General features: G+C 49.8%; 105 protein-coding genes, 1 tRNA gene and 1 pseudogene. 46 read left to right on the top strand and 61 right to left on the bottom strand.

The window, feature by feature from the left end; translation table 11 throughout:
* Positions 1 to 479 precede the first annotated feature (479 nt).
* A complete protein-coding gene (locus DCW36_RS05145; RefSeq protein ID WP_125185397.1) occupies positions 480 to 1,001 on the top strand; it encodes a hypothetical protein in 522 nt (173 codons plus the stop codon).
* A gap of 66 nt (positions 1,002 to 1,067) precedes the next feature.
* Here DCW36_RS05145 and DCW36_RS05140 read toward each other — a convergent pair whose 3' ends face one another.
* Positions 1,068 to 1,568 (bottom strand): cupin domain-containing protein, encoded by a 501-nt coding sequence (locus DCW36_RS05140; protein ID WP_205702876.1) that lies wholly within the window; start codon positions 1,566 to 1,568, stop codon positions 1,068 to 1,070.
* A gap of 595 nt (positions 1,569 to 2,163) precedes the next feature.
* Between DCW36_RS05140 and DCW36_RS05135 the strand changes: the two genes are divergently transcribed.
* Positions 2,164 to 2,559, top strand: a complete 396-nt coding sequence (locus tag DCW36_RS05135; RefSeq protein WP_125185396.1) for a hypothetical protein — start codon at positions 2,164 to 2,166, stop codon at positions 2,557 to 2,559.
* Between the two features lie 1,115 nt (positions 2,560 to 3,674).
* On the opposite strand, the gene galB is transcribed toward DCW36_RS05135, so the two are convergent.
* From galB to DCW36_RS05115, 3 genes are all read right to left on the bottom strand, one after another.
* The gene (gene galB / locus DCW36_RS05130) at positions 3,675 to 6,350 is read right to left on the bottom strand and encodes a beta-galactosidase GalB (RefSeq protein ID WP_240676061.1); all 2,676 of its coding nucleotides are present in this window, start codon (positions 6,348 to 6,350) and stop codon (positions 3,675 to 3,677) included.
* A gap of 605 nt (positions 6,351 to 6,955) precedes the next feature.
* Positions 6,956 to 7,692, bottom strand: a protein-coding gene (locus DCW36_RS05125) for an IS5 family transposase (protein WP_240676060.1) whose coding sequence is annotated in 2 segments (ribosomal slippage) — positions 6,956 to 7,378 and positions 7,381 to 7,692 — 735 coding nt in all. Because the reading frame shifts where the segments join, the coding sequence is not laid out codon by codon here.
* 479 nt (positions 7,693 to 8,171) lie between these two features.
* Complete coding sequence (locus DCW36_RS05115) at positions 8,172 to 8,903, bottom strand: YoaK family protein (RefSeq protein ID WP_114782358.1); 732 nt, start codon at positions 8,901 to 8,903, stop codon at positions 8,172 to 8,174.
* 291 nt (positions 8,904 to 9,194) lie between these two features.
* Between DCW36_RS05115 and DCW36_RS05110 the strand changes: the two genes are divergently transcribed.
* Positions 9,195 to 9,569 (top strand): hypothetical protein, encoded by a 375-nt coding sequence (locus DCW36_RS05110; RefSeq protein WP_114782357.1) that lies wholly within the window; start codon positions 9,195 to 9,197, stop codon positions 9,567 to 9,569.
* Positions 9,570 to 9,759: 190 nt separating this feature from the next.
* Here DCW36_RS05110 and DCW36_RS05105 read toward each other — a convergent pair whose 3' ends face one another.
* The 10 genes from DCW36_RS05105 to DCW36_RS05060 form a co-directional block, all read right to left on the bottom strand.
* A complete protein-coding gene (locus DCW36_RS05105; protein WP_114782376.1) occupies positions 9,760 to 10,416 on the bottom strand; it encodes a trimeric intracellular cation channel family protein in 657 nt (218 codons plus the stop codon).
* A gap of 183 nt (positions 10,417 to 10,599) precedes the next feature.
* Positions 10,600 to 10,800: a hypothetical protein gene (locus tag DCW36_RS05100; protein ID WP_114782356.1), complete on the bottom strand. Its 201-nt coding sequence runs from the start codon at positions 10,798 to 10,800 to the stop codon at positions 10,600 to 10,602.
* A 70-nt stretch (positions 10,801 to 10,870) separates the two neighbouring features.
* Entirely contained in the window at positions 10,871 to 11,725 is an 855-nt protein-coding gene (locus tag DCW36_RS05095; protein WP_114782355.1) for an SDR family oxidoreductase, read from the bottom strand.
* Positions 11,726 to 11,838: 113 nt separating this feature from the next.
* Complete coding sequence (locus tag DCW36_RS05090) at positions 11,839 to 12,513, bottom strand: alpha/beta hydrolase (protein ID WP_114782354.1); 675 nt, start codon at positions 12,511 to 12,513, stop codon at positions 11,839 to 11,841.
* A 29-nt stretch (positions 12,514 to 12,542) separates the two neighbouring features.
* On the bottom strand, positions 12,543 to 13,376 hold the full coding sequence (gene ygiD / locus DCW36_RS05085) for a 4,5-DOPA-extradiol-dioxygenase (RefSeq protein ID WP_114782353.1): 834 nt from the start codon (positions 13,374 to 13,376) through the stop codon (positions 12,543 to 12,545).
* Between the two features lie 79 nt (positions 13,377 to 13,455).
* A complete protein-coding gene (locus DCW36_RS05080; RefSeq protein WP_114782352.1) occupies positions 13,456 to 14,367 on the bottom strand; it encodes a ClpXP adapter SpxH family protein in 912 nt (303 codons plus the stop codon).
* A gap of 121 nt (positions 14,368 to 14,488) precedes the next feature.
* A complete protein-coding gene (locus DCW36_RS05075) occupies positions 14,489 to 14,929 on the bottom strand; it encodes a DoxX family protein (RefSeq protein ID WP_240676059.1) in 441 nt (146 codons plus the stop codon).
* A gap of 31 nt (positions 14,930 to 14,960) precedes the next feature.
* Complete coding sequence (locus DCW36_RS05070; RefSeq protein ID WP_114782350.1) at positions 14,961 to 15,533, bottom strand: YceI family protein; 573 nt, start codon at positions 15,531 to 15,533, stop codon at positions 14,961 to 14,963.
* Positions 15,534 to 15,586: 53 nt separating this feature from the next.
* Positions 15,587 to 16,249 carry an NADPH-dependent F420 reductase gene (locus DCW36_RS05065; RefSeq protein WP_114782349.1) on the bottom strand — a complete coding sequence of 221 codons (663 nt, stop codon included), beginning with the start codon at positions 16,247 to 16,249 and terminating at the stop codon, positions 15,587 to 15,589.
* 104 nt (positions 16,250 to 16,353) lie between these two features.
* A complete protein-coding gene (locus tag DCW36_RS05060; protein WP_114782348.1) occupies positions 16,354 to 16,935 on the bottom strand; it encodes a Crp/Fnr family transcriptional regulator in 582 nt (193 codons plus the stop codon).
* Between the two features lie 230 nt (positions 16,936 to 17,165).
* On the opposite strand from DCW36_RS05060, the gene DCW36_RS05055 reads away from it, so the two are divergent.
* Positions 17,166 to 17,438 carry a hypothetical protein gene (locus DCW36_RS05055; protein WP_128396947.1) on the top strand — a complete coding sequence of 91 codons (273 nt, stop codon included), beginning with the start codon at positions 17,166 to 17,168 and terminating at the stop codon, positions 17,436 to 17,438.
* A 113-nt stretch (positions 17,439 to 17,551) separates the two neighbouring features.
* Here the strand turns inward: DCW36_RS05055 and DCW36_RS05050 are convergent, their stop codons facing one another.
* From DCW36_RS05050 to recD2, 9 genes and pseudogenes are all read right to left on the bottom strand, one after another.
* Positions 17,552 to 17,704 (bottom strand): helix-turn-helix domain-containing protein, encoded by a 153-nt coding sequence (locus DCW36_RS05050; RefSeq protein ID WP_164891035.1) that lies wholly within the window; start codon positions 17,702 to 17,704, stop codon positions 17,552 to 17,554.
* Positions 17,705 to 18,350: 646 nt separating this feature from the next.
* Positions 18,351 to 18,611 (bottom strand): hypothetical protein, encoded by a 261-nt coding sequence (locus DCW36_RS05045; protein ID WP_114782345.1) that lies wholly within the window; start codon positions 18,609 to 18,611, stop codon positions 18,351 to 18,353.
* A gap of 605 nt (positions 18,612 to 19,216) precedes the next feature.
* A complete protein-coding gene (locus DCW36_RS05040; RefSeq protein WP_164891034.1) occupies positions 19,217 to 19,654 on the bottom strand; it encodes an SMI1/KNR4 family protein in 438 nt (145 codons plus the stop codon).
* Between the two features lie 247 nt (positions 19,655 to 19,901).
* Positions 19,902 to 21,440: a calcineurin-like phosphoesterase C-terminal domain-containing protein gene (locus DCW36_RS05035; protein ID WP_114782343.1), complete on the bottom strand. Its 1,539-nt coding sequence runs from the start codon at positions 21,438 to 21,440 to the stop codon at positions 19,902 to 19,904.
* Positions 21,441 to 21,528: 88 nt separating this feature from the next.
* The gene (locus DCW36_RS05030) at positions 21,529 to 22,968 is read right to left on the bottom strand and encodes a SusD/RagB family nutrient-binding outer membrane lipoprotein (RefSeq protein WP_114782342.1); all 1,440 of its coding nucleotides are present in this window, start codon (positions 22,966 to 22,968) and stop codon (positions 21,529 to 21,531) included.
* A gap of 89 nt (positions 22,969 to 23,057) precedes the next feature.
* On the bottom strand, positions 23,058 to 26,258 hold the full coding sequence (locus DCW36_RS05025) for a SusC/RagA family TonB-linked outer membrane protein (protein WP_114782341.1): 3,201 nt from the start codon (positions 26,256 to 26,258) through the stop codon (positions 23,058 to 23,060).
* Between the two features lie 261 nt (positions 26,259 to 26,519).
* A pseudogene (locus tag DCW36_RS23060) lies at positions 26,520 to 27,244 on the bottom strand (IS1 family transposase).
* An 860-nt stretch (positions 27,245 to 28,104) separates the two neighbouring features.
* On the bottom strand, positions 28,105 to 28,671 hold the full coding sequence (locus DCW36_RS05010; RefSeq protein WP_128396946.1) for a hypothetical protein: 567 nt from the start codon (positions 28,669 to 28,671) through the stop codon (positions 28,105 to 28,107).
* A 214-nt stretch (positions 28,672 to 28,885) separates the two neighbouring features.
* Complete coding sequence (recD2, locus tag DCW36_RS05005) at positions 28,886 to 31,384, bottom strand: SF1B family DNA helicase RecD2 (protein WP_114782337.1); 2,499 nt, start codon at positions 31,382 to 31,384, stop codon at positions 28,886 to 28,888.
* A 260-nt stretch (positions 31,385 to 31,644) separates the two neighbouring features.
* On the opposite strand from recD2, the gene DCW36_RS05000 reads away from it, so the two are divergent.
* From DCW36_RS05000 to DCW36_RS04935, 14 genes are all read left to right on the top strand, one after another.
* Positions 31,645 to 32,250: a hypothetical protein gene (locus tag DCW36_RS05000; protein WP_114782336.1), complete on the top strand. Its 606-nt coding sequence runs from the start codon at positions 31,645 to 31,647 to the stop codon at positions 32,248 to 32,250.
* A 56-nt stretch (positions 32,251 to 32,306) separates the two neighbouring features.
* Positions 32,307 to 32,642, top strand: coding sequence for a DUF4134 domain-containing protein (locus DCW36_RS04995; protein WP_114782335.1), 336 nt, complete (start codon positions 32,307 to 32,309; stop codon positions 32,640 to 32,642).
* 12 nt (positions 32,643 to 32,654) lie between these two features.
* Positions 32,655 to 33,041, top strand: a complete 387-nt coding sequence (locus DCW36_RS04990; RefSeq protein ID WP_114782334.1) for a DUF4133 domain-containing protein — start codon at positions 32,655 to 32,657, stop codon at positions 33,039 to 33,041.
* Positions 33,025 to 35,505, top strand: a complete 2,481-nt coding sequence (locus tag DCW36_RS04985; protein WP_114782333.1) for a TraG family conjugative transposon ATPase — start codon at positions 33,025 to 33,027, stop codon at positions 35,503 to 35,505. The genes DCW36_RS04990 and DCW36_RS04985 overlap by 17 nt, the downstream gene beginning before the upstream one ends.
* A 35-nt stretch (positions 35,506 to 35,540) precedes the next feature.
* A complete protein-coding gene (locus DCW36_RS04980) occupies positions 35,541 to 36,224 on the top strand; it encodes a conjugal transfer protein TraI (protein ID WP_114782332.1) in 684 nt (227 codons plus the stop codon).
* 35 nt (positions 36,225 to 36,259) lie between these two features.
* A complete protein-coding gene (locus tag DCW36_RS04975) occupies positions 36,260 to 36,898 on the top strand; it encodes a hypothetical protein (RefSeq protein WP_125185392.1) in 639 nt (212 codons plus the stop codon).
* 12 nt (positions 36,899 to 36,910) lie between these two features.
* Positions 36,911 to 37,564 carry a TerB family tellurite resistance protein gene (locus DCW36_RS04970; RefSeq protein ID WP_240676058.1) on the top strand — a complete coding sequence of 218 codons (654 nt, stop codon included), beginning with the start codon at positions 36,911 to 36,913 and terminating at the stop codon, positions 37,562 to 37,564.
* A 31-nt stretch (positions 37,565 to 37,595) separates the two neighbouring features.
* The gene (gene traJ / locus DCW36_RS04965) at positions 37,596 to 38,834 is read left to right on the top strand and encodes a conjugative transposon protein TraJ (protein ID WP_114782375.1); all 1,239 of its coding nucleotides are present in this window, start codon (positions 37,596 to 37,598) and stop codon (positions 38,832 to 38,834) included.
* 41 nt (positions 38,835 to 38,875) lie between these two features.
* Positions 38,876 to 39,493, top strand: coding sequence for a conjugative transposon protein TraK (gene traK, locus DCW36_RS04960; RefSeq protein WP_114782374.1), 618 nt, complete (start codon positions 38,876 to 38,878; stop codon positions 39,491 to 39,493).
* Positions 39,494 to 39,859: 366 nt separating this feature from the next.
* Positions 39,860 to 41,194, top strand: a complete 1,335-nt coding sequence (gene traM / locus DCW36_RS04955) for a conjugative transposon protein TraM (RefSeq protein ID WP_114782328.1) — start codon at positions 39,860 to 39,862, stop codon at positions 41,192 to 41,194.
* A gap of 41 nt (positions 41,195 to 41,235) precedes the next feature.
* Positions 41,236 to 42,057 (top strand): conjugative transposon protein TraN, encoded by an 822-nt coding sequence (gene traN, locus DCW36_RS04950; protein ID WP_114782327.1) that lies wholly within the window; start codon positions 41,236 to 41,238, stop codon positions 42,055 to 42,057.
* 69 nt (positions 42,058 to 42,126) lie between these two features.
* A complete protein-coding gene (locus tag DCW36_RS04945) occupies positions 42,127 to 42,924 on the top strand; it encodes a hypothetical protein (protein WP_114782326.1) in 798 nt (265 codons plus the stop codon).
* Between the two features lie 601 nt (positions 42,925 to 43,525).
* Entirely contained in the window at positions 43,526 to 44,485 is a 960-nt protein-coding gene (locus tag DCW36_RS04940) for an ArdC family protein (RefSeq protein ID WP_114782324.1), read from the top strand.
* A 408-nt stretch (positions 44,486 to 44,893) separates the two neighbouring features.
* Positions 44,894 to 45,364 (top strand): JAB domain-containing protein, encoded by a 471-nt coding sequence (locus DCW36_RS04935; protein ID WP_114782323.1) that lies wholly within the window; start codon positions 44,894 to 44,896, stop codon positions 45,362 to 45,364.
* Between the two features lie 188 nt (positions 45,365 to 45,552).
* Here the strand turns inward: DCW36_RS04935 and DCW36_RS04930 are convergent, their stop codons facing one another.
* The 13 genes from DCW36_RS04930 to DCW36_RS04870 form a co-directional block, all read right to left on the bottom strand.
* Positions 45,553 to 46,161, bottom strand: coding sequence for a nucleotidyl transferase AbiEii/AbiGii toxin family protein (locus tag DCW36_RS04930; protein ID WP_114782322.1), 609 nt, complete (start codon positions 46,159 to 46,161; stop codon positions 45,553 to 45,555).
* Entirely contained in the window at positions 46,151 to 46,672 is a 522-nt protein-coding gene (locus tag DCW36_RS04925) for a hypothetical protein (RefSeq protein WP_240676057.1), read from the bottom strand. Before DCW36_RS04925 ends, DCW36_RS04930 begins: the two co-directional genes overlap by 11 nt.
* A 348-nt stretch (positions 46,673 to 47,020) precedes the next feature.
* A complete protein-coding gene (locus DCW36_RS04920; protein WP_240676056.1) occupies positions 47,021 to 48,256 on the bottom strand; it encodes a site-specific integrase in 1,236 nt (411 codons plus the stop codon).
* Positions 48,257 to 48,491: 235 nt separating this feature from the next.
* Positions 48,492 to 48,579 (bottom strand) — tRNA-Ser (locus tag DCW36_RS04915).
* 65 nt (positions 48,580 to 48,644) lie between these two features.
* Positions 48,645 to 49,712, bottom strand: a complete 1,068-nt coding sequence (locus DCW36_RS04910) for an asparaginase (RefSeq protein WP_114782321.1) — start codon at positions 49,710 to 49,712, stop codon at positions 48,645 to 48,647.
* 2 nt (positions 49,713 to 49,714) lie between these two features.
* Positions 49,715 to 50,482: a TatD family hydrolase gene (locus DCW36_RS04905; RefSeq protein ID WP_114782320.1), complete on the bottom strand. Its 768-nt coding sequence runs from the start codon at positions 50,480 to 50,482 to the stop codon at positions 49,715 to 49,717.
* Between the two features lie 332 nt (positions 50,483 to 50,814).
* Entirely contained in the window at positions 50,815 to 51,906 is a 1,092-nt protein-coding gene (locus DCW36_RS04900; RefSeq protein WP_114782319.1) for a glycosyltransferase, read from the bottom strand.
* Positions 51,903 to 52,538, bottom strand: coding sequence for a polysaccharide deacetylase family protein (locus DCW36_RS04895; protein WP_114782318.1), 636 nt, complete (start codon positions 52,536 to 52,538; stop codon positions 51,903 to 51,905). Before DCW36_RS04895 ends, DCW36_RS04900 begins: the two co-directional genes overlap by 4 nt.
* Positions 52,539 to 52,857: 319 nt before the next feature.
* Positions 52,858 to 54,081 (bottom strand): PP2C family protein-serine/threonine phosphatase, encoded by a 1,224-nt coding sequence (locus tag DCW36_RS04890; protein WP_114782317.1) that lies wholly within the window; start codon positions 54,079 to 54,081, stop codon positions 52,858 to 52,860.
* The gene (locus DCW36_RS04885; protein WP_114782316.1) at positions 54,074 to 55,255 is read right to left on the bottom strand and encodes an ABC transporter permease; all 1,182 of its coding nucleotides are present in this window, start codon (positions 55,253 to 55,255) and stop codon (positions 54,074 to 54,076) included. The genes DCW36_RS04890 and DCW36_RS04885 overlap by 8 nt, the downstream gene beginning before the upstream one ends.
* A complete protein-coding gene (locus tag DCW36_RS04880) occupies positions 55,255 to 55,512 on the bottom strand; it encodes a hypothetical protein (RefSeq protein WP_114782315.1) in 258 nt (85 codons plus the stop codon). The genes DCW36_RS04885 and DCW36_RS04880 overlap by 1 nt, the downstream gene beginning before the upstream one ends.
* Complete coding sequence (locus DCW36_RS04875; protein ID WP_114782314.1) at positions 55,509 to 56,642, bottom strand: glycosyltransferase; 1,134 nt, start codon at positions 56,640 to 56,642, stop codon at positions 55,509 to 55,511. Before DCW36_RS04875 ends, DCW36_RS04880 begins: the two co-directional genes overlap by 4 nt.
* A complete protein-coding gene (locus DCW36_RS04870; RefSeq protein WP_114782313.1) occupies positions 56,639 to 57,628 on the bottom strand; it encodes a lysylphosphatidylglycerol synthase domain-containing protein in 990 nt (329 codons plus the stop codon). The genes DCW36_RS04875 and DCW36_RS04870 overlap by 4 nt, the downstream gene beginning before the upstream one ends.
* Positions 57,629 to 57,650: 22 nt before the next feature.
* Between DCW36_RS04870 and ruvC the strand changes: the two genes are divergently transcribed.
* Positions 57,651 to 58,223 carry a crossover junction endodeoxyribonuclease RuvC gene (ruvC, locus tag DCW36_RS04865; protein ID WP_114782312.1) on the top strand — a complete coding sequence of 191 codons (573 nt, stop codon included), beginning with the start codon at positions 57,651 to 57,653 and terminating at the stop codon, positions 58,221 to 58,223.
* A gap of 240 nt (positions 58,224 to 58,463) precedes the next feature.
* On the top strand, positions 58,464 to 59,888 hold the full coding sequence (locus tag DCW36_RS04860) for a Glu/Leu/Phe/Val family dehydrogenase (RefSeq protein ID WP_114782311.1): 1,425 nt from the start codon (positions 58,464 to 58,466) through the stop codon (positions 59,886 to 59,888).
* Positions 59,889 to 60,023: 135 nt separating this feature from the next.
* On the opposite strand, the gene DCW36_RS04855 is transcribed toward DCW36_RS04860, so the two are convergent.
* Both DCW36_RS04855 and DCW36_RS04850 read right to left on the bottom strand, forming a co-directional pair.
* Complete coding sequence (locus DCW36_RS04855) at positions 60,024 to 61,829, bottom strand: M61 family metallopeptidase (protein ID WP_240676055.1); 1,806 nt, start codon at positions 61,827 to 61,829, stop codon at positions 60,024 to 60,026.
* An 86-nt stretch (positions 61,830 to 61,915) separates the two neighbouring features.
* Entirely contained in the window at positions 61,916 to 62,377 is a 462-nt protein-coding gene (locus DCW36_RS04850; protein WP_128396945.1) for a hypothetical protein, read from the bottom strand.
* A 219-nt stretch (positions 62,378 to 62,596) separates the two neighbouring features.
* On the opposite strand from DCW36_RS04850, the gene DCW36_RS04845 reads away from it, so the two are divergent.
* From DCW36_RS04845 to DCW36_RS04835, 3 genes are all read left to right on the top strand, one after another.
* Entirely contained in the window at positions 62,597 to 63,205 is a 609-nt protein-coding gene (locus tag DCW36_RS04845) for a C40 family peptidase (protein WP_114782309.1), read from the top strand.
* A 280-nt stretch (positions 63,206 to 63,485) separates the two neighbouring features.
* Entirely contained in the window at positions 63,486 to 63,860 is a 375-nt protein-coding gene (locus DCW36_RS04840) for a hypothetical protein (RefSeq protein WP_114782308.1), read from the top strand.
* Between the two features lie 652 nt (positions 63,861 to 64,512).
* Positions 64,513 to 64,944: a DUF2147 domain-containing protein gene (locus DCW36_RS04835; RefSeq protein WP_240676054.1), complete on the top strand. Its 432-nt coding sequence runs from the start codon at positions 64,513 to 64,515 to the stop codon at positions 64,942 to 64,944.
* Between the two features lie 133 nt (positions 64,945 to 65,077).
* On the opposite strand, the gene DCW36_RS04830 is transcribed toward DCW36_RS04835, so the two are convergent.
* A complete protein-coding gene (locus DCW36_RS04830) occupies positions 65,078 to 65,539 on the bottom strand; it encodes a hypothetical protein (RefSeq protein ID WP_114782307.1) in 462 nt (153 codons plus the stop codon).
* A 485-nt stretch (positions 65,540 to 66,024) separates the two neighbouring features.
* On the opposite strand from DCW36_RS04830, the gene DCW36_RS04825 reads away from it, so the two are divergent.
* Positions 66,025 to 68,547: a T9SS type B sorting domain-containing protein gene (locus DCW36_RS04825; protein WP_114782306.1), complete on the top strand. Its 2,523-nt coding sequence runs from the start codon at positions 66,025 to 66,027 to the stop codon at positions 68,545 to 68,547.
* Positions 68,548 to 68,553: 6 nt separating this feature from the next.
* Here the strand turns inward: DCW36_RS04825 and DCW36_RS04820 are convergent, their stop codons facing one another.
* On the bottom strand, positions 68,554 to 69,000 hold the full coding sequence (locus DCW36_RS04820) for a cytochrome c oxidase subunit 3 (protein ID WP_240676053.1): 447 nt from the start codon (positions 68,998 to 69,000) through the stop codon (positions 68,554 to 68,556).
* A 423-nt stretch (positions 69,001 to 69,423) separates the two neighbouring features.
* Here DCW36_RS04820 and DCW36_RS04815 point away from each other — a divergent pair, with 423 nt between their 5' ends.
* The 7 genes from DCW36_RS04815 (at position 69,424) to DCW36_RS04785 (ending at position 77,681) form a co-directional block, all read left to right on the top strand.
* A complete protein-coding gene (locus DCW36_RS04815) occupies positions 69,424 to 69,987 on the top strand; it encodes a hypothetical protein (RefSeq protein WP_114782304.1) in 564 nt (187 codons plus the stop codon).
* 253 nt (positions 69,988 to 70,240) lie between these two features.
* Complete coding sequence (locus DCW36_RS04810) at positions 70,241 to 70,747, top strand: DUF4920 domain-containing protein (protein WP_114782303.1); 507 nt, start codon at positions 70,241 to 70,243, stop codon at positions 70,745 to 70,747.
* Positions 70,748 to 70,895: 148 nt separating this feature from the next.
* Positions 70,896 to 72,905, top strand: coding sequence for an NAD-dependent DNA ligase LigA (ligA, locus tag DCW36_RS04805; protein WP_114782302.1), 2,010 nt, complete (start codon positions 70,896 to 70,898; stop codon positions 72,903 to 72,905).
* A 501-nt stretch (positions 72,906 to 73,406) separates the two neighbouring features.
* A complete protein-coding gene (locus DCW36_RS04800; RefSeq protein ID WP_240676052.1) occupies positions 73,407 to 74,459 on the top strand; it encodes a sensor histidine kinase in 1,053 nt (350 codons plus the stop codon).
* 4 nt (positions 74,460 to 74,463) lie between these two features.
* Positions 74,464 to 75,201 carry a LytR/AlgR family response regulator transcription factor gene (locus DCW36_RS04795; RefSeq protein ID WP_114782301.1) on the top strand — a complete coding sequence of 246 codons (738 nt, stop codon included), beginning with the start codon at positions 74,464 to 74,466 and terminating at the stop codon, positions 75,199 to 75,201.
* A gap of 625 nt (positions 75,202 to 75,826) precedes the next feature.
* Positions 75,827 to 76,696, top strand: a complete 870-nt coding sequence (gene dapA / locus DCW36_RS04790) for a 4-hydroxy-tetrahydrodipicolinate synthase (protein WP_114782300.1) — start codon at positions 75,827 to 75,829, stop codon at positions 76,694 to 76,696.
* Positions 76,697 to 76,787: 91 nt separating this feature from the next.
* Positions 76,788 to 77,681 carry a hypothetical protein gene (locus DCW36_RS04785; protein WP_114782299.1) on the top strand — a complete coding sequence of 298 codons (894 nt, stop codon included), beginning with the start codon at positions 76,788 to 76,790 and terminating at the stop codon, positions 77,679 to 77,681.
* Between the two features lie 10 nt (positions 77,682 to 77,691).
* On the opposite strand, the gene arsB is transcribed toward DCW36_RS04785, so the two are convergent.
* The 6 genes from arsB to DCW36_RS04755 form a co-directional block, all read right to left on the bottom strand.
* Positions 77,692 to 78,768, bottom strand: a complete 1,077-nt coding sequence (gene arsB / locus DCW36_RS04780) for an ACR3 family arsenite efflux transporter (protein ID WP_114782298.1) — start codon at positions 78,766 to 78,768, stop codon at positions 77,692 to 77,694.
* A gap of 26 nt (positions 78,769 to 78,794) precedes the next feature.
* Positions 78,795 to 79,568, bottom strand: a complete 774-nt coding sequence (locus tag DCW36_RS04775; protein ID WP_114782297.1) for a metallophosphoesterase family protein — start codon at positions 79,566 to 79,568, stop codon at positions 78,795 to 78,797.
* Positions 79,569 to 79,594: 26 nt separating this feature from the next.
* On the bottom strand, positions 79,595 to 80,122 hold the full coding sequence (locus tag DCW36_RS04770; RefSeq protein WP_114782296.1) for an ArsI/CadI family heavy metal resistance metalloenzyme: 528 nt from the start codon (positions 80,120 to 80,122) through the stop codon (positions 79,595 to 79,597).
* Between the two features lie 32 nt (positions 80,123 to 80,154).
* Entirely contained in the window at positions 80,155 to 80,487 is a 333-nt protein-coding gene (locus DCW36_RS04765) for an ArsR/SmtB family transcription factor (protein WP_114782295.1), read from the bottom strand.
* 237 nt (positions 80,488 to 80,724) lie between these two features.
* Entirely contained in the window at positions 80,725 to 81,297 is a 573-nt protein-coding gene (locus DCW36_RS04760; RefSeq protein WP_114782294.1) for a hypothetical protein, read from the bottom strand.
* A 78-nt stretch (positions 81,298 to 81,375) separates the two neighbouring features.
* On the bottom strand, positions 81,376 to 82,071 hold the full coding sequence (locus DCW36_RS04755) for a hypothetical protein (RefSeq protein ID WP_114782293.1): 696 nt from the start codon (positions 82,069 to 82,071) through the stop codon (positions 81,376 to 81,378).
* Between the two features lie 187 nt (positions 82,072 to 82,258).
* Here DCW36_RS04755 and DCW36_RS04750 point away from each other — a divergent pair, with 187 nt between their 5' ends.
* The 3 genes from DCW36_RS04750 to DCW36_RS22475 all read left to right on the top strand — a co-directional run bounded on the left by DCW36_RS04750 (position 82,259) and on the right by DCW36_RS22475 (position 84,123).
* The gene (locus DCW36_RS04750) at positions 82,259 to 82,921 is read left to right on the top strand and encodes a hypothetical protein (RefSeq protein ID WP_114782292.1); all 663 of its coding nucleotides are present in this window, start codon (positions 82,259 to 82,261) and stop codon (positions 82,919 to 82,921) included.
* Between the two features lie 32 nt (positions 82,922 to 82,953).
* On the top strand, positions 82,954 to 83,196 hold the full coding sequence (locus DCW36_RS04745) for a hypothetical protein (RefSeq protein WP_114782291.1): 243 nt from the start codon (positions 82,954 to 82,956) through the stop codon (positions 83,194 to 83,196).
* A 240-nt stretch (positions 83,197 to 83,436) separates the two neighbouring features.
* Positions 83,437 to 84,123 (top strand): EF-hand domain-containing protein, encoded by a 687-nt coding sequence (locus DCW36_RS22475; RefSeq protein WP_164891032.1) that lies wholly within the window; start codon positions 83,437 to 83,439, stop codon positions 84,121 to 84,123.
* A 111-nt stretch (positions 84,124 to 84,234) separates the two neighbouring features.
* Here the strand turns inward: DCW36_RS22475 and DCW36_RS04740 are convergent, their stop codons facing one another.
* From DCW36_RS04740 to tsaD, 8 genes are all read right to left on the bottom strand, one after another.
* Positions 84,235 to 84,480 (bottom strand): hypothetical protein, encoded by a 246-nt coding sequence (locus DCW36_RS04740; RefSeq protein ID WP_114782290.1) that lies wholly within the window; start codon positions 84,478 to 84,480, stop codon positions 84,235 to 84,237.
* A gap of 449 nt (positions 84,481 to 84,929) precedes the next feature.
* Entirely contained in the window at positions 84,930 to 86,825 is a 1,896-nt protein-coding gene (rpsA, locus tag DCW36_RS04735) for a 30S ribosomal protein S1 (RefSeq protein ID WP_114782289.1), read from the bottom strand.
* A 407-nt stretch (positions 86,826 to 87,232) separates the two neighbouring features.
* A complete protein-coding gene (locus DCW36_RS04730; RefSeq protein WP_114782368.1) occupies positions 87,233 to 87,727 on the bottom strand; it encodes an HNH endonuclease in 495 nt (164 codons plus the stop codon).
* A gap of 54 nt (positions 87,728 to 87,781) precedes the next feature.
* Entirely contained in the window at positions 87,782 to 88,561 is a 780-nt protein-coding gene (locus DCW36_RS04725) for a C40 family peptidase (protein WP_240676051.1), read from the bottom strand.
* A 90-nt stretch (positions 88,562 to 88,651) separates the two neighbouring features.
* Positions 88,652 to 89,728: a J domain-containing protein gene (locus DCW36_RS04720; protein WP_114782288.1), complete on the bottom strand. Its 1,077-nt coding sequence runs from the start codon at positions 89,726 to 89,728 to the stop codon at positions 88,652 to 88,654.
* 393 nt (positions 89,729 to 90,121) lie between these two features.
* Positions 90,122 to 90,589, bottom strand: a complete 468-nt coding sequence (gene smpB, locus DCW36_RS04715; RefSeq protein WP_114782287.1) for an SsrA-binding protein SmpB — start codon at positions 90,587 to 90,589, stop codon at positions 90,122 to 90,124.
* The gene (locus tag DCW36_RS04710; RefSeq protein WP_114782286.1) at positions 90,590 to 90,988 is read right to left on the bottom strand and encodes a thioesterase family protein; all 399 of its coding nucleotides are present in this window, start codon (positions 90,986 to 90,988) and stop codon (positions 90,590 to 90,592) included.
* A 58-nt stretch (positions 90,989 to 91,046) separates the two neighbouring features.
* Entirely contained in the window at positions 91,047 to 92,054 is a 1,008-nt protein-coding gene (tsaD, locus tag DCW36_RS04705) for a tRNA (adenosine(37)-N6)-threonylcarbamoyltransferase complex transferase subunit TsaD (protein ID WP_114782285.1), read from the bottom strand.
* 3 nt (positions 92,055 to 92,057) lie between these two features.
* Between tsaD and DCW36_RS04700 the strand changes: the two genes are divergently transcribed.
* The 7 genes from DCW36_RS04700 to DCW36_RS04670 all read left to right on the top strand — a co-directional run bounded on the left by DCW36_RS04700 (position 92,058) and on the right by DCW36_RS04670 (position 102,452).
* Positions 92,058 to 96,623 (top strand): translocation/assembly module TamB domain-containing protein, encoded by a 4,566-nt coding sequence (locus DCW36_RS04700; RefSeq protein WP_449374878.1) that lies wholly within the window; start codon positions 92,058 to 92,060, stop codon positions 96,621 to 96,623.
* A 175-nt stretch (positions 96,624 to 96,798) separates the two neighbouring features.
* Positions 96,799 to 97,698 (top strand): cell division protein FtsX, encoded by a 900-nt coding sequence (locus DCW36_RS04695; RefSeq protein WP_114782283.1) that lies wholly within the window; start codon positions 96,799 to 96,801, stop codon positions 97,696 to 97,698.
* A 2-nt stretch (positions 97,699 to 97,700) separates the two neighbouring features.
* Positions 97,701 to 97,916, top strand: coding sequence for a DUF3098 domain-containing protein (locus DCW36_RS04690; RefSeq protein ID WP_114782282.1), 216 nt, complete (start codon positions 97,701 to 97,703; stop codon positions 97,914 to 97,916).
* Complete coding sequence (locus DCW36_RS04685; protein ID WP_114782281.1) at positions 97,917 to 98,750, top strand: undecaprenyl-diphosphate phosphatase; 834 nt, start codon at positions 97,917 to 97,919, stop codon at positions 98,748 to 98,750.
* A gap of 2 nt (positions 98,751 to 98,752) precedes the next feature.
* The gene (truB, locus tag DCW36_RS04680; protein WP_114782280.1) at positions 98,753 to 99,448 is read left to right on the top strand and encodes a tRNA pseudouridine(55) synthase TruB; all 696 of its coding nucleotides are present in this window, start codon (positions 98,753 to 98,755) and stop codon (positions 99,446 to 99,448) included.
* Positions 99,432 to 100,361, top strand: coding sequence for a bifunctional riboflavin kinase/FAD synthetase (locus DCW36_RS04675; protein ID WP_114782279.1), 930 nt, complete (start codon positions 99,432 to 99,434; stop codon positions 100,359 to 100,361). The genes truB and DCW36_RS04675 overlap by 17 nt, the downstream gene beginning before the upstream one ends.
* A gap of 210 nt (positions 100,362 to 100,571) precedes the next feature.
* Entirely contained in the window at positions 100,572 to 102,452 is a 1,881-nt protein-coding gene (locus tag DCW36_RS04670; protein WP_114782278.1) for a DUF389 domain-containing protein, read from the top strand.
* Positions 102,453 to 102,752: 300 nt separating this feature from the next.
* Here the strand turns inward: DCW36_RS04670 and DCW36_RS04665 are convergent, their stop codons facing one another.
* The 3 genes from DCW36_RS04665 to DCW36_RS04655 are packed head-to-tail and all read right to left on the bottom strand — an operon-like array spanning position 102,753 to position 105,616.
* Positions 102,753 to 103,514 (bottom strand): MBL fold metallo-hydrolase, encoded by a 762-nt coding sequence (locus tag DCW36_RS04665; RefSeq protein ID WP_114782277.1) that lies wholly within the window; start codon positions 103,512 to 103,514, stop codon positions 102,753 to 102,755.
* A 57-nt stretch (positions 103,515 to 103,571) separates the two neighbouring features.
* Complete coding sequence (locus DCW36_RS04660; RefSeq protein ID WP_114782276.1) at positions 103,572 to 104,783, bottom strand: glycosyltransferase family 87 protein; 1,212 nt, start codon at positions 104,781 to 104,783, stop codon at positions 103,572 to 103,574.
* 38 nt (positions 104,784 to 104,821) lie between these two features.
* A complete protein-coding gene (locus DCW36_RS04655; RefSeq protein ID WP_114782275.1) occupies positions 104,822 to 105,616 on the bottom strand; it encodes a thymidylate synthase in 795 nt (264 codons plus the stop codon).
* 229 nt (positions 105,617 to 105,845) lie between these two features.
* Between DCW36_RS04655 and DCW36_RS04650 the strand changes: the two genes are divergently transcribed.
* The 3 genes from DCW36_RS04650 to DCW36_RS04640 all read left to right on the top strand — a co-directional run bounded on the left by DCW36_RS04650 (position 105,846) and on the right by DCW36_RS04640 (position 109,254).
* On the top strand, positions 105,846 to 106,439 hold the full coding sequence (locus DCW36_RS04650) for a hypothetical protein (protein WP_114782366.1): 594 nt from the start codon (positions 105,846 to 105,848) through the stop codon (positions 106,437 to 106,439).
* A gap of 172 nt (positions 106,440 to 106,611) precedes the next feature.
* Positions 106,612 to 108,552 (top strand): AAA domain-containing protein, encoded by a 1,941-nt coding sequence (locus DCW36_RS04645; protein ID WP_114782274.1) that lies wholly within the window; start codon positions 106,612 to 106,614, stop codon positions 108,550 to 108,552.
* Between the two features lie 186 nt (positions 108,553 to 108,738).
* Complete coding sequence (locus tag DCW36_RS04640; protein ID WP_114782273.1) at positions 108,739 to 109,254, top strand: FKBP-type peptidyl-prolyl cis-trans isomerase; 516 nt, start codon at positions 108,739 to 108,741, stop codon at positions 109,252 to 109,254.
* Positions 109,255 to 109,612: 358 nt separating this feature from the next.
* Here the strand turns inward: DCW36_RS04640 and DCW36_RS04635 are convergent, their stop codons facing one another.
* From DCW36_RS04635 to DCW36_RS04625, 3 genes are all read right to left on the bottom strand, one after another.
* Positions 109,613 to 111,382, bottom strand: a complete 1,770-nt coding sequence (locus tag DCW36_RS04635) for a hypothetical protein (protein ID WP_125185390.1) — start codon at positions 111,380 to 111,382, stop codon at positions 109,613 to 109,615.
* Positions 111,383 to 111,488: 106 nt separating this feature from the next.
* On the bottom strand, positions 111,489 to 111,974 hold the full coding sequence (locus DCW36_RS04630; RefSeq protein WP_114782272.1) for a hypothetical protein: 486 nt from the start codon (positions 111,972 to 111,974) through the stop codon (positions 111,489 to 111,491).
* A gap of 265 nt (positions 111,975 to 112,239) precedes the next feature.
* On the bottom strand, positions 112,240 to 112,824 hold the full coding sequence (locus tag DCW36_RS04625) for an acyl carrier protein phosphodiesterase (protein WP_114782271.1): 585 nt from the start codon (positions 112,822 to 112,824) through the stop codon (positions 112,240 to 112,242).
* Between the two features lie 135 nt (positions 112,825 to 112,959).
* Between DCW36_RS04625 and DCW36_RS04620 the strand changes: the two genes are divergently transcribed.
* Complete coding sequence (locus DCW36_RS04620) at positions 112,960 to 113,460, top strand: pyridoxamine 5'-phosphate oxidase family protein (protein ID WP_114782270.1); 501 nt, start codon at positions 112,960 to 112,962, stop codon at positions 113,458 to 113,460.
* A 78-nt stretch (positions 113,461 to 113,538) separates the two neighbouring features.
* A complete protein-coding gene (locus tag DCW36_RS04615) occupies positions 113,539 to 114,276 on the top strand; it encodes a DUF3291 domain-containing protein (protein ID WP_164891033.1) in 738 nt (245 codons plus the stop codon).
* A 182-nt stretch (positions 114,277 to 114,458) separates the two neighbouring features.
* Here DCW36_RS04615 and DCW36_RS04610 read toward each other — a convergent pair whose 3' ends face one another.
* The gene (locus DCW36_RS04610) at positions 114,459 to 115,118 is read right to left on the bottom strand and encodes a DsbA family protein (RefSeq protein WP_114782268.1); all 660 of its coding nucleotides are present in this window, start codon (positions 115,116 to 115,118) and stop codon (positions 114,459 to 114,461) included.
* Positions 115,119 to 115,343: the final 225 nt, after the last annotated feature.

Here is a 115,343-nt window from a genome sequence, read left to right as displayed (position 1 = left end):
ATGATGTTGCGTGTTATAAAAGAGCGGCTCACTCAGAAGCCGCTCCAGTACTAACCAATGTGAATCAGATCACTTTAGATTATACGAATTAAAAGTTGATGGTGTTATAACATAGGTACAGGCTGTATTTCAATCTTTTCTGGTTACTAGTTCCGAGTAGTACCCGTTTTTGTTTACAAAAAATACATCTTGCTTTAGCAGGAAAAGTCAAAAAGCAGGATGTAACAACTATGTCTGTAGGAATTGTATATGGCAGCCGCTAACAATTGCGTTTGATGACCTCGGTAAAACCCAATCTCATTTTTTTTACTTCAAACTTAGGTCTACTGCTCGCATTCCCGCTTTTTAGTCCTCCGAATTTATTTCCCAGTCTCAAGAAGTGGCTGCGCCCCCCGACAGCGCACTAACATCCAGAGGTAATTGTCCTATCCTGTTTCGGTGATATATGATGAGGTTCTGCCTCAAAAATTAACCATATTTTGGGACAACAGCCTGCAACCACAAGTCCTTCTTTTGCCTGGAAAGCGATTTGGAACAGCTTATTAGCAGATGGCTACAAGATGGTTTTCGGATGGCTCCACCAACAACAAGCAACAAGAGTAGTAGAACGGGGCAGCACCTTGCTGGAGGTGGTCGTATTCTGCGGAAAAATAGCCGAAACAGCTGTTTCGGCTGATTTCAGTACTAGCTTCTGGCTGTTTCTTGCTATTAGAAAGCGACCAACAACAAGCAACAACAGGCAACAACAAGTACCAACAGCGGCATTTGGCTGCTACTTCTTCATTGCTGCTGGGTGGCGAATGCCTAAAACCACCGATACAGGGGCTAAAAAGCCTCTTTCACCAGCTTTACTACTACAGAGCTTTTCCAACTGCACCTGGGCAGTTGGAAAAGCCATCCAAAAGCCAACGACTAGCAAAGTACCAACAGCTGCTATTATCTGTACCAGAATTCCGGCATTTTCTAGAACAAAAAGACAAGCTGTGAAAACAGAAATATAACTAAGAGTGAAGTTGTTGTGTTTATATATTTTTCAATTGCAGTGATATAGTCTGAAAAATTCTGAGCTATTTTTGTTGGTTTCTCGGATCATCCGCTTCATTTACATATGTTATTCCCCATGGACCAACACCATGCAACTGAATAGTAGCGGCCTCTTTGGTGAAAGCAAAATGAACATACTTAATGGGCATTACGGCAAAGCCACCCTCTGCGAGCATAGTGGCTTTATTCACATCAAACTTATCTCCTGATCCCATGTAAAAACTTCCTTTTATTACAGTTACATGCTCAATAGCCGGATGCCAGTGTGACGGAATCTTATAGTTAGCTGGTAGTTGAATCCTGATAGTAAAAGGGGCTGCCTTTGTTAAATCCCCCTCCAGCATTGCTACTTTAATGCCTTTTGGTAGAGATGCTGGCCCTTCCTGCCACTGGAGTTCTTGCTGATTTAGCATTCTGTGTTCACCATCATGCTGTTGTGAATCAGGATGATCTTGTGCTTTTAGCGGAAAGGAACAAGCAAAGGAAGCTGTAAATAGAAGCAAAGCTGTAGTTAATGTTTTCATAGTTCTGATTGGTTAAATAAGAAATAAGTTTGAACAAACAGGAATACCAATAGAGTCAAACTTCTAGCGGTATGGGTGAGGACAGGCGAACAATAAATATTGGTCGTTAGGTAAATACATTGAGTAAGGGTCACATTGTTATACGTATAGCATCCCTAAATGTGGTATCTCTGAAAATGGAATTCATTGACAGGCACACCCTAGATAATCGGTTTAGTATACCCTTACGTATTACAGCTGTATGTGCGGCTATAAGGCCATCAGCATAAGGTTGCCCTATAGTTATAGTAACTTTATCATAAAGCAGCGCATATAAATTAAAAGCGAGAACATTCTCTTTAGTGAAAAGCTTTATTACCAGACCGCTCGCCGAAGAAACAATACCTAGTATTAGTATCGGTGGAACCACAACTAAAGAGCACAACTGCCCACTGCAATTGTTAGATTAAGTGTGGCTAAAGTACAAGACAGTAGCTTCCTACAACCGCCCCTTCCTTTCTTTAAAAAGCTGTTTAAACTTTTTATTTATTTAGCCCGTTAAATTGTAATTATTTTACAGCAGAACATTTAATCACTCTATAAAATGGTGCTATATTTGGATGAGCTTGTAAAGCTGGACTATGCTTCCGCACAAGATGTTCTGTTTGTAGAACCGCAGGATAATGGTGGCCTTTCTTTTTCAAAGATTAACAGGGTTTTTTCATCAATTGTAGCCTGCATCAAGGAGCGTGAAATAAAAAACCTGCTGATTGACTTTAGCCGCAACACCTTGGCTGTTACAGAAACGGAATACAAATCGGCTCTGGCACGGCTGGCTGTTGGACTTACAGGCACAACGATTGAAAAGCTTGCCAGAATAGCTACAGACGATCAAACAAGGGAAAAAATGATTGAGCGGTTAGAGGCAGAAATTAGGAACGTTATAAAATCACCCCTTCAAGTTAAAGACTTCCCCAATAGAGCCGAAGCAATGCAATGGCTGATGGAGTAAAACAGGCCTGCTTAATTGCTTTAAAATGCTTTCCTGCCTATCTCCAACTTACTTTAATATGCCCAAGAAAAGCTCTGTTTTTGAAAATCTTCTTGATATGCCATAGATTCAACTGTTAGCTGTAACTGGTGTTCTCTTTTCGCATTCGTTTTCTGAAACGAGTCAGCAACAGGTATAAGCTCCTAAAAAGATTATAGAACAAAAAGCTATTAGAAACACTACGATCTCCTAAACTTGCCGTATTTCGGGACAAAAGCCTGCAACCGTAAGTCCTTCTTTTGCCTGGAAAGTAATTTGGAACAGCTTATTAGCAGATGTCTGGTGGATGGCTTTCAGATGGCACCAGAAACAATCATCAACAACGACCAACAACAGGCAACAAGTACCAACAGCGGCATCTGGCCATTGCTACCGGATAGCACTCCGCTCTAGCATCTACACAGCACTTTCTTCCATTAAAGTACCTAAACACATGTAAAAGTAGTGTTTCTAGCCACTTTTGGGCTGTTTGAAAGGTTAATGGGACAGTGATACAGCACCCTTTGATGTAGGACACCATTGCTAAACCATTGCTTTTGGATTGCATTTCAATTGCTCAGCCACTGCTGTTGGATGGCTGCAGCAACAATCACCAACAACAGGCAACAACGACCAACAAGTACCAACAACTGCTATTACATGTATCAGAATTCCGGGGAATTCTGATACAACTTGGCCAACTTATATCAGGACAAGACACAACAACCTCAGGCCTCACCAGAGCTGCCATTTGCTGACACTAAAGCAAATGCATGAGCAGAGAAAAGTAAAAATGATAACATGGAAAAAGAAAGTCTCCAAAGTGCGCACATTGGAGGCTTCAGATAAAGTCGTAATTTTAAATTAATCCTGTCAACTTTTTCCAGGACGGGACCTTACAGATCTGCTGCACTCATGCTGGTTTCTCCTTCACACGGTAACCTCCTCCTTTTCCTTTTTGATTATATAACACGGATGTCTGAAAGAGCAGATTGGAGAAGCTTTCGAAAAAGCAGGAGCGGTGGCTATGGAGGCTGGTGCAGCGCAAACCTGGCGGATTTGAAAACCTGCCAGGTTTCTGTAAAGCTGCCGTTTACCTACTTCGCATCCACCGTCTTCACTGTTACAGTGCCAGCTTCCAAGCCAGCGGACTCTGCCCTTACTGTGATGGTTCCTTTTTGACCAGGTTTGCCGCGTACAATCACGAGGCAAAGGCCGTTGAAAGCATCGCGATCGTGCGACGGGAACGGCACCAGGTTTGCCGCGTCGCCGTTGTCGGTGGCTACTAGTTCACCCGGTCCCTCGATGGAAAAGTGAAGAGCGTTTTTGGCATTCGGCACCATCAATCCATTTTTATCAGTTACACGCACGGTCACGAACGACAAATCTTCGCCGTCGGCCTGTATAGTGGCACGGTCTGCGGCCAACTGGAGCTTTTGCGCCTCACCTGTCGTTTTAACGCTGTTTTCTGCCCATTTCTTTCCGTTTTTGTAAGCTACCACCTTCAGTTCGCCCGGCGCGTATTGCACCTCGTTCCAGCGCAGGCGGTACTCATACTGCTGCTTTTTCTTCCGGCCCAGCGATTTTCCATTCAGGAACAACTCAGCCTCGTCGCCGGAGGTGAGCACATGCACCGGCGTCACCTGGCCCACCCTGTTTGGCCAGTTCCAGTGTGGCAGGATGTGCGCCATAGGAAAATCCGGTCGCCAGTGTGCCTGATAGAGGTAGAAACGGTCTTTTTTAAAACCAGCCAGATCTATAATCCCAAAGTAGGAGCTGCGGGCCAAATAATAGGGCGTTGGCTCGCCGAGGTAGTCCCAGCCACTCCACACAAATCCGCCTGCCACGTAGGGGTGTTTCTCCAGAGAGCCAAACACTTTGTCGGCGGAGGAGCCGAAATCCACAGAATACAGCTCGTAGGAACTAACCTGCAGGCTTTTTGGGTCTCCGCCTAAGCCATCTTTCACCGGTGAGCTGATACCATCTGTAACCGGAAACATGTACTCACCACGGGAGCTGATAGCTGCTGCGTTTTCGCTGCTAAGGATAACTTTATCTGGAAACTTTTCATGGAAGGCAGGGTAGAGCGGGGAAGTACGAATTCCTTTTAACCCGGCATAAGCCGGTGCGTCACGTATTCCTTCTCCCTGGTAATTGAGGCTGATAACATCTACAACTGCCGGCAGCGGCATGTGCGGCTTGGCATAGTTCATAGAGACGGTGGTCGGGCGGGTGCTATCCTCTTCTTTTACAATAGCATGCAGCCGCCTGGCTACCTTGGCACCTTCCTCATCGGTGTACTGCTCACCTACTTCGTTGCCAAAGCTCCACATAATAACAGAGGGGTTGTTGCGGTCGCGGCGAATAAGGGCGCGCAGGTCCTGCTCATGCCAATCGGGGAAGATGAGGTGGAAATCGAGCGGCGTCTTTTTCAGTTCCCAGTCATCGAATTGCTCGTTTACTACCAGGAAGCCCATGCGGTCTGTCAGTTCCAGCAACTCGGGAGCAGGCGGGTTGTGTGCCATACGGATAGCGTTGCAGCCCATGTCGCGCAGCATTTCGAGCTGGCGCTCGGCGGCACGCACATTAAACGCTGCCCCCAAGGCACCCAGGTCGTGGTGCTGGTTTACGCCCTGAATATACACACGCTCGCCATTCACAAATATTCCCTTCTCGCCGTCAAAGCGCAAATCCCGGATGCCAAAAGGTGTTTCGTACACATCCACAGGCTTGCCCTGTGCAGTGACTGTTGTAACGGCTACATACCGGTTTGGCGTCTGGGTGGGCGGCGGCCCCCACAGTTTCGGGTTGGCGATGGTAACGGAACTGGCTATAGTCTCGCTGCCCTTTGTCTTAATGGCTGCAGTGGCTGGGTTGATGCGCGCAATAGCTTTACCCGCTTTCTTACCCGCGCCATCCAGCTTATAAATCTCCGTGGAAACTTCAACGTTGCTGTCCGTAGCGGCGTCGTTGGCAACTGTTACTTTCAGGTCTACTGTAGCTGCGGTTTTAGACACATCGCGGGTTGTGACGAACGTTCCCCAGTGCCCCACATGCACCGCGTTTGTTTTAGTCAGCCAGACATTGCGGTAAATGCCGCCCCCGGGATACCAGCGGGAGGAGCTTGGCGGGTTGTCTACACGGATGGCTAACTGATTTTGACCACCCGGCTTGAGGTACGGGGTAAGGTCAACGCGCCAGGAGGTGTAGCCATTTGGCCAACCTCCTACCAGTTGCCCGTTAAGCCACACCATGGCATAGGACATAGCCCCATCTACATCTAGAAAAACGGATTTACCCGCGTCAGCTGCAGGTATATCAAGTTTACGCCGGTACCAGGCCACCCCATGAACCGGCAGGCGGCCCATGCCCCCTCCTATCTCGGTGTTCCAGCCTTTGTAGAATGGTCCTTTTACAGCCCAATCGTGTGGCAGAGTTACGCTTTCCCAGGTACCGTCATTAAAACCAGTCTGTACAAACGGAAAATTGCCACCCGGATTTCCCTCCGGACGGGTATGGCGTTTAGCAGGGTCTTTGATAAAGGCATTGCCTGTTGGCAGAATCCAGGGCTTTAACACATTGCTGCCGCCGGCAACTTTTGCAGCCTCTGTTGGCCGCTCATCAGCCGGTCGGTCGTCACGCTCGTCTCGTACCTCCGGGCGAATGTCGTAGATGAGACTGTCTGCTTCGACTATTAAATTGTATTTATAGAATTTCCAGCCATCGTTAATCAATATCCGCTCCCGTGTTGTGTTGTTTGTGCTGGCCGCCATACGTTGTCTATTCGAAGCACTTGCACTGCCCTGCGTGTTAACCTGGCAAGACTGAAGCAGCATGAGGCAACATAAAAATGCCGGCATCAGTTTGTTGTACCTTAAACGTATTGGATTCATTTGTATGACTTAATCTATAAAAGTTATTGCACCTGTGTACATCTTATGCCTCGGCTATCTACTTTGTTAGAAGTCTATGCCGCTGTACGCCTGATAAAACTTGCTCTGCACCTACAGCCCAAACTACCACTAGTTCAAAAATAGCAGAGTTTGGAAGCAGGCTGCAAGTCTGTTTCAGGAGATTCTGCTCCCACCATTAGGAGCAACACCTGCCTTAGCAGGTGTAAACATGGAAAAATTTTCTATACCTTGCAACCGATTGCAATAATTAATTCAAGTTGTTAGTTATGTATGTCAAAGAATCTGTTTAGTCCTCCTGCAATGATAAAAGCCAGGAGCTTCATCTGAAATCCCTCGAAAGTGACGGCATGTATAGTGGAAGGCATAAGTGCAGTTAGTACAGAGAACTCTGTCTCTATTGCCTTCCTCATATGTTCTTTGAGGAAAGCCATATAAGAGTGTCTTGTCCTAGGCAGTGTTGACAATTAGAGTAAAAGGGTGATAGCAGCCGCTAAGTAAGAAACAGCTGTTTTATCGTATCGGTTAGCGATACGTCTGTAATGCTTCATCCTGTTGAAAAGACGTTCAATCTTGTTACGGTCCTTGTAGAGGTTATCATCAATTACACGAGGTTCTTTTGCATTTGCTCTGGAAGGAATAACGACCTCAGCGCCACGTTCAGTGATGAATAAAGCAAAGTTTTTACTGTCATAGCCTTTGTCAGCCACTACTGCTCCAGGGATATCGTCTGCCAGTAAGTCTTCTGCCTGCATGTGGTCGGACTGCTGACCAATGGAGAGAATAAATCTGCGGGGATTGCCCAGAGCATCGCAGCAGGCATGTATCTTGGTGCTGAAGCCCCCACGGCTGTGGCCTAAGCTTTCGGCCTCTGCTGTTGTTTTTTTTGTCCTGCCGCATGCTGGTGAGCTCTGATGGTGGTCGAGTCGAGCATGAGCCAGTCCAGGTCCGGTTCCTGCAGTTGCTCAAAGACCCGCTGCCAAACCTCTTTCTTGGCCCAGCGGCGGAAGCGTTGGTAGACGGAGTTCCAGGAGCCGAAGCGTTCGGGAAGATCGCGCCAGGGGGCTCCACTGCGGGCAATCCAGAGCACGGCATTGATGAACTGGCGGTTATCTTTGGCTGTACGACCAACATCGGTAGATTTACCTGGCAGCAAATGGCTGATACGATGCCAGGCATGGTCGCTGATTTCGTAACGTCGCATAATGTTTTTATTCTATAAACAATTACTGCCATAATTCATTCAATAAATTGTCAACACAACCTAAGTGGTTTGGGACACCTTGTAGGCAGATAGTTTTCGGATGGCTCCAGCAACAAGTACCAACAGCGGTATTTTGCCATTGTTTCTTCATTGCTGCTGGGTGGTGACAGCCTTCAAGAGCGAACACTACTGATACAGGGGCTAAAAAGCCTCTTTCACCGGCTTTACTACTAAAGAGCTTTTCCAACTGCACCTGGGCAGTTGGAAAAGCCATCCAAAAGCCATCCAAACGGCAGCAGTCAGCAACAACTGGCACAAGTACCAACAGCTGCTATTACCTGTATTAGAAAATCGGCATTTTACGGGACAAGACATACACAGCAGATTTCATCCCACAACTTCCGGACATAGACACGCAAAATAATCAGGCAACAACTAAAAAGACTTATTCATACCAGTAATGATAATGCTGCTTTGCTTCACACCCGGTGGCGCCCTCGCAGCAGGCGATAGTACCTGAATTTCAGCGTGTCATAAATTAAGGCTGCGGCAAGTAGCCCCGAAGCCACCATCAGTGTCTCTAAAGCCAGAGAGTCATACAGATAGCCTCCAATAACGCAGCCCGCAAAGAAAAAGAAAATAATAACGAGCTTCAGGTTCACGCTGCGCCTGAGCACCTCCTGTTGCTCAGGCTTTTTATAGAAAAGCAACTGAGCCAGTTCGATGCCCAGGTCGGTGAACAACCCTGTCAGGTGGGTTGTTCTTACTACTGATCTTGAGACATTGGTAACTAATGCATTCTGTAAGCCCATGGCAAACAGCAACAGCAGTGCGATCGCGGTACCGCTCACGCCGTAATGCAGCATCTGATTCCCTGCTATGCCTAAAAGCAGCAATATAGCAATCTCACATACCATAGGTCCAACATGAATTGCTTTGTAGCCTTTGCTTAAAGACAGTTCTGTCATAAAGCTTGATAGAAACGAGCCAAGGAAAAAAGCGGAAATATAAAGAAGGAAGGTAAAGGCCAAGCTATATTGTTTCCGCTCCATCTGCTCTGCAAAAAAGGCGAAATGGCCGGTAACATTGGTTGTCAGGGTATTTACTGACAATACTCCGCTGATGTTGACCATGCCGGCAATTAAGGAAAGCAGGCCAGCCAACCTTATGTTGTGCTTGAAGGTTCTTGCCTTTCCTGCATGTCGAAACATCGTGTTACGTTCTTTGCTCCGTAGGCCTTACTTGCCGTTGTCAGTACCAACACTGCAATATAGGACACAGTATTTCTTTGCCAGTGAATATACGAACAATGTCAGCAAGAATACCTCGTTTCTTGGGACTAAAATATTATCTCACTTGTGCCTTCTTCTTAGAATAACAAATGAGGCTGTGGTGGCTAGTGCAGAAAAATACGCTTTGGAAGCAATATCAGTGAAAGGTGGTACAGTTTAATTGGTACAATACTTGAAGTATTATCAACACATGTTTTAAAATGAATTAAAATGACAACGAATATATTATTTGATACCATGTTAAGCACGAAGCAAAACAAGCTTAACTTTTTCCAAAACATCGTTTTAGTAGCCATTGCTGATCGATATGTAGATGAGCTGGAAAGTGAATTCCTGCTGGCAATTGGTAATCAGTTGGAGCTTACAGAAGAGGATACGCGCCATATAGCTGATAATCTTCCTTCTCTATCTTTCATCATACCGCAAGAAGGTCTGCAAAAGCACCTGGAGTTACAGACCCTTGTAATGATGACTGTACAGGACGGTAAAGTAGAAGAGAGGGAATATAATCTGTGTCTTGAGTATGCCCGGCAGATTGGTTATAGCAAGGAAATACTAGATAACTTAATAAAGCAAATAATGTAAAAGCAAAGCTGAGTAAATATAAAATAAAGGACCAGGCCTGGGAGATTCAGGCCTGGTCCTTTATTTTATAATAAATAGGTCTAGGCTGCTGCCATGACAAAATAAAAGTTAACACAATCTGATATCTCAAGAAATCCACCTTTTCAGGGATGGTGAGATAAGGAATGATATAGTGCATCAGACAAAGCCTTTATTCTTTGTTTTCCCTACCGTTGTGATTCGTATCTATAGGCTTTAAAAACGGTAACTGGACATGATACCTCACCGCAACGACTCTAATTAAAATCACTGTCAAAGCAGCAAGAAACTCAGTCAATGAGGCTGACAGGTTGGATTGATAGCATATCATATAAACAATGCCTCCCGCAATACATGCCAAAGCATATATGTCCTTCCTAAACAGCAGCGGAACCTCATTGAGCAAAACATCTCGGATAACACCACCTACAGAACCGGTTATAGCTCCCATCATGATGCATACCCAGAAAGGGAATCCTGCATCCAGGCTTTTTACCACCCCTACAACTGTAAACAAGCCCAGCCCGATGGAGTCAAATAAGAACAGGGTCCTGCCCCATAGGAAAAGTCGATTCCGGAACAGGAGCGTTACCAGTAGGGCCAGACCTGTAACGGTCAGGTAAGTGGCATCCTGCATCCAGAATGGGGTTACGTTGAGCAGCAAGTCCCTTGTTGTCCCGCCTCCGATCGCCGTCACCAGTCCAATAACATAGGCGCCAAACCAATCGAACCTCTTGGTGGAGGCCCACCTGATGCCGCTTACCGCAAAAGCGAAAGTCCCTAAGAGGTCTATAACGGTTGTGAAGCTCAAATCCGAAGAGTATACCATAGCTTGTCTGCCCAAATGAAGCAGCATAGGATTGCCTGCTTCAGGCAATCCTATGCTGCTTGACGAAGATAAGATGATTGGGGTTATATCGCTAATAAACCGTCTTTGACCATTTCTTCTACAGCTGAATTACTGAAATGGCATTGCTCGAAATAGGCAAAAGAAGTCTGATTGTAATAGATTTTAATTATCCTTAATGCCTGTCAAAGGAGCATCCCTTAAACTTGCCATATTCTGGGACAACAGCATGGCCTGCAACCGCAAGCCCGTCTTTTGTCTGGAAAGTAGTTTGGGACACCTTGTAAGCAGATGGCTTTCTTTTGCCATCCTCAACTCCTTGAGGATCTTGGCAATCTGCTGTGAGGTAAACTTTTTCCTTTTCATAATCAACTGTTCAAAGTTAAGGAGTTTTCTCTACTCTAGAACAGTTCTATTTTCAGGGAAGCTGTTTAGATCATTGGTTAGCGTTTAACGCCTCCTTCACCGTTTTTGCCAAAGGCGTAGTTGGATGGCCGATCAGCTTAGAAAGTTGGCGGCTGTCATCGTACAGGGCTCCCTGCGAAGCGGCTACGTCCCATCCGGCAATGGCTTGTGCCAGTCCTTCAGGAAGACCAAAGCCAGATAAAGCATCAGCATATTCTTCTTCCGGCAAATTTTTGTAGGAAAGGTCTTTGCCGGTCTGGCGGGATATTTCAGCAGCAAGGTCGTGGAGCGTGTAAGCATCGTCGCCGGCCAATTCATACACCTTGCCATTGTGCTCCTCACCAAGTAAAACGGCTACGGCTGCATCGGCAAAGTCTGCTCTGGAAGCAGATGAAATTTTGCCATTTCCAGCGCTGCCGATAAAAGCCCCACCCGCAAGGGCACCCTGTATCGAGCCGGTGTAATTTTCAGTGTACCAGCCATTGCGCAAAATGGTGTAGGGTATACCTGTCTCTTTCAGCAGAGCTTCTGTGGCGCGGTGCTCATCGGCCAGGCTAAGGGTTGAAGTATCGGCATGAAGCAGGCTGGTATAAACGATATGGTTAACATTAGCCTGTCTTGCGGCTATCAGCACGTTTTTATGCTGCGTGGCACGCTGCCCTACCTCGCTCGAAGAAATTAAAAGTAAGGTTTCAATGCCTTGCAGGGCATGCACCAGCGTTTCGGGTTTAGTGTAATCAGTTTTACGGACTTCAACACCTAAGATTTCGGCTTTCGCTGGTGTACGCACCAGCGCTACAATGTTTTCAGGAGCTACTTTCCCCTTTAGTTTGGTTACAACGAGCTTACCTAACTGGCCTGTTGCACCTGTTATTCCAATTTTCATACAATTTCAATTTACTAGTCACTTTTTTAATCTATTATTATAAAGTGCGGCTATAGATTCCATGACCATTTTTTTAACAAGTTATGGTTAAGGAACCGTTCGCTACTTTATCGCTATTTTTCCAGCCATTCACGTACAGCCACTACTACTTCGCTTGTTATCTGATGCCCCATGTCTAGCTCAAGGTAAGCCGAAGTGATGCCTTTGCTTTCTAAAAAAGACTTTGCTTCGCGGGCATAATGCACGGGCAAAGTACCGTCCTGCGTGCCATGCGCTATAAATACTTTCAAGTTCTTCAGCTGATCCGCTGCAGCCACCAATGACCTTAACTCCTGCAGTATCCTGCCGCTGAAAGCCAGCACCCCGGTTACCATGGCAGGCTGTATCAGGCCAAGGGTATAGCTCATGATGGCGCCTTGGCTGAAACCGCCCAGGTATACTTCGTCAACACGATACTTTGCTTTCACCTGCTCTATAAACTCCCCGATAATATTCCGGCTCTGCGACTCCTGCGCAGCGTTTATCACGGGTTTGCCCGTTGAAAAATCAACCTGGTACCAGGCATACCGATTTTCGCTCAATAAAAAGGGACCACGCGGCGAAATCACGATAAAATCTTCAGGCAGGTACGGCGCCAGGCTTATCAGGTCCTGCTCATTGCTTCCGACACCGTGCAACAGGACCAGCGCCTTCTGCTTTCCTGAACTCTCGCGTGCAGGGCGCACCAGGTACTCTAAAACCAGGTCCGTTACAGGTATATTTGTTCGTTGATTTGTTTCGGATGTCATTCGTCTACGTTTTATAATTTGTGGGTGTATTACCCTATTTTCACGGAAGTCATGGTGAGAGAGCCTCCCACAACTTTGTCGTTGAAGAAGGATACATCGTCTTTGCTGCCCTTCAGGCCCAGGGTATACAGCAAGGGCCAGTAGTGCTCTGGCGTCGGAATGGCCAGCATGGCTTCTTTGCCTAAACGTTCGTACTTTATCAGCTTATCATGGTGGCCGTTGCTAATCAGGTCCTTGAAGGTGGCGTTTATCTGTTTGGCCCAGTCGTAGCCGTACTCGTCATCGCCGAGCCTGTCCCAGGCTACCATGCGCAGGTTGTGCACCATGTTGCCGCTGCCCATAATCAGCACACCTTTTTTGCGCAGGCTCGCCAGCTCCTTCGCCAACTCGTAGTGGTACTGCGGCCCTTTAGTATAGTCGATGCTGAGCTGCAGCACCGGAATGGTGGCTTCCGGGTACATGTGCCGGATGATGGTCCAGGCGCCGTGGTCCAGCCCCCAGTCGTGGTCCAGTTCTACTTCAGCTGATTTAATGAGAGTAGCCGTTTCCTTTGCCAGTTCCGGACTACCGGGGGCTTTGTACTGCACAGCGAACAGCTCCTGCGGAAAGCCGCCAAAGTCATGTATGGTTTTGGGGAAGTCCATGGCGGTGATGCGGGTGCCCTTGCTCAGCCAGTGCGCCGATACCACCAGCACCGCTTTGGGTGTGGGGATCTCCTTGGCCAGCTTTTTCCAGTACTGGCTGAAGGCATTGTCTTCGATGCCGTTCATAGGCGAACCGTGCCCTACAAAAAGTACCGGCATGAGCTGCTCCTGCTCGCTCAGGTTATCTGTAAATTTACTAAAGGCTGATAATGTGGTCATACCTACTACTCCCGTTACTAAAGTTTTAATGAATTGGTCCCGTTGCATAAGGCGTTTATTTACAATAACAGAGCCCGTATTAACGGCTGCTATTCGTCATTTTCCAGATTGATCCGTTTTTAGTCGTTATCTTTTCTGATATTAAATCATTCAGTATTTTCTCACTTTCCTTTCTGGAAGTTCCGGTTAGTTCTGAAAACTCTTTGGCCGTTAAAGTGCTGTACCTGGAAAATACCGCATCTATACTTTTATCGTAGGCGGACTTTGTAATACCAGGGTAGAGCTTTACCAACGCATTTTCAAATGCTGCATAAGGCTTTGCACCATAAACGATCTCTTTTCTTCCTGTTGTATCGGTGAAAAACATTGTTGGAAACCCTCTTACTCCTAATTCTTTGCCTAGTTTTAAGTCTTCTGCAAAAAGGTCTTTTGCTTTGCCTTGATAATCGGCCCGGAACTGCCCGGTGTTTAAGCCAACATTCGCTGCTGCCAATGCCAAATGCTCCCACCTGGCGATGTTCTTTTTCTCCAGGAAAACCATTTCTCTGATTTTCCGCAGAAATAAAATTGCTTTTTCCTCATCCTGAAGTAGGGCGGCTTTAAATGCAATGGACGCCGGATAAGAAGAGTGTAGCGGATCTTCAAGCCAAACATCTCCATCTATAGGCATATCGTAATAAATGCTTACTTCGTCCCAATGATGCGCCACATCAGTTGCTTTGCTAATGCCCCCACTGTTGTAACTCCAGTCAGGCAGCAATCCGCCCATTCTGTATTCTATTTCCAGGCTATGGCCATATTCTAGTTTGAGTTTACGCAACTGTGGTTCTATACCCCAACAGGAAGAACAAATGGGATCTGTGTAATAAATAACTTTTACAGGTTTAGAAGTTGATGCAGTATCGCTGCCAGATCTTACACCTTCTTTGTTTGTTGGTATTTCGCAAATCCCGGTTTCAGGATCACACAATAAAGGATTGTAATTTCCCATTTTCTCTTTTGTTTGAGCCCAGTGTTACTTGTTGCCGGGCAATAATAAGTTTAGTTTCAAATAAAACGGGAGCCCTGCCCTGCAATGGAATAACCATTAACCTGGACGAATACAACTTAACTCACTGTACCGAAAGCCTTTTGTTGTAAGCAGGTCTTTGTACCTTATGCTGCAGCAGATAATCCAAAGCATATTTCCCGCTTCCTGTCAGGAACAGCATCACGTAAGGTATCAGGTACAGAATGGCCAGTTCTTTTTTGGCAAACGGATCTGCACCGTGAATATAAAATGCTGCAACTAGCATCGTGATGATCAGCGGAATAGTAGCCAGCCTTGTACCCAGCCCGACCAGGATCAGCACGGAGCACACCACCTCGGCAAAAACGGCCAGGGCGAGGGAGCTGGCGGCGCTAAGCCCGAAGAGGGCTGGGAACTCTGCCGGATTACCGGAGATAAGCATTTCCAGTTTGGGTAAGCCGTGGGCCAGCATCAGGCCGGCCACGCTTACTCTTACAACCAAAAGTGCCAGATCCGTATTTTTGTTATGCTGATACAGGTTCATTAACTTGTTCATGGTTGGTTCCTCCTGTAACTTATTGCACAAACTCACCGTCGGCTTTGATGCGTACTTCGTCGCTAATCATAGGAGCCGGGAAGCCGCTGCCCAGGTTAAAGTCAGAACGCTTGATTGTGCCTGTTACCTGGAAGCCTGCCGTCTGCTTCTTGCTCATTGGGTTTTCTACCGTCCCTCTATACACCAGGTCCATCGAAACCGGTTTGGTAATGCCGTTCAGTGTCAGGTTGCCGTTAAGCTTGTAGTTGTTTTTGCCCTGCTTCTTTACAGAAGTGCTTTTGAAGTTCAGGATCGGATACTTGGCTACATCAAAGAAGTCTGCACTTTTCAGGTGATTGTCTCTGTCTTCCACACGAGTATCTATTGAAGCTGTTTTCGCCGTCAGTTCAAAGATGGCATCGCTGAAATCAGGTTTTGAGGAAGTCACCGTTGCATCAAAGTCGTTGAAGGTATCGGTCACATCGGCAATACCCAGGTGCGACACCGTGAAGCTAAGCTGCGAATGGGCATCATCGTTCGTCCATAACCTATTAAGGGTATTGAAGGCCGAGAGCGAAAAGAAAGCGAAAACTATAACTAATAATTTTTTCATTTTGAATTAATCTTAAAGGTTGTATTGAATTTATTTTATTGAATCTGATTGACTTACTGGTGCAGGATCTTCCAGCCGGCGAGCCAGTTGTAGTCGTACTTCATGTTGAGCTGAATGAGCAGCAACTGCATTCGTTCTAGGGTACCGCTTACGGCCAAATCTCCTGCTACAATCGGGCTGAACCCGGCAGTACTTACCACTTCAGAAACGGTCTGCAGCGCCTCGGCGTCATTGCCCGCAATAAAGGCATCGGCCTGTTTGCCGTCTATCACCGGCGTGGCGAAATCGGCTGCAAAGGTGGTGTTGAATGCTTTTATCACTTTCGCATTCGGCAAAAGCTTTTGCAGCTCCTCTGCGGCACTGGTGTCGGGTGCTGTTACCAATCCGTTGTAGGTGTCGTTTAAGGGGTTGGCGATGCTGATGACGATCTTCTGGTTGGCTACTTCCTTTATTTTTGCAGCTACTTCTCTTTCCGCTGCGAAAGGAACTGCTGCTATAATAATGTCGGCTTCCCAGGAGGCTTCTACCGAGCAATCTAATGCCTCTACCGTAGCGGCAGGGTGGCTACTTTTGATTTCTTCGGCTACTGCCTGCACTTTATTCAGCTCGTTGGCACACAGGAGTAATCTGTAATTCCCTTTGGCCAGGCTCTTTGAAATGGCAGCGCCCATGTTTCCGGAAGCTCCTATTATGGCGATTGTTTGCATTGTCTTCATCGTTGTAAATTATTAACAATACAAAGGTACAGACACGCCAAGCCCTGCGCATTGCGCCTTGTCAAGAAAAACCCTTGACTTTTGTCAAGGAACCATCAGAGACTTTACCTGCGGTCGGCCATCTTTTTGCGGACCCGGCTCAGGGTTTCGGGCGTGAGGCCCATGTAGGAGGCAATCATGTGCTGGGGCACGCGCTGGGCAATATCAGGGTAGGTTTCTGTGAAGCAGGTGTAGCGTTCTTCTGCCGGCAGGCTAATGTTGGAGGCAAGGCGACGTTGCAGGGCAATGTAAGCACCCGTTATGAGCAGGCGTATGAAGGTTTCGTATTTTGGCTGGGTTCTGAGTAGTTCTTCATGAGCTGTGCGGGTAATGAGCACCAGCTCGGCATCTTCCAGGGCATCTATGTTGTAGGTGGCAGGTTCACCGGTCAGGTAACTGTACAGATCCGAGATCGTCCAGCCTTCGATGGCAAATTGGATTATGTGCTCGTTGCTGCTTTCGTCGACTGTATAGGCGCGCAAGGCTCCCTTTTCTACGAATGCGATGGCTCTGCACACCTCCCCTTCCTGCAGCAGGTACTGCCTTTTGCGCAGCTTTTTCGGCGTGAGGTATGCCTTTATCTGCTCCTGTTCTTCGGAAGTCAGCGGCACTTTTTCATTGAATTTCTGAAAGAACAGTTCGTACATAGCCAGTTAATGTTTACAGAAGTTGATAAAACAAGGGGCATAAACAGCTGGAACTATCTATTGAACTTTAGCCCACTCCCATTGGCCTGCTGTATAATTCCATATGTGTGTAATTATCTTGCTGTATATCAAACATTGCCTCTTTAATGAACTCATATAAGCAGACAAACAGGAATCCGTATTAATTCTTTACTCTAAACTATAAATCAAATAGCATTAAACCAATTACTTTGAAAAAACTAATTACCATTAGATGTCTTTTAGCGGCCTCTATCTTCCTGTTTTTGCTCTCCTGCGATAGTGAGCAAGCCAAGCAGCAAACCGCGACCACTCAGGAGAAAGCTGTCTCCGAAACGTCAACTGATAACGAGCAGCTCGTTGAAGAGCGGCTTCGATGCTTCGATTCGCTTGATTTTCAATTTTACAACAATCAGCAATGGGATTCCTTCGCCATCAGCCAGAGATACTCCCGGACCAGGTTACGCATCCGGCCAATGGTATAGAAACCTCCCTGGCTTTGGAGCAAAGCTTTAAACTGTTGCTTCTGCTCTTTGGTTAAGCGTGGCTTAGCTCCGCCTCCCTGGCCCTGACGGTTAACTAAGCCAACTTCTTTTTTTCATTCCAGTGCTCTCCATTCATAAAGCGTAGAGGGGCTCACACCGGTAAGGATGCTCACCTGCTCTATCGTCTGACCGGACTCCAGCAACTTCAAGGTCAATCCTTTGAAGTCCTGGCTGTGGCTTGCAAATGATTTTACAAAGCGGCTCAAGCGCTCTGGCTCACTTATCTCTTTGCGTTTAATGGCTGCAATAATGAAGAGGTGGAGATGATAATGCTATCTACGTAACTGAGCCTTTTTATATTATCCTTAAATAAATTTCCGATAAGTTCTGTCGCAGTCTATATCTAACATAATAGAGCTTATCGGCCAGCAATACCTCTATCTTAAACCTCGTATTTCACCCTTTTTCAGGGACGAAGCCACTACTGCAAATCAATTCTTACCAGTACCTGGTTGCAATAAATAACAACAGTAGGCAATAAAAAGCAACAATGATAATTGGCAGCCTGAGGTGTAAAAGAGTAGAAAACTTCCTTTTATTTACCGTTAGGAACGGTTGATCTAAAAATCATATAATACTTTTTCTGTAATGCAGTGTTTCACTGCTAAAGCCCTGCTGCATCAGCACAATCTACTTAGATGTTGAACAGTACCACACTTCGCCAAAAAATGGCCCATGTGGTAGAGCAACTGGGTGTATTTTTCCTTGTGCGGCTCCCACGGTAGATGCCCCGCTTCCAAACACTTACAAATCTTTCGTTCAGGGATATTAAATTAAAAGCTTAAGGTACTCCAAAATTGCTGAAGATTATCGTGCGTTTGTCGCTTAAGAAGGAGAAGTTAGGCACCGAAACTATAACGCATAATAAAAAAAATCAGTAATGAATGCCTGTTGGCTTGCCTCACGCGCGGGACTTGTTTTTTTCATCGTGTTTGCTATTTCCAGCTCCTTTTCTGTATACCATTTCAGTTTGTACGGAACATGCTCTACCAGCACGTTCTGTGCCCTAAAGTTCCCTTTCTTATAAGCGAGAAACTTCCCGACGCCATGCGGGGTCTCCAGTTCCGCACCTAATTGCAAGACGGCAAAGTCTATTGTCCTTTCTTTAGCCATTTAATAGATTTCTAACGATTTAAAGTTTAGATAAAAAGGTTTGTATCTATTCTTTAAAGTAAGAAAGGTTTGTAGCCTATGTGTTACGAATACATAATGATATCATTAAGTCTAACTTACACTCTGGTTAATTAATGTCTAAATGGGATTCAATAGACAGTGAGGCAGTGGTACATGGCTTCAAGCCTTGTTAGTCTTCATTTTTAGGGTGCTTTTGTGACTGATCCTTAGAATCTTTAACAGGAGGCTTTTTTCTTACATACAGCCTATAAATAAGATAAGTAACAGCAGCCAGAATCAATACAAGTATTATTATTATTCCTTCCATGTATACATATACGGATTAGAGTAGCATAAATCTCAAACTAGCTTGACTCTACTTAGGCTATATCAGTTCTGGAACGGTTCCACAGCTAGAAATGGCTGTACCTAACATCTGGCTTTAAAAAGTTACAACATAGAATAATTAACCATTCAAGATATTAGAATACCTTGATTAAGTAAAAGGCTGCTTTTATTCGCTGCTTCGTATATACGACTTGTTAGGCTTCAGCTAAAGCATGGAAAATGTATATAGTTTTCGAATTCTGATTTTTTACACAATTTTAAATCTTCAATTCACTAAACCACTCCTGACCTTTGTCGAGCCGCTGCAAGAAGTCTGTAAAAGAATCTCCTATGTGAATGTGGGATTCTTCGCTGAGGTCAACTAAAGGAGTCAACACAACCCTTATCTTCCCATCAGACATTTCCTCTAAAGCAATTAGTTCGCCTGCTCCATTTGAGCCAATTCCAATTGTAGCGGAAAGATTTTCAATTATTTGGTATTCTTCATTCTGATCAACCAATTCATTTAAATCCCACAGGTTCACGTATTCCTCTCCGATTAAGTTTTCAAATCCTTTGTAGTTGAGAAGAAAGTTCTTATAATCTTCCGGAAGTTTAAATCCTGTCTTGATTTCTATTTCATTAAGAGCCTCCTCATTCGATTTGACTTGCTTTGAAACCTTGTACTTTGCAAGAATCACTTGAATCTCATTCATTTGGCAAACATTCATAAAGTTGTTTAATCCCTCAATTTATAATCATGACTACGGATAATTAATGCATATACAGCGTTACTGTATTAGTGAATTATACTTTACATCTTCATTAATGTTTACTATAAAATCGATATTTATTACAATTAACTCTCTTTAGGAGCATAGCAGGCTAAAGCAACATATTTAGCCTGCTATGCTACACCTTACAGAATTGTCGCAGGAATGTTGTCCACCTGATAAACCGGGTTTATATTTTCGACAATGGGTTTAATTCCAGTTCCTTTATATTGGCCCCCACTTTGAAGATATTACCGAATCGATCCGTGACCTGTATTGTGATACGCTGTGCTGAAGCGGACGGTCTGGCAAAGAATAGGTGGTCTGTCAGGTGAGGCTCTACCCATTTATGCTTAGCAGGCTTGGCTGTGCCTAAGTGCAGCTCTACCGACAACGGATCAAGTGCAGTTTCTTGTTTCATTTGCCCCATACTTTTGTCATCTTCAAACCACTCTACCTTCCATGCCGGATCCCAGTTCCAGATGTTTACCGAAAAATGCTGAGGTTTTTCCTTTACCGCGCCTATAGGATAAACCCGCATCTGGTGTTCTTTCTCATATCCTGTGGCTTTGTAGTACCACTGTATGTCGCTGCCATTTACTTCGTACACGCCATAGCCACTTGGGGTACCGTCGAAACAGATAGGACCCGTCCACCAGGCACCGCAAACGGTACCATGTACGTGTTCTATTATGTTGTTGCCGGTCACGAGCTTTTCATTAAAGTGTGTATGTCCCGACATGATGTGCGCCTTGTAAGGCTCCAGCAGGCGATATAATTCACGGCGGTTAGCCACTACGCCACCCATTGGCTCTTCTTTTTCTTTGTTACGTTGATGCTGTTTGGTATAGGCAGGTATGTGTAAACTTACTACTACAGTAGAACCAGGCTTTACCGTAGCCAGGTCCTGCTCCAGCCAGGCTAACTGGCGTTCTGTCAGATAGCCAATGTATTTCTTAGCTGTCCCAATAAAGAACACATCGTCCAGGACGACGTAGTGCACCTCTCCCCTGTTGAATGAGTAGTAGGTAGGGCCAAAAAGCTTTTTAAATGTTTCACCTGAAAAATCATCGGTGCGCGCATCGAGGTCCATATCATGGTTGCCAATCACCTGAAAGAATGGAGCACCCGTTATGCCGACAGCTTCCTTATAATCGTCGAACAGCTCAAATTTATCCCACACCAAGTCGCCACAGCCAATTCCATGAAACAAGGCACCCGGCCCATAGCTATTAATCAGATTTCTGGTATCCGGCGCCGATTTTGTTTTCAGCTCCTTCGCATCTGCCTCAGATATCATTTGGGTGTCGGCCCAAACAACAAAGTTGTGTTTGGTATCATCCTGAGTCAGTTTCTGCAGCTCAAAATCAGCCTTAAAGCGAGCACGCTCTGCTTGTATCCTTTCATAAAACCGCGTAATTCCTTTCTCATTACTAAACTCATAGCCCCTTGGAATAGAGATATAAACAAACTCTGCTGTTGCATTGCTGTCCAGCTCATAGTTGCCTTTCGCATCGGTATGGGTAACATTTATGCCGTCTGTAACAGCAACCCCTGCTATTCCTTTTCCCCGGCTATGTACTTTACCACTAAGGGTAATAAGGGATAAATCCTTTCCCCGAACTGGTACTTTAACTTTGGGTGTAGCGTGCAACAAACCGGTATTCAGGGTAAGCCCCACTCCTGCCAATCCCAGGGATTTAAGAAAGGTCCTTCTTTTCTGTGACATGTCTTTAGAAGATATTGTATTTTAAGTCCGGAGAGCAGGGCTTGCTTTTTGAAACCTGCCCTCCGGTATTAGATGTTAATTCCACTATTTATTTTTCCCACCAGACTTTGGTGTTGATATCATCGCCACCCATTGTCTCGACTGCTTTTCTGTAGTTAGCACCGTTGCTTATCTGTACAGTGGCAGGATATCGGAAACGGACAGGCACCTTTTTATCATTAAGCATAGCCTCGGTGGTAGGAAGTACTGGCAATCCGGTACGACGGTATTCAAACCATTGCTGATAGTCGTTAAAGTATAGTGCGTAGTATTTCTGCAACATAATGCGCTCCAGCGTACCATCGTATGCAGCAGCAGGATTCAGAAAGTAACCTTCAGGCAGCGTAGCGCCCCATTGCTCAATGGCGGCTTTTACACCTTTCTCATAATGGCTTTTTGCATCAGAGGTAATGACGCCCTTTTGTGCCAGCTCCGCTTTAATAAACTCTACCTCTGCATAGCTCATGATCACAGAGATCATGGGGGCTGTAACCAGTGCTATGTTCGGGTTGGAGGGCACAAAATCAAACTGGGAGTCGTTGCCTGCGTAACCGCTCGGTATGCCTTTATAGCCGATAGAAGTTGTGCCGTCTTTTAATCTTGCTTCTCCGAAGAATTTCCCAACCCTAGGATCATTCCAGTTGTTCAGGTTATCAACAAAAAACTCCGCTGCTGCCCGGCCTGTCCTGAAATCAACAGCCCGGCCCCAGGGAGAAATAAGCGGTGGAATACCCGGTATTTTCAGGATAGCGGCTTCGCTGTTTTGAGTGAATACGGGATACTTCTCAGGGTTATTAATAATTTCTGCCATCTTCTGAGAGGCGTTCATTTCTGGACGTTTAGAAACGCGCAGCAGTAGTCTTAAGTGCAAAGAATTGCAGAAGCGCTGCCAGTTGGCTACATTATTGCCATAGAGTATGTCGGTGCCATAAATCATTCCTTTAGAAGCATCGAACAAGCTGTTGGCAGTCTCCAAATCTCCTAAAATCTTTCTGTAGACTTCTTCCTGCGTATTGAATGCTGGGTAGAAGATTCCTTCGTCACCACGTGCCGCTTCCTCCATCGGCACAGCTCCAAAGCTGTCAGTAAGCAGGGAGTAGGTCCAGGCATTTAAGGTAAGCGCGATGGCCTCATAATTCGCATCCTGCGCTGAAGCAGCTGCTTCACGCATTTCCTTGATATTGGTTAACCAGCGGTAGTAGGTATTCCAGGTAGAATTTCCGGCATTGTCGCCAATATCGTAGCGGTGCTCCCCTCCTGACGGGCTCGGGAAAGGAAGTGAGACCTGCATGATTTCAAAAGTAAAGGCATTGCTCCTGGATGTATTAAAGCTGGCCATCTCGTACACGATGGGATTCAGCAATGTTCCCGGGCTTATTTTTTCAATCCTGTTTGGATCGGTGTTAATCTCTTCGAAATCGTCGGTGCATGAAACGCTGATGCAGCTCATTGCCACCAGTAACACAAATATTTTCTTTATGCTTATCATGTTTTTTTTTCTTGTGAAGAAGTGCCAGTATATGCGGCGTACTTCCGGCAGCTCTTTTAATTGTAATAATTAACTGAAAAAGGACCTGTCTAAAACTTGAGGGTAACATTCATGCCGTAAGTTCTTGGAGTTGGCATCTGGCCAATTTCTACACCTGGCAGAATGGTAGAGCCATTGAGCGCGGCCGTTTCCGGGTCGAAGATTGGGAAATCAGCCAGCATGGCCAGGTCACGGCCATACAAGGCTACACTTGCTCCTTGTAAAAATTTGGCTTTGGTGAGCAGCGACTTGGGCAGGTTGTACTCCAGGCGCATTTCCCGAAGCTTCAGGTAAGAGGCATCGAAGGAGTTTGACTCTACATTGGCGCGACGATAGTATCGCTTATAGTATTGGAGAGGACTTACTTTCTTGGTGTTCGGGGAGTACGTGCCGTCACCGTTATCGACTACCCCCTCGCCTATAATGTAACCTTCTTCACGACCCATCAGCGTGTGCTTCAGTTTACCCTGCTCCGACATTTTGTGGTGCGTCTGAGAATAAATGATTCCACCATATTGCCCGTCAAGCAGGAAGTTGAAACGGAAGTTTTTGTAAGAGAATTCATTCGAGAAGCCACCTTTCCAGTCGGCATAGGCATTGCCGATATACATGGTTTCATCAGGGTATGCTGGCAAACCAGCAGCATCATACACTATTTGCCCGTCTGGGCTTCTGACAAAACCGTAGCCGTAGATATCGCCTGTCGTGCCGCCTACTTTAGCTATGATGGTTGCCTGGCCACCGGATCCGATAATCTGCTGGTCGTCCATTCCTTCAGCAAGCTCCAACACCTTATTGTCGTTTTTAGACCATACTACCGAGGACTTCCATTTGAAGAAACGATTGTCTATTGGTTTCACGTTTAGCACCAGTTCAATTCCCTGGTTGCACACCTTTCCGGCATTCATCACAGCCCTACTGTAACCTGTAGTAGGATCGAGTGGCACATCCAGAATCTGGTTGCGGGTAAAGCTCTTGTACAGCGTAATGTCCATACCAATTCGTCCATTGTACAACATGTACTCTAAGCCTGCTTCATAACTTGTGGTAATTTCCGGCTTAAAGTTTACGTTGTGCAGCGTAGTCGGCACAGAGCCTGAACCGGCAAAATCGCTCTGTCCATAGTACTTTCTGGTTTTGTAAGGATCGGTATCGTTACCTACCTGAGCAGCTGATAATCGCAGTTTGGCAAAAGAGACCTGAGTCGGTAGTGATAGAAGGTCCGTCAGAATAAAGCTGGAGCTGATGGATGGATAAAAGAAAGAGTTGTTCTGCATGGGCAGTGTGCTGGACCAGTCGTTACGGCCTGTTACATCCACAAACACCTTGTCGTCATAAGAGAAAGAGGCCAGCGCGTATAAACTGTTTACTCGTTTATTAAGGTGCCGTGTCGTCATCATGGGCGTGCTGATGCCATTGGAGAGTTTGTAAACGCCCGGAATTACCAGGCCATCTACCACACCGTTGGTGCCTTTGTACTTGCGGTTCATCATGTTGCCACCAACAGAAGCCCTTACATCTACAATCCTTCCGATTTTATCGCGGTAGGTAAGCAAGGCATCAGTGTTGACCTCATAGTCGAAAATGCTTTGCTCTTTGTAGTAGCCATACTGAAAGTTAGCCGTGCTGAATGGGCGACGCTGCTCACGGTCTTCCGCACTCATGTCTACACCTGAGCGCACCATCAGGTCGAACTTTGGTGAGAATTCATAAGTAGCAGAAATATTACCGATGGTAGAGTAGTTGTTCAGCGCATTGGTCATCTCATAAGCGATCACATATGGGTTGTCGATATAAGAGCTGAACGGATGAATCTGGTCTACCTGCTCTTTTCCGCTTTTCCATCTAGGCTTATACCAAGCCAGGTCCACGTTCGGATTCTGGAAGATCATGAAGTAGGAGATAGACTGGTTGTTATAACCGGTTGCAGGCAGGTTATCGCTTTTCTTGTGCGTGAAGTTAACTTTGGAGTTGAGCCTTAGTTTATCAGAAGCTTTGTAGTTCAGGCTTAGAGCGGCTGTCAATCTTTCAAAGCCTGTGTTCGGCATGATCCACTCATTTTTGGAATGCGTAATAGAAGCACGTGCTGATCCTTTGTCGGTTCCTCCTTCCACAGCCACACTGTTGGTGATAGTAGAGCCAGTTCTGAAGAAGCCCTTTACATTATCTTTATAAGGCCTCCAAAGCTGCCGCTCCGCCGACTGCCCTTCCAAGGTGGGGTCATACTGATAATAATACTGGCCATCAAACTTCGGTCCGTAGGCGCTACTTGTACTACCAGTGTTGGCTCCGTCTTCTGAAGCACGGTAAGAATAATATGGTTGTCCTTCTTTGTTCAGGTTTTCCGTACCCTGGCCATATTCATGCTGAAAATCCGGCCACCTCAGCACATCATTAATGCTGATGTTGGTGTTTACGGTTACGCCAATGCCTTTTTGCTTGCGGCTTCCTGATTTGGTAGTAATGATCAGGGCTCCGTTAGCTGCACGGCTACCGTAGAGCGCGGCGGCACTTGGTCCTTTCAGTACGGTAACACTTTCTATGTCATCGGGATTAATGTCGGCGATGCCGTTGCCGAAGTCTATCGGCACATCGTTTCCGGAGCCCGCTCCATAGGCACTGCTTACACCGGAACTGGTCATTTCGCTGCTCATCGGTACGCCATCCAATACTATCAGTGCGTTGTTCCCGTCAGGGTTCAAAGAGTTGTCTCCCCTCAGTGAGATGCGCGTGGAGTTAACGGGTCCGGATCCGGGTGAAATTAAACTTAAACCTGCTACTTTCCCGGATAATGCCTGTGCAAAATTATTGGAGCGGGCATCGTTTAAACTTTCGCTGCTCACCGTCTGGGTGGCGTATCCCAGCGCCTTCTGCTCTCGCTCAATACCAAGTGCGGTCACCACCACCTCGCTCAGCACGTGATCGTTTACCTGTAGCTTAATATTTATAGTCGCTTTACCATTATAGGCCACTTCAGAGGTTTTGTATCCTATGAAGCTGAAAGAAAGGATATCCTGAGAGGTAAGCGCTTTAGGAATTGTGAGGCTGTAAGCACCTTCCATGTTGGTAGATGTGGCCACAGTGGTCCCTTTAAGTACCACTGTTACCCCAGGTAGTGGCTGGCCTTTACTGTCGGACACCACGCCAGTGATGGTTTGCGACTGTGCCAGTAGACTGCAACAGCACACTAGCAACAGAAAGAGAGTTGCAATTAGGTGCTTACTGAAAATTGTAAACTTTGTAAAAGGCATAACTTTGCTTCATTGATTTGACAGCAAAGCTACTTTAGAGGGTTTACCAAAATATTAATCAAACAATATGTCAATGTTATAACTTTCAAGCAAAGTCTGCTTTTTCTAACAGTTTCTTAATCTATACTTGATAATTTACTAAAATAAAAATCATTAAAGATGAGTCTTAATTAACGGCTCTATTTCAGTAAACTCATCTACTGTTTTTGAACCAAGTATTGACCTGAAATAGATTGACAGAACTCAGCGTTGAGGGTACTTCTATAAAAGTAAAGCAAAGTTATAGTTAGCGACAAAGAACTTAAAAGCCATCAAGTGCCTGTCGAGCTTTTTGGAGAAAGCGAGCGCCTTCCTCACCAGCCTTGAACATCTCTGCCTGAGAGAGCAGAAGAATCTTTCGACATGGTTGGTGTCATTCTTCCTTTTAAAGGTTCTATGTTGCCCGGCAGGTATCACGTGCTAATAGGCATCCCAGTCATCAGTGAAGAAAGCTGCCTGGTGCCTGTAGTGCTCAGGAATATTCTCACACAAACCCCTTGCACCCGCTGTGCCTCTATCTCCCAGGTGCAGGGCCACAATCTGCCTGCTTTTTCTGTCCTGTGTCACCCAAAGCCATTTCTTGTTGGCCTTGCAGCCCATAAAGCTCCACAACTCATCGCTCTCGCACTCATAGCAGCATAGCTCCAGCGCTGCCTGTACCGAAACCTGCGCGTTTAAGTCATTAGGAATCTCTCTGTAAAGCTCGTTCATGTAGCGGAAAAGGTGATAGGCAGATATGTCCAGTACTCTACAAATCCCCTCTAGGAAAAGACGCTCTAGCAAGAGAAGCTCAATGAGCCTCTTCTGCTCCGGTCTCAGACTACGGTTTTGCAGATTAAAACAAACTGCCTCCTGCAGTCCTTGCACTTGCCTCTGGCTTTACCATAGTAGGTTTTACCATTTTTGACTATATTCACACTGCCGCAGTAGTAGTATGACCTGTTCATGATGGTAGAAAAGTTATTCGCACTCCTTTTTACCACTATTGCGGTCTTTTTTGTTATGCCATCATTACTTCTGAAGGACTACCGCGTTGAGTAGGTCGTCTTTTCTTATCATGATTGTGTCTGTGGTTTATGAAGATAATAAAAAAGGTCCGAAATTGCGCCCGAACCTCCATTTACACAGTTCATATATATACTGCCTTCTTTTGAACACATGCACAGCTTCAGATTGAAGTCACACATGCACTTTAGACTTGTTTGAAAAGTACCTTATCTGGTACCTTTCTTCATTGTTATGTATGGCTAAAAGTGGGATGTAGCTTTTTACAGCAGGCAGACGTTTACTTATATTCTAAAAAGAACGGCAGGCTGGAGAGCAAATAAGGCCACAACACATACCCTATAGCTATGGAACTTACTGAAATTTACCGGAACGAGTACGTCGTGCTGGAGGCAAGCTCGGAAAATAGGTTCATTCGGCTCACCTGGCTGCAGCACGCGAGTGGAGAACCTTTCCGGCACGTGCAGAAAGTGGCCCTGCGGCACGCCCGGACACAGGAGATCTGCCGTTGGCTGATTGACATGCGCCGGCTCAACTATGTCACCGTAGCCGATCAGCTGTGGACGGTGAAAGAATACCTGCCAGCCTTTGACCTCCGGCTACACCACCGCAGGGCCTGCGTAGTAACCCCGCAAGGCTTGGACCTGATTCCAGACACCTTATCCAAGAGGCACTCCGGCACAATCCGGTCCTGGCCGAGCATATGCAGCTGGAGGTGTTTCTCAGCGTTGAGGTGGCAACATCCTGGCTGTTTCTCTAGTCCCATCCGCTCAAGGACACGAAGGCACGGCAGCAGCAGCCATCAGGGCTGCATGAGCCACTCCAGCGCGCTCTGCTCAGAGAGGAAGTACTGAGTGTAAAAATGCGGAGTCTCCTCCTTGACTCTGCTGTCCAGCACCTCGTTTGTCAGCTGCTGCAGCATATCCGTGGAGGAGACAATGGCCAGCCGCTGCAATCTGCTCCTGGAGATGACCTCAATCGAGATCCGGGCAAGCCAACCCTGGTCCTCTATAGTCAGCACCCCCATGCGCTGGTTGTTCACCAAAAGCAGCTCCAAGCCAAGGTCCAGCAGGAAGCGACCCGTCTCCCGGGTGCCGTGCCTGTACTCGCTGCTGGTTACCTGCCGTAGCCAACGGACACAAAGCAGGACGTGCCGCTTGTCGAGCACTATCTCCACAAAACTTGTCTCCAGCAGCACTAAGCGCCCACTGCCAGTCCCCGTGCTCTCACCTACCGCACCGCTGTCTCTGCCCTGAGCTTCCTCTGCTTCCCCTTTCATTTTGTTACTTAACTTGTCAAATATATTTTCCAGGCCTGTAGCCAATGCTCTTTTTTTACCTTGTAATGTACTGTAAAACCTGAAAGCCATTTGTCTAGCTTCATTTAGCTTAGTTATATGAAATAGGCTAAAGGAAGATCTTCATCAGCATGCAAGATGACAGTATATTTAACAATTTATTATAACATCTGTTATGAAAAAAAAGAGGGCACTAACAGTGTAAGTCAATTATCAATCACATGTACCATCGTGGTACACTTCCATTGCTCATCTACCATCATGATACATAAGAATGACACAGGTATCAATACGGCACATTCTGTTTGAGCAAATGTGCCAGGGCAGTCTGCCTGATGGCTGTGTTTTGCTTGTTGACGGCCATTGCCAGGGCCTTTCTTGTGCCTACAAACACCACCAGTTTCTTGGCCCTGGTAATGCCGGTGTAGACCAGGTTCCGGAACAGCATTCCAAAGTGCTGCGTGACGATGGGAATGATGACTGTCTCAAACTCACTGCCCTGCGATTTATGAATCGTGATGGCATAGGCCAGATCCAGCTCCAGCAAGTGCTCCTTCTGGTACCGCACTTCCTTTACCTCCTTGCCTGCCTTAAAACTCACCAACAGCTCCATCTCCTCATTGTCCACTCCCGTGACGGTGCCGATATCCCCGTTGAAGACATTCAGGTCATAGTTGTTCCGCTTCTGGATCACCCGGTCCCCCTCCCTAAGCAGCCTCCCTCCTACTGCCAGCTGCGCTTTCCCTGCTCCCGGAGGATTGATCTTCTCCTGGATCACCTTGTTGAGGTTGGAGGTCCCCAGGCTGCCCTTGGTCATGGGAGAGAGAATCTGTATCTCCGTACCCTTGCCGTAATATTTGGGAATGACGGCTTCATACAGCTTTTCGACCATCCCCACAGCTGAAAGCCCGTAATGCAGCGAGGACCAGGGATGCACCCGCCGGAGGACCTCTTTCAGCTCTTCAGTATGGCTGCTGGCCTGCAGCAGTGCCTCCACATCCACATGGCTGAATTTGGCCGGAATGGACAAACTGCTACCCTGGCTGTAGTACTCTGCCGGCGGCTCTGCGGCCATGGAATATCCCTCTTCTGCCTTGGAGGCTTCTTCCCCTGCTATTTTCCTCACTTTGCTAATGAACCGCAGCTCATCAGCGGTGGCTTCCTCCGAGTCAATAAAAAGGCAATCCTTCTTCTCCTGCCAGACAGGGGGCTTGTGAAAGGGAGACTCGATCTGGGGTACTTCTCCACGGTTGATCTGGTGGGCATAGGAGATGATGAGCGACTCCCGGGCCTGCCGGAATACCTTCGTCAGCTTCAGGCAGGAAACCACGCCGGAGGCGATCATGTCCTTGAGCACGTTGCCCGCTCCCACCGCCGGGAGTTGGTCGGCATCCCCGATCAGCACCACCTGGCAACCGGCAGGCACGGCCCGTAGTAAGGCGGCTGCCAGATGCACGTCCAGCATCGAGCATTCATCCACGATAAGCACATCCGTTTGCAGGGGCTCCAGCTCATTGCGTTTGAAGCCTCCTTTGCCAGGGTCCCATTCCAGCAGGCGGTGAATGGTTTTGGACTCCAGGCCAATGACCTCGCTCATGCGCTGGGCGGCCCTGCCGGTAGGAGCGGCCAGCATCACCTTCTTTGCCATCAACTGCAGCACGCCCACCAGGGCACGGGTTGTGGTTGTTTTACCGCAGCCTGGTCCGCCGGTGAGGATGGAGAGGCGCTCGGTGGCAATCTGCAGCACGCTCTGGCGCTGTTCTTCGCTTAAGCTAATCTGGTGCAGCTGGCAGTATACCTCCAGGTCCTGCAGCAGGTGGTCTCGGTTGAGCCTGAGTTGCTCTTTGGCCAGCTCCCGTACTTTGGCGGCGATGTATTGCTCATCGTAGTAGAGGGAGTGGGCATAGAAACACTTTTCCGCCTCTCCCTTCTCATTGGGCAGCAGCCTTACTTTCAGCTCTTCCTTTTTCTCCATCTCCCGGAGATTCGCCTCTATGGCCGTCACGTCAGGTAAGGACAGCAGCTCGGCTACCGCCTGCAGAATCTGCTCCTGTGTGAGGTAGCAATGGCCCTCTTCCCGTGCATGCTGCAGCACATGCCCGATGGCTGCCTGTATGCGTTGCGGGGAATCCTGCGCCAGCCCCAGGCTCAGGGCAACCTTATCAGCAGAGAAGAAACCGATGCCGTAAATGTCTGTGGCCAGGCGGTAGGGATTGCTTTTGACGATCTCGATGGCATCGTTGCCATAGGTTTTGTAGATCTTGACGGCAAACAGGGTGGAGATATGGTGGGACTGCAAAAACAGCATCACGTTCCGTATCTCCTGGTGCTCCACCCAGGCTTTGCTGATCATCTCCAGCTTGAGCCGGGCAATGCCTTCCACTTCGGTGAGTCGTTCGAGACTGGTCTCAAACACATCCAGCGTTTTGTCCCCGAAATGCCGGACGATCCTCTTGGCTGTCACCGGGCCGACGCCTTTGATCAAACCGGAGCCAAGGTACTTCTCCAGGGCATTGGCCGTGGCAGGCTTTCGCTCGATAACTTTGGTGGCTTTGAACTGCAGGCCATAGCTGGGGTGATTGGTCCACTCGCCATAGAAATCCATGGTAGCCCCGGCAAAGACCTTGGACTGGTGGACAATGACGGTGGTTTCCTCGTGCGGCCTTTGAAAGCTGTTTACCTTCAGCACCGTATAGCCGCTCTCCGCGCTGTGGAAGGTCACGCGCTTGACGATGCCGGATAGTTTTTCCAGTTCGGCGGAAGTATGTCTGTCGAGAAGCTGCATATACAAAGAAAGGGAAAGCCAACGATATAACTCCTGAACAGAATGGAAAAAGGGGAAAGTTTCTTTTCAACCTCACCTGGCAGGAGGTTAGCCACTACAATTCTCCTCTCCTCTGGATGGATACGCGTATTTTTTTGTCCGCTCACTCCCACCTTTATTTTTCCCACCTACGGAAGACCTTGTGAAAAACAGGCTGTAGTTCCTCCCAACTTGCCTTCAGTTTCTGTCGCACGGGGCGGCAGAAGAAAAGTCGGAAGGCCATGCTTCACCATCTTACCTGGACCCAGTTCTTTCTTGCGACGGGCACCAGCCTGCTGCTCTACTACCTCATCATTACATTGCTCTGTTACCGCCAGGAGCTAAAAGCGCTGTCAGAAAAAGCGACAGCCAGGTTGCTACCGCAAGTGTACCTTACCTCCTCCACACCGGAAACCGCACAGGCAGGTATTCCGGCAGAATCCCCTATTGGAGCTGTCTCCACAAGTGATGCTCCTACTGTATCCGACGCATCCGAACTACAGGTAGCACCCAGAACGGAAGGAGAGGAAGAAGAGGATATGGAAGAAACAGACAGCACTACCGCTTCTGTAAAAACAACTTCAGCAACGGAGCCGCCTACTTTTCCCATGGGCACGCTGGCCGACCTGCTGGAGGAAATCAAGCCCCTGCTGGAACTGGTAGTGGAGACGCAGCTGGAAAAGGAAGAATTCCTCTCCCTCCTGCAACTCATCATCTCCAGGTACAGCCGCACCGCCCAAAGCCAATACCAGGACCAGGTGCAGCAGTTCCTCCTCGAGCAAAGCCAGGTCAAGCTCCCCTATTCACTCACTCCCGAGGACCTGCAGGCGCTCTGGCCTAGCTCCTAACCCGCTACACGCATTATCACTACTTATCCTTAACCATAACTAAAACCATAAAGCACATGAAAAAGCAAGCAACCCTCCCGGAGCAAAAAAAAGCCACTGCCATTGCTACGCTCCTGCTCCTTTTTGCCGTGGCCCTTTCGGCCCAGGCACAGTCAGCCGACGGCAACGCAGGCATCTCCCAGGCCACCCAAATGGTGCGCGGCTACTTCGATACCGGCACCAGCCTGATGTACGCCATCGGCGCCGTCGTGGGACTGGTAGGCGCCGTTAAGGTCTACCAGAAATGGAATGGCGGCGAGCCGGACACGGGCAAGGTGGCGGCCGCCTGGTTTGGCAGCTGTATTTTCCTGGTGGTCGTGGCCACGGTGCTCCGCTCCTTCTTTGGCGTCTAACCCGATGTTGCAATGGCGAACAGCGTTTACCAGGTCAACAAGGGCATCAACCGGCCCATCGAGTTCCGGGGGCTGCGGGCGCAGTATATCGGCTACTTGGCCGCAGGGCTCGTGTTCCTGCTGCTGCTCTTTGCCGGCATGTACCTGGCCCGCGTGCCCCTGCTGCTCTGCCTCCTGGTCATCCTGCTCTCCGGTGCGGCTTTGTTTGCAGGCGTTTACCACCTCAACAAAACCTACGGGGAGCACGGCCTGCTCAAGAAGTTTGCCTGCCGCAGCATTCCCCGCTACATCCGCCTGAGCACCCGCAAGACCTTCAGGTTCCTTAGCTCAACACCCCATAACCAGCATAATCAGAAACCATTAACACGAAAGGAGGACACACATGGCACAGCCGATTGATCTGGAAAACCTGCTGCCCGTCTACAAGGTGGAGCACGGCTGCATCCTCTCCCGCCAGGGCGACATCACGCTGGCTTATGAGGCGATGTTGCCGGAGATCTTTACGCTCTCCGATACCGAGTACGAGGCGCTTCACCAGGCGCTCATCAAAGCTATCCGCCTGTTGCCCCGCTTTACCGTGTTCCATAAGCAGGACTGGTTCCTGGAGTCGTGGTATAAAGCCGACTACAAAGACGGGCAAAGCTTCCTTGCCAGGGCCAGCGAGCGCTTCTTCCACAAGCGGCCGTACCTGGCGCACCACTGCTACATCCTGATCACCAAAAAGCCCGATGACCGCCGCCCTGCCACTTCGCTGCTCTCCAACCTGCTGCGCAAATCACTGGCACCCCAGCAGACCCTGCAGCCCCGGCTCTTCCAGGACTTTGTGGACCAGGCCGGGCAGTTTGAGCGCGTGCTGCAGGACAGCGGCTTTGTGACGCTGCGCAGGCTGACGGATGCAGAACTGGCCGGCACCAAAGCCAAAGCGGGTCTCATTGAGCGCTACTGTGGCCTGCTGCCGCAAGCGGAAAGGCCCTTGCTGCAGGACATGCACCTGCAGCAAGAAATCCGCATCGGCGAGAAACGCTGCCAGCTTTTTGCGCTGGCCGACGCCGGGCACCTGCCTTCGCTCTGCGGTTCCCGCATCAACTACGACAAGTACTCGACCGACCGCAGCAAGTTCTCCACCGGCTTTGCCGCTCCCCTGGGTCAGCTGCTTCCCTGCAACCATATCCTCAACCAGTACATTTTCCTGGAAGATTCCCACCAGACGCTCAAGCGGCTGGAGAGCAAGCGCCTGCGTTTGCAGTCCCTCTCGGCTTATTCCCGCGAAAATGCCCTGGCCCGCGATGCCTCTCATAGTTTCCTCAACGAGGCTATCATCCAGCAACGGCTGCCGGTAAAGGCGCACTTTAACGTGCTGGCCTGGACAGAGCAGCCGGATAAGCAGAAGGAGCTGCGAAACCTTGTCTCCTCGGCCATGGCCCAGCTGGATGCCACGCCCAAGCTCGAGACGGACGGGGCCCCGCAGATCTTCTGGGCAGGGCTGCCGGGCAATGCAGCGGACTTTCCTATGAACGACACCTTCGATACCTTCCTCGAGCAGGCTTGCTGCTTTTTAAACCTGGAAACCGGCTACCGCTCCTCCACCAGCCCCGTCGGCCTGCGCCTGGGCGACCGGCTCACCGGCAAGCCGGTGCACGTGGACATCTCGGATGAGCCGGTCAGCAAAGGCATCTGCACCAACCGTAACAAGTTCATCCTCGGCCCCTCGGGCAGCGGCAAGTCCTTTTTCACCAACCACCTGGTGCGCTCCTACCACGAGCAGGGCAGCCACATCGTGCTGGTGGACGTGGGCCATTCCTACAAAGGGTTGTGCGAGCTGGTAAACGGCTACTACTTCACCTACACGGAAACCCGGCCCATCCGCTTCAACCCTTTCTACATTAGCAAAGACGACAGCCTGGACACGGAGAAAAAGGAAAGCATCAAAACACTGCTGCTGGCCCTCTGGAAAAAAGACAGCGAGACCTTCTCCCGCTCCGAGTACGTGGCCCTCTCCAACGCACTGGAACTGTATTACAAGCACCTGAAGAAAAAACCAACAATCTTCCCCTGCTTTAACAGCTTCTATGAGTTCGTGCAGGCGGAGTTTAAGGAGAAGCTGAAGGCGGACCGGGTAAAGGAAAAGGATTTTGACCTCGACAATTTCCTCTACGTGCTCCGGCCCTACTACCGCAAGGGCGAGTTTGGCTACCTGCTCAACGCCCGCGAGAACCTCGACTTGCTGCAGGAACGCTTCATTGTCTTCGAGCTCGACAACATCAAGGACCACCCCATCCTTTTCCCGGTAGTGACCATCATCATCATGGAAGTCTTCATCTCCAAGATGCGCAAGCTCAAAGGCGTCCGCAAAGTTATTTTGATTGAAGAAGCCTGGAAAGCCATTGCCCGCGAAGGCATGGCCGAATACATCAAGTACCTCTTCAAGACGGTACGCAAATTCTACGGCGAAGCTATCGTGGTGACCCAGGAGGTGGAAGACATCATTTCCTCCCCGGTAGTCAAGCAGGCCATCATCAACAACTCTGACTGCAAGATCCTGCTCGACCAGAGCAAGTACCTCAACAAGTTCGATGACATCCAGCAGCTGCTGGGGCTGACGGAAAAGGAGAAGGCGCTGGTGCTTTCCATCAACAAGGCCAACGACCCCAACCGCAACTACAAGGAAGTCTTCATCAGCCTGGGCGGCACCCTCTCCCGCGTCTACCGCACGGAAGTATCGCTCGAGGAATACCTCACCTACACCACCGAAGAAGCAGAGAAAGTGAAGGTGCAGGCTTATGCCCAAAAGTATGGCGGGGACATGCAAAAAGGCATCGAAGCACTGGCCAATGCTATTCGGGCCGGAGTGACACGAACATAAAGAGCAATAAAGCAACATCAGTCTTTAGCAATACGATGAAAAAGTTTCTACTACGCACACTCCTTTCCCTGCTGCTTATAGCTGCAGCCGGTTTGCACCAACCGGCGCAGGCGCAGGACCCGATTATGGCAGCCATTAAAGCGGGCGTCACGAAAGTGATTGTGGCCCTGGACCTGCAGGTACAGCGCCTGCAGAACCAGACCATCTGGCTGCAGAACGCCCAGAAGGTGCTCGAAAACAAGCTCTCCGAGCTGCGCCTTACCGAGATAGCGGAGTGGACCGAGCGGCAGCGCCAGCTCTACGACGACTATTACCAGGAGCTCTGGAAGGTAAAAGCCGCTATCGCCTATTACCAGCGGGTGCGCGACATCATCGAAACACAGGCAGCCCTGGTAGCCGAGTACAAACGCTCCTTTGCACTCTTCCGCCAGGACCGGAACTTCACGCCTGCCGAGCTGGACTTTATGCAGCGCGTGTACAATGGCATCCTGGAAGCGAGCGCAGAAAACCTGGACCAGGTACTGCTGCTGGTAAATGCCTTTTCCACCCAGATGAGTGATGCCGCCCGGCTGGAACTTATCGAGTTGGCGGCCGACCGGCTGGAGCAGAACTACAGTGACCTCAGGGAGTTCAACGCCCAAAACGTGCAGCTGAGCCTGCAGCGGGCCAAACAGCGGAATAACCTGCAAACGGTCCGAAGCCTTTATGGCCTTGACTAAGCCACCATTGTCATAATGAACAAACCAGAAAAACGATGAAACTACTCCTCTTCAGTCTCCTTTTGCTGACCGGCCTGAGTTGCCGGGCGCAGACATTCGACGAGTGGTTCCGGCAGAAGAAAACCAAAAGGGAATACCTGGTGCAGCAGATCGCAGCCTTACAGGCATATGCCGGTACCCTGCGGCAAGGCTACGAGCTAGTCGGCTATGGGATCAACACCGTGCAGCAGATCAAGAACGGCGACCTCGGCCTGCACCAGGCCTTTTTTGGCTCCCTCCAAGTAGTAAATCCCGCTATCGGCAACAGTGCACGGGTAGCCGCTATCCTCTCCCTGCAGGCGGGTATTCTTCGCCATTTTGAGCAGACGCTACAGGCCTTACGGAAGGAGAACCACCTACTGCATACAGAGCTCGCTTACCTGGAACAGGTGAAGGCAGCGCTGCTACAGGCTTGCCTGCAGGACCTGGAAACGCTCTGGCTGGTGCTTTCTTCCAATGCGCTGGAGATGACAGATGACGAGCGGCTCCGGCAACTGGAAGCGCTTTACCACGCCATGGGGGACAAGCAGCAGTTTACGCAGGCCTTTCTCCGCGAAGCACAGGCACTGGCCCTGCAGCGGGCAAAGGAAATTCGCGAAGCAAAAACAGGCAAAGCATTCTATGGCATACCCTAACATCTCCAAACTATGAAAAGGATAAAGCAACTTATTCCATTCAGCTTTTTGCTGGTTATGGTGATAGGCCTGCTACAACCACAGCGGGCAAAAGCACAGGAGGCGGAAATACAGCAACTCCTGCTCAACGTGCAGAAGCTCGACCAGCTCCGCCAGATCCTCTCGGACATGAAACAGGGCTACGAACTCATCAGCAAGGGTTACGGCACCATCGTCTCCCTCTCGGAAGGAAACTTCAGCCTGCACGAGACTTTCCTGGACGGGCTCCTGGCGGTAAACCCGGCGGTGCGGGACTACAAGCGGGTGGCCGATATCATCAGCTGCCAGAAAAGTATCCTCTCCGAATACAAAAGCGCCTACAACCGCTTTCGCCGGCACGGCAGCTTTTCGCCCGACGAACTCAGCTACCTCAGCGCGGTGTACGGCAGCCTCTCTCAACAAAGCCTGCGCCTGCTCGACGAGCTCACGCTCATCCTCACGGCCGGGGAGTTGCGCATGAGCGACGGGGAACGAATGCAGGCCATCGACCGCATCTATGCCAGGATGCAGGAGCGGCTCGTATTCCTGCGCCACTTCAACCGGCAGGCAACCCTGCTGGCCCTGCAACGGAACCGGGAGCTGCAGGAAGTGCAGGTGCTGCAGAAAGTGTACGGACTGGAGAAGTAAGCAATCCGCAAAACAACTAAACATGCATGCCATGAAAAAGCAGTTCTTCTATTTCTTGCCGCTGGTAGTGCTGGCGCTCCTGTTGCCGGATAATGTGCAAGCGCAGGGCGTGGCTAATAATATGCACAGCCTGCACAAGGTACTCGAGAGTCTTTACCAGGAAATGATACCGCTTTGCGAGCGGCTCATCGACGTGGGGCGTGGCCTGGCAGGCTTTGCCGCCCTCTGGTACATCGCTTCCCGCGTGTGGCGCCATCTGGCCAATGCCGAGCCGGTGGACTTTTACCCGCTGCTGCGTCCTTTTGCCCTGGGCCTGGCCATCCTGCTCTTCCCGGCGGTGCTTTCGCTGCTGAACGGGGTGCTGCAGCCAACCGTTACGGCCACCTCTGCCATGGTGGAAGGCTCCAACCAGGCCATTGCCGTGCTCCTGCAACGGAAAGAGGCGGCCATCCAGGACTCGGATGCCTGGCAAATGTACATGGGGCCCGATGGCAGCGGCAACCGGGAGAAGTGGTACCAGTACACGCACCCGGACGACCCCTCGGGCGCCGGGGAAGGTTTGCTTGAAAGCATCGGCAACGACATGAAGTTTGCCATGGCCAAATTCTCCTTCAGCTTCCGCCATTCCATCAAGCAGTGGCTGTCGGAAGTACTGCAGCTGCTCTTTGAAGCTGCCTCGCTCTGCATCAACACCATCCGCACCTTTTACCTCATCGTGCTCGGCATCCTGGGACCGCTGGTGTTCGGCTTTGCCGTCTTCGATGGCTTCCAGCATACGCTCACCGTCTGGATTGCCCGCTACGTGAACGTGTACATGTGGCTGCCGGTGGCCAACATCTTTGGCAGCATCATCGCCAAAATACAGGAGAACATGCTCCGCATCGACATCGGCCAGGTGGAAAGCAACGGCAATACCTTCTTCAGCTCCACCGATACGGCTTACCTCATATTTATGCTCATCGGCATCGTGGGCTACTTTACCGTGCCCAATGTCGCCAACTACATCATCCATGCCGGCGGGGGCAATGCCCTGCTGATGAAGGTGACCAACCTGCTCCACACCACCAGCCAGGCCGGTACCTCGACCGTGGGCACCGGGCTCAGCTATGCCGCCGGTGCCATGGGCCATGGAGCCAGCAGCCTCGTGCAGGGCTTTGCCGGGCACAGCGGCGGTTATGCTCCTCCCTCCGGTTCGAATGACAGTACCAACTCCAGTAATTCGCCAACAGACAGCTACCAGCACGGGCGTCTTTCCGGAGATTCCTGGTAATGCTGACACACACTTACTGTACTATCAAACGCAATACCGCTATGTTCAGACAACTCCAAAACATCGACAGCGCCTTCCGCCACATCCGCGCATTCAGCCTCCTTTTCTTAATCGCCTGCACGATTGTGAGCTGCATTGCTGTTTACCTGAGCTATGAGCAGGTGCAGGCCGCGCAGGAACGGATCTACGTGCTGGCCGGGGACAAGGCATTAGAAGCTTTCTCCACCGGCCGCCGTGAGAATATTCCGGTGGAGGCGCGGGACCATGTGCGCATCTTCCACCACTACTTCTTCACGCTCGACCCCGACGACCAGGTGATCGAAGCCAACATGCGCAAGGCCCTGTACCTGGCCGACGCTTCGGCCAAACGCGCCTACGACAACCTGCACGAGAGCGGCTATATCTCGGGCCTCATTTCGGGCAATATCAGCCAGGAAATAACCGTGGACAGCGTGCAGGTGGACACGGGGCAGTATCCCTACTACTTCCGCTGCTATGCCCACCAAAAGCTTATCCGCGCCACCTCCATCCTGCGCCGCAGCCTCGTGACCGAAGGCTACCTGCGCAGTGTTTCCCGCTCGGACAACAACCCGCACGGCTTTATACTCGAGCGGTGGACGACGCTGGAAAACAAGGACCTGCACACCCAAAACCGCTAGCCATGCTGCTGTTCCGCAAACATTCCGATAGCACAAAATCACCAGGAAAAAACAATGCCACAGATAAGGCTGCCGGTGTCATTGCCACAGCCATTGTCAAGCGGCAAAAGCAGCTGGCTAAGTACTGCAGCAATAGCTATGAGAGGCTTCCCATACGGGCCAAAATGGCTGCGCTACTGCTCTTCTGTCTTCTCTTCGGCAGTACCTGCCTCTGGCTGCTGGTAAAGGGGATGTGGCCGGAGCAAAAGCAGCAGACAGTAAACAACCTTCCCTGCAGCTTTCCAGATAGTCTCCGCTTAGCACAGCCGGACTTCCGGGACAGCCTTAATCTTCAGAATTATCATCCACTTAAAAAATGAACAGACCATGAAAACACACTCAGAAGCATTTTTGCGCAGGCGTAAATTTTTGATGGTGCTCCCACTGCTGGTATTCCCCTTTCTGGTCCTGGCCTTCTGGAACCTGGGCGGAGGCAGGGGCGCTACGGCAGCAGCAACTGCCCAGGCCGGGCAAAAGGGACTCAACCTGCAGCTGCCCGAAGCGCAGCTCAAAAAGCAGCAACAGGACAAGCTCAGCCACTACGACCAGGCCCGGCAGAAAGCCCGGCAGCTATCCGATGCAGGAACTTCTCTGCTGTTGCAGCGGATGGGATTCAAGACGGACGGTGTAGAAAATCAACTCCAGCTGACGGCGGATACAACAGCCACTGCCACCATTGCCTTTGCTGATCCGCAGGAAGAAAAAATAAACCAGAAACTGGCCCAGCTGGAAAAAGCGATACAGCCAACGCCTCTCCAACAGGAAGCAAGGCAGCGAAAACCGCCAGCTACTGCCAGTCTTCCTGCACCAGGTAACAACCGCTTCAAAGAGGATGTGGACCGGCTGGAAACAATGATGCAACGCATGGGCAGCAACGGTACCGTTGGGAATGACCCGGAGATGCAGCAGCTGGAAAATATGCTCGAACGCATCCTCGATATCCAGCACCCGGAGCGGGTAAAGCAGCGGCTGGCACAGGAGGCCCCGGGAAAGCAGCAGCAGACTTTTGCCCTGCAGGTCTCCCCTGCGCAAGCCGACATAACCTTGTTGGAATCAACCTTTCACGGCACGCCCAATCCGGCATCTCCATCACAGCCGGACAATTCGGAAAGTATGTTCACACCCGCTCATCAAACAAGCAATGCTTTCTATGGACTGGAAGACAAGCACCAAAAAGCCAGTGCGGGTGAAGCAGGAAATGTATTGGAAGCAGTCATTCACCAGACAAAGACACTGACGGCCGGAGCCACCGTAAAGATGCGCCTGCTCCAGGATGTGTACCTGAACGGAAGGCGGGTAGCCAAAGGAAGTCTCCTTTACGGTACCTGCCGGTTAAACGGGGAGCGTTTGCACATCGAGGTAACGTCGGTGCTCATCCGTGATGCGGTACTTCCGGTTGCCCTGGCGGTTTATGACCTGGACGGGCAGGAAGGGCTTTACATCCCAGGCGCCCTCACCCGCAATGCCGCCAAACAGGGAGCTGACCATGCTATCAACCAAAGCCTGCAGCTTTCTACGCTCAACCCGAGTATCGGTGCCCAGGCAGCCAGTGCCGGTATCGATGCCGTCAAAGGCCTTTTGAGCAGGAAGGTCCGGCAACTAAAAGTCACCGTCAACGCCGGTCACCGCCTCCTGCTCCGTGACCAGAGCATCCGCCGGTAGTCTCAATTTATTTCTTGTTTCACACTTAAACTCATCGCATCATGAAAAAGAACATCCTCCTTCCTTTCCTGTGCCTGCTTTTACTGCAGCTAAACGCATTCGCACAGGACCTACACCCCAAAGCTCTGGAGCTAACTTACCAGAAGACGACCACCCTGGTTTTTCCGCATGCCATCCAAAGCTTGGACCGCGGCAGCCGGGATATCCTGGCGCAGGTACCCGAAAAAGTAGAGAATGTGCTTCAGCTAAAAGCAGCCCGTAAAGGCTTCACGGGAACCAACCTCACCGTCATCACCGCCGACGGCAGGCTCTACAGCTTTGAAGTAAGTTATGCCGACCATCCTGCTACCACCCTGCTCAAACTGGAGCCTCCCACCACTAATACTGCTCCCGTTGTATTTACCAACACGGACCTGAACACGGAGCAACTGAAAACCATCACGAATCTGCTGGCCGGGGACCCCAGGTACTGCTATGGCATCAGGGACAAAGCAGGAAAAACAAAGGCTACGCTGGAAGGCATCTACGTGCAGGGCAATACTTTCTTTTACCGGCTGGTGCTCTCCAACAAGTCTTCCATTCCCTACGAGCTGGACTTTATCCGATTTAGCCTCCGGGACCGCAAACAGGTAAAGCGCACCGCCACGCAGGAAGAGGAGCGGATTCCGCTGTATGCCTATGGCTATGACGAGAAAACCGTGGAGGCAGGCAACCAGAAAGTACTCGTCTTTGCCTTGGAGAAAATCCCTATCACCAAAGGAAAGGAACTGGTCGTGGAGCTCTTCGAACAGAACGGCGGCAGGCACCTCCAGCTCCGGATCCGGAGCAAAGACCTGGTGCAGGCGTGTGCCCTGCTACTCTAACCACAACTCAAAAGCTGCTCTGAATATAATTCCAACACAGCTATTTCAACCACTTAAATTCTTACTCCTATGAACCAGAACAACTTGGATTACCTGAAAGAAGGCCTCAAGTACATGGGCTTTGGCACCAACCTCAACGAGGAACTGGAAAAGAACGTGCGGGAGCAAAAGCCGGAGTTTCAACTGCAGATGCAGAAACCCTACTTCAACAGCACGATGGATTACACGCTGCACTTCCGCAGGTCCGACCAAAACGACATGTACTTTTTTAACAAGTACGACGCTACCCTCAAACCCGACACCACTGCCGAAAAGTTATCGCAGACGTTTTACGTCAACAAAAACAGCGGCATCACTTCCCGCGAAGCCTACAACCTGCTAAACGGACGATCGGTGCATAAAGAGCTGGTAAATGCAGAAGGCCAGCCTTACAAAGCCTGGCTCCAGCTGGACCTAGGCGAGAAGGATCAGCACGGCAACCACAAGGTAAAGCAGTACCACGAAAACTATGGCTTTGACCTGGAGAAAACGCTGAAACAGTATGCCATCAAAGAACTCCAGGACCCCGAGCAGAAGGAGCAGATGATGCGTTACCTGCAGAAAGGAAATACGCTGCAGGTAACAGCCCTGCAGGAGGGACAGGAGGTGAAACGCTTCATTGAAGCCAGCCCGCAGTACAAAACCATCAACGTGTTTGACGAGCACATGAAACCGGTAAAGCGGGAAACCTTTCAGCAAAAACAGGAGGTGACACCGGCAGAATCTGTAAAGCAGCAGAGCGCTCCGAAAAAGAGCCAGCAACAGGATGTGGTAGCGGAAGAAAAGCAGGAGATGAAAAAGTCCCGTAAGAAAGGCATGTCTATCTGATAGATACTCCTCCTCTTCGTTACGCAAACCCGCACCCACAATACAGTTTTGATAAAAATGCCCCTGCCCCAAATGCAGGGGCATTTTTATGATAGCCTAATAGCAGACACATACACCACAAATAACCATTCATTCCAGGAGCGTCGTGCCCGGCAGCAGTGGGTTTGGTGGCAGGTGCAGTACAAAAAAGAGGGCGTGCCGGCAAAGCCGTCGGGCTCTCGCGGCTCGCTCTCCGGTTACTGCGTATGCCGGAGGAGCTCAAACAACCGCTCTATCCCTCACGCGCTTCTACGCTATAAGCTATAGCTAAAACCTCGGCAACGAAAGGCTCTTTTCCCGAATTGGTGTAACCGAAAACTGGCACTTGCTGCAAGAACACACCAAAAGAGGCGCGAAGCCACTGCCATGCAAAAGTCCGGGGGTATTCATTCTGTTGCAAAGTTAGCCTGGCTGCCGGACACGGGACAAGGTAGTACGAAAAAAAGGGGTATCCCTGAAGGGAGGCCCTCCGCATTTTTTTCGTCTCCACCTTGCCCTTAGTCCGTCCGCCAGGCAGGGTGGGCACCATAATTAATTCCTCAAACTTCAAAAAATTAAGATTATGGAAAAGCACACCAAAAAATCCGGACAGACTGCTTATCAGAAGTTCTATCAACTGGCTGAGCAGGTGACAAACGAGGTCATTTCGCAACTCGAACAGGGAAACGTCCTCTGGCAAAAGCCCTGGAGCTCCTTCGGCCTTCCAAAAAATTACCAATCCGGCCGGCACTACGAAGGCTTCAACGCTTTTTACCTCCACTACATCACCGAAAAACGCCACTTCACAGCCCCCTATTTCCTTACCTTCAAACAGGCACAGGAGCTGGGTGGCCACATCCGGAAGGGCGAGAAAGGAACCCAGGTGATTTACTGGAAGGTGTATGGGCCGCAAACCGGCAGCAAGGACGAGGTGCAGGAAGAAGAGACGCCACAGGCTATCAGATTTGTTCCTTTCCTCTGGACGGTGTTCAACATAGACCAGGTAGAAGGTATTGACTTTACATTACCGGCAACCTTCGAACGGACCGATCAGCAGGTGATTGAAGAATGCCAGCGGGTAGTGGACCAGTATCCCCAGCCTGCCCCACGGATCCTGCATGGCGGTTCACAAGCCTACTATGCACCCGCCAGCGACACGGTACAGGTGCCGGAGCTTAAAAACTTCGTCTCTGCCCAGGCCTATCACACCACGCTTTTTCACGAACTCATTCACGCTTCAGGCCACCCCGACAGGCTCAACCGCTTTACAAATCAGGAAAGCCGCTTTGGGGATGAAAACTACAGCAAAGAGGAGTTAATCGCTGAGATGGGGGCAAGTTTCCTCAGTGCCTTCACCGGCATAAAGGAAGACGTATTCCAGAACTCGGTGGCATACCTGCAAGGGTGGGCCAGCAAGTTCAAAGATGATAAGACCATGCTTATCTACGCCAGCACCAAGGCATTTAAAGCAGCCAGCTACCTGCTGGACCTAAAAGCGGAAACGGACCAGGAAACAACCCCTGCCGTCCAGTCGGCCGCTTAAAAATGGCTAAGGGCTGCCTCTTCCCGGCAGCCCTTAGCATCTCTTTTCTCTTACCTGATGTTGTGCTGCTATGAAAGTACGGGAAGGCCAAATCAGATCACCCGTTCCTGCTAGTGGTTGTTTTAATACCGAATTACTTTAGACTGCCTTTGAGTAAGCCCTTTCAATGTCCAACCTGAAGCCATTTCAAAAATTTTGAGAAAGACACCATAATGCAAAAGTCCATTGGCATTCATTCTGCTGCAAAGGTAGCCTGGCCGTCCGGACACGGGAGCAAGGTAGTCCTGGAAAAATGGGTATCCCAGAGGGAGCCCTCCGCATTTTTACAGGCTCCACCTTGCCCTTAGTCCGTCCGCCAGGCAGGGTGGGCACCATAATCAATTCCTCAAACTTCAAAAAGTTAAGATTATGGAAAAGCTGCCAAAAAAATCCGCATTAAACAGAGTAGCTGAAATCAAACTCACCTACCGCTCCAAAGTAAAACCATCCGAGCGCCCACAGGTTACCAGCTCCACCGACTGTGCCGAAGTGCTCCGAAAAAGCTGGGATATGGGCAAGATGGAATTTGTGGAACAGTTCAAGGTGATGCTGCTCAACCGCGCAAACCGGGTGCTGGGTATTTATGAACTCTCTACCGGAGGAGTCGCGGGCACCGTAGCGGACCCAAAGCTCATCTTTGCTGCAGCCATTAAAGCCTGCGCCAGCTCCATCGTCCTCAGCCACAACCACCCTTCCGGCAACACCAAGCCAAGCGCGGCAGACTTACAGCTGACCAAGAAATTAAAACAAGGCGGGGAACTGCTCGACATTGTGGTACTCGACCACATTATCCTCACCAGCGAGAGTTATTACTCTTTCGCAGACGAAGGGCTCTTGTAGCCCTTTTTTTGGTCATTAGAGTATTATTGAGTAACAACAAAGGATATTTTTTAAACCTTCTTATAGCTTGGATAATTTGTACAACCTATATCCCTGCTGAAAAGAAAGCTTTTACCCTTATAGATTCACTATCTGCTCGATTTTCTCCTCCAGTAAGGGCAGACGCTCCAGATCGGTTAAGTGACAGCTTAACATTTCCTCCCGGTAACGGCTTTTCCATATTGTCTGTACTCCTGCTGCAGGTACACCCTAACTTCTTCCGGCGCTTGAATAATCTCCTTTATTAACTCAAGCCTGTTGTCCGTCACATAGACTATGTCCTCAAAATCGTGGCTGGTGCGCGGATCGCCTCCGCGGTTGTGGAAGGCAGCGAACTTAGTCGCCAGGAAGTACGACACAGGCAGAATTCGAATACTCAACTGCCCGGCCAAAGAAACAAGCAGCGAATGGTCTAAGCCTGGTTGATACCAAGGATTTGTAAATCCCAGGATTGCCGGGTCATCAGGCATCACGTCAATCGTGATACCCTCATAGTTAAAGCGACAGATTACTTTACTTGAAGGGTCAGGGAAAAACCTTAGCTCCTGCAGACGCTCCTGAAGCCTGTTCCATGCGCCGTAGCTGGCAAGCGATACGCTTAGATCTACGTCGCTTGTGGGCCTAACAGGATCTGCCGCAGGGTCGGTCGCATATAGGCTGAGTGTAGCGCCCCCGACAAACACAACCTTCTCCCGTAGCTCCTCCAGGCCAACCGCGACCTTTTTAATAACTTCTATATTAATAATGTTACCGTTCATTCAGGATACGTTGTTTTAGTTCCAGGCTTGCCAATTCCCGCTCCCGCGCGCGTCCTAGCCGAAGCGCATCCACCAGTGCTAAAAGCTCGTGCAGCCCGGGACTTTGAAGTGCGGCCACTACGGCGGACGGGTAAAGTGGCTCTACAGCCTGCCCCCTCTCTTTCCCTTTAGCATAGGGCCACACCAGCTTTTCAGTACTCATGATCAATTTGTCCAGGGGAGCAGCGCTAAAGGCTGTCGGCACTCCCCTGGCAGTAGCACCTGGCTCTTGTGGGAAAACATATCTAAAGCCGTACGTGAGAAACTCCAGTAGAGCATGCCGCATTACTTTTTTCTTTGATTTATCGATCAGGCCCGCCTTATAGGACCTGTTCAGCGATTCTGTTACCTCAGATGGGCTAATGTTCGTCTCCTGGGCAATGTCTTTCATCATCCAGGGAGCGTTTCCTTTTGCAACAATGGCAAGCAGGATAACGATATCTTGGGGGCGCATACCGCTGTGCTTTTTCATAAATTTAAAATTCGTGATTCGCGAATTGCAAATTTATGAAAAAGATTATATTAGTCAGTACAAGATTCAATCAAGTCCTATATTCTTTCATGGGCCTAAGGCAAAAAAAGTTCTGGCAGTGGCTGCTTTACGTTTCAAAGCTCTCAAACCGAAACAGCCATGACAAAACAGTCTATTACAAACTACCTCATTTGCAAGGAATTTTTCTTTCGTAACCTCCCATTGTTGAATGTGAGAGGATTACGAAAGAAAAATATTAGTTAATACTGTCTGAAACTATTTAGCAAAAACCCAACAGTAGTACTATCACTGAACAAACGGGCTTCTAATGCAAATCAATAGTACCTCTTATAAACTCACCAGCTTCTGCCGCAGCAGCTGCATATCCTCGCTTACCTTCTTATCCAGAATCTTGGCATAATGCTGCGTCGTTTTCAGGTTCGTATGCCCCAGCATCCGGCTTACCGACTCGATAGGCACGCCATTTGAAAGCGTAACAGTAGTAGCAAACGTGTGGCGGGCTATATGGAACGTAAGGGATTTCTTGATACCACACAAATCGGCAATCTCTTTCAGGTAAGCGTTCATTTTTTGATTGCTCAGCACCGGCAGCACCCTGTCCTGGTTCACACACTGCGGATGCTCCTTATACTTCTCCATAATTGTCTGGGCGGTGGGCAACAGAGGAATACGGGAGGTGGTATCGGTTTTCTGGCGGCTGGTGTAAATCCACTTCTCCCCATCTAGCCCGGTCACAATTTCCGAGCGCTTCAGCTTGTGCACATCGGCATAGGCCAAGCCGGTAAAGCAGCTGAAGAGAAAGATATCGCGCACCTGCTCCAGGCGTTCCATTTCAAACTCTTTGGCCGCCATCTTTTGTAGCTCTTCCTTCGTCAGGAAATCCCGCACTACTTCTTTCTTGATCAGTTTGAAACCAATAAAAGGATCCCGCTCCAGCCATCCGTTCTTCAGGCAAATATGAATCACCTTCTTGAAGTTGGCCAGGTATTTCATAGTGGTATTATGAGCGCAGCCCCTGACGGACTTGAGCCAGAACTCATAGTCAGCGATAAAACCGTAGTTGAGTTTCTTGACATCCAGATCATCTTCCTGGTACTTCCACTGGATAAAGCTACGGGTATGCTGGAGGGAAGTCTTGTAGCGTTCCAGTGTACCGGGTGCAAAATCCTTTCCCACCAACTTCTCTACCTGGTCGTTGTGCTTTTGGAATACCTCCAGCAGCATCACAGGCTTCTCTTCCACCCCCAGCCACTTCTCTTTGAAAGTCTCCACCGTTACCGGTTTCCCCATTTTCAGCAACTCGCTTTGGTAGGCATACACCTGCGACCGGAGCGTATCCAGGTAGGTGTTAATGCTACGGGCTTCTTCCGAATTCCCTTTCACCCGTCCTGCCTCCACCGACCATTTGCCGGGGGTAATGTGCCGGTGTGTGCTGGTTTCAAACCGCTTGCCATTGATGGTCACGCGCAGGTAGATGGGCAGTAGATTGTCTTTGGTCGTTTTGGCTGTCTTGCCATAAAACAGGATGCTGATATTTGTGTCCATTCCGTTTTCTCCTTTCATTGGTTAAAAATAATAATCGAACCAAGGCTCCACAAGATGTACAATTACTGTACAACCTCATGAAAGCCAAAACCTTACAAGGAATTCGGTTACCCGGAAATAACAAAATCTTGGGTAACCGAATTGAACCCCTAAGGATTGAGAAAATCTGAATGTTTTAGCGGGGGTGTAAAAACAAAAAAGCCCGAAATCTTACGATTTACGGGCTTTTTACTTCGTTTGGTAGGGTTACCAGCAGAGAGAGCGGGATTCGAACCCGCGATACCCTTTTGGAGTATACACACTTTCCAGGCGTGCTCCTTCAACCACTCGGACACCTCTCTGTTTCGGAATGCAAATATAACAGAATAATTTTATCAGTTGCAAGTAATTTTACACCAACTGCACCTTAAATTGTGATCTCACCACGCAAATCCATGGCCAGCACCTGCTTCGTTAGCTCAGGCTCCAGGTTTAGGCCTAGTACGTACATCATCTTGGTTATGGCTGCGTCTGAAGTAATATCTGCGCCGCCTATCACGCCCATGTTCAGCAGGTATTTGCTCGTTTCGTACCGACCCTGGTCTACACGACCCTCATCACACTGCGACACGTTAAGAATGAAGATTCCACGGTTTATCGCATCCTGAAGCAGTGCGATCAGCCAGGGATTGGTGGGGGCGTTTCCGGCGCCAAACGTTTCGAGCACCACCCCTTTCAGGCCCGGTACATGCAGCAGGCTTTCCACTACCGGTTTTGTAATGCCCGGGAAAAGTTTCAGGATGGCGACATTGTTATCCATGTGGTAGTGCACCTTAAGCGGTCCGGTAGCATGTGGCCTGATGTAGCTCCAATAGTAGTCTATGTTAACTCCTGCTTTCGCCAAAAAGGGATAGTTTTCCGATTTAAACGCATTGAAGTGACTGCTCTCGACTTTCTTGCCACGGTTGCCGCGCAGCAGCAGCGTGTGGAAGAAGATACAAACCTCCGGCACCAGGCTATGCCCATCTGTTTTGGTGGCGGCTATCTGCAGGGCCGTGATCAGGTTCTCCCGGGCATCGGTCCGCACACGGCCAATCGGTACCTGGGCGCCGGTGAAAATAACGGGCTTGTTCAGGTTTTCGAGCAGGTAACTCAACGCCGAGGCGCTGTAGGCCATGGTGTCGGTGCCGTGCAGAATTACAAAACCGTCGTAATGCTCATAATTGTCTTCTATCAGGCGCGCCAGCATCACCCAGGTAGGAATAGTTACATTGGAGGAATCGATGGGCGGGTCCAGGCTGATAACCGTGAGGAGGTATTTAAACTGCTGCAGCTCCGGCACCTTATCCAGGATCATATTGAAGTTAAAGGGCACCAGGTGCTTTGCTTTCTCGTCGAAAGCCATCCCAATGGTTCCCCCGGTATAGATGATGAGTATCGACGCTTCCGGATCGGCAGGTGCTGCCGTATCGATTTCTACTTTAACTACTTTCATGGCTATAATTTAAATAGCTCCAACGCATTTTTTGTTGTTTGAGCGGCCACTTCTTCGAATGGCTGCTGCATCAGTTCCGCCACCCGTTCTGCCACCAGCGTTATGTATGTCGGTTCGTTGCGTTTGCCACGGTGCGGCACCGGCGCCAGGTACGGACAATCAGTTTCCAGCACGATATCCTTCAGGTCCAGGTGGGGCAGCACTTTATCCAGGCCGCCATTTTTAAAGGTCGCCACACCCCCGATGCCCAGCAGGAAATTCAGTTTCTTTGCTTTTGCTGCCTGCTCTACTGTGCCCGTAAAGCAATGGAAAATACCACGGAGGGTGCCGTCCTGAGCCGCTGCCACCAGCTCATAGGTTTCGTTGAATGAGTCGCGGGTGTGCAGCACAATGGGGAGCTGGTGCTTTTTGGCCAGTTCCAGCTGTATTTTTAAAGCTTCCTGCTGCTGCGGAAAAAAGGTTTTGTCCCAGTACAAATCGATGCCGCATTCGCCTACGGCAGCAAACTTCCGCTTGCTTAGCCACTCTTCAACCAGGTACAGCTCCCTTTCAAAATCAGCGCCTACCGATGTCGGGTGCAGCCCCATCATGGGCAGGCACACCTTCGGGTGTTTCGCCTCCGTTTCCAGCATCACATCAATGGACGTGTGGTCGATGTTGGGCATGTAAATATGCGCCACTCCTTCCGCTGTAGCTTTGGCAATGATGTTATCTCGGTCGTTTTTAAAAGCTTCGGCATAAATGTGTGCGTGGGAATCTATGAAAGACATTATCAAGTATTTATTCCTGAAAAATACGGCAGTGCAGCTGCAAACGAACTGATCGTCTGCTGTTGCTGCTATTAATCTGCAATATACGCGTTTGAGGTAAAATAAATCCCACGATCCGCACCTTTTTCCGCTTTGTGCTGCAGGCTGCAGTTAACTGCAGCAGTCACCATTGCCGCTGCACAAAATTAATTCTGCAGCACCTGCCACCATTGCTTCTGCAGCGCAAAAAAACTATTACAGTACCGCCCACCACACCTGCCACTCTGCTTCAGGGAGAGGTGCAGTGGCTGTGGTGGCAGCTGCAGCAGATATTTCAAAGCCGGAATTTACTTTTAGTAGGTCCTCCCCTTCCAGCGAACGCCACCGGGCATGAAGAAATAAAGAATGAGAATGACTGACGATACGATCATATACAGCTCGAACAGCAGGTAGAGGTGCCAGGGCGGGCGCAGTTGCAGCCGCTTGTAGCAGATGTGAATGTACAGACTCTGCAGCACGAGCTTGAGTCCGAAAACGGCAAAAAAAGTGCTGGCCGAAACGTAGGCAAAAAACGGCAGCCACACCGGGTAATAGGCCGCATGCATAATCAGGATGAGCTTCATGTAGAGGGGTAACTGCATGGAGCCCCGCATCCAGCGCCTGCGCTGGTGCAGAAAATTTTTCAGGGTTCCGGCAGGCAGCGACCAGGCCAGCACATTCCGGTCATAAATATTACTGAAATCAAAGCCCTCCTTCAATACATGCTTAAAGATGACCACGTCTTCGGTTACGGAAAATTCCAGGTTTTCGAAACCGCCTACGGCTTCGTAAGCTTCGCGGGTTATCAGCATGTTATTGCCCATAGTCGATACCGGTCTGCCCATGTCGGAAATTACCTGCATGAGCCCGAGGGCGTAAACCCAGTCTACCTGCTGCAGCCTGGCGAAGAGGCTTTTGCCGGTTATGGTGGTTACGCCCGTTACAATACCCGTATTTTCCTGCACCTGTGCCAGCATGGTCCTAATCCATTGGGGCGGCACTGCGATGTCGGCGTCGGTACAGAAGTAGAAGTTGGTGGTTGCTTTTTTGGCCAGGTGCGCCAGCACGTTTGCTTTTCCACGGGCCAGGCCTATCGTTTCGCGGATGCTGATGCAGGTATAGTTGGGCTTATCCTGGATAAAGGCTTCGACTACTGCCCTGGTAGCGTCGGTAGAGGCATCGTCGCCAATGAGTACTTCTATTTTTTCTTTCGGGTAGTCGAGCTTTTCGATGGCCTGCAGGCAGCGGCGTATTGTTTTTTCCTCGTTCCGGGCCGCAATCAGGATACTGACGCGGGGCATATCTGCGGGTTGTGCAGCATATTTTTTCCGGTTGAACACCAGCAGGAATACCAGCACCTGAAAAACTGAAAAATAAAGCAGAAAGTACGCTACCGAAAACATCATAAGGTGTCGAAGGTAAAGCCACGGGTGGTAAAATGTTCCAGGAAACGAGGCAAGGCATACATCATGTTTCGCTTTGCTTTTAAACTGTCGTGGAATACGATGATACTGCCGGATTGGGTATATTTCAGCGCTTTCTGCAGACAAGCTTCCGGACCGAGGCTCGCGTCGAAATCGTTTGTAAGTACGTCCCACATCACCAGTTCATAAGTCTCGCGTAAGGCTGCTGCCTGTTTAAACGTGATGCGCCCGTGTGGCGGCCTGAACAGTTTTTTACTTTGCAATGGCTGCTGCAGTTTTTCGAGTTCGGCCTGGCACAGCTGTACATTTTCGAGGTAACGAGGCAGTTCCGTAACCCAGCCCCGCAGGTGATTATGGGTGTGATTTGCCAGCACATGCCCGTCGGCCAGCACCTGCTGGGCCACTTCCTGATGCCGTACCAGGTTCTCGCCCACACAGAAAAATGTTGCCTTCGCCTGGTGCGCCTTCAGTTGTTCCAGCACAAAGGGCGTTACCTCCGGTATTGGTCCGTCGTCAAAGGTCAGGTACAGCTTCTTCCCTTCCTGCGGTCTGTTCCAGGTGTAAGAAGTCATCAGCTTCCGGATCAGGTGGGGTGTTCTGTAGAGGCGAAGCAAGTTGAATGTGCTGATGTGTTAATGTGCTAATTTGTTAATGTGCTGATGGGTGAATAGTCTGAACCGTTGATGGTAGTGATGAAAGGATGGGTGTGATTTTATATTACTCTTTTGATCATACCAAAGAAGATTTAGGTGCTTCCTTATTCGCCACTCCATTTTTGTCTTCCTGTAAAGGATCTTGTGGGAAAACAGCAGGAATGCATGCAACAAAAGAAAGAAGCTTTTTTCGATTCCATGTTATTTTACAATGATACAAATTACCATTCCTCCATTCCCACATTAACTTATTGGCACATAAAAAATTAGCACATTAAAATCATTTAAACCGACACGACAACAACGTAATATCATCACTAAAAGTGGCTTCTTCGTTGTAGAGGTTTATTTCGCTGAGCAGCTGCATGTGTAAGGTGCGGGAGCTGACGAAGCGGTGTTTCTGCATAAACTTGATGGTGCCTTCAATGCCATATTCGGCTTCTTCGGCGTCAAACACTTCCGTCAGGCCATCGGTATAACAGAGCAGCACCGAGTGTTCAGGTACCTGTATCCGGGTAACCGACATAAAGGGCAGCACATCAAAAACACCCAGCATGGTGCACCCTTCGGTGAGCAGGCGGTGCTCGTTACTCCTGTAGAGCAGAATCGGGGAATTATGTCCTGCATTAACGTAGCAAAGCTCTCGGGTTTTACGGTTATAAACAGCCAGGAATGCCGTGATGAATTTCTCGGCAATCGCATTCCGGTAGATCAGATTATTCAGTTCGGCAACCACGGTGTTCAGGTCGGACGTCTGCCGCAGGATGGTACGCAACCCGGCCTGGAAGTTAGACATCAGCAGCGATGCCGGCACCCCTTTCCCCGATACATCGGCCACACAGAACAGGAACTGGTCCTGGTCAATTTCTACAAAATCGTAATAGTCGCCCCCGATGGAAGAATGCGGAATGTAACTTGCATGAATCGTAACATCTTTGTCGTTTGGCAGCGACTTCGGGAAAAGCATGCTCTGCACTTCGCGGGCAATTTCAATCTCACGCCGAATCGATTCCTGTGCCAGCCGCTGTTTTGCCATCTTGTGATTCTGGATAGCCACCAGCATAATGTTACTGACCGTCTGCACGAAATTAAGCGCCTCCAGGTTGGTGTAGTACGGCTGCACTTTACCGATCAGCACGAAAGCCAGCACTTTGCCGTTGTGCATAATCGGAATAACGTTTTCGAACGCACGCCACCTGCGGGGCACCTGCAGCTTGGAGGTGTAGGTAATTTCCGTGAGTGACAGAATTTCTTCGGGTAGTTCACACCTGCTGAATTCCTCATCGGTACCAAAGCAAACTTTACAGGACCATACTTCGTCGTGCACAAACAGCACCAGCCGCTTTATCTGCAGTTGTGCCAGCAGCGTAAAACGGTAAATTTTATAAAGAGCACTATCGGGCAGGTTCTCATTAATCGCCTGGGTGATCTCCAGCAAAGCCGAGAGCTCCAGTTTCTTCAGATTAAGTTCCTGCTGTACAGTTGGTACGACGATTTCAGGCATTCGAAATTGGTATTTTAGGATCGTAAGCATCGCGCAAGCCGTTACCCAGCAGGTTAAAGGCAAGTACGAGCAAGCTAATGCAAATACTTGGTAAAAGTACTAAAAAAAGACCAGCCCTGGCACCAATCAGCTGAAAACCTTCGTTTACCATCATCCCCCACGAGGGTGCCGGCGGCTGCACACCCAGGCCTAAAAAACTAAGACCGGCTTCTACTAAAATGGCAGCGGCAAAGTTGGCTGTGGCGATAACAATCAAAGGCCCGATCATATTGGGCAACAGGTGCTTTAAAATGATACTATGTTGCGCTATACCCAGCACGCGGGCAGCTTCAATGTACGTTTTCTCCTTCAGGCCCAGTATCTGCCCCCGCACCACACGGGCCACTTCCACCCACATGGTAAGGCCCACTGCTACAAAAGCTACCCAAACGCCTTTGCTGTCGAGCGCCAGGCTGATGGCGATCACCAGCATAATACTGGGCACCGACCACACCACCGTCATCAGGAACAGCATCAGCTTATCCACCCAGCCCCCGAAGTAACCACCCAGCGCCCCGACGGTTATTCCTACTACCAGCGATATGAGCACCGCCACAAACCCGATTCCCAGCGAGATGCGGGTACCCAGGATCAGCCTGCTCAGTACATCGCGCCCGGCCTTGTCGGTTCCAAGCCAGAAGGTGCGCGCCACGATCTGCTCCTCTTCTATCGTCTGTACCAGATGCCCGCGGGTGCGGTACTGCCCCGGCTCTGCCACCACTTCCTGCAGCGAAAACCCGCGCACCTGGTCGGCCAGGGCATTGTTGCTGCGCAGGGGCTGCACATACAGGCTGTCGCGCGTAAACCGGTAACTTTCGATGGGCAGTTCTGCGTAGGCGGCCGGTTTTCCGGAAAGCACAAACTCCAGGAAGTTCACATCGGCAGTCGCTTCTACCGGACGTGGTATACGGAGCACCTGCGCCGAAAAGCCGGGCGGTTTCTTCTGGAACTGCACCAGTCCGTTGTTGGCATTGGGGGTACTGTCAGGCATCAGCGCATACCCTCCCAGCGCCACCAGCACCGACAGCAGGATAAGCAGCAACCCAACCATGGCAGGCTTATTCTGCAGTAAACGTTGCCTGATGTAGTAAGAAGGTGGCCTGGACGGCACAGGATTCTTTGCCAGTACTGCCATCAGACGGAGTTATGAACCACCAGACCTGCCTTTGTTGCCAGAAAAAAGTAATCCCTGCAGTTCATACTGAATTCGGCCGAATTGTATTCGTGTTCTGTATCCGGATCGGGATACAGAATCTTGATGTAGCCTTTCGCCAGCAACCCCGACAGGGCCGCGCAAAGTTCCTCATCATCCATGGACAAAGTGGAGCGGAGGTCGCGGTAGGAGGTTACAAAATACAGCTCGTCCAGTATATCAAATTCGTTTTCAGTCATAGGTTCCGGATTTTTCGTCCTTTCCAGCTATAGCGGCCAAACAGGCCTGTTATGCCGGTAATCAGCACATAGGGTACATACACCAGCTGCAGCGGAAGCATGTAAAAAAGGTACTTTCGTTTCCCAAAAAAAAGGAGTATACGCTCTAAAAATATAAAATCTATCCCAAATTTAATAAAATAAGCCCCCAGAAATATGTAAAACGGTATTTTGCCGGTCAGCCCCATAGGAATAATCAGTAGTAATAACAGATTAACCGTAAAAACGCTTAGCGCCACCAGTTTTACATGCCACTCCTGGTATGCTTTCCATTTGCTGGCCCACCGCACCCGCTGCGCCAGAAAACTAACGACCGTTTTGCGGGCTGAAGTATAAACCGCAGCTTTTTCGTTTTTCAGGAAGGCAATCCTGCCCGGGAACCGGCGGTTGATTTTGTGCAGCAGGAACTCATCGTCGCCCGAAGCAATGCCCTCGTTCCCGGCAAAACCTCCTACCGCTTCAAATGCCTGGCGGGTGTAGGCGAGGTTGGCGCCGTTGCACATGTTCGGCTTTCCCAGCCCGATAGAGGCTGCGCCAATCCCGATAAGCGAAGCAAATTCCACCAGCTGCATGCGCTCGAAAAGTGTTTCGGTATGATCGAAACAGACAGGACCACTGATGAACAGGGGCTTTTGGGAAACATACAGGTAATCGTACAGCGCCAGCCATTCGGGCTGCACACGGCAGTCGCCATCGGTCAGCACCAACAGCTCTCCTTTTGCCAGCTCCACCCCTTTTTTCACGGCAGCCTTTTTCTGCATCAGTCCCTGGTACGCCGACAGCCTGACCAGGCGCAGCTGCAGCGGGCTGTTTTCGATAAAATCCTCTACCTGGGCAGTTGTGGTGTCGTCGGAATGATCGTCTACCACCAGCACCTCGAACAGGTGGTGCGGGTACTGTTGCTGTTCCAGATCGTGAAGAAGGTGGCTGATATGTGCGCCTTCGTTGCGCACCGGGATGATAACGGACAGCAAGGTACGGGGCTCGTATGCCGGTGGAAGGACAACATCCGGCATGTTGCGCCAGGCGACCCAGCGCTGCAGAATGATGTAGCCGTACGCCAGCAACGAAAGCAGGAGCAGTAGAATCAAGCTTCGCCCCCTTTCCGGAAGAACCGCAGCCGCAGCACGAAAATAATTCCCAGCGCGCTGGGCACGGCAATGTTGAGCAGCCAGAGGCTCAGGCTCGCACTCAGCACCTGCAAGCGCTCCTGCCCCAGCAGCCCGAAGAGGTACATCGACGAAAGCTCACGCACCCCCAGGTCAGAGAGGATGGTAACAGAAGGCACTACCGACTTCAGGAAAAAAGCACCCGACACACCACTCAGGTACTCCACCGCCGACAGCTCCACGCGGAACAGCTTTAACAGCAGCACAAACTGGAACAGGAACACCAGGTAGCGCCACAGCGAGAGCCACAGCAGGCGCGTAATTTCAGCCGAAGAGTAGCTGCGCATCACGGCTACATACCGCACCAGCTTCCGCAGCGGACCAACCGCTGCCACCAGTGCTACCAGCGCCCGTGCATTGTACATCAGCAGCAAAATGGCAATGTTCAGTAACAGCAACAGAAAGGTTAAGCTCAGGCAAACGCCCGGGTAGTCATGCCAGTAAAAACGCGATAAAAAATACAGCAGTCCGAATGTGCCTATCACCACCGTTGCCACCAGCTGGCAGAAGCGGCCAATGAAAATAGCCCCGATGGCATCCAGGCGCTGCCGGCTCCGCAGCTCCAGCAGCCGGCCGGCATAATCACCGAGGCGGTTGGGTGTGATAAAACCCAGCGTCAGCCCCACCATCACGGCGCGGTAAGCCCGCCAGAACGATAAAGGCTCTATTTTTCTGCCCAGCAGCTGCCATTTACGCGCCTCAAAGCCCCAGTTTACCGGAATCAGGAGCGCTGTAAGCACCACCAGGAAGCGCAGCGGGCTTTGCAGAGCGTGCTGCAGAATCAGGCGCCAGGTCAGGAAGGTATCGGGAGCGGTAAAGACCGTCTGGTACAGAAAATGCAACGTAAGGAGCACCACCAGCGCCTTGCCCAGATATAAAAGGAACCTTCTCTTTGAAACAATGTTCATTAATTGTCTAAATTTGCAGGCTATGATTTCCACCCCCGCCCTTATTTCCAACAAGCTTATTTTAGGCATAGACCCCGGTACGAATGTGATGGGCTATGGACTGATCGAAGTGACCGGTTCCAAAGTAAAAGTTATTCAGTACGGCGTTATTCACCTGAAAAGCTATGCCAATCATGCCGTCAAGTTAAAGAAAATATTTGACCGGACGATGCAGCTCATCACCGAGTACCTGCCCGACGAACTAGCCATCGAATCGCCTTTTTACGGAACCAACGTGCAGTCTATGCTGAAACTGGGGCGGGCGCAGGGAGTAGCCATTGCCGCCGCCCTTTCGCGCGACATCCCCTATGTGGAGTATGCGCCCAAAAAGGTAAAGCAGTCGGTAACCGGAAACGGGAATGCCTCTAAAGAGCAGGTAGCCAGCATGCTGACCCAGATCCTGAAGATAGAGCCGGCGCCCAAACTCTACGATGCCACCGATGCCTTAGCCGTAGCGCTCTGCCACCACTACCAGAAAGGCAACAACGCCAAGTCGGGCGCCAAATCGTGGAAGAGTTTTCTGACGGAAAACCCTGACCGGATGGTCGGGAAATAAATTTTTTTCTGCTGCCCCTGCCACCATAGCCTCTGCTCCTGCTTTTTGAGAAAAAAACGCCCGACCTTGAACTAACCTCTGTGGTATCCCCGGAACCATTCTGCTCAAAAACAGTAGATGTATGCAGTAGCTTCACCTGGAACCAGGCAACCAGGTAAACGGGACTTTTGTGTCCGGAGCAAAACAAAAGCTTTTTGTAACCGTTCTAAAATCAGCAAACTCAAACGAAACCTATCATTTATGGCAAACCATCAGGACGAAGGAACAAAATTCTTAAACAGTGTCCACCAGTTTTACGATTATGCAGCCAGCTTTTCCAGATTAGACCCGGGAATTTTAGCACAGATTAAAGCGTGCAACAGTGTGTACAAAGTTTCTTTTCCGGTGGAAATAGATGGCAAAATTGAAGTTTACGAAGGAATAAGAGTGCAGCACAGCCAGCACAAGCTCCCGTCTAAGGGGGGTATCCGCTACAGCGTACAGGTAGATGAGGATGAGGTAAAAGCGCTGGCAACGCTCATGACCTTTAAATGTGCCGTGGTAGATGTTCCGTTTGGAGGGGCAAAAGGCGGTGTGAAAATAAACCCGCGCACCAGCTCTAAAAAAACGCTGGAGCAGGTAACCCGGCGATTTGCCACCGAACTGATCAAACGTAACCTGATTGGCCCGACCGTGGATGTGCCTGCCCCCGATTACGGCACCGGCAGCCGCGAAATGGCCTGGATTGCAGATACGTACCAGGCTTTTAAATACGGAGAGCCCAATGCCCTGGGCTGTGTAACGGGTAAACCTGTTGGCCAGGGCGGCATCAGAGGCCGGGCGGAAGCTACCGGGCTTGGCGTTTACTACGGCATCCGGGAGTGCCTCTGCGATACGGAACTGCTCAAGGGCAAAGGCCTGGAAGGAAAAGGACTGGAAGGCAAACACGTAATTGTGCAGGGCCTGGGTAATGTGGGCTACCATGCCGCCCTTTTCTGCCAGCAGGATGGCGCCATTATTACCGGGATAGCCGAGCGGGAAGGTGGCATCTTCGACCCGAACGGCATCGATGTAAAAGAAGCCTTTCACCACCGCGTGGATACAGGATCTATCCTGGACTTTAAGAACGCCAAAAATTTCGAGAACTCGCTTGCCTTACTCGAAGAGGAATGCGATATCCTGATACCGGCTGCGCTGGAAAACCAGATTACCTCTGAAAATGCGCCGCGCATCAAGGCAAAAATAATAGCAGAGGGTGCCAACGGTCCCATTACCCGAAACGCGGAACAAATTCTGCTGCAGAACAAAGTTATCATCCTGCCCGATTTGTACCTGAACGCGGGTGGTGTTACGGTTTCTTATTTTGAATGGCTGAAAAACCTGTCGAACGTACGGTTCGGGCGGATTGGCAAACGTGCAGAAGAAGCCAACAACCGGCGACTGGTATCCGCTATCGAATCATCAACCGGTAAAAAAATGACCCAACAGCAAAAGTCGTTTCTGATTCAGGGGTCCGACGAGATCAGTTTGGTCCGCTCCGGGCTGGAAGATACGATGATCAATGCCTACCACGAGATACGCGATGTGATGGACATCAAAGAAATTCCCGATCTCCGGACAGCTGCTTTTCTGACTGCGATCGAAAAAATCGGGGTGAGCTACGAAGCGCTGGGCATTTTCCCTTGATCGAAGAAAGTAACTCCTGTTAACCAGCAGGTAAAGCAATGGTGGCAACGGCAGCAAAACAAAAATGGTAAATTAAACCCCGTTTTTGTTTGCTGCCGTTGCCACCATTGTTTCAGCACAAGCTCTTACGCTTGCTTACATGCTTTCGGTTTGAAGCCATTTCTTATAGATTTTCTGCTGGAGCTTTGTCGGGTTTGGCACGCGCTCGAAGCGATAGCGCAGGCTTTTATCCTGGAGAATGGGCACTTGCAGGGTTTGCAGCACACCCTCGCGGCTTACCAGCACGTCTACTTTCTCGCCCAGGGTGCTGCCGGCCAGATGGTCCCCGATATCACCGGTTACTCTCCTGCCTTCTATTGCTACAATTTCATCGTTCACGTTAAGGCCTCCTTCCCAGGCGCCGCTGCCCCTGTTCACACTTCGTACAATCATCTTCCCGTCGGCCATGGCGGTAGAGGCTCCCCAGTCAATGTTCAGGCTGTTCTGGTTCAGGTTAACCAGCCGCAAGCCGGCAGCTTCAAAATAGCGGTTGTAGTCGGGTGTTTTGGTACCATGCACGTAGTCGCGGAAAAAGTCATCCATTTTTTTACCGGCCAGCTTTTCAATCGCTTCCTTCAGCTCTTCTTCGGTAAAGCCACGGTTCAGTTTTTTATAGTACCGGTCATACATGTAGCGCATCAGATCGTCTAAACTCTTCTCGCCCTTCGTGGCAGCCATAATTTCCATATTCACCAACTGAGCCAGGATGCTGCCTTTGGTGTAATAAGAAACTTCCGAATTTTTGGAGTTCTCATTCGGGCGGTAATATTTGATCCAGGCATCGAAACTGGCTTCGCTCACCGACTGCACTTTGTTACCGGGCGTATTTTCTACGGCATGTATACTTCCGGCAACTATTTCCAGGTACCGCTCCGGCGAAATGATGCCGGCCCAGCGTGTAATGAGGTCGTCGTAGTAACTGGTGAAGCCTTCCGAAAACCACAGCAACGTCGTATAATTTTCTGCATCGTAGTTAAATGGCCCCAGCGGTTCCGGACGCAGCCGTTTCACATTCCAGAGGTGGAAGTATTCGTGGGCTACCAAGCCCATAAAGCCCGAATAACCACGCTCGGTGTTGTAGCTGTTGTAGGTTGTTTGCAGCGTTGTCGAATTTAAATGCTCCAGGCCTCCCCCGCCCCGAAGCAGGTTGTGTACAATAAAAACATAGCGGTCAACAGGCAACTCGCCAAAGATCTTTACCGCCTCTTCCACCACCTTCTTCATATCAGCAAGCAGGCGCTCGGGTTCAAAGTTGCCCTGCCCGTAAAGTGCTACTTCATGGGGCACACCTGCCGCCATAAAAGTCAGCACTTCGTGGTTTCCTATTTCCAGTGGCGAATCGGCCAGGATATCATAATCGGGAAAGGTGTAGGTAAAGCGGCCGGTGCTTTTCAGTCCGGTAGAAATTTTGCTCCAGCCGTTGTAAGGCTTCACCTCCAGGGTTCCGTTCAGGTGCTGGTACCCCTCAGGATACATAAACACGCTGGTACCGTTTACATAGCCATGCGAGGCATCGAGGTAGCTGGTACGGACACTCAGTTCGTAGGCATACACCTTATAGCGCACACGCACCGTTTCGCTTTTGTTGCTGTACACGCGCCAGGTGTTCTTGTTGATTTTTTCTGCCCGGAGCGCTTCGCCGGCTTTGTTGGTCGCATCAAAACTTTCTACATTTTTGGCAAACTCCCGGATAAGATAAGAGCCCGGCGCCCAGACCGGCATTTTGTAATCGATGTGCTTCTTTTTTGCCCCCGACAGCTCAATTTCCACCTCAAAGTAATGGGTATGGGGCTCAGGCATGGAAAGAAAATACTGTAAGTCAGCAGCCAGGGTAGCTGCCACATTACAGAAAAAAAGAAAGGCAATCAGGAAAAGAACAGCAAACTGTTTTTGTTTAAGCATTTTTAAGATGTGGTTTTAGATCAGGTTAAGCAGGCATTTTACACTTTTTAACCTGCTTTTCAAAATCTGTACCACGCCTGGGCTGCTCATTTAACAGAAGGCATGGGCTCCTGTGGCTCACTGCTGACTGCGGTACAGGCTTGTAACCAGGCTACAGCAGTTTCCGGGGCAGTAAAAATATTGAGGATGATAAAACTGTTATACGTTTGCAGGCCGGCATAGCCATACTCATTCAGCATAGCCTGATATAGGGGTTCCGATACAACTAAAGCCAGGTAATTCGCAGGACCCAGGTAAGCCATCAGTTGGGGGAACACCTGCACCTGAATCCAGGACAAGGTTTCATCGGTAATTTGCTCTACCAGCCTAAAATCGAGCAGCCAGTTTTTTACCTGGTTTTTGCGGGCATTTTGCACCGCCAGCAAAAACCCTGCTTTGCATTCCTCTGAACTCACATCTGAACTCACATCGCCCTGGCATTGCAGGTGCAGCAGGTTCTGAGCTTCTATAAAAGAAATATCAAATGTTTCGGAATGGTAAAGTCGCATAAAGAAATTATTAAGTTAAAAAAAATGCAAAGGGCGCGCATTCACTATAATACCATTCATCCTTTAAATAGTTCCACTTCAGAAATTAATTTAGTAAGCAGCTAAAATATAGCGATAAAGCTATAAATTAAGGGAGTAAACTTTTCGGGGTACTTTTGATGTTGTAATAAGAACGCCTGCTGAACACAGGCAGCACGACTACAACAACACGACATACTTATGAAAAAAATAAAGCTCCTTATTTACTCGCCCCTGCTCTTATTGCTACTGCTCTTCCCTTTCGTTTTTCCGGGCCCGGAACCGGAACAACATGAAATGGTTGCTAACACCACTACTGTAGCGTCAGAAGACACCCTGCACACCGCACCCGAAGCTCAGCCAGCTCCTGCAGTAGTTGCACGCCAAAAACCCGCTAAACCCGTCCCGCAAGCACAAGGCGCCGTATCGCGACGGGAAATTGTTTCGTATGCGCTCACCCTGCTTGGCAAGCCGTACAGCTATGGCGGTATTACCCCCCGCGGCTTCGATTGCTCCGGCTTTACCACACACGTATTTCAAACCTTCGGCGTGGATATTTCACGTTCCTCAAACCTGCAGGCCAAAAACGGTATAGCAGTTTCAAAAAACGAAGCTAAACCTGGCGACCTGGTAATTTTTACCGGAACGAATCCTGAAGTCCGGAATCCGGGCCATGTCGGCATTGTGATCTCTGCCCCGGGCGATACCATTTCGTTTGTGCATTCTTCCTCGAATGGCGGCGTTAAAGTCAGCAAAGTACAGGGCACCCGTTACAACACCCGTTTCCTGCAAATCAGAAGAATTCTCTAACTGACATTGTGCAGCATTTCCGTAGCAGCTGTATTTTCCTTTCTGCTCCTGCCACCATTGCCTCTGCTGCCGGCGCAGGCTCCGCTTCAGCGGGCGGGCAGTTTAAAAACCGGAACTGCCACACAGGCAGCCGTGTGCAGCGGCAGCATATAGCTTTTGAGCTATAGTTTCATCATATGATATAAACACTTTTGCTGTTACACGTACATAACCTAAAGCTTCGCCCTGGCGCTTACCTGTAAGCGTTAAAAAATCGGTTAAACCTTAACCTGTAAGCCTTATGGTACATCCGTACATTGTAAACACAGTAAACGCCTGCGTCCTGATCATCGCAGGCCTGGTAGGTTATTTCGGAAACGCAGCCAACCCGCCCACTGCACTTATAGCCCCTGCCTTTGGTGTTCTGCTGCTGGCCTGCACGTACCACCTCCGCAAGCACAACAGCTTTGTGCTGAACACGGTTACCGCTCTCACACTGCTCATGGGCATTACCACCATACTCCGGATCGACCCCGATACCTTTTCCTGGAACATGAAGAACACCCTGCTGCTCCTGATCGGGATAAGCTGTTTTATAGCGGTGGCTTTTTACATCGGAACCTTTATACGGGAGCGGCGCATGCGCAACAACACCATCTACAAAGACGATCTGTAGCAAAAAACAAAAGCCTGACATACCGCATGGGTACATCAGGCTTTTTATGAATCCTACTTAATCTTACTAAGCGGCCTCCTGTTGTTCAGGAGTACCATCCGAAGACCAAAGGCAATATTTACTGCATAAGCAGCAGACACTGCTTACTAAGCCGACTCACCTTTTACGTGAATACTATTACCTGGGCTTACTAAGACTTGTGCGGGATTAGACATAGCACCTCCTTTCTCATTAGTCCAACATGCACTTTGATAAGCCGACCACCTCGCAAGGCGCTCTTTTTAGTCAAAGCCGTAGCACTCGCTACTGTATTATTAAGTTAAATTAACGGATATTAGTTCATATCTGCAAGTCCTTTTTTCAATCATTTCCGGAATATTTTTCCGGGCTCTTCGCGCCGTAATGGGTTCTGAAGAAACCGAATTATCCTCCATGCACATAACCTTCTGATTAACAAGCCGATCAAACCAACAACACCCGGGCACTGCAGGCGCTTTTGTAAAAAACAAATAAAGTGCGCAACCGCTTCCGGCAGACGAACCACCTGTGATAATTGCTTTAATTTGGAAGAGTACCACCCACCAAAACCGTTTCTTTTAGAATCTGATATTTTTTTCTTAAATTAGATATCGAATAATACTACAACTATGTCATGAAAAAGAATTTGATCATATTCGTGTTGCTCATGTTGTTTGCTGCAAGTGCAGGGGCACAGTCTCTTTCTCCTATAGGCGTCTGGACAAACGAGGAAGGCAAAGCCCGGTTTGAAATTTACAAATGCGGCGATAAGCTTTGTGGCAAAATTGTTAAACTGAAAGAGCCTTACCGTAACGGTAAACCAAAAATGGACGATAACAACCCGGACAAGAAACTGCGCAACCGGCCGCTGGAAGGCCTGATTTTCTTACAAGGATTTGAATATTCGGGCAATAACAAGTGGGATGATGGCACCATTTACGACCCTGAAAGCGGTAAGACCTATTCCAGTTACCTGAAAATGACGGGCAAAGACAGCCTGGAAGTGAAAGGTTACATCGGAATTTCGCTGCTGGGACGGTCACAAAACTGGACGAGAATTAAATAATGCCTGCAGAATTATCTACACAACAAAGGTCAGCTAATGAAGCTGACCTTTGCTATTAATAACCCTTTACAATCCTATAAACTCCTGATTTAAAAAAAAGGTTATATTTTTTTGAAAAACAAGTTTTTTTTACTTAAAAAACCTGCAAAATTTTATACGCTTTATCCCTGAACACAAACGTATCTCCTGTTGTTTTACCGGCCATTGCTTTGTAAATGGGCGACATGCCCGAAATGGCATAGAAGGAATCTCCTTCCACTTTTATCTCGCCAAGGCTTACGCCGATAAAGTAATTTTGTAGTTCTGTCAAAACAACAGAACCTAAGGTTACTTCATGATTCTGCTTGGTGGCATTTATCCGCCGGAGGTTGGCCATGGTGGTCATCAGTTCGTCGAGTTGCCGGGCATACATATCCCGCTGGATATGACAGGCCTCCCGGAACGACTCAAATTTATCTTCGATGGCTCCCTGGTGCTCGTTCGCACTTTCCTGTGCCTCGTCCATGGCATCTTTTGCAGCTTTTATTTGCAGATTCAGTACCCTGACACACTCCTGCAACAGCTTTTTCTTAAGTTCAAGTTCTTGTACAAGCATGGTTCAATAAAAGGTAAAATTAGAGATATGTACTTGTGCAGGCGCTCATGAAACGCTCAGCCCCGGTAACTTTACATAAATAGGCCAGTTCTTACGTACAACAGGAAACGGCATGTCGTTTACTGTACTGGTTATAGAAATCGCACTGAAGCCGTATAACGTATAAAATAAATTATGGTTGAGTTTTGTCACACCAGTTTTCTTTCCACCATCAGCCCCCGTAACAATGGCTGTCTGCCATAACTCCCTCTGTTTAACAGTGTTTATACCGATAAAGAATTGTGATTACGTATTCCAGGAAATTAGGTGCTGCAACTTTAGCTGAATATTACCTTATTTTTTCTAAATTACCCATAGCCATCATAAAATTTAAACCGCTCGCCCTTCCGGATTTTAAAACGACTAATTTCTGTTATTGGCTGTCAAATTTCATTATTTTAGGCTCAATTTAATAAACCAACAGTTGTATTGTGCGTTCAACTTATATGAAAAAATTTAGTTTACTCTTTCTCCTGTTGCTGTCTTTTGCTTTTCAGGCGCTTGCCACGCACATTGTAGGTGGAGAGTTTGAGCTGCGCTATGTTTCCGGAAACACATACAGGTTATCGCTTAACCTGTACTTTGACCTGGTACACGGCGATCCGGGGGCACGGGACGAAACAATTATGGTAGGTATTTACGAGAAAGGCACAAACACGTATATTACCACACGGGTGCTGCCCCTTCAGACTGAAGCGGAAGTGCTTTATACCGATATTGCCTGTGCCAAACCAGGTGTGCTTCGTACTTCTAAATTAACCTATTACGACAACCTGCTGCTTCCTCCCGCTTTGTACGACCACCCCGCAGGCTATTACGTTGTGTGGGAGCGCTGTTGCCGTAATGGTACCATCACAAACATTGTCGACCCGGGAGGCGCCGGACAGGCCTTTTACATGGAGTTTCCACCGGTCGTAAAAAACGGGCAGGAATTTCGCAACTCCTCTCCCATCCTGTTTCCGCCACTAAGTGATTATGCCTGCTTAAACGAACTTTTTTATTACGATTTCAGCGGAACCGACCCGAACGGGGACTCCCTGGTGTACGACCTGGTAACACCCCTCAACGGGTCCAGCACCAGGTTAAACCCTGCTCCGGCTCCTTCCAAGGCGCCTTATGCCCAAATTAGCTGGATTCCGGGATACAGCCAGGCAAACCAGGTGATGGGTTCCCCCTCCCTTACCATACATCCGAACACGGGTAGGCTTACGGTCAGGCCATCGCGTGCCGGTTTGTTTGTATTTGGAATACGATGCCAGGAATTCCGGAACGGTGAGAAAATCGGAGAAGTGCGGCGCGATTTCCAGCTGATGGTCAGGAGCGACTGCAAGCCAAACGTGAAACCGGTTGTAAAGGCACTCGAGAAAGGAAAATCCGGCTTTTATGCCCCCGGAGAGGTCCTGCAGATCAGCCCGACCGGAGAAAGGTGCATCGAAGTCAAGTTTACCGATCCGGACCCCTCTACCCGGATAACGCTTAAAACACGACCGGTAAATTTCTCCAATAATAACTTTACGCTCAGCGGCGTTACCTCCGGCACCATCAATACCGGTACCGCCAATGACACCCTTACCGCCTCGCTTTGTTTTGACGAATGCTTTGATACGGAAGGTAGAATCTATGAAATGGACCTGATCGCCACCGACAACGGGTGCAGCCAGCCAAAGCTGGATACGCTTCGGCTGCGGTTTATGATTGAACCGGTACCCGATGCGCCACCAGCCATCACCCTCTCCACACCCGACAGGCTTTTTTCGGTGCAGGAAGGCGATGTCCTCAATTTTAATGTGATAGGAACAGATACTGACGGCGACATTATTTCCATTACGGCCCGAGGAGTGGGTTTTGAACTGGGCAGCCAGCAGATTACGTTTGAGAATAAAACCGGCGTCGGGCCGCTTACCTCCAGCTTTTCATGGCCCATCGACTGCCAGGCCCTTCAGAATAGTTCCTATAAAATAGAATTTACCGTTACCTCCGAAGTCTGCGGCAAAACCAAAACCACAACCGAAGTAGTAGATATTCGCACCTTGTATACCAACAACGCGCCGGTTATTTCCACCGACCAGCAGGTGCTGCGTTTCGACCTGGCCATCGATCAGCCTTTCGAAGCCAGGGTGTTTGGAAACGACATCGACCTGCACGAGCTGCTACTTGCAGCTGCCGGACAGGGCTTTAACCTCGCCGACTATGGTATGACCTTCGAGGCAACAGGTGGCGCAGGAAGTGCTGAAGGCACTTTTAAATGGGTGGCAAACTGCGCAGCTGCCCAACAGGGAACCATACGCGTCGATTTTTTGCTCAAAGAATCAGCCTGTGTACCGTCTGCCGACCAGAAACTGACCCTGGAATTCAATGTTGCCTTCCCAAACACGCCCCCGGTTATCTCCACCGACCAGCAGGAACTGGTGTTTGAACTGGACCTGCACGAGGCCTTTGAAGCAAAAATATTTGGCAAGGATGAAATTGACCTGCACCAGTTGCTGCTGGCAGCAGCCGGCCAGGGGTTTAACCTGAAAAGTTACGGCATGAAATTCGAAGCAACGGGCGGCGCAGGAAATGCCGAAGGCTTGTTTAGCTGGGTAGCAAATTGCGAGGCTGCAGAACAGGGTGTGGTTCGCGTTGATTTCGTGCTGCAGGAAACAGCCTGTGTTCCCTCTCCCGATCAGAAACTGACGCTGGAGTTCAGGATAAAAGTACCGGATACCCAAAATTTTATCCCGGCCAACATTTTCACGCCGAATGGCGACGGGCTGAATGACTATTTTGAAATGCCCACACTCCCCCAAACCACCTGCAAAGGTACTTTTGAACGGATAACCGTTTACAACCGCTGGGGAAAAGAAGTATACAGCAGCACCGACAGCAAATTCCGATGGGATGGCAGGAATGTAAATGCAGGCGCCTATTATTACCTGATTGATTATTCCACCACTGTTTTTAAAGGCACCGTAACCATTGTACATTAAGCCGGTTTAAACCAGGAACAGGAAAACGAGGTAAAGCCCGAGCCACAGAAAGCCCATAAAATTCCAGTAGCTGTTCAGCATGGTGAGTTGCAGGATACGATACGGATCACGGATAAAAATGAGGCTTCTGACGCCGTCAGCATTTACATGCAGGGTTTTGAAGAACAGGTACGAGAGAAAAATCAAACCGCCCAGCAGGTGTACAATGTGCAGGGCCGTAATCAGGTACAGGTAGGTGCCGGAGGCCTTGCCGGTAAAACTCACGCCCGAAGCCGAGATCTCGTTCCAGCCAATAAACTGCGCTATGACAAACGAAACCCCAAATGCCAGCGTGAAGCCCAGGTAACGGGCCATCTTTTTCAGTTTGTCCTTCCGGTAAAAGCGGGGCACCCGGTTCAGGGTAAAGCTGCTGAAAAGCAAAAGCAGCGTACTGACGCTGAAGAGCTTGGGCATCTGAAAACTTTCCAGGTGAAAGCCACCCGTCCTGAAAAAAGCAACGACAAGAATAAAAAACAAGATCCCTATCCCGAGCATACTCAGGTAGAGCAACATCCGGACAGGGTGCATTTTATCGATTTGCCTGAATGCTGATAGTTGCTTGAAATGTACTTTATTTTTTCTCTCCTGATCCATTGGAACCTCCTGGCCGGCCTGACCAGCTATTTTAATGAAAAACTTTTTCCGATTTATTTATTTATACCTAATGTGCGTTCTGATAGTTTTCTATTTATTCTATTAAATTTTTAAAGCCCTGTTCTGCTGTCAAACTGGCTTCCAACACCACTCAAAGGAGCTTTGATGAACGTTTCAGGCTTAAATTACAGCCGTAATTTCAGGATTCGCGTTAGTAAAAGCAGAACAAAACAGACGCAACTCATGATTAGGATTTTTACCGTATGTTGTTTTCTGCTGCTGTGCCTGTACCTGAAAACGAATGCCCAGACCCAGGCCTCTTTCACAAGCGGAAACACCATGCTGCTCGCAATAGAGAGTACATCGGGCATGTACGAATATTCCTCCAACCAACTGCTGGTACGCTACAACGAGAAAACCAAAAAGATGGAGTGTATCCTGGATGTAACTACCCTTTTACCTGCTAACAATTTCAGTCCGCTAGTTATACCTCAAGATATATTTTTTACGGCAAAATATCCAGAAGTTCTTATAGAGATTGACGCCCCGGACCAGAACATACGTGCCGGAAGCGCAGCTCCGCAGGCCGGCAAACGGGCAGCCATTATTTACTTCCAGGGAGTACCAATCGAGATGACCATCCCGGTTACCTTTACGCCGGATGCACGCTGGGTACTTTTCAGCACCACTTTCGACCTGCTGCTGCCCGATTACGAGGTTACGGTGCCGGCCAAATACCTCCCGGTGCTGACCGGCAGGCTTATTTTCACCATCCGCAACGCCCACTGGGTACCCCTGAAACCGTAGCTACCAAACCGGAACATGTAACTCAGGATTGTACTTATTTAATATAAACTACCCATAGAATGTATCTTTTTACAGGAGCAGTGGCAATGGTGGCTGTGGGTGCAGAACAAAAAACCAGCTTTCTGAAACAAAAAAATACTGCAGCTCCTGCCACCAGAGCCACTGCTCCTTTGACTTAGCTTTGAATAAATAAATTCAACACAACAACGGCTATTTTGCTACATTTGATATACTGATCAACCACCGTCCGCACATGAAAAAGGCATTCTGGATACTACTAACCGTCGCAGCGCTGCAAAGCTGCAACCAACCCGAAACAGCAAACGAAACCGCTACCGAAACAGCTGCTACTTCTGATGTTACAGGCACTTCGTACGGCGCAGCCTTCGAAGCAGAAGATGTTATTTCGGCTTCGGAACTGCAGGCGAAAGTAGAGGAACAGGACTCGGTGCAGGCGGTTGTGCAGGCCGAGATCGTAGAAAGTTGCCAGGCCAAAGGCTGCTGGATGGATGTAAAACTCGACGACAGCACCACCATGAAAGTTACTTTTAAAGATTACGGTTTCTTTGTTCCGGTCGAAGACCTGAGCGGCAGAACCGTTGTGTTTAAAGGCACCGCCAAAAAGAAAATGATTTCGGCGGAGGCACGACGCCATTACGCCCAGGATGCCGGCAAGTCGGAGGCCGAAATAAACGCCATTACCACCCCCGCCGAGGAACTGCGCTTTGTGGCAGACGGCGTCATCATCAAAGAAGAATAAGTTTTGCCGGGGTACTCCCTGCAAAAAAGAGGCTGTCTGTAAAAGGCAGCCTTTCTGTTTTTTAGCAAAATTCACCACAGCCCCGCTGCCCGCGGCTTTGATACCACGCGCTATTTTTGATATTTTTACAACGGAAAAACTACTACCCATGGCCTCAGAAAAAGACCCATTAGCAGAAATACAAGAGCTGACAGAACGCTTGAATTACCTGAACTTCCAGTACTACCAGAACAGCATTTCGGATGTATCTGACTTTGAGTTTGATAAGATGCTGGAGCGGCTCCAGGCCCTGGAAGAGCAATACCCGGAGTTAAGGCAGCCCAATTCTCCAACCCTGCGCGTGGGCGGCACCATCACCAAAAACTTTAAAACAGTTCAACACAAGTACCCCATGCTCTCGCTGGGCAACACCTATTCCGAAGAAGACCTGCGCGAGTTCGATAACCGCATCCGGAAAGCCATCGGCGGCGAAGTGGAGTACGTGTGCGAGCAGAAGTTCGACGGCGTAGCCATCAGCCTTACCTACGAAAACGGCTGCTTTGTGCAGGGCGCCACCCGCGGCGACGGCACCCGCGGCGACGACATTACGGCCAACGTGCGCACCATCCGCGATGTGCCGCTGCAGGTACATGGCAAAGATTTTCCTGCCACATTCGAGGTGCGGGGCGAAGTGTTTCTGCCGCTGGCGGTGTTTGAGCAGCTAAATCAGGAGCGCGAAGAGGAAGGCGAGCAGCTGCTGGCCAATCCGCGCAATGCCGCATCAGGCACCCTGAAACAACAGGACTCTTCGATTGTGGCCAGCCGCAGGCTGGGCTGTTTTTCGTATGGTTTTTACAGCACCCCGAACCCTTTCGAAACCCACGCCCAAAGCCTGGAAGCCATTAAGCAATGGGGCTTTAAAGTTTCTGACACCTGGCGCCTGTGCGGCAACATAGACGAGGTACTGGCTTATATTCATGAGTGGGAAAAGCGGCGGTTTGAGCTGCCCATCGCCACCGATGGCGTAGTGGTAAAAGTAAACAGCTTCGCGCTGCAGGACGAGCTGGGCTTTACGGCCAAGAGTCCGCGCTGGGCAATTGCCTATAAATATCCTGCCGAAAGTGCCACTACAAAGTTGCAGGGCATCCAGTACCAGGTGGGCCGTACGGGCGCTGTTACACCCGTGGCCTTGCTGCAACCTGTTTTGCTGGCCGGTACGGTGGTGAAGCGTGCTTCCGTACACAATGCCAACGAAATAAAGCGCCTGGACCTGCGCCTCGGCGACACGGTGCTGGTAGAAAAAGGCGGAGAAATTATCCCGAAGATTACAAGCGTCAATTTTGAGAAACGTCCTGCCGACAGCGAACCGATCCTCTACCCCACCCATTGCCCCGCCTGCGGCACCGAACTGGTACGTGCCGAAGGCGAAGCCAATTATTACTGCCCCAACGAGAAAGGCTGCGCGCCTCAGATCCAGGCAAAACTGGAGCATTTTATCTCGCGCAAGGCCATGAACATCGAAGGGCTTGGCCCCGAAACCATCGAGCAGCTCTACCGCCTGGGACTGGTAAAAGATGTTGCCGACCTCTACGACCTGACCTTCGAGCAGCTGCTTACGCTGGAGCGCATGGGCGAAAAATCGGCGAACAACATACTGGCCGGGCTGGAAAAATCGAAAGAAGCGCCCTACGAGCGGGTGTTGTTCGGGCTGGGCATTCGCTATGTGGGCAGCACCGTAGCCCGTAAACTGGCCGAGCAGTTTACCGATATCGAGGCGCTGCAGGGGGCGCTGTATGAAGAACTGGTAGCCGTAAACGAAATCGGCACGCGCATCGCCCAGTCCATCCGCGACTATTTCAGCAACCCGGAGCACCTGGAGCTGATACAGCGGTTAAAGGCTGCAGGTCTGAAGTTGAAGTCCGAAGTGACGGCGCCCGTGGTGGAAAGCGACAAACTGGGAGGCAAAACCTTTGTGATTTCCGGTGTCTTCCAGACCATGAGCCGCGAAGAGCTGCAGCGCCTGATCGTGCTGCATGGCGGAAAAGTGGTCAGTTCCATCTCCGGAAAGCTGAACTTCCTGGTAGCCGGCGATAAAATGGGTCCTGCCAAACTCGAAAAAGCCAATAAACTTGGCATTGCGATTCTGTCAGAAGATGAGTTTCTGCAGATGATCCAATAATATACATCAAAAGAGCCAGTCTGTAAAACAGCTGGCTCTAAACTACTCTATCTTAATAAAACAACAAACTCTATCGTTATTCCTTATACGGTTTTCAGCGGAAAGCAACTGAACCTGTTATAATTATTCGTGCCTGAAATTTACGACACTTTTTACAAATTTCTCATTTTTTTCCCAAACTCCCTTACAAAACAACACAGGCTCCTGCAGAAAAAGCTTTATTTCATCCCCATCACCCTTGTTTTTCAAACCCTAAATCCGACAAATCAGAGGTAAGTTATTTTCCAGCAGCAGCAAAGGGTGTGGTGGCAGCAGCAGTGCACTTCCGGGAGGTGCATCACGAACCAAAAACAGGGTTTGTATGGCCATACCAGTGCTTTATCGCCAGAAAAAGCCTGTTTGTAGAGAGCACCGGAACAGCTGTTTCTTAAATGCAGTACTTTGCTTATCTTTGATTAAAGCAAAGCTTTTTACCTGTTTTACCTGAACACTTAACCTGTCTTGAGCACCTTGTCGTTTGCACTGCCTGTCATCCCCCTGAAGAAGCGCTACCACATCGCTTTCCATGTGCTGTGCTGGCTGGTGGTGGCTGCGTTTTTCTTTTACTACCTCCACAGCAGCGGCAATCTTACTTTTTTCAGGGGGCTCGATGTGATGATCGGGCTGTTGTTCAACATCATCATCTTTTATGTAAACTGGTATGTGCTGATACCTAAATTCCTGGCCCGCAACCGGATACTGCAGTACATTGGCTACATGCTGGCCACGCTGCTGTTTATCTCCCTCATCCGGCCGCCGCTCGATTACTTCGTGTTCGGCGACTTTAACCCCAACATGCAAAGCGTTTACTCATCGGAGTTGCTGCTGCAGTACCTGTTGGGCGGCCTGATCAATGTATTCATCAGCTCCGCCCTGAAAGTAACCGGCAACTATATCCGGAACGAAAGCCGCAACAAGGAACTGGAGAAACAAAAGCTGACGGCGGAACTGGCTTACCTCAAGTCGCAGGTGAACCCGCACTTCCTGTTTAACACGCTCAACAATATTTACTCGCTGGCTTACAAGCAGTCGCCCGAAACGCCCGATGCCATCATGAAGCTTTCGCTGCTGATGCGCTACATGCTTTACGAAAGCAACGATACGCTGGTAAGCCTGCAGAAAGAGGTGGAGCACATCCATAACTTCATCGACCTGCAGAAGCTGCGCCTGCGGGAACAGGCCAGCATCAAATTCGACATTCAGGGCGACATGACCGGAAAAATAATTGCCCCCATGATGATGATGACGCTGGTGGAAAATGCCTTTAAGCATGGCCTGGTCAGCAAAAACGAGGTCGGAATATCCATCAACCTGGTGGTGAACGACAAGAGCCTGACCTTCAGCACCATCAACAACACCAGTTCGCACAAGAAAAAAGGGTTCGGCGGCATCGGACTGGAAAACCTGAAACAACGCCTGAAGATGCTGTACCCGAACCGCCACGAACTTACCTTTGAAGAAAAAGAAGGTATTTTTTACGCCACGCTTAAACTATACTTCCAACCTAAATCCTGAAACGATGACGATCCGCTGCCTAGCCGTTGACGATGAACCACTTGCCCTCGATATACTGGAAAGCTACACCAAAAAGCTGCCTTTCCTGACACTGGTAAAAACCTGTTCCAGTGCCACCGAAGCCATGCAGGTGCTGCAGGAAGAACAGATAGACCTCATGTTCCTGGATATCGAAATGCCGGAGCTCACGGGTATTCAGCTGCTGAACATCCTGCGGCACCCGCCCCTCATCATTTTCACGACGGCTTACCCCAACTACGCCCTGGAGGGTTTTAACCAGGATGCCGTCGATTACCTGCTCAAGCCCATCCCCTTCGACCGCTTTTTTAAAGCCGTGAACAAGGCACAGGAACGGCTGCAGCATAACCATGTAAAGCAGGTGCCCGAAACCCCTGTACGGGTGCAGCAGGCGGCTCCGGAGCAGGAGTTCATGTTCGTAAAAGCAGACTACAAAACCATCCGGGTCGATTTTAAAGACATCATGTGGGTGGAGGGCCTGAAGGATTATGTGATCATCCAGACAAAAGATCAGAAGATCATCACGCTGCTCTCGATGAACAAAATGATGGAAAAACTGCCCCCATCCAAGTTCCTGCGTGTGCACCGTTCCTTTATCGTGGCGCTCCAGAAAATAGACAGCATCGAAAAAAGCCGCATCCGCATCGGCAACAAGGAAATCCCGATAGGCGAAGTCTACAAAGACCAGTTCCTGAAGTGGGTGGAGGAGAATAATATTCAGTGAGGTTGGGAGTTTGGGAGTTAGAAAGTTTGGGAGTTAGAAAGTTAGAAAGGTAGAAAGTTTAGGAGGTAGAGAGGTTGGAATTTTGTAGGGGTTGAACATCTTCAACCCTGTTACAGAGAGGTAGAAAGGTTGGGTATCATGATCTGTAGAGACGCGGTGCTCGCGTCTCCTGTACGAACCACAGACAAATTCCATCCTGTTATTTCTTAAACCTTCTTAATCGTGATCAAACAAATCTAATCCTGAAAATTCTAAAATTCTGTAAATCCTGGTTCAGACAAATAAAAAATCATAGGAATCATTTTAATCACCGTAAATCAAAGGTTCAGACAAACATAAAATCACAAAAATCATTTCATCATTACCATCAACGGTCAAAATCACAAACATCATTTCATCCTACCATCAACGGTTCAGGCAGGAGCAGCGGCTGTGGTGGCTGGTGCAGAAGGGTTTAGGGCTAAAAAATGGGGGCTGAAAAACTGCTGTACCCCCCACCACAGCCGCTGCTGAGCAGGTAAGGCAAACAACAATTTAACCATTTAGTAATTAGCTGTTTTTTTTAAGGTAAAAAAAGATAATCTTGCAGCTTTGCAGGGCACATGTCCTGATGTAGCGTTTTGATATGATACAAGATATTTTAAGAGGTACCGGTGTTGCCCTGGTAACACCTTTTACAAAGGATTTTGCAGTAGACTACGACGGGCTGCGAAAGCTTCTTGATTTTGTAATAAAAGGGGGAGTTAATTACCTGGTAATCAATGGCACGACTGCCGAATCTGTTACAACGACTTCTGCCGAAAAAGCAGAAATTTTAGACTTTATTAAAAAACATGTACAGGGCCGTGTGCCGCTGGTGTACGGCATCGGTGGGAACCACACCTATCATGTAACCGAAACCATTGCTGCCACCAACCTGGAGGGTATTTCGGCCCTGCTTTCGGTAAGTCCCTACTACAACAGGCCATCGCAACAGGGGATATACCAGCACTACCTGCATGTAGCCGATGCATCGCCGGTTCCGGTGCTGCTCTACAATGTACCCGGTCGCACCGGCAGCAACATCACCGCCGACACCACGCTCCGGCTGTCTGCCCATGATAATATCATTGGCATTAAAGAAGCATCGGGCAACATGGAGCAATGCATGCAGATTGCCAAACGCAAACCTGCCGACTTCCTGCTCATCAGCGGCGACGATATCCTGACCCTGCCCATGATGTCGTTTGGAGCTACGGGAGTGATTTCGGTACTGGCCAACGCTTTCCCTGAAAGGTTCAGCAAAATGATCCAGTTTGGCCTTGACTGCAATTTTGCGGAAGCTTCGCGGCTGCTCTACGATTTTGTGGACATTAACCCGCTGATGTACGAAGAAAGTAACCCGGTTGGGGTAAAAGCGGTGCTGGAGCAGCTGGGGGTTTGTTCTGCAGTTGTCCGCCTGCCACTCGTAGAAGCCTCTGCTTCGTTAAAAGACCGCATTAGTAAGCTATTATAATTATCCTGCGTAAAAGCCAGATGTAGTGCACGTCTGGCTTTTATTTTGATATTTCAGTACCAGACCTGCTCTGTCCGAATTAGCCACGCCTATGCCTAACCTGCGTTTACTTTGCCTGTTCCTGCTACTGCTCTGTTACCTGCCTGGCTGCAATACCGCGCCCGATACCCCGGAGCAACCCGTTACCGATCATGAGCTACTCACCGAAACCATGGATTCTGCTGCAGAAGAAAAGGAGGCAGCAACAGAAAACATTATCCCGGACTCGGTTGCTTTGCAAAGCTATGCGGTAGATACGACAGGGCTTACGCCTGAACCGGCTGCAAAAATAAAGATTCTGCTGGAGGGCGTGTTTCATAAAGAGGAGATTTGGCAGGGGGCGGAAAAGAAACAGTGGCTGGGGCTGTTCGACATGCAAGGCAGCTACGAACTTCGCCCGACCACCCTGGATGTAAAACCTGCTTTTGACCCCGTCGCTGATGCCCGGACAGCGGCTGCCACAGGCCAAAAAGTAATCTCGGGCAGAGAAGTAACGGGACACGAGCCAAACGTCATGTTGTTTATTACCGGCTTACCTGGCTACAAAGCCGCCACCATAGACACGGCTGCATTTGCGAAAAACATCATCCGGCCCGGCGAAGAAATTGTGCTCTCGTTTAAAAACAGGCAGTACCATATACAGGCCTTTGGCGACAGCATGCAGGTTGATAGCAGCGCCTATGCCTACAGCAACTATGGCTGGAAAGTTTCAGGTACCAGGAAGGGCAAAAGGCTGGAACAGGTACTGGCGCAGGACGAGCAACTGGCGGGTTCCGTCTACGTCCTGCACTGGGCCGGCGACATAGACCGCGATGGCATACCCGATCTTATCGCAGAGTTATCTGCTCAACCAAACCGCTCCCGCACAGCCCTTTTCCTTTCTTCCGAAGCCGACAGAGGCAAGCTCTACAAAAAAGTAGCTGCGTTTGAGTCTTCGGCGCGTTAACCAGGCGTTCTTAACCTACTACTTTCTCTTCGGAAGGATAAAACCTGCGCCGCAGCCAGAAGGCCACGTTTACCAGCAGGATCAGTGCCGGCACTTCCACGAGCGGCCCCACCACGCCTGCAAATGCCTGCCCCGACTCCAGCCCGAATACCCCGATCGCCACGGCAATGGCCAGTTCGAAGTTGTTTCCGGCCGCTGTAAAAGAAATAGCGGCGTTCTGCGAATAGTCGGCGCCCATCACTTTGCCTGCTACAAAACTCACCATAAACATCACCGCAAAGTAAATAACGAGCGGCAGCGCGATCAGCAGCACATCGAAAGGTATCTGCACCATCATGTTCCCTTTCAGGCTGAACATCACCACAATGGTAAAGAGCAACGCGACAAGTGTAACTGGGCTGATGGCGGGAAGGAACTTCTGCTGGTACCACTCCTCCCCCTTTGCTTTGCGCAGGAACAAACGCGACAGGAAACCTGCCGCAAAGGGCACGCCCAGGTACAGCAGCACACTTTCGGCAATGTCACCCATACTAATGTCGATTACAGAACTGTCAACGCCAAAGTAAGGCGGCAGCACCGTGATGAACAGCCAGGCAAACACGCTGTAGAACAGCACCTGGAAAATGCTGTTAAAAGCCACCAGACCGGCTGCATATTCCCTGTCGCCCTCTGCCAGTTCGTTCCAGGCAATGACCATGGCAATACAGCGGGCCAGGCCGATCATGATCAGGCCTACCATATACTCCGGGTGGTCGCGCAGGAAGAGGATGGCGAGCAGGAACATCAGCACCGGCCCAATTATCCAGTTCAGCACCAGCGACACCGTAAGCACTTTCAGATCCCGGAAAACTTTGCCGAGCTGCTCGTACTTTACTTTTGCCAGGGGCGGATACATCATCAGGATCAGGCCGATGGCGATGGGCAGGTTGGTGGTTCCCGCCTGGAAAGAGTTGATGAATTTCTCGGTACCCGGCAGCAAATAGCCGATTCCGACTCCGATTGCCATGGCTACAAAAATCCAGAGCGTCAGGTAACTGTCCAGGAACGACAGGCGTTTCCGGTTTACAGTTGGGTTGCAGGGGCGCATGTTTGTTCTGTTGATGCTAAAATGTTCTAATAAGCCAGTCGCAGCATCTCTGCAAACGGATTGGGCAGTTCACTTTCTTCTACTGCCCGGGCTGCCTTTTCTATATCATAGGGCACCCGCACAAATTCAACCTGTATGCTATCCGGACTGGTAACGGTGGCATCATCGTTCAGCGTCAGGAGCACGTAACAGGCACGGGGGTCGCCGTCTTTTGGTTTTCCTACAGAGCCCAGGTTAATGGCATGCCTGTACCTGGTTTGCCCCTCTGCCTCGTAAGGCAGCAGGCGGTGGTAGGGCTTATGGGTGTGCCCGAACAGCATAATGTCTGCTGCAGCTTCTTCCATCAGGCGCAGGAGGCTTTTCTCAGGTCTGTCCTCAAAGAGGTATTCGTTAATTTTGCGCGGACTACCGTGCACCATCAGCAAGTTTAGTTTTTCCTGTTCCGAGCTAAAAGTCAGCCGCATTTGTTTGGGCAGCATGCGCAGGTAAGCCCGGTTTTCGGCGGTGATAAGCTCGTTGGTAAAGGCAATAGACTTATCGCCACGGGCTTTATCTTCATCCGATTTATAGGCACAACCGCAATCGTTGCTGTTCAGGCCAACGCCTTCGTCGTAGTTGCCGGCCAGCGTGGGAATGCGGTGTTGCCGGATGGTTTCCACTACCTCGTTGGGCCAGATGTTATACCCCACCAGGTCGCCCAGGCAAAAGAGCATGTCGGGCTGCTGCTGTTCAATGTCTGCCAGCACTTGCTCCAGTGCCGGCAGGTTAGCGTGTATATCGCTGAAAAAAGCAATCTTCATGTTATCTGTTCCGTGTCAGGTTAAAATCAACAGCAACCGCTGCCGGGTGTGCAGCAGGCGTCTTCCTGGGCTACAAAGCTGATGTCGGTGAGTTGTACTGTTGGTTTTTCTACCGCTTCCGGCATGCAGCAGGCGCCGGCTTCCTGTGTCTGGTAATGCGGATCGTTGAATTCGGCATCGTCGTGGAAGTAGTATACCTCCCACTGCACCCCATCCGGATCGTTTACCCAAAACTTGTCCTGGTAGGCGTAGCAGCAGTTGGTGCCCATTTCTTCCCGGATTTCGAGCCCGTTTTCTTTGGCCTTTTTAAGATAGGCATTCAGCTCTTCCAGCGTCTCTACCTGGAAACCCAGATGGCCGAAATGCTGCTGTACCCGCTCTTTGTTCTCCACAAACGAAATAATGAGCGACGGGCGCTCCAGCACAAACTTGGCGTAGCCCGGCTTTACTTTCTGCGGCTCCTGTCCGAAAAAGGCTGTGTAAAATGAGGCTGTTGCAGTAATATCTGCCACATACAGACTCACATGCATACGAGGAAATAAGGTAGTGTTCATAGTTTTATTTTGTTAATAGTTTAAAGTTATATTTAACAATCACAGTTGCAGGCGAATGATATGCCGGAGAAAAAAGTTTCGAGCAATGCCTTCGCCTTGCCAAACTGCTCGGTATCGATGCAATAGCAGACGGTCAGGCCGTCAATCTCTCCTTTTATCAGACCTGCGGCTTTCAGCTCTTGCAGATGCTGCGACACGGTGGTCCGGCTTAAGGGCAGTTCCTGGGCTATGTCGCCCGAGATGCAGCTTTGCGTTTTGGCCAGGTGCTGCAAAATCGCGACCCGTGCCGGATGCGACAGCACTTTGGCCAGCCGGGCTATCTCCTGCTGCGTTGCATCAAATTCGGTTGCTTTGGTAAATGTCATGCTGTTTTAAAGTATGTCGTAAACATACGTCATAGTTTTGTAAGATGCAATGTTTGTTCCCACTTTTTTTAAAAAGAGGATCAAAAACTGAAACCGAAAGCTAAGGAGAATGTGCAGCAGAGGATATGGTGGCAGTGGGTGCAGAAAAAATTGCCTGAATCAGGAGCAGGATGACAGACGATATTGTGGTTTAATATGTCTTATCCTGTTGCTCCTGATTCAGGCAATAGGCTCCGGTTAACGGAAATCCTCCCGATCCTGGTAACCACGGGCGCTTCGGTCGTAAGACTCGCCGTACCTGTCATTGCTAAAGTCCCGGAACTCGTTGCTGTTGCCGTAGGAGGAATCGTGGCGGTAGCCGTGGTTGCCGCGGCTGTCGAAGTTTCGGTAAGCATCGCCTTCTTCGGGGTTGTCGTAGTTCGGGTTGTAGCCCATGCTGTACCTCAGGTGGCTTCGCTCTTCCCGGTACGGATCACCTTCCAACGGAAAATGCCTGATCTTATCGCCATAGCCTTCTCTGCCGCCGGCTACAACGCCGTAATTCTCTTCGCGCGGAATGGTGTCGTAGTTCGAGATGTCGTACATGGCGTTGTAATAGTCTTCCCGGCTATAGTTGCCGGTTGGCTTCCTGTCATACTCTTCGCTCCGGAAGTGCGGTTCCACGTAGCCCTCTGCATCTCCCCGGATAAATTCATCCCGGTTGCGGTGCCACTGTCCCATTTCATTCTGGTTGCGGTGGTGCTTGCTGTCGTAGTTCCGGCTGTACTGGCCATATCGCCTGGGGTATTGTTTATCGCTTGTATTTCTCATAGTCTTATCGGTTAAGTTAATTTAAAGGCAGGGGCTGCAAGCGCCAGGCTGCAGCCCCTGCCCAGGTGAATGTTTTGCTTAACGTGTTTTTCGTTTATTCGTGTTTCTGCCGAAGCGGCTTCTGTTCTGGTCGTTCCACATATCCAGGTTGCTGTAATAGCTGTCTTCGCCAAAATGGCTTCTGCCTTCGGTATGGTTCCGGCCGGCAAAGCCACCGCTATAGTCGTTGTCATAAGCCCGGTTGCCCATCTCATAACGGCGGTACGATTCGTAATCGCCAATGGAAGAATGGCCCATGTAGGGCTCATTCCTGTCGCCGCGGTGAATTTCATGCCCGAAGCGTTCGTCGGCCATGCCGCTGTAAGGAGCATGGCTCCTGTTGTGGCGCAGGTTATCGTAATCATGGTTGCTGTAATCGGCCCTGGCATCGTAGTGGCGTCCGGAGTTGTAGCCGTCGTGCCGGGTATAACTCATGCCATAGGGATTGTCGCGGCTGATGTTCCGGTTACGGGTAAAATCTTCGCCACTGTAGGGCGCGCCCCCCGGCTGGAAGCGTCCTTGCGGAGACATATAGCCCTGGTCGGCATTCATATTAAAGGAGCGCTGGTCGCCGTAGTTGTTGTCGGCGCCTTCGCCGTAGCCCATGTTAAAATGTGAATCAAGGGTATAGTGGCCCCGGTCAGAATGGCCATGCCTTTGCTCGTGCAGCCACTGCGGCTCCTGGTTTCTGTACGGGTCGTTTTCGTTTCGGAAATCATCTCTGTTACGTCTCATAGCTGATTAATTAAGGTATTAAGTTTATACAAATACCTTTTCTACGTTGTAGGAGCAGTAGTGTTAAGATAGCCGCTGATGAAATGGGCGGTACCGCCGCAAAGTAAACCTCATAAGCGAATGCACGTTAAAAAGAGAATAAACAAGCTTCTCGTGAACAAGAAAGTTAACTAAAAGACATATAACTATGGAAAACAATTGGGACAACAGGAACCGCCGCGACGACTTGGATAACCGGTACCAACGGCGCCTGGATTATGACCGTCAGCGCTACGAAAAACAGCGTTACGAAAATATGCCCCCACAAGATCCGGATACCTACCGCGGCGCCTACCGCTTCGACATCAGCAGCGATCACCGCAACGTATCTACTTACTATGGTTTTGGGGGAGCATCGCATCCGGACGAGCGGCGGCAAGCGCCTGCAGCCGAAAGAAACAGGCGCGACACCGGCGGGCCTTACACCGCAAGCCAGGGCCGGCAGTACAGGAATGAATACCCGGGAGACCGCTATGGCAATGCATACCGGGGAGAATGGGAGGAGCCGGACACTCCGGGCTGGAGAGATTACCTGGACCACCGGGATAACTGGGGCAGCAGCAATTTCTACAACGATTACGGTCCGGACCATTACCCGCACATCGAAGGTGAAAACACAGGCAACATGGCCGGCTCCTTAAGTTATGGCTATGATGGCGACTGGGTTTCAAACCCGGATTATGACAGAAGGTACAACCCTTTAACCGGCGAGGTTCGCCATGAACAGGAAATCAGGCACAGGCGGCACCAGGGCAGAAACCCTTCGTACTACAGAATGCATGACCTGAATGAGGACCGAAGGCGTTATTAAAAATCAGTTTACAAACTAAAAATAGTTAAGCGATGAACAAGGATAAAAAAGATCAGCCAGGTAACGGCAACAAAGGCAAAAATATGAATGAAGGAAACAAAGCTCCTAATATTCACCCCGTAAAAGGCCAGCACGTAAGCGAAGAAAAAGCACGTGCCGGTAAAGTGGGAGGCATTAAGCCCACCCAGACGACGCCACCACCCGGAGGCCGCAAGGGAAGCACCAGTGTGGAAGATGGCGGCCAGGATATGGGCAGCAGTGCCGGAAGCCGTTAACCCGGATATTTTTTGGAATTATAAGAAAGAGAGGCAGGTTTCGGCTTTCCTCTCTTTTGCATTCTAACAGGAGCAGAGACTGTGGTGGCAGGAGCAGCAATAAAAAATGACATCCCCCGATACGCTGCAGCGCAAACCAGCCCCGGCTTTTAATGTTCATTAAATCTTTAAAAAAGTATAAACGTATACTTTTCAATGTCAAACAAAAACTAAAAAACTATGAAAAAAAAGGTATTAAACATGAGAAAGTATTTGACCATTGGTTTGTGCACTTTCCTGGTAACCGGCCTGGTAGCCTGTGGCGATGGTACAGAAAGAGTTGAAGAAACCGACACAATGGACGAAACAGCCATGATGGAAGAAGAAACCGAGATGGAAACTGACTGGGACACCGAGCGTTTTAACCAGTCGTTTACGGAAAGCGGTCGTTTTGGCGGATGGGATGCAAATGATGATAACTTCCTTGACGAAGATGAATACTACGAAAGCTACTACGGTACCTGGGATGTGAATGATGACGATATACTGGAGGAAGAAGAATGGAGTACTGCTACCAGAGACTACGGCATGACAAACCAGAACTGGGCCGACTGGGATACGAATAAAGACAAAAAGCTGGATAAAAAAGAATTCCGCACCGGGGCAGCTAAAAATAACAACTTCAGTACCTGGGATAAAAACAGCGACAAGAAGCTGGATGAGCGGGAATATTCTGAAGGAGTATTCAGCACCTGGGACACCGACCGTGACAATAAAATTACAACGGACGAGTACAACACCAGGTACAACAGGTACTATGGCACCGGAATGGGTACTACCACGGGCACCACTACCGGCACGACCATGGGTACAACTACTGGAACAACTACTGGCACAACCATGGGTACTACTACTGGAACAACTACCGGCACTACAACAGGAAAATAGCACGCTACCATAAACACAGAAAGCCTGCAGACCTGAAAAGCTGCAGGCTTTTTTGTGCTTATCCCCGACCCGTTGACCAATGCCGGGGCGATGCTTTATCAGTAGTTCCTGCTACTGCAGCTCTTCCTGCTCCATCAGTTCCCACATGGCCTCTTCATTGTAACCCATCTGGTAAGCATAAATCAGCATGGTTGTATAAATGCCGATAATCAGGAAACTAAGCGGAATAGAAAACACGAACGAAAGCACCAGTGATTTGACAGGGTCGGGTTTTGTTTTCTTTTTGGTAGAAGCATACCAGAAAAAGAAAAAATTGAAAACTCCGGACAGGGCAACAAAATTCAATATTTCTAACATCGGAACAATTAAGTTTTAACTAGCAGCAGCAACAGGACAACAAACCAGAAACAGGATTGTACAGCATTTTGCACTAAAATTAATTACGAAAACCAGTACGGACAGTCGTTTTTATCGGCTTATCGACTTTGCCTGATTTATTAATTTATTAATCTCCTTAATAGTTCACCCAATTTCGATTTTATAAAAATTTTCATATCGCATCATCAGAAAAACTAAACACGGCTTCCTGTTCCGGTTACTGGGGTAAGGCAGGAGATGGTGCTGAGGTCGCAAAGTAGAAAATATCCCCCCTTTTCCGGGGAGCAGTGGCTCTGGTGACAGGTGCAGCAGAACAAAACAGCAACAAAAAACGCTTACGGTGGCTGCGGCTTATGAAGTTGCAAGCGGTACCGCACAAAAAAAGCCCCGGATTTACCCGGGGCTTTTCCTTATAGAATCGGCTTAACTTAAGCTTTATCTTCTTCTTCAGAAGCTTCGCCTTCAGCACCTTCAGACTCCTGTGCTTTTTTAGCAGCAGCAGCTTCCAGTTTCTTCACACCGGCTTCTTTCTCGTTTTCCATCATCTGCTCTTTCAGGGCAGAGAGGGCATCCAGGTCACCCAGTGTAGACTTCTCAGCTTCTTTCTGCACTTTAGGCGCTTTGGCTTCTTTTTGTGCAGCAGGGGCAGCCGGCTGGGCTTTCTTCGTAGCTTTCGCTATACGGGCATTTTCAGCTTCGCCGTAAGTGGCAGCATGCGAAAGAATGATTTTACGGTCTTCTTTAGAGAATTCCACTACTTTGAAGTCTAAGCTTTCGCCGGCTTCTACCGTAGAACCGTCTTCTTTGGCAAGTCCTTTCGGGAATGCAAAACCTTCGATGCCGTAAGGCAGTTCCAGTACAGCGCCTCTGTCAGATTTCTCCAGTACAGTAGCTTTGTGTACAGAACCTACGTTGAATACAGACTCAAACGTATCCCAAGGGTTTTCTTCCAGTTGCTTATGGCCAAGGGCTAATCTTCTGTTAGGAACATCCAGCTCCAGCACCACTACGTCCAGGTTGTCGCCAACTTTCACGAACTCAGAAGGATGCTTGATTTTTTTGGTCCAGCTCAGGTCAGAAACGTGTACCAGGCCGTCAACGCCTTCTTCCAGTTCCAGGAACAGGCCGAAGTTTGTCAGGTTACGAACGATACCTGTGTGCTTGGTGCCTACAGCGTATTTCGTCAGTACATCCTGCTTCGTCCATGGATCTTCGGTCAGCTGCTTAATGCCCAGCGACATTTTACGCTCATCGCGGTCCAGTGTCAGCACTACTGCTTCTACCTCGTCGCCTTGCTTGATGAAGTCCTGCGGGTTGCGCAGGTGCTGCGACCAGCTCATTTCAGAAACGTGGATCAGACCTTCAACGCCAGGCATGATTTCCAGGAATGCACCGTAATCAGCCACGTTTACAATCTTACCTTTTACTTTAGAACCAACTTCGATGTCGGCAGGCAGGGCATCCCATGGGTGCGGCGTAAGCTGCTTCATACCCAGGGAGATACGCTTCTTGTCGTCGTCGAAGTCAAGCACTACCACGTTCACTTTCTGGTCAAGCTGCAATACTTCTTCCGGGTGGTTGATACGTCCCCATGAAATATCTGTAATGTGCAACAGGCCGTCTACGCCACCAAGGTCGATGAACACACCGAAGTTTGTCATGTTCTTGATAACGCCTTCCAGTACCTGACCTTTTTCGAGGTTGTTCAGGATGGCGGCACGCTGCTGCTCGAGGTCTTTCTCGATAAGTACTTTGTGCGATACAACCACGTTGTCGAAAGCGGCATTGATTTTCACCACTTTCACTTCCATTTTCTTGCCTACAAACACGTCGAAGTCGCGGATTGGCTTCACGTCGATTTGTGAACCTGGCAAGAAGGCTTCTACACCGTGGATGTCGATGATAAGACCACCTTTTGTTCTACGCTTAACAACACCCTCCAGAACTTTGTCGTTCTCAAGCGCATCGTAGATCTTAGCCCAGGCGCTAACGATTTTCGCTTTCTTGCGGGACAAGATAAGCTGACCGTTCGGATCTTCCTGGTCTTCGATAAATACTTCAACCTCGTCGCCTACTTTCAGGTCAGGCAGGTCCCTGAATTCTGAAACCGGCACCAGGCCATCAGATTTGAAACCGATGTTCAGGATCACGTCACGGTCGGTGATACCTACAACAGTTCCGGTAACAACCTCCTGCTCCTGTACGGTAGTCAGGGTGTCGTCATACATTTTTTCCATTTCGGCTTTCTCTGCTTTGCTGTAGCCGCCGCCGAAACCCTGGGATTCAAATTTGTCCCAATCAAAATTATCTGGAGAATTACTCATAGTACTGCTGCTCTGTTGAAGCCACCGGCGTAGAGCAATAGGCCGGTTTGGTTTAGTTTTACATTCACTGCTTTTTACAGCAGCGCCATTCACCCGAATGAAGGCGCAAAGATAAGAAATTTTCCTGGTATTTAATTATTAGTTACAAGGTATTTGTTATCAGGCGGGCGTGATTTTAGAAGTTGTAGGGGTGCCCTTTACGGGTACCCAATCGTTATGGAGGAGGTGGAAAGTTCCATTCTTACATGCAGCATTTTTTTTATATGCAGCAGGCGAAATTTATTTTAGTTAAATGATGGGTGTTCATCAACGATTGGGTACCCGTGAAGGTGCGAAAAATGAATCTTGTTGAAATGCTTGAATACGGGTGATCATCAACGATTGGGTACCCGTAAAGGATACCCCTACTAATGCAGGTACAGTTGCCAGTCTTCGTTATCGGCGTTGAGGTGCTGTTGCAGGAACGAGTGGAGCGAGGGGCGCCGGGGTTTCCGGAGGAGTTTGAGGCCGGCTTCTTCGGGGGTTCGGTCGCCTTTGCGGGTGTTGCAGCGCATGCAGGCTGCCACCAGGTTGTACCAGCTGGTTTCGCCGCCACGGGAGCGGGGCATCACGTGGTCGAGGGTGAGGTTTTTGCCGGTGCCGCAGTACTGGCAGGTGAAGTTGTCGCGGCGCAGCACGTTGTGGCGGCTCATGGAAATGCCGTAGTACGGCACCCGCACGTAGCGCTGCAGCCTGATAACCGAAGGAACAGGATACGCTTTGCTGACAGTGTGCAACAGGGAGCCATTTGCTTTAGACACAAGTTCCGCTTTATCCAGGTACACCAGCACAAAGGCTTTCTGCACAGTGCATACCGCGATAGCACTGTAATCCTGGTTCAGAATAAGTACTTTTTCTCTCATGGCTATAGCTGCTTTTTTTGCCACTCCGACAGCACACCGGCATGGCGAAGCTGGTTATGAAACAATACGCTTTATAATCCGAAGCTGGTGCGAGTACTTTTTGCGGCTGCTGTTATAAATGCCGTTGTGGTCCAACGTATCGATGCGGACCTCGCCATGAGCATGCATGATCTGCTGTTGCCCCAGCAGGAGCCCCACATGCACAATGCGCCCCTCGGCGTTCGAGAAGAAAGCCAGGTCGCCGGCCTGGGTCTGGGTAGCAAAATGCACCTCCTCCCCTACCTCGGCCTGCTGATACGCATCGCGCGGCAATTGTATGCCACACATGCCGAATACCTGCTGCACAAATCCGGAACAGTCGATCCCGAAAACCGACTTGCCGCCCCACTGGTACGGCGCCTTTATGAAAAGGCCTGCCACTTGCACCAGTGCTGCCCCGTCTGCAGTGCCTGTTACGCCGGATGCCTGCCCGTCATACCCGTACAGGTTGCCATCGATATGCAGGTTTGTGCCGTCATAAAAGGGCAGGTAACTGCCTATCCCGACCGGGTAACGGGAATCGGGTGTGGCAATAAACTGCACCAGGTCCAGCGCCCGGGGGTGCCGGGTGTTGCACCAGCGCTCGTAATATTCCGTCGCTACCGGCGTATGCTGCTTTATATCCATCCAGCCCCGGTAGTGGTCCGATGCCAGCTCCACCTGCAGCCAGTTTCCCTGGGCCTGCAACACCTCGTAACACTCGCCAAACAGCAATTGCGTTACCTGTTCAGCCCGGTCAGAGGCTTGGGCGCGCATCGGCACCACGCTGAGCATGCAAATTCCGTACTCCACCATTTTACTATCAATTTAGGAAGATTTTTCAACAAATGTACTATATCTCCCTCTTTTGTTATGTTTTTGATTTACTTTCGGTTACTGAACCAGCTACCGCACAGATTTCAGGAAATAGCGCAGGTTTTCAGGCTCGGCAAAATGTTTCAGGTCGTCGCGCATCCGTTTGATATGCTGCTTTAGCTTTGTCTTCTCGGCCTTAAACCGCTGCTCCCGTAGCTTTGGCGTGCCGCCGAACTGAAAAAGCAGTGTGCCGTCGGGACCGAAGTTGAGTTTCTCCCGCTCAAACTCCAGCTCTTTCAGTTGCTCGTTGAGCAGCTTGAGGTAGTACTTCAGCTGCTGTTCGGGCAGTTCGTGCAGGGCATCGCCTTTTTCCTGCATAAACTCCATCTGCAGGCGGAGCAATTCAAAGAAATCGTTCTGGGTATAGGCGGCGGTTACTTTTTTCATCACCTCCTCTTTCCAGGCCCGCTGCTCCTGGTCCTGTTCCCGGTCCGGGTGAAGCATTTTGGCCAGGTCGGTGTAGATGCGGCGGCTGGCTTTGGCAATGTTGCTCATCTCGGTTTTCAGGGCCTCCTCTTTCGCTTCCTGCGCTTTTGTTTTTTTGCGTTTGGCCTTCTGCTGCTGCCGGGCCTGTTCCTGCGCCTCCATCTGCTGCCGCAGTTGTTCCTGTAGCCCTTCCAGGTCGTCGAAGTTATCCAGGTCAATGTCCAGCCCAAAGAAATCCTGGAACAAATCCTGCGCCTGCTCTTTGGCCTCCTCCTCTGCCTGCTCCACTACCTCGGCGTGGCTGAAGGCAGCGTACTTGTCGTGCAACGGGATCAGTTCCTCACGGCCCTCGTCTTCGATCAGGCTAAAAGACAGATCTTCAATCAGCATTGCCAGCTTCTCCTTCTCCCTTTTCCTGAAAAATGAGCCTTCGTAGGCCTTGTCCAGCAGATTTACGAAGGCGATACGCCCTTCCGTCAGCTCCTTACTCAGCGGCACCAGCTCTTCCTGCACCTTTTTGCGCAGTTCAGCTATCACTGCCTCATTTTCAGCGATAGTGGCTTTCAGTTTATTGATGCGGTTTATTTTAGTGTTAAACTGCTTCTGCAGCTTGCTGAGCGCATCCTTCTCCTTCTTTATCTGCGGGACCAGGCCCTGCTTTTGAGTATCGTTTTTCGTCATGAGGTCTATTTAAGTAAAACGCAGGAGCTGTGGCTATGGTGGCAGGAGCAGCAAAGTAATTTCACTTCATTTTCATCCTAAAAAGGTTTCTGCTCCTGCCACCATAGCCACTGCTGTTGTCTGTACCGGGATTTTTTGTCTGAATCAGGATTTACGGAATTTTAGGATTTTCAGGATTGGGGTTGTCTGAACACGATTAAGAAGATTTAAGGAATAACAGGATTGATTGGATTTGTCCGTGGTTCGTGCAGGAGACGCGGGCACCGCGTCTCTACAGCCATACCCTTAACCTCTCTACCTCTCTGCTACAGGATTGAATATCTTCAACCCCTACCTTTCTACCTTTCTACCTTTCTACCTCCTAAACTCTCTAACTCCCAAACTCCCAAACTCCTAATATCCGCTGCGGTCCATTTCCCGTTTCACGTCGCGGGCTTTGATGTCTTCGCGTTTGTCGAAGAGTTTTTTGCCGCGGGCCAGGGCTACTTCTACTTTGGCAAAACCACGGTCGCTGATGAACACCCGGATCGGGATGATGGTGACGCCCTGCTCCTCTGCTCCACGCTCCAGTTTTCGCAGCTCCTTTTTATTGAGCAGCAGTTTGCGCGTGCGCATGGGCTCGTGGTTGTAGTGGGTGCCTTCGGTGTAGGTAGCAATGTGCATGTTGTGCAGCCACAGTTCGCCGTTTTGGAAAACACAATACCCGTCCTGCATGTTCACCTTGCCTTCGCGAATCGATTTAATCTCGGTGCCTTTCAGCATCACGCCCGCCACGTATTTTTCCAGGAACTGGTACTCGAACGACGCCTTCCGGTTCACGATGTTGACGTGCTTCTTTATCCTGTCTTTTTCTTTCGCCATTTAATAGTTTGCTTGATCTAAAATCTGCAATAGTTCTTCTTTTTTGAAAATTTTCTGCCCCGTCTCGCCCTCCGCCACCAGTCGTTCTACTACATGGGCTTCGAAACGGCAAATAACGGTGTTGTCTTCGTGTTGTTTCAGGGTGGATACCACCACCAGTTCCTCGCCCTCGAAAGCGGGGCTTTTATGGTCGATGTGCAGAAACTGCCCGATTCCTTCTTCGTCTTCGTCAATTAGTTCAAGCAAAAACAGCCTGCCTGCCCACTCCGCCGCCTGCGCCAACGCAAAGGTAGAGCAAACCGGGTGGACCAGGGCATCGCCGAAACGGGCAAAATCTTCCTCCGTCACATGCTTCCGGTAGACTTTCGTATCGCCTGGTTTAAAAATATTTTCTTTCATAGTGCTTCTTTTTCAAATGTCTCTCAGCTTGCATCATACGTGAAAGCCGGAAAAATTATCAGAACTTCAGCCGCGGGTCCGGACTGGCGTACTGGTCTGAGAAATCGCCTGCCAGGTACTGGTAATGTGCCGCCATGGCAATCATGGCGGCGTTGTCGGTGCAGTACTGGAAGGCTGGTATAAAAACGTTCCAGTTGTGCTTTTTGGCATACTCCTGCAGCGTTTTCCGCAGACCGGAGTTAGCAGACACCCCTCCTGCTATCGCCACATCCTTAATTCCCAGGTCCTTGGAGGCCTGTACCAGCTTTTTGAGCAGTGTTTTGATGAGCGTGTGCTGTACGCTGGCGCAAATATCGGCCATATTTTCCTGTACGAAATCGGGGTGCTGCTTCGTTTGATCTTTAAGGAAATAGAGTACGGAAGTTTTAATGCCGCTGAAGGAAAAGTCGTAGCCGGGCATGTTGCTCACCGGGAACTGAAACGCCTTTGGGTTACCTGCTGCAGCTGCTTTGTCGAGCATCGGTCCGCCGGGATAAGGCAGCCCCAGCATTTTGGCTGTTTTGTCGAAGGCTTCGCCCACGGCATCGTCGGTGGTCTGGCCGATAATTTCCATGTCGAGGTGGCTTTTAACGAGCACTAGCTGGGTGTGGCCGCCGCTCACGGTCAGGCAGAGGAACGGAAAGTCAGGCCTTGGCTCGTCGATAAAGTGAGCCAGGATGTGGGCCTGCATGTGGTTTACTTCTATCAGCGGGATATTCAGCCCGAGGGCAAAGGATTTGGCAAAAGAACAGCCTACTAATAAAGCGCCTAACAGGCCGGGACCGCGTGTAAAAGCTACCGCATTTAGCTCAGTTTTTGTTACATTTGCAGCCAACAGCGCCTGCGTTACAACGGGAATAATGTTCTGCTGGTGCGCCCGCGAGGCCAGTTCCGGCACAACACCCCCGTATTGTTCGTGTACCGCCTGTGTGGCAACTATGTTAGACAAAATCTTTGCGCCCCGTATAACAGCAGCAGAGGTTTCGTCGCAGGAAGATTCGATTGCTAAAATCGTAGGTTCAGTCATCTTTTGGAAAAAGAACAGTCAGTAAATTACGTCAAAGTTATAGGAAAAGCTATTCTAAAAATAGCTTTGGGGCTGGTCTTGCTCCTTATTTTGCTCTTCGGAATAGCTTATGTGGCCATTCAGCAGCCTGGCGTACAGACAAAAGTGGCCCAAAAAGCAGCCGATTACCTTTCCAGGACCATCGACCACGAGGTTACGGTTGGCAGCGTCGACATTGAATTCTTCAGCAATGTGATACTGGAGCAGGTGCGCGTGCTGGATTACAAAGATAAGGAGATGTTCTATGTGGGCCGAATTGAAGCGGACATCAGCGCTTTCTCTATTTTTCATCCGAACACGCTCAGCATTGGCACTCTCGTACTGCAGGAGCCACGCGCCAACCTGGTGCAGTACGCCGGCTCCGACACCCTCAACCTGAGTACCTTCATCCGTTCGCTCAGCGAACTGATCGTAAAAGACACGACCAAACCTTCGCAGCCCTTCGATTTCTCGATAGACGCCCTTGTGATCAAGGACGGGCGCTTTACTTACGACAACTTTAACCGTCCGCCAACTGATTTTGGCATGGATTATTTCCACCTGACCATTGATAACCTGTCGGGAAAATTCTCTGAAATCACCATAGAAGATACCTTGCAGGCGCGCGTAACGGACCTACGCGCCCGCGAAGCCCGCTCTGACACACGGCTGCACAACCTCGACGGCCTCATTACCTACGCCTCCACCTTCTGGGAATTCGATGAGCTGGACCTGAAAGTAAACAAAAGCAACCTGCAGCACTACGTCCGCTTCGACTACAGCCGCTTCCACGACTTCACCTCTTTTATAGACAGCGTAACGGTAACCGCCGACCTGGAGAACTCGCTGGTTTATTCCAACGATATCGCTGTTTTTGCGCCGCAGCTCCGCGAGTACGACGAGAACCTGTTTGTCAGCTCAGCCGAACTGAAAGGCAAGGTAAAAAATTTTACAGCCCGTGATGTAGATGTGCGGTACGGTCAGAACACCCACATTGTGGGCAATTTCAGTGCCGACGGCCTGCCCAATGCAAAAGAAACCTTTGCCAACATACGCCTGCGGGAATCTACCATCAACGCCGACGACATCCGGCAATTCCTGCCCGACAATATTTACGAAGTAGCCGAACGGCTCGGAACCGTAACGCTGCAGGGCCGCTTCCTGGGTTTTTACGACGACTTTGTGGCAAACGGAACCTTCAACACCGCACTCGGCAACCTGACATCCGACATCAACCTGAAGCTGGAGGACGAAGCGCGCAAATCATCGTACAAGGGCTACCTCAAAACCAACAGCTTTCACCTGGGCCGCCTGATCGGCAACTCCGATTACGTAAAGACCATCTCCATGGAAGGCCGCGTTTCGGGCTCTGGTTTTTCGCTGCAGACTGCCCGCCTGAACCTGGACGCCACCATCGGGCAGCTCCACGTGCTCGACTACAACTACCGGAATATCAAAGTAGACGGCACCCTGAGCCGCGAATTGTTTTCAGGGAAACTTGCCATCAACGACCCGAACCTGGTGTTCAGCGGCAATGGTGACGTCAGCTTCGGCAAAGGCACGGAAGCCTTTAACCTGGCAGCCGACCTGCAACGGGTAAACCTGCAGGGGCTGGGCCTGTCGCAAAAGCCATTAGTTATCCATGCCGATGCTGATCTCAATTTTAAAGGACTGAAGTTTGATGATTTTGCCGGGACAGCCCTGTTCAACAACGCCACCATTCAATACAACGGCGACACGCTGGTGATGGACTCCGTGCTGGTAGAGTCGCAGATTACCGGAGGCACGCGCAGCCTGAACCTGCTGTCGGACCTGCTGACGCTGAGCGCGAGCGGCGACTTTAAATACTCAGTGCTGTTTAAGGATGTGAGCCAGCTGGTAAAGGAGTACAAGCTGAACTTCGAAAGTATCGATGCCGCCACAGAAGCCTATTACCGGCGAAAACGGATTACAGGCCAGCAGGATTACAGCCTGAAGTATGACATTTACCTGAAGCAGGTGAACCCGCTGCTGCACATGGTCGTACCAAACCTGAGCATTTCAGACTCTTCCGAAGTAGAAGGCTCTTTCCGCCATGGCAATACCGTCATTTTTGATTTGTTTGCACAGATCGACACCATCTGGTATGACAAGATCACGCTGTACCAGAATAACGTCGAGATCAATTCCTCCAAGTACCAGCAAAGTCCCGATGTGCTGGCGAGTGCTCTTTTCACTTCGCAAAAGCAGTTACTTCCTTCTACCGGCGAAACCGAAAACTTTTACGTGGAAGGCATCTGGAACGAACGAACCATCGACTTTTCCACGAGCATCTCCCAGCCCGCCCAGAACCACCGCGCCAGCATTACCGGCGACATCAATTTCCTGGAGAACCAGGTGCAGGTGGTGTTCGACAAATCCAACATTACGCTGCACGAAAACCCTTGGGCGTTTACACCCGGTAATACCGTGCTGATTAGCGAAGGCGGCCAACGCATAGAATTCATCAATTTTGCGCTTACCAATGCACAGCAGGTGTTCACGGCGCAGGGCGTCATTTCAGACGACCCGGAAGGCAGGCTGCTGGTTAATGTCCGGAATTTTGACCTGCGCAACCTCAACCCCCTGCTCACCCAGCAGATCAGCGGCACCCTGCATGCCGAAGTAGTAGTCCAGGATGTTTACAAAGACATGATCTTCAATACCGATATGCGCATCGATTCCCTGTATTTCGATGACGTGCTGATCGGGAATGTCAGGGGCCGCTCGAATTGGCTCAATGCCCAACAGCAGCTGGCCGTGGATGTGGGCATCAACAGGGCTGGGAAAAAAGTGCTTACCGTAACCGGCAATTACCAGCCCAAAGAAGTGGAAGAGCAACTGGATTTACTCGCGGTGATGGTGGATACGCAGCTCAAAATTGTGGAGCCCCTGCTCAAGCCGATCCTTTCGCGCATGGAGGGCACCATGGAAGGCCGCCTGCGGATACTGGGGCGCCTCTCGGCACCCGTACTCACTGGTTCGGTTATGGTCAACAGCGGCCAGTTCCGGTTCGATTACCTGGGGGTTACCTACCGGTTTAACGACAGGGTGTACTTTGGCGCCAACAGCATCAGCTTCCGTAATTCCCGGCTCACCGATCTTTTCGGCAACACCGGCAACCTGACCGGAGGCATCACACACGATGGCTTCAGTAACATGAAACTGGACCTGGAAGCCCGTTTCCGGAACATGATGGTGCTCAATACGACCAGCTCCCAGAACGAACTCTACTACGGCACGGCCTTTGCCACCGGAAGCGCCAGCGTCAGAGGTCCCGTAGACGATCTGCAGATAAACGTGAATGCCCGCAGCAACGAGAACACCCGCATCGTAGTACCCCTAGACAACCAGACGGAACTGGCCCGCAAAGACTTTATTAAATTCGTGAACCGCAATGCAGCAGACACGACCGCCGTTGCCGTGAAAGTAGAGGAACCACGCGTGGACCTTTCGGGCATTGCCATGAATTTTAACCTCGATGTGACCGATGAAGCTTATTTCGAGATTATCATCGACCGCCAGACAGGTGACGTGATCCGGGGTTCCGGGCACGGGCAGATCCGGATGACGATCGATACGCGCGGTGATTTTAACATGTACGGCAACTTCGAGATTTCCAACGGTGCTTATAACCTGAATCTGCTGGAGGGGCTGGTAACGCGGGAGTTCAAGGTTACGCCCGGCGGCACCATCTCCTGGAACGGCGACCCGCTGGCCGGCACCATGCGCATCAATGCCACCTACACCCAGCTCACCTCCTTCTCCGATCTTTCACTTGGAACAGGCGGAAACCAGATCCAGGGCCGCTACCCGGTAACCGCGACCATCGCCCTGACCGGCCCAATCCTGACACCGGAGATCAAGCTCGGTTTGAATTTTGACGAGCTGCCCCAGGATGTGCAGCCGCTGCTGTACCCGATTCTCAGCTCCGTCCGGAACGATGAAAACGAACTGAACCGGCAGGTATTCAGTCTGCTGGTGCTGCAGCGGCTGGCTCCGCCGGGCTCCTTTGCCACCATGGATGCCGGGTCTGCCGCCGTGGGAGGAAGTCTGGGCAGTCTGCTATCCAGCCAGCTGAGCTCCTTCTTTAACAGCATCGACAGTAACCTCCAGATCGATATCGGGCTAGGCGGCGTAAACCAGGAGGCGCTCACCAACCTGCAGGTGCGCCTGAGCTATAACCTGTTCGAGGGCCGGCTACGCGTAACCGGCCAGTCGGGTATTGTAACCGGCACCGGCAACACCACCGCCACCGGCCGCAACAACCGCAACGCCTACCAAGGCGACTGGTCTGTGGAGTATTACATTACCAAAAGCGGCGAGCTACGGGCAAGGCTGGAGTACAACACCAACCCGAGTGTGTTCAACGACAGGGTGAATACGAGCCAGAGCATCAGCTTACTGCACACCAAACGCTTCGATACGCTGCACGAGCTCTTCAGGCGAAACAAGCCTTCGCGCAGCCAGCTGCGGAAACAACAGGAGGAGGAACCCATCATCCTCGACTCCGATCCGCGCCTGAACCTGTAGCTGCCTCAACGATAGCTCCCCGGATGAGCAGCAGAGGCTGTGGTGGCTGGTGCAGCAGCATAAAACGGAGCCTGTAGGACGACATGCGCTAAAACAAACCCTCCTTTTCGCTTATCTGGCAAAACGCTTCTGCTTATTAAAATAATATTTCTATTTTTGTGCGGAAGCATGAGCTATGGCAAACCAGAAAATCAAATCGGTAAAGAAGAAAAAGCTTGGTAGTTACCCGCATACCATGGTGGTATTCAGCATTACGCTAGCCCTTTTTGTGATCGGTCTCTTCGGATTGCTGCTGATTTATGCGGGCAAGCTCTCCGACATTGTAAAAGAGGGCATCGAGATGCAGGTGTACCTGGACCGCGACCTGACGGAGGCGCAGCTGGCAAAACTGGAAAAGACCTTTGCTGCGAAACCTTATGTGGCGCAGAAGCATGAGACGCCGCAGGTGCGCTTCATATCAAAAGAGGAAGGTGCAAAGGCTTTTCTGAACGAAAGCGGCGAAGACTTTCTGACCTTCCTGGGCGAAAATCCGCTGCGCGATGCTTACGTGCTGCAAATTGATGCGGACCATTCCGACTCGCTGCAGCTCGCCAATATCAGAACAGACCTGGAAAAAACGAGCGGCGTATTTGAAGTGCAGTACGTGGCCAGCCTGATAGAATCCATCAACAGCAACATGAAAAAAGCCAGCATTGTGCTGCTGCTCTTCACCGTTATCATGCTGGTGGTGGTGATCATCCTGATCAACAACACCATTAAACTGGCGCTATTCTCACAGCGGTTCCTGATCCGGAGCATGCAGCTGGTGGGCGCTACTTCTTATTTTATTCAGCGCCCGTTCCTGAACCGGGCAGCCTGGCAGGGCATTATGAGCGGCATTATTGCTTCCGTTTTCCTGTTCCTGCTCACGCAGTACGCGTACCATCAAGTAGAAGAGCTAAAGTTGCTGCAGGACGAGGAGCAGACCTATATCCTGATGATTGCCCTGGTTGTAATTGGCTGCATTATCGGCTTCCTCAGCTCCTACAGGGCCGTGCGCAAGTACCTCCGCATGTCGTTAGATGAACTATACTAAAAATGGAAAATAAACCCAGACTGGCCTTTGGCAGAAAAAACTACATCCTGATGTTGGCCGGCATCGCCGTGCTGGCACTCGGATTTTTTATCATGACACTCGATACAGAACCCTATGGCCTGGGCTTCCTGGGCATCACCCTCGGCCCGCTGGTGGTGATAGCAGGCTTTGTGATCGAGTTGTTCGCCATCCTGATTACTGACAAAACCCACGAATAAATGAGTGTCTGGCAGGCTATCATCTTAGCCATTGTAGAAGGTCTTACCGAATTTCTGCCTGTTTCCTCTACCGGTCACATGATCATCATGTCGAGTTTGCTGGGGATAAACGAGCTTCCGATCACCAAGATTTTTGAAGTGAATATTCAGTTCGGGGCTATCCTGTCGGTGGTGGCGCTGTACTGGCGGCGGTTTATTGCCGGTTTCGACCTGTACAAAAAACTGTTTATCGCTTTTTTACCGGCAGCCGTCATTGGTTTCGCGCTGAACGACATCATCGATGCGATGCTGGAAAGCGTAACCATTACGGCGGTGATGCTGGTGCTGGGAGGCTTCGTACTCCTGTTCGTGGACCGGTGGTTTAACAATGCTAACCAGCAGTTTATCACGTACAAAAATGCGCTGGCAATTGGCTTTTTCCAGTGCCTGGCCATGATTCCGGGCGTTTCGCGTTCGGCGGCCTCTATTATCGGGGGACTTTCGATGGGCGTGGACCGTAAAACAGCTGCCGAGTTTTCGTTTTTCCTGGCGGTGCCTACCATGCTGGCTGCTGCTACTTATAAACTGATCAAAGATCTGCTCGGCCTGGAGCTTTCCGATGTCATCAAGCTGGACTTAGAAAAAATTTCGAACAGCTTCGAAGTTATTCACCGCGACGATTTAAATCTGTTGCTTATCGGCAATGCCGTGGCCTTTGTGGTAGCCATGTTTGCCATTAAAACGTTTATCAACATACTCACGAAGTATGGGTTTAAAGTGTTCGGGTACTACCGGATCGGTTTGGGAATAGCCATCCTGGTGTTGCTGGCTATTGGCGTTGACCTTAAAATATAAGTATGGCATACGATTTTGAAGCAGGAGAAATATTACTCATAGACAAACCCCTCACCTGGACCTCGTTTGATGTGGTGAAAAAGGTGCGGAACATCCTGCGCGTAAAAAAGATAGGCCATGCCGGCACCCTCGACCCCCTCGCCTCTGGTCTGCTGATCCTGTGCACCGGCAAGTTTACCAAGCGGATAGACGAGATACAGGCGCAGGAGAAGGAATACACCGGCACCATCACCCTCGGCCAGACCACCCCCTCCTACGACCTGGAAACAGAAGTATCCGAAGCAAAAGACATCAGCCACCTGACACCGGAGGACATCAGAAATGCTGCCGCAAGTTTTGAAGGCACCATCGAGCAGGTGCCGCCGCTGTACTCAGCTGTGATGATAGACGGCAAAAGAGCCTATGCGCTGGCGCGAAAAGGTAAGACCGCTGAAATAAAAGCCCGCCCTGTAACGATCAAAACCTTTGAAATATCAGCGGTGGAAGGAGCTGTGGTTCACTTTAAAGTTATCTGCAGCAAAGGCACCTACATCCGCAGCCTGGCCCACGATCTAGGTCAGAAACTTGGTGTAGGCGCGCACCTTTCGGCGCTGGTGCGTACGCGTATCGGCGATTATAAACTGGAAGATGCCCTGACCATCGAAGACATTCAGCAAATAAGAAGAGAGCAGTTAGCAGCGGATGGAAGTAATCAATGATATTGCCGCTTTCCCGAAGCTACAGCATGCCGTTGTTACCAGCGGCACGTTTGATGGGGTGCATGTGGGCCACCAGAAAATTCTGACACGGCTGGTGGAACGCGCCCGGCAGACCGGCAGTCATTCGGTGGTAATCACCTACTGGCCCCATCCCCGCCTGGTACTCTTCCCCGAAGACAACGAGCTCAAACTGCTCTCCACCATCGACGAACGCATAAAAGCGCTGGAGGCATTTGGCATCGATTACCTGCTCATCATCCCCTTCACCCGTAAGTTCTCGCGCATGAGCTCGCGCAGCTTTATTACGGATGTACTGATCAAAGCGATCAACACCAAAATCCTGATTATTGGCTACGACCACCGCTTCGGCAAAAACCGCGAAGGCAGCTTCGAAAACCTGAAAGCCCGCTCGCAGCAGTACGGTTTTGAGATAGAGGAAATACCACGCCAGGATATAGACGATGTAGCTGTAAGCTCCACTAAAATCAGGAAAGCGCTGGAGTCAGGCGATATTCCCACGGCCACCAGCTACCTGGGCAGGTACTACACCCTCACCTCCACCATTGAACAGGGGCAGCAGCTGGGCCGCACCATCGGCTTCCCGACCGCCAACCTGGCCCTCCCGGAGCCTCACAAGCTCATCCCGGCCAACGGCGTATATGCGGTGTGGGTAACCGTAGGCCAGGAAAAGCACCCGGGTATGATGAACATCGGCACCCGCCCCACCGTCGACGGCACCCGCCTCACCCTGGAAGTGCACCTGCTGGACTTCAGCCAGGATATCTACGGCCAGCCTGTAACCGTAGCCTTTGTAGAGCAGCTGCGCGAGGAAAAGAAATTTGAGGGGCTGGAGGCGCTGAAAGCCCAGCTAGCTAAAGATAAGGAAGCGACGAAGCGGTTGCTGGATTTGTAGAAGTTTGGCCCTGCTGCCGGCTTCCTACTGTTCGTTTTCACAAATATCGCTTCTCAAAACCTTACTGCTCCTGCCACCATTGCCTCTGCTCCTGTTAAGTGGTAGCTGTTTTCCCTGGGCAATAATTATTTTCCCCCGCCCCCCTTTTTCCCTCACCCAAATTCCACTTTGCCCGTAACAGCAGGAGGAAAAGAAGAGAGGGAGCTACACATGACGAAATTTACCCTGATTTACGATACAAAGGAAGAGCAGACAGTTCAGGAAAAGATAGTACCGGCATTCGAAAACCGGGTGGAGAAGTTAGTACCGTTCCGGCAGGACGACCCTGCGTGTAAAAATGTAGTGGCCGAAAGCGCCGTCGTGACTTATGTTAGCGATGAGACACTGGCAGAAATTGTGGCCGGCACCAAGCACAAAAAATGGGCCCTGGGCATTCTGCCGCACCCCGACCTGCTGGAAGCCCGGCTGGGTTTCGGGATAGCCGACAGCCTGGCAGATGCCATAGAAGATATTTTAAGTGCCGAAGCAGGCATAGCGGCGGACCTGCTGCTATGCAACGGGAAACCAGTATTCAACAAAGTGGTGATCGGCAACAGCCTGAGCCTGATGGCGGGGAGCATGGCAAAAAAAGGGTTTCTTTCGGGATGGGAGAAGTTTAAGAATGTACTGGTGCAGTCCAAAGCCCTTATCCCGAGGGCCTTTACCCTTAACACCGAGGGCAAGCCGCCGCTCAAAACCGCAGCCATTGGCATTGTGGCGGTGCTGCATGGTAAAAGCGCCCTGCTATCGCGCAAGCTCATCAAAAACTCATACATCAACGATGGCCGGATGCACTGCCTGGTGCTGGCGCCCCGCAGCATTATGCAGCTGCTTCGGTTTGCCGCAGATTCTGTTTTTAAGAAAAACGGGAAGCTGCCGTCCTTTGTCGGGCATATTAAGGCGGGCGCTGTCACCATCAGCAGCCCCACGCCCATGGATTTTTCGCTGGACAATGCACTCCTGAGTGCCCGGGAAATAGAGTTGTGCGTGAGCCCCGAAAAGCTGCTGCTCCTGCCCGGCAGGCACCTGAAAACCGATACCGAAGATGCAGGCACAAAAGACCGGTACAGGATAAAAGCACTCCCGAGAGGCGAAGCTTACCTGCAGGAGATCGTGGGCAAGCCCCTTTCGCTTATCTACCACGCCTCCACCCAGGATTTCAAGGAACTGTTTAAAGTACTCCGCGAAAACACGCAGGCCAGCACACCCTTTTTAACCCTGATGATGCTCTCCACGCTGCTGGCGACCCTGGGTTTGTTTTTAAATTCATCACCGGTCATTATCGGGGCTATGATCCTGGCGCCGCTGATGGCGCCCATTATCTCGCTGGCCATGGGTGTGTTGCGGCAGGACAGGCAGCTGTTCTGGGGAAGCCTCCGGACCATTGGGCTGGGACTGCTGCTAAGTTACCTGGCTGCCATTCTGGTTACCGTCATAACGCCCCTGCAGGCCGTCAACAACGAAATCAGCGGCAGGATCAGTCCGAACCTGCTCGACCTGGGAGTAGCCATTGTGTCGGGAATAGCCGGTGCGTACGCGCATGCCCGCGAAGAGGTGGCCAAAACGCTGGCAGGCGTGGCCATTGCCGTAGCGCTGGTGCCGCCCCTGGCTGTGTCGGGCATCGGCATTGGCTGGGGCGACTGGAATATCTTTACCGGCGCGCTGCTGCTTTTCCTTACCAACCTCACGGGCATTGTACTGGCGGCAGCGTTTACGTTCATGCTGCTCGGCTTCAGTCCGTTTCACCTGGCAAAAAAAGGATTGATTTTAACACTGGTAACGGTAGCGCTGGTGAGTCTGCCGCTGGGCTTCGGCTTCACCAAAATGGTACGCGACCACCACATTGTACGCTCCCTCAACAACTACAAAGTAGGCGCGATACGAATCCGGCGGGTGGCAGTGCTGCACGGCGGCGACCCGCTGGTACTGAACGTACAACTCGTGTCCCGCTCTCCGCTCAGCGTCAAAGATATTGATATGGTAAAAAGAGCCATTGCCTCTGAAGTAGGGCGCGATGTGGAACTCGAAGTGGCGGTGAGCTTACGCCGGTGAAAAAGCCGGTGCAGCAAATCTCTTTTACAAATAGTGCTTTTTTGAGCAGGTGGTAAGGCAATGGTGGCTGTGGCAGTGAATAAAAACAGGTACTTTTTTTCTGCTGCTACTGTCACCATTGCCGCTGCTCCTGCCCCAACCTCAAACGTATCCAGGGATCCTACCTTTACTAAATAGTAAAAATAATCTTCCATTACACGACCTCCAGTAGCTAGCTTGACTGCAGTCCGCCCACAAGATCCCCTACAGGGATGACAAAAGAGAAATAGTTTTGTGGAACTGAGTAAATAGTATCTGGTATTACTTTTCCGGATACCAGTCGCGCAGCCTTACCTCGATATTTTTGTTTTTTGCCTGTACCAGCTGCTTAAACTTTTCTACATCCGAAAAGCCGTCCTTTCCGCGGTAGTGGTACGGGTAAACGATTTTTGGTTTAAAGGCAAGTACTCCTTTGGCTGCCTGCTCCACAGGCATGGTATAGGGCAGGTTCATACTCACAAAGGCAACAGCAATATCTTTTAAAGAGCGCATTTCCGGAATGTCTTCCGTATCGCCGGAGATGTACACTTTTGTACCTGCCAAGTCCAGTACATAGCCGTTGCCCCTGCCTTTGGGGTGCATGGCATCAGCTGTTTCCGGCAGGTTGTACATGGGAATGGCTTTGATCGGGATTCCAAGTTGGGTGGTGCTTTTCCCGTTCTGCAGCACCACCAGCTTCTGCTTGTACTTCTCCGGAAGCTTGTCGGCCACTGCCTGCGGTGCAACAATGGTAGCCTTACCTGTTTGGAGCGCATCCAGCGTCTTCAGGTCCAGGTGGTCGCCGTGAATGTCGGTGAGCAGGATCAGGTCGGGGGCAGCTATACCGGCAAAACCGGTTGCACCGCCATGCGGGTCCACGTAAATGGTTTTGTTATCCCAGCTTAAGACCATGGAACTATGCAAAACAGGCCTTATGACCAGATCGCCTTTCTTCGTCTGAACTTTATCAGGTGCAGGCTGTTGTGCCATGGCTTGCAGCACAACAAAGCAAAAAAGAGCGGTAACAATGGCTTTGAACTTCATAATCGCATCAGCTTAAATGGTTTTATCTTTTACCATACAGCTAATACGCAGCAAAAGTTAACGCGAGCGGTGGGTTGCCAGTTCGGCCGGCTTGTCGGCTTCAGCAAGCGGTGCATACTTCCGGAAGGTCATTTCATACACCAGCTTGAACCAGATCAGGATGCACGGCACCGCTTTCACCACGTAGGGCACAAAATACTGCTCCCGCACAAACCTCGGGAAAATGTCGGATGGCGAGAAAGAGGTAATCAGGATGGCAAGGAAGAAAAGCACCATATTTTCCTTTTTCTTCTCCTGCGAGAAGAACCAGATCGCTACACCGCACATGGCCACAATAAAAGTAGGCGACTCTGCCTTGTGGTTAAAAATGATCACCCACAACAGGATGGAAGCCAGCAGCAGGATGCGGAACGTAAAATCCTGGTAGAGCCTGAAACGGATAAGCGGCACACAAAACAGCACTGCTCCCGCCAGTACAACCCCTGTTTTGGGTAAGTCCAGCCCGAACCAGGTGTACAGCCAGCCCATCACCGAGAAGCCGTACGAGATGTCGTGGTCGTGGGTGAGCATGTTCCACCAGCTCTTGTACAGGAACACGAGCTGCCCCGCATCCACCACCAGCAGTGGCAGCACCAACAGCACCACCGACCACAGGGCCGTGTACGAAGCCAGTTTCCATTTTTTAGGGTAAAAGATGAAAAGGGCAAGCGCGACAATCCCGAAGATTTTAAGGTACAGTCCGAAAACCACGCAGAGCGTAGCCCAGAGGTACTTCTGCCGCTCCAGGAAACAAAAGGCCAGGATAATGAGCCCGGCCGTAATGCCGTTGCTCTGCTCATTCTGCATCGAGCCCAGCAACTCCACCACTACCGTCAGGATCATCAGCATTTTTGCTTTGTCATCCAGTTTGGGAAGGTATTTCAGGGCAAAGAACACGAACAGCGCATTGATGATATTCCAGAACAGGAGCCCCACAAAATCATGCTGCACTGCCAGCACGCCAAACAGTAGCGAGAACGTAGGGCTGTACTTGTAGAGATCCCAGTGCTCGGGCAGGTACAGGATGTAGATATCCTTGTTCTGGATTAAATGAAAAAAAGACTGCTTAAAAATAATGTAATTGTTGTACTTGGTGTACGTGTAACCGGTTTCCGGACTTAGCTCGGCAGACCTGAAATAGGACTGTGCCGTTGCAAAAAAGGCTAAGACGAGGTAAATGAAAAATAAAAACTTGTAATTGGCTGTAAACTTAAGCAGTGCCTTTTTCATCAGGTATTAATAAATTCCGGTCTGTATGCTATGGATAATTAAACAGCCACAGGCGCCTTGATAGACGGATACGATTGATAATTTTCCAGCCTGAAGTCTTCGTATTTAAAGTCGAAGATATCTTTTACATCCGGGTTCAGGATCATCGTAGGCAAAGCATGTGGTTCACGGGAAAGCTGCAGCTTTGCCTGCTCCAGGTGGTTGAGGTACAGGTGTGTATCGCCGCCGGTCCAGATAAACTCGCCCGGCTGCAGCCCGGTTACCTGCGCCATCATCAGTACCAGCAGTGCATACGAGGCAATGTTAAAAGGCACGCCCAGGAACACATCGGCAGAACGCTGGTAGAGCTGGCACGACAGCTTGCCTTCGGCTACATAAAACTGGAAAAAAGCATGGCAGGGCGGCAGTTTCATGTTGTCTATTTCCGCCACGTTCCAGGCACTCACGATAATGCGCCTGGAGTCGGGGTTGTTTTTGAGCTGCTGCACTACCTGCGAAATCTGGTCGATGTGCCGTCCGTCCGGTGTTGGCCAGTTGCGCCACTGCGATCCGTATACCGGCCCCAGGTCCCCGTTCTCATCGGCCCACTCGTCCCAGATGGTTACGTTGTTGTCCTTTAGATACTGGATATTGGTGTCGCCCTTCAGGAACCACAGCAACTCATGTACGATAGACCGCAGATGCGCCTTTTTGGTTGTTACCAGCGGGAAACCTTTCTGCAGGTCGAACCGCATCTGGTAGCCAAAAACACTGAGGGTACCGGTACCTGTTCTATCCTCTTTTTTCACCCCGTTTTCAAGGACATGGCGCATCAGGTCTAAGTATTGTTTCATAAGGGTCTGGTAGTTGTGTAGATGGAACCTCAAAATTAAGAATTATCCCGAACTTTATGGCTTTGCTGCCGCACACAAACCATAAAATTTTCGTGCAAGGCTACAAAACTTTGCTGCACCTGCCACCACGCCCACTGCTGCTCCCTTTTTACCGGAAACACAAAAAAATTAGGAGCATTTGCCCAAGGTTGACCATATTTGTAATTGTATTATACTTATTGTGAAAGAGATGAAGAAGAAACTATTGGTGTTGGCCCTGCTTTTTGTGTGGATTGCGGGCGCACAGGCGCAGGAACAGTCACAGGAAAAGACAAAACAGCAGGAAGACAAAATAAATGCCCTGATGAACGAACGGGAGCAGCTGGTGCTGGAATACCAGTTTTACAACCAGCAGAACAGCAACTTCTGGGGGAAAAAATCGAAGAAGGATTTGCTTAACATAATAGAAACACTAAAAAAAATAATTAACCACGACTCCAGGCTGGTAGCTGCCATTAACGAGGCCAGCATCAAAAAAGTAGCCGAGAACACCGTTGAGATCCAGCGAAGCGGCAGCCAGGTGCTGGCCGACCAGCGCCAGATAGACAACCGCATTGCCGAGCTGCAGAGCCAGGTAAAAACGGTGCAGGTGCAGCTGAAAAAACGGGAACGCACCATCAAAGACCTGGAAATGGAACTGGAGGCCTCCAAAGACCGCCGCTATGGCAAAGACCGGATCATCGCCATCCTGGCCGTAGTGGCTTTTATTTTGTTTGCCTATGCCATCCTGGCGCAGCTGCGGCTGAACAGGGCCCAGGCCAAAGGCAGGAAGAGAGCCAGGTAAGGCTACCTTAATTTACAAATCCCTCATTTTCTGCAGCAAAGGGAGCAAAATACCAACAATTTTTGTTCTTAAGGATGGTGCCGGAAATAAGTAGCACCTGTATAAAAACAAAATCAGAACAAACGACGATAAAAAAGGGCTGGCGTACATACCCCAGCCTTTCTTTTGCTATATGACAGATATTTTTGAAGAACTGAAGCAGGTTCAGGAACTGCTTAAAATTGAACAGGAAGAAGACCGCCAGCAATATAAAATCAAGAGCCTGAAAAGCACGATTGCCGAACGAAAAGCGATGGGTTTCTGCTGGTACCCGGTCGTGATCACGAAAGAGGAAATCGGGTTTGGCAACAAGGTGGTGGTGGAGCTGGAGCGAACCTCAGGCCGCGACGAACTGCACCTTTTCCAGACAGGGAAAGCAGCTGCCCTGTTCTCCAACACGGGCGAGCGCAACAGCTTGCAGGGTGTGATTGTGGGGCTGAAGCGCAACAAGGTGCTGCTGGCCACGAACAAGGAAGATCTCCCGGGCTGGGTGGATGGCGGCAAACTGGGCATCGACCTGACCTTTGACGAGATGAGCTACCGCGAAATGGAAATCGGCTTGCGGAAAACCATGGAGGCCTATAAAACCCGCCTGGCAGACCTGCGCGACATCCTGCTCGGCATCAAAGCCCCTTCCTTTACCGATGAGCCGGTAGCAGAAATTCCTGCGCTGAATCCTTCGCAGAACGAAGCGGTCCGGAAGATTGTGCAGGCCGAAGATGTAGCCATCATTCACGGACCTCCCGGTACCGGCAAAACCACTACGCTGGTGCAGGCCATCCTGTACACACTCAAAACCCAGAAGCGGCTGCTGGTAACGGCCCCATCCAACACGGCCGTAGACCTGCTCACCGAAAAGCTGGCCAACGAAGGCGTAAACGTGATCCGGATCGGTAACCCGTCGCGGGTATCGGATGTGCTGCTGGAGCACACGCTGGATGCGCAGGTAATGAATCACCGCGCCTACAAAGACCTGAAGGAGTTCCGGAAGGCGGCGGAGGAATACAAGCGCATGGCCTCGCAGTTCAAGCGCAAATTCGGCCACGAAGAGCGGGCACAACGTCAGCTGTTCCGCAACGAAAGCCACCGCCTGCTCGAGCAGGCCGACCAGGTAGAGCATTACATTACCGACGACCTGCTTGAAAACGTGCAGGTGATCACCTGTACGCTGGTAGGCGCCTCCAACAAAGCCATCCGCCACCTCACCTACGACACCGTTTTTATCGACGAGGCGGCACAGGCCCTGGAGCCGGCCTGCTGGATTCCGATATCGCGTGCCAACCGGGTGGTGCTGGCGGGCGACCATTACCAGCTCCCTCCTACCGTAAAGTCGTTTGAGGCGGAAAAAGGCGGCCTGAGCATTACCTTGTTCGAAAAGTGCATCGAGCGGCAGCCGGAGGTGTCGGTGATGCTGAAAACGCAGTACCGCATGCACCACCACATCATGGAATTTTCGAACCGGCAGTTTTACAAAGGCGAGCTGGAGGCACACGAGAGCGTGCGGGAATCGGACCTGAACCAGTACCACCCCCACTTCCCGGCAGGCCTGGCGATTGAATTTATCGATACGGCCGGTTGTGGCTTCAACGAGGCGGAAATGGCGGAGGCGCAAAGTTCCGCTAACCCCGAAGAGGCCGACCTGCTGCTCAACCACCTGGAGCACACCCTGCGGTATTTTTCCCCTTCCGAGGAAAACATCCCGCTACGTATCGGCGTGATTGCACCCTACAGGGCCCAGATCAACTACCTCGAAGACAAGGTAGAGCACATGCCGCTGCTGCACGAACTACGCACCCGGCGGCAGCTGTCGGTGGGAACCGTAGACAGTTTCCAGGGGCAGGAGCGCGACATCATCTACATGAGCATGGTGCGCAGCAACGAAAAAGGCGAAATTGGTTTCCTGAACGATATCCGCCGTATGAACGTGGGCATGACACGCGCCAAGAAAAAGCTGGTGATCGTAGGCGACAGCAGTACGCTGGCACAGCACACGTTTTTTGCCGAACTTATTGCGTATGCCGAATCTATTGGGGCCTACAAAAGCGCCTGGGAGTACAGCCAGCACATGCCCTGACCTTCCGGGGTAGCTGCCCCAAATAAAGGCGCTTTTGCATGTACCATGTACTACCGGAACTGCACCAGACACAAAAGAACAATTGTAAGGCAGCTAATGCGGGAAAATTCAGAAGAAATAAAAAAAAGCTATGCTTCTTAGGTTAAAGTTTTTACCTTAGATGGGCTTACCAATAATACAGTAAACATGAAGATTGAAAAAGACAAAGTAGTAACGCTCTCGTATGAGCTTCGGATTAAAGATGAAAACGGGGAGCCACAACTCATAGAGGCAGCTACGAAGGAGCAGCCCATGGTCATTCTGTACGGATCGAGTGGACTGCCGGAGCAGTTTGAAGATAACCTGGAAGGGCTAAGCACCGGTGAAACATTCAGTTTCTCCCTTGACTCTGAAAATGGCTATGGCGAGTTCGACGTGAACGCGCTGGTTGAACTGCCAAAAAACGTATTTGAAATAGACGGCAAAGTGCCTGACAATATGCTGGAAGAAGGCAACTTTATTCCGATGGCCGACAGCGAAGGCAACCAGCTACAGGGCCGCGTGGTAAGCGTTGGAGAAGAAACCGTACGTATGGACTTTAATCATCCGCTGGCCGGCAAAGAGCTTTTCTTTGATGGCAAAGTAGAAAATGTTCGCGAAGCCACCCGCGAAGAAATCGCCCACGGCCACGTTCACGGCGAAGGCGGCCACCATCATCACTAAGATTTTTTGGTTGAGAACAGAAGGAGTAGTCGCAGTGGCTGCTCCTTTTTTTTGTGGGTTTAGTTACTGTTTGATCAGACAAAAGCAGCCATTTCAAGCTGTTTTCCTGACTGCTTTATTTTGATATCAAGTTCTTTTACAAAGTCTTCTACTATTCCATTTTTCTTAAGTGTTTGTAGCCTACGAGAATGTGTCAAATTTTTCTATCGAAAATAAAAACTTATCGGTATTCTGCAGATTTAGAAGATCATATTCTATTGGTCTAAATTTAGCAATAATGATTAACAAAATTACTGAAGTTCAGTTGTTATTCGTTAGATACTCTAGCAGAAATCAAATATTATAAATGTTTGTCAAGTTAGACAAACATTGCTATTTGCCCACTTTGTACAGGTCTTAATAGGTCAACGAATGAATGCCAATTGTTAGCTGTAGAATTTAATGAATACCGCATATTAAAGGATTCAATTTCTTGAATTACTTCGCTTAGGCTCATTTGTTTACTCAACTTAAATAGGTCAATACGCATAAGTATATCTTTTGTAAACGTTCTTTTTGCGTCTGAAAATGTTATAGATTGAAGTAGTTCCTTTGTAGTCTGAGAATTTAACAGAATTAGAGAGTAAAGAGCATAGTCAAGATTATCAAAGCCAAGCATATAGCAGGTATCGTCAAGCATAAGAGGTTTTTGATTTTCTGGTAAGACTAATGTAAAGTGAAATGTCTTGTATAAACCAGAAATAACAACTTTAAATGGCTTAAATGAATAGTCACCAATGCCAAAGATCGAAAATGAAGGTTTGTTTTTATAAATGCTTGATTTTCGAGCATTAAACGAATCTTGGTGATTAACTAAATATTGATATGTCTTAGGAAAACTGCTTCTAATGTATGAAGTGTCTTGCCCTACTTTTCTTTGGGTAACAATTGTGTATTTTCTTGGTGCTTTAATGACTGTATTTTTTAAGTCGGAGCTTTTAAGGATACCATATACTAAGTCACATTCTAGCTCCCATTCTTCATTTAATGCATTTATGTAATGATTGTTTACTTTGTCTAACTCCATAACAGCAGAACAGTCATGTTTTAATCCTTGCCGCCATTCAAATGGGCAATTACCGTCAATATGTTTTGAATGAACATAAGTTTTAATGTTAGAAACAAACTTTTCTTCAACCCAACCAAAGCATAAATGTGATTCTAAATTATTGTAAAAGTCAAATTCATGGCAATTGAAGGATGGGGGAACATTCAATCGACAAAAAAACAATGCTGCATCTACTGATACATTAAACTCTTTTCTACTGTCGATACAGTGCTTTTCTATATCACCAATATAGTACTTATTCTTTTTCTGATCAAAAATGATATTTTTAATAACTGAACTTTTCACGAGCAATGCAATAGTACCATTTTTATTTTGAAAGGTATCAAGCATCATCATTGTTATATATTCTGCTATGTCAAAGTTGCCTTTACCTGTAATAGCATCCAAACCATTGTGTTTCTTAAAGTTTGACTTTACAGGAAGATTAGAGGAGTTTAAACTCCCAAGCATTGAATTTGTAACCCAAGGCGGATTACCAATTACTAAAATGTTTTGTGTTGAAATTTCAGAGGCAATTGCATTAAAATTAAAATCAAACACGTTGTTATGGTAGATACATATATCAGGCTTATTAGCATGAGGAGTTGCAAGAAAAAAGTCAATAATTGAAAATTTCGCTTCCCAAACGTATGGTCTGTAAATTTCAATTCCATAAACCTTGTTTATAGATTTAAATGTTTTAATGGCAGCTAGAATAAAGTTTCCTTTTCCGCATGTCGGTTCAATCACTACATCTGGTTCATCAACGTGTTTCGATAAATAATTAGTTACTGCAATTGCTAAATCTAAACTTGTCTGAAAATCGCCATACTCGGCTCTATCAGGCTCTTCCACAAAATTATATAATTCAGAAAGATTCTTTTGAAACTCCTCAAGATCTGTAGTCCTTTCAAAAAAGAATTGAATACCTGATATAGAATGCACTAAAGTATTTGCAACTTCCAAAGATGTTTCAGAAGAAAGATTTTGCTGAAAAAATCCCAGAGTGGCAGGGGAAATATATGCGTCGAATATTTTCATATTTGTTTTTTTATGTATTTACTGTCAACTTGGAAGTTTAGCTTATTAACCATACGATATTGTGATACTATTCAAAGCAATGAAAGCAACTATGCATTATTCAAATTTAGAAATCTTTTATCATTTCTTTTATTATTTCTACTTTTCTTGCTTCTTTACGCATATAAGTTTCATAAGCGTTCTTCATACCCCGTAAGAATCCTTTTATATCTTGATTCATATCCACCTCTAAAGGTTTGCACATTTGAATAACCCCCCAACCTTGAGCTTCAATGGTTAAGCAATTCCAACTTAAATTATGTACTGGAATCAACCCAGAATCTCTAAAAATTTTAGGACCGTTTTCAGTTAATTTGTAATCGACAAAAATAAAGAATAGCTCATTCCCTTCTTGTTTTAACCATTTAATTAAGCGTTTAGCAGAAATGATATTTGGAGAATAATTATTTTTATCTAAGTTGTTGCTTTTTACATTTACAGGGCGTTTAATATCATCATTTAGTAGGAAATCACCTATTGATTTTCTTGTTCCCTTAGCGATTGCGCCATGTTTCTCGGCAATTCTCACTTCTATCGTTCTAAAGACGTCCATTTTTTAATTAAACTTTTTGATTTAACCAGTTAGTGGACAAATTTAGGAAAATTTATTTGTAGGGGGCGGTACCATAACGTACAATTCATTACTATGATCAGAATCAGCTCAAACAAAGGGTTAACTACTCGACACTTTATAGCTGCTTCTACCGCCTTTCAATAAGATACTATCTATCCAAATCAATCAGTAAAATTCATAATATTACATTTCGCCCTCCACATCACCAAAATCTTCTCTGCACCACCCACCACACCCTCTCCTCCTACAAACCCTCCTTCACTTCCGCCACATACGCCATCAGCTCCGGGAAAAAGACGGTAAAGTCGTGGGCGTAGTAGTCGTAGTTCTCCTGCAGTTCTTCGGCGGCGTGTTCCATGCCGGAGGCGAAGCTGGTGCGGCGGCTCATGCCTTCCAGGGCTCGGGCAATGCCAGCTACTTCGGCGTAAGACAGGAGCCAGTTCTGGCGCATCATGTACGTGAACAGGTGCTGGATGCGGGGAGGCAGTAGCTCAAAATTGCTGTGGATGAGCTGGTACACGCGCTGCGTGTACTCGACGAGCGGCTCAGGAGAATAGGTACTGAACCGGCTGGCCAGGAAGTGGTCGAAGTACATGTCGGCCACCACGGGGGCGTATTTGCGGAACCGCTGGCGCAGGCGCGCTTTCGTCTCATGCACCACCGGGTGGGTATCGGTGTAGGTGTCGATGAGGCGGTGCAGCCGGATGCCTTTGGTGATACCTTCCGGATAACGGGCTGCCTGTTTGCCTTTTACAGCATCGGCCATGAAATTGCCCAACAGCAGTTCCTCGTCATCGCCGGATAAAAATATGTGTGCCAGGTAATTCAAACGATTATAGTTTAAGCTGTATTCCTAAACAAGATACGGCATTATTTGTTAAAAAGCGGAAGACACGGTGCGCCTGCGGTTCCAACCCTTTGCAGAGGCACGCGTACTAAACTGACAAACAGAAACCAGAAAGCTATGAATAACGATCAGAATACCCAAGAAAATCTGCGCAAGCTGACAGATAAAATTAAAGACATTGATATTGCCATGATGACCACGCAGGAACCCGACGGTATGCTCCGCAGCAGGCCCATGCGCACCATGGAAACAAAAGACGATGGCGTGCTGTGGTTTTTTACCGGCTACGACTCCGCCAAATCGCAGGAACTGAAACAGGATTCGCATGTAAACCTGAGCTATGCCAAACCAGGCGATAACCTGTATGTGTCGGTTTCCGGAAGGGCCACCCTATCCCGCGACAAAGCTAAGATAGACGAACTCTGGAATCCTGCCCTGAAAGCCTGGTTCCCGGAAGGAAAAGATGATCCCAACATCGGCCTGATTAAAGTAACCATCGACCATGCCGAGTACTGGGATTCGCCCAACAGTGCCGTCGTACACCTGATCGGCGTAGCCAAAGCCGTTGTAACAGGCGAGCGCTACGAACCCGGCGATAACAGGAAAATAAATTTGTAGCACCTGCTATATTTGCTGCTATCACACCTGCCTGCCTCAAAGCCGGGCAGGTGTTTTTGTGAAACCAGATCTAAACCCTTGCAAACACCAGAACCAAACGCTGCCCGCTTAACCACCCTCACCCTCTTCGGCATCAGGAAGGGACATATGCGGTGGGGATTGGCGCAGATGGGAACTTCCCCGCCCCTCCTGAACCAGGTGCCCGGCCTGCTGTTCTACAAACTGATGGGCAGCGGGAAAGGGAAAGCCTTCAGCATTTTGCCGGACTTCGGGCGCTATGGCCTGCTGTGCACCTGGGAAAGCGAAGCAGCAGCAAACGCTTTTCTGTACGATTCGGAGCTGATGCAGACGTACCGGCAGCACACCTATGAAACCTGGACACTGCGCATGTACCCGCTGCAGTCACACGGCTATTGGGATAAGAAAACGCCTTTCGAGCCCGTTCTGGCTGCACCACCCGCAGTCGGACCCGTGGCTGTGCTGACACGTGCCAGCGTGAACTGGCTGGCGCTACCCGGCTTCCTGCGCTTCGGCCTCCAAACTACCAAAGCTCTCGACCAGGCCGAAGGATTGCTTTGTTCCATCGGATTAGGCGAGCTTCCCTTGGTGCGGCAGGCAACGTTCAGTGTGTGGGAGTCGGTGGAGGCGATGAAGGCGTACGCTTACCGCCAGCGTTCGCACCAGGAGGTGATCAAACGAACCCGCCTGGAAAACTGGTATTCCGAAGAACTTTTCGCCCGCTTCGCTCCCGTCGCCAGCGAAGGCACCTGGCATGGGGCAGACCCGCTTGGGCAGGTGCTGTCGGCAAAAGCCTGACTTTGCAAAAACCTCGCAGCGTCTTCAAGACCTGCGAGCGTTTCGCTGGCAGCTACTATGGCATTTTTAACGCATTTCACTTTGCTGCAGCAGCCACCATTGCCTCTGCTGCTTTGTAGCGGACAAGACGCTCGCAGGTCTTGAAGACGCTGCGAGGTCTGGTGCGGGTTAAACCTACTGCTCTACTGCGGATGGTTGAGCATGTAAATCGCTTCTTCTATTCTGGCTTTCACGGCTTCGTACATACGGTAGCCTCTGAATAACAGGTACACTTTATCGGCGTTGAGCAGGTACAGGCTTGGGAAAGCCGTGGCCTGCAGGTGGCGTGCAATCAGGAAATCCTGCTTTGTTTTTTCCTCCATTTCTTCTGAATTATATTTCTCCAGAAACGCCTCTTCCTCTATTCCGAAAACAGCAGAAGCAATGGTGGCCAGTACTGCAGGTGATGTGATGTCCTGATTTTTGGCGTAGAAAGCCTGCTGCAGCTCTTCGGCCATCGCCAGCTCTGCTTCCGGCTGCACGTAGCGCATGGTTACCACGGCGCGACTGGCAGGAGCTGTGTCGTATACAAAGGCTTCGCGGTCGAAAAAGCTATAATCGAACGGTTGCCCTGTCACGGTCTCCACGTCCTGCCAGTGCTGCTGCATGGTGGTTTTAGCTTCGTCGTCCATCACAGCCGTGGTGCCGGGGCGCAGGCCGCCCATTACGAATTTCACTTCCACCTTGTCTTTATATTCTTCCAGCACCCGCTTCAGTACCGGCGCAAATCCGTAGCACCACGAGCACATCGGGTCCAGTACGTACACCAGTTGTGGTTTCTCCCAAAGATTTAAATCTTCCATTTGTTTTTTCAGGTCTTATCGACTGCAAAGGTACGTGCTTTGCCTTATCATCCATCAGCTTTAGTACATAAACCCGGCAGGTTTTGGAAACATTGTTGTCCGAAACCTGCCGTATATTCTATAGTTATCAATTAGTTACTGCTATGGACACAAAAGGTATCCGGGTAAAGAAGTTATTAAATTACCTGCCCGACAAGTTACTTGATGAGTTGGCCGTAGAGACAC

Source organism: Botryobacter ruber (genome assembly GCF_003347595.2).
GTDB classification, from domain to species: Bacteria; Bacteroidota; Bacteroidia; order Cytophagales; family Hymenobacteraceae; genus Pontibacter; species Pontibacter ruber_A.
Note: the sequence above shows the minus strand (reverse complement) of the source record. Positions and strands in the feature narration are given on the sequence as shown.

Coding starts and splice junctions, on each gene's coding strand:
- DCW36_RS04690 (WP_114782282.1), top strand. CDS start 97,701: ATGGAAAATAAACCCAGACTGGCCTTTGGCAGAAAAAACTACATCCTG.
- DCW36_RS04720 (WP_114782288.1), bottom strand. CDS start 89,728: ATGACGAAAAACGATACTCAAAAGCAGGGCCTGGTCCCGCAGATAAAG.
- DCW36_RS05110 (WP_114782357.1), top strand. CDS start 9,195: ATGACAACGAATATATTATTTGATACCATGTTAAGCACGAAGCAAAAC.
- truB (WP_114782280.1), top strand. CDS start 98,753: ATGGCATACGATTTTGAAGCAGGAGAAATATTACTCATAGACAAACCC.
- DCW36_RS05045 (WP_114782345.1), bottom strand. CDS start 18,611: ATGGCTAAAGAAAGGACAATAGACTTTGCCGTCTTGCAATTAGGTGCG.
- DCW36_RS05030 (WP_114782342.1), bottom strand. CDS start 22,968: ATGATAAGCATAAAGAAAATATTTGTGTTACTGGTGGCAATGAGCTGC.
- DCW36_RS04655 (WP_114782275.1), bottom strand. CDS start 105,616: ATGAAACAATACTTAGACCTGATGCGCCATGTCCTTGAAAACGGGGTG.
- DCW36_RS04935 (WP_114782323.1), top strand. CDS start 44,894: ATGGAAAAGCTGCCAAAAAAATCCGCATTAAACAGAGTAGCTGAAATC.
- DCW36_RS04860 (WP_114782311.1), top strand. CDS start 58,464: ATGGCAAACCATCAGGACGAAGGAACAAAATTCTTAAACAGTGTCCAC.
- DCW36_RS04775 (WP_114782297.1), bottom strand. CDS start 79,568: ATGAAGATTGCTTTTTTCAGCGATATACACGCTAACCTGCCGGCACTG.
- traN (WP_114782327.1), top strand. CDS start 41,236: ATGAAAAAGAACATCCTCCTTCCTTTCCTGTGCCTGCTTTTACTGCAG.
- DCW36_RS04980 (WP_114782332.1), top strand. CDS start 35,541: ATGAAAAAGTTTCTACTACGCACACTCCTTTCCCTGCTGCTTATAGCT.
- ligA (WP_114782302.1), top strand. CDS start 70,896: ATGGCCTCAGAAAAAGACCCATTAGCAGAAATACAAGAGCTGACAGAA.
- DCW36_RS05075 (WP_240676059.1), bottom strand. CDS start 14,929: ATGAACCTGTATCAGCATAACAAAAATACGGATCTGGCACTTTTGGTT.
- arsB (WP_114782298.1), bottom strand. CDS start 78,768: ATGCGCCCCTGCAACCCAACTGTAAACCGGAAACGCCTGTCGTTCCTG.
- DCW36_RS04650 (WP_114782366.1), top strand. CDS start 105,846: ATGAAGAAGAAACTATTGGTGTTGGCCCTGCTTTTTGTGTGGATTGCG.
- DCW36_RS04900 (WP_114782319.1), bottom strand. CDS start 51,906: ATGATGTTTTCGGTAGCGTACTTTCTGCTTTATTTTTCAGTTTTTCAG.
- DCW36_RS05000 (WP_114782336.1), top strand. CDS start 31,645: ATGCTTCACCATCTTACCTGGACCCAGTTCTTTCTTGCGACGGGCACC.
- DCW36_RS04990 (WP_114782334.1), top strand. CDS start 32,655: ATGGCGAACAGCGTTTACCAGGTCAACAAGGGCATCAACCGGCCCATC.
- DCW36_RS04985 (WP_114782333.1), top strand. CDS start 33,025: ATGGCACAGCCGATTGATCTGGAAAACCTGCTGCCCGTCTACAAGGTG.
- DCW36_RS04710 (WP_114782286.1), bottom strand. CDS start 90,988: ATGAAAGAAAATATTTTTAAACCAGGCGATACGAAAGTCTACCGGAAG.
- DCW36_RS04855 (WP_240676055.1), bottom strand. CDS start 61,829: ATGCTTAAACAAAAACAGTTTGCTGTTCTTTTCCTGATTGCCTTTCTT.
- DCW36_RS04695 (WP_114782283.1), top strand. CDS start 96,799: ATGGCAAACCAGAAAATCAAATCGGTAAAGAAGAAAAAGCTTGGTAGT.
- DCW36_RS04755 (WP_114782293.1), bottom strand. CDS start 82,071: ATGAGACGTAACAGAGATGATTTCCGAAACGAAAACGACCCGTACAGA.
- DCW36_RS04640 (WP_114782273.1), top strand. CDS start 108,739: ATGAAGATTGAAAAAGACAAAGTAGTAACGCTCTCGTATGAGCTTCGG.
- DCW36_RS04995 (WP_114782335.1), top strand. CDS start 32,307: ATGAAAAAGCAAGCAACCCTCCCGGAGCAAAAAAAAGCCACTGCCATT.
- DCW36_RS04765 (WP_114782295.1), bottom strand. CDS start 80,487: ATGACATTTACCAAAGCAACCGAATTTGATGCAACGCAGCAGGAGATA.
- DCW36_RS05035 (WP_114782343.1), bottom strand. CDS start 21,440: ATGTCACAGAAAAGAAGGACCTTTCTTAAATCCCTGGGATTGGCAGGA.
- DCW36_RS05070 (WP_114782350.1), bottom strand. CDS start 15,533: ATGAAAAAATTATTAGTTATAGTTTTCGCTTTCTTTTCGCTCTCGGCC.
- DCW36_RS05080 (WP_114782352.1), bottom strand. CDS start 14,367: ATGGGAAATTACAATCCTTTATTGTGTGATCCTGAAACCGGGATTTGC.
- DCW36_RS04885 (WP_114782316.1), bottom strand. CDS start 55,255: ATGGCAGTACTGGCAAAGAATCCTGTGCCGTCCAGGCCACCTTCTTAC.
- DCW36_RS04665 (WP_114782277.1), bottom strand. CDS start 103,514: ATGAAGTTCAAAGCCATTGTTACCGCTCTTTTTTGCTTTGTTGTGCTG.
- traM (WP_114782328.1), top strand. CDS start 39,860: ATGAAAACACACTCAGAAGCATTTTTGCGCAGGCGTAAATTTTTGATG.
- DCW36_RS04970 (WP_240676058.1), top strand. CDS start 36,911: ATGAAAAGGATAAAGCAACTTATTCCATTCAGCTTTTTGCTGGTTATG.
- DCW36_RS04630 (WP_114782272.1), bottom strand. CDS start 111,974: ATGGACGTCTTTAGAACGATAGAAGTGAGAATTGCCGAGAAACATGGC.
- traJ (WP_114782375.1), top strand. CDS start 37,596: ATGAAAAAGCAGTTCTTCTATTTCTTGCCGCTGGTAGTGCTGGCGCTC.
- DCW36_RS05065 (WP_114782349.1), bottom strand. CDS start 16,249: ATGAAGACAATGCAAACAATCGCCATAATAGGAGCTTCCGGAAACATG.
- DCW36_RS04925 (WP_240676057.1), bottom strand. CDS start 46,672: ATGAAAAAGCACAGCGGTATGCGCCCCCAAGATATCGTTATCCTGCTT.
- ruvC (WP_114782312.1), top strand. CDS start 57,651: ATGATTTCCACCCCCGCCCTTATTTCCAACAAGCTTATTTTAGGCATA.
- galB (WP_240676061.1), bottom strand. CDS start 6,350: ATGGCGGCCAGCACAAACAACACAACACGGGAGCGGATATTGATTAAC.
- DCW36_RS05010 (WP_128396946.1), bottom strand. CDS start 28,671: ATGGCTTTCAGGTTTTACAGTACATTACAAGGTAAAAAAAGAGCATTG.
- DCW36_RS04810 (WP_114782303.1), top strand. CDS start 70,241: ATGAAAAAGGCATTCTGGATACTACTAACCGTCGCAGCGCTGCAAAGC.
- DCW36_RS04660 (WP_114782276.1), bottom strand. CDS start 104,783: ATGAAAAAGGCACTGCTTAAGTTTACAGCCAATTACAAGTTTTTATTT.
- DCW36_RS04850 (WP_128396945.1), bottom strand. CDS start 62,377: ATGCGACTTTACCATTCCGAAACATTTGATATTTCTTTTATAGAAGCT.
- DCW36_RS04870 (WP_114782313.1), bottom strand. CDS start 57,628: ATGAACATTGTTTCAAAGAGAAGGTTCCTTTTATATCTGGGCAAGGCG.
- DCW36_RS04940 (WP_114782324.1), top strand. CDS start 43,526: ATGGAAAAGCACACCAAAAAATCCGGACAGACTGCTTATCAGAAGTTC.
- dapA (WP_114782300.1), top strand. CDS start 75,827: ATGATACAAGATATTTTAAGAGGTACCGGTGTTGCCCTGGTAACACCT.
- DCW36_RS04620 (WP_114782270.1), top strand. CDS start 112,960: ATGAATAACGATCAGAATACCCAAGAAAATCTGCGCAAGCTGACAGAT.
- DCW36_RS22475 (WP_164891032.1), top strand. CDS start 83,437: ATGAGAAAGTATTTGACCATTGGTTTGTGCACTTTCCTGGTAACCGGC.
- traK (WP_114782374.1), top strand. CDS start 38,876: ATGTTCAGACAACTCCAAAACATCGACAGCGCCTTCCGCCACATCCGC.
- smpB (WP_114782287.1), bottom strand. CDS start 90,589: ATGGCGAAAGAAAAAGACAGGATAAAGAAGCACGTCAACATCGTGAAC.
- DCW36_RS04795 (WP_114782301.1), top strand. CDS start 74,464: ATGACGATCCGCTGCCTAGCCGTTGACGATGAACCACTTGCCCTCGAT.
- DCW36_RS04670 (WP_114782278.1), top strand. CDS start 100,572: ATGACGAAATTTACCCTGATTTACGATACAAAGGAAGAGCAGACAGTT.
- DCW36_RS04830 (WP_114782307.1), bottom strand. CDS start 65,539: ATGCTTGTACAAGAACTTGAACTTAAGAAAAAGCTGTTGCAGGAGTGT.
- DCW36_RS04685 (WP_114782281.1), top strand. CDS start 97,917: ATGAGTGTCTGGCAGGCTATCATCTTAGCCATTGTAGAAGGTCTTACC.
- DCW36_RS05095 (WP_114782355.1), bottom strand. CDS start 11,725: ATGAAAATTGGAATAACAGGTGCAACAGGCCAGTTAGGTAAGCTCGTT.
- DCW36_RS05060 (WP_114782348.1), bottom strand. CDS start 16,935: ATGTACGAACTGTTCTTTCAGAAATTCAATGAAAAAGTGCCGCTGACT.
- DCW36_RS05105 (WP_114782376.1), bottom strand. CDS start 10,416: ATGGTATACTCTTCGGATTTGAGCTTCACAACCGTTATAGACCTCTTA.
- DCW36_RS04930 (WP_114782322.1), bottom strand. CDS start 46,161: ATGAACGGTAACATTATTAATATAGAAGTTATTAAAAAGGTCGCGGTT.
- DCW36_RS04645 (WP_114782274.1), top strand. CDS start 106,612: ATGACAGATATTTTTGAAGAACTGAAGCAGGTTCAGGAACTGCTTAAA.
- DCW36_RS04975 (WP_125185392.1), top strand. CDS start 36,260: ATGAAACTACTCCTCTTCAGTCTCCTTTTGCTGACCGGCCTGAGTTGC.
- DCW36_RS04825 (WP_114782306.1), top strand. CDS start 66,025: ATGAAAAAATTTAGTTTACTCTTTCTCCTGTTGCTGTCTTTTGCTTTT.
- DCW36_RS04910 (WP_114782321.1), bottom strand. CDS start 49,712: ATGAAAGTAGTTAAAGTAGAAATCGATACGGCAGCACCTGCCGATCCG.
- DCW36_RS04785 (WP_114782299.1), top strand. CDS start 76,788: ATGCCTAACCTGCGTTTACTTTGCCTGTTCCTGCTACTGCTCTGTTAC.
- DCW36_RS05140 (WP_205702876.1), bottom strand. CDS start 1,568: ATGAAAACATTAACTACAGCTTTGCTTCTATTTACAGCTTCCTTTGCT.
- tsaD (WP_114782285.1), bottom strand. CDS start 92,054: ATGACTGAACCTACGATTTTAGCAATCGAATCTTCCTGCGACGAAACC.
- DCW36_RS05040 (WP_164891034.1), bottom strand. CDS start 19,654: ATGAATGAGATTCAAGTGATTCTTGCAAAGTACAAGGTTTCAAAGCAA.
- DCW36_RS04845 (WP_114782309.1), top strand. CDS start 62,597: ATGAAAAAAATAAAGCTCCTTATTTACTCGCCCCTGCTCTTATTGCTA.
- rpsA (WP_114782289.1), bottom strand. CDS start 86,825: ATGAGTAATTCTCCAGATAATTTTGATTGGGACAAATTTGAATCCCAG.
- DCW36_RS05115 (WP_114782358.1), bottom strand. CDS start 8,903: ATGTTTCGACATGCAGGAAAGGCAAGAACCTTCAAGCACAACATAAGG.
- DCW36_RS04890 (WP_114782317.1), bottom strand. CDS start 54,081: ATGCCTGAAATCGTCGTACCAACTGTACAGCAGGAACTTAATCTGAAG.
- DCW36_RS04945 (WP_114782326.1), top strand. CDS start 42,127: ATGAACCAGAACAACTTGGATTACCTGAAAGAAGGCCTCAAGTACATG.
- DCW36_RS04815 (WP_114782304.1), top strand. CDS start 69,424: ATGATTAGGATTTTTACCGTATGTTGTTTTCTGCTGCTGTGCCTGTAC.
- DCW36_RS05100 (WP_114782356.1), bottom strand. CDS start 10,800: ATGAAAAGGAAAAAGTTTACCTCACAGCAGATTGCCAAGATCCTCAAG.
- DCW36_RS04730 (WP_114782368.1), bottom strand. CDS start 87,727: ATGAGAGAAAAAGTACTTATTCTGAACCAGGATTACAGTGCTATCGCG.
- DCW36_RS04820 (WP_240676053.1), bottom strand. CDS start 69,000: ATGCCCAAGCTCTTCAGCGTCAGTACGCTGCTTTTGCTTTTCAGCAGC.
- DCW36_RS04750 (WP_114782292.1), top strand. CDS start 82,259: ATGGAAAACAATTGGGACAACAGGAACCGCCGCGACGACTTGGATAAC.
- ygiD (WP_114782353.1), bottom strand. CDS start 13,376: ATGACCACATTATCAGCCTTTAGTAAATTTACAGATAACCTGAGCGAG.
- DCW36_RS04675 (WP_114782279.1), top strand. CDS start 99,432: ATGGAAGTAATCAATGATATTGCCGCTTTCCCGAAGCTACAGCATGCC.
- DCW36_RS04745 (WP_114782291.1), top strand. CDS start 82,954: ATGAACAAGGATAAAAAAGATCAGCCAGGTAACGGCAACAAAGGCAAA.
- DCW36_RS04740 (WP_114782290.1), bottom strand. CDS start 84,480: ATGTTAGAAATATTGAATTTTGTTGCCCTGTCCGGAGTTTTCAATTTT.
- DCW36_RS04840 (WP_114782308.1), top strand. CDS start 63,486: ATGGTACATCCGTACATTGTAAACACAGTAAACGCCTGCGTCCTGATC.
- DCW36_RS05090 (WP_114782354.1), bottom strand. CDS start 12,513: ATGACATCCGAAACAAATCAACGAACAAATATACCTGTAACGGACCTG.
- DCW36_RS04880 (WP_114782315.1), bottom strand. CDS start 55,512: ATGACTGAAAACGAATTTGATATACTGGACGAGCTGTATTTTGTAACC.
- DCW36_RS05025 (WP_114782341.1), bottom strand. CDS start 26,258: ATGCCTTTTACAAAGTTTACAATTTTCAGTAAGCACCTAATTGCAACT.
- DCW36_RS04725 (WP_240676051.1), bottom strand. CDS start 88,561: ATGGTGGAGTACGGAATTTGCATGCTCAGCGTGGTGCCGATGCGCGCC.
- DCW36_RS04760 (WP_114782294.1), bottom strand. CDS start 81,297: ATGAGAAATACAAGCGATAAACAATACCCCAGGCGATATGGCCAGTAC.
- DCW36_RS04610 (WP_114782268.1), bottom strand. CDS start 115,118: ATGGAAGATTTAAATCTTTGGGAGAAACCACAACTGGTGTACGTACTG.
- DCW36_RS04835 (WP_240676054.1), top strand. CDS start 64,513: ATGAAAAAGAATTTGATCATATTCGTGTTGCTCATGTTGTTTGCTGCA.
- recD2 (WP_114782337.1), bottom strand. CDS start 31,384: ATGCAGCTTCTCGACAGACATACTTCCGCCGAACTGGAAAAACTATCC.
- DCW36_RS04905 (WP_114782320.1), bottom strand. CDS start 50,482: ATGTCTTTCATAGATTCCCACGCACACATTTATGCCGAAGCTTTTAAA.
- DCW36_RS04920 (WP_240676056.1), bottom strand. CDS start 48,256: ATGAAAGGAGAAAACGGAATGGACACAAATATCAGCATCCTGTTTTAT.
- DCW36_RS04635 (WP_125185390.1), bottom strand. CDS start 111,382: ATGAAAATATTCGACGCATATATTTCCCCTGCCACTCTGGGATTTTTT.
- DCW36_RS04770 (WP_114782296.1), bottom strand. CDS start 80,122: ATGAACACTACCTTATTTCCTCGTATGCATGTGAGTCTGTATGTGGCA.